Annotated in this window: 92 protein-coding genes, 1 tRNA gene and 1 pseudogene; 43 read left to right on the top strand and 51 right to left on the bottom strand. The window is 74.6% G+C overall.

Annotated features, from left to right (window positions below; translation table 11 throughout):
- From ACFPBZ_RS20940 to ACFPBZ_RS20925, 4 genes and pseudogenes are all read right to left on the bottom strand, one after another.
- Positions 1 to 904 (bottom strand): annotated as a pseudogene (locus ACFPBZ_RS20940) (hypothetical protein); the annotation flags it as partial.
- Positions 905 to 909: 5 nt separating this feature from the next.
- Entirely contained in the window at positions 910 to 1,893 is a 984-nt protein-coding gene (locus ACFPBZ_RS20935; RefSeq protein WP_378038044.1) for a glutamate ABC transporter substrate-binding protein, read from the bottom strand.
- Positions 1,890 to 3,242: a hypothetical protein gene (locus ACFPBZ_RS20930; RefSeq protein WP_378038043.1), complete on the bottom strand. Its 1,353-nt coding sequence runs from the start codon at positions 3,240 to 3,242 to the stop codon at positions 1,890 to 1,892. Before ACFPBZ_RS20930 ends, ACFPBZ_RS20935 begins: the two co-directional genes overlap by 4 nt.
- Before the next feature lie 88 nt (positions 3,243 to 3,330).
- Positions 3,331 to 3,939 (bottom strand): C40 family peptidase, encoded by a 609-nt coding sequence (locus tag ACFPBZ_RS20925; protein ID WP_378038042.1) that lies wholly within the window; start codon positions 3,937 to 3,939, stop codon positions 3,331 to 3,333.
- A 289-nt stretch (positions 3,940 to 4,228) separates the two neighbouring features.
- Here ACFPBZ_RS20925 and ACFPBZ_RS20920 point away from each other — a divergent pair, with 289 nt between their 5' ends.
- Entirely contained in the window at positions 4,229 to 5,155 is a 927-nt protein-coding gene (locus ACFPBZ_RS20920) for an undecaprenyl-diphosphate phosphatase (RefSeq protein WP_378038046.1), read from the top strand.
- Between the two features lie 10 nt (positions 5,156 to 5,165).
- Here the strand turns inward: ACFPBZ_RS20920 and ACFPBZ_RS20915 are convergent, their stop codons facing one another.
- Positions 5,166 to 5,693 carry a type II toxin-antitoxin system PemK/MazF family toxin gene (locus ACFPBZ_RS20915; RefSeq protein ID WP_378038041.1) on the bottom strand — a complete coding sequence of 176 codons (528 nt, stop codon included), beginning with the start codon at positions 5,691 to 5,693 and terminating at the stop codon, positions 5,166 to 5,168.
- 42 nt (positions 5,694 to 5,735) lie between these two features.
- On the opposite strand from ACFPBZ_RS20915, the gene ACFPBZ_RS20910 reads away from it, so the two are divergent.
- Entirely contained in the window at positions 5,736 to 7,370 is a 1,635-nt protein-coding gene (locus ACFPBZ_RS20910; protein ID WP_378038040.1) for a Na+/H+ antiporter, read from the top strand.
- Between the two features lie 29 nt (positions 7,371 to 7,399).
- Here the strand turns inward: ACFPBZ_RS20910 and dhaL are convergent, their stop codons facing one another.
- Positions 7,400 to 9,058 (bottom strand): dihydroxyacetone kinase subunit DhaL, encoded by a 1,659-nt coding sequence (gene dhaL / locus ACFPBZ_RS20905; RefSeq protein ID WP_378038039.1) that lies wholly within the window; start codon positions 9,056 to 9,058, stop codon positions 7,400 to 7,402.
- Between the two features lie 126 nt (positions 9,059 to 9,184).
- On the opposite strand from dhaL, the gene ACFPBZ_RS20900 reads away from it, so the two are divergent.
- Positions 9,185 to 9,871: a thermonuclease family protein gene (locus ACFPBZ_RS20900; RefSeq protein ID WP_378038038.1), complete on the top strand. Its 687-nt coding sequence runs from the start codon at positions 9,185 to 9,187 to the stop codon at positions 9,869 to 9,871.
- Between the two features lie 40 nt (positions 9,872 to 9,911).
- Entirely contained in the window at positions 9,912 to 10,190 is a 279-nt protein-coding gene (locus ACFPBZ_RS20895) for an MSMEG_0570 family nitrogen starvation response protein (protein ID WP_378038037.1), read from the top strand.
- On the opposite strand, the gene ACFPBZ_RS20890 is transcribed toward ACFPBZ_RS20895, so the two are convergent.
- Positions 10,187 to 11,635 carry a serine/threonine-protein kinase gene (locus ACFPBZ_RS20890; RefSeq protein ID WP_378038036.1) on the bottom strand — a complete coding sequence of 483 codons (1,449 nt, stop codon included), beginning with the start codon at positions 11,633 to 11,635 and terminating at the stop codon, positions 10,187 to 10,189. The two genes, ACFPBZ_RS20895 and ACFPBZ_RS20890, sit on opposite strands and share 4 nt — an antisense overlap.
- A 257-nt stretch (positions 11,636 to 11,892) precedes the next feature.
- On the opposite strand from ACFPBZ_RS20890, the gene ACFPBZ_RS20885 reads away from it, so the two are divergent.
- The 5 genes from ACFPBZ_RS20885 to ACFPBZ_RS20865 all read left to right on the top strand — a co-directional run bounded on the left by ACFPBZ_RS20885 (position 11,893) and on the right by ACFPBZ_RS20865 (position 19,832).
- The gene (locus ACFPBZ_RS20885; protein ID WP_378038035.1) at positions 11,893 to 12,384 is read left to right on the top strand and encodes a MerR family transcriptional regulator; all 492 of its coding nucleotides are present in this window, start codon (positions 11,893 to 11,895) and stop codon (positions 12,382 to 12,384) included.
- Positions 12,381 to 12,581 (top strand): hypothetical protein, encoded by a 201-nt coding sequence (locus ACFPBZ_RS20880; protein WP_378038034.1) that lies wholly within the window; start codon positions 12,381 to 12,383, stop codon positions 12,579 to 12,581. The genes ACFPBZ_RS20885 and ACFPBZ_RS20880 overlap by 4 nt, the downstream gene beginning before the upstream one ends.
- 119 nt (positions 12,582 to 12,700) lie before the next feature.
- On the top strand, positions 12,701 to 13,894 hold the full coding sequence (locus ACFPBZ_RS20875) for an FAD-dependent oxidoreductase (protein ID WP_378038033.1): 1,194 nt from the start codon (positions 12,701 to 12,703) through the stop codon (positions 13,892 to 13,894).
- Positions 13,895 to 14,169: 275 nt separating this feature from the next.
- On the top strand, positions 14,170 to 18,816 hold the full coding sequence (locus tag ACFPBZ_RS20870; RefSeq protein ID WP_378038032.1) for a cation-translocating P-type ATPase: 4,647 nt from the start codon (positions 14,170 to 14,172) through the stop codon (positions 18,814 to 18,816).
- A 95-nt stretch (positions 18,817 to 18,911) separates the two neighbouring features.
- Positions 18,912 to 19,832 carry a DUF2188 domain-containing protein gene (locus ACFPBZ_RS20865; RefSeq protein WP_378038031.1) on the top strand — a complete coding sequence of 307 codons (921 nt, stop codon included), beginning with the start codon at positions 18,912 to 18,914 and terminating at the stop codon, positions 19,830 to 19,832.
- A gap of 98 nt (positions 19,833 to 19,930) precedes the next feature.
- Here the strand turns inward: ACFPBZ_RS20865 and ACFPBZ_RS20860 are convergent, their stop codons facing one another.
- Positions 19,931 to 20,185: a WhiB family transcriptional regulator gene (locus tag ACFPBZ_RS20860; RefSeq protein ID WP_378038030.1), complete on the bottom strand. Its 255-nt coding sequence runs from the start codon at positions 20,183 to 20,185 to the stop codon at positions 19,931 to 19,933.
- Between the two features lie 507 nt (positions 20,186 to 20,692).
- Between ACFPBZ_RS20860 and ACFPBZ_RS20855 the strand changes: the two genes are divergently transcribed.
- Positions 20,693 to 20,908: a hypothetical protein gene (locus ACFPBZ_RS20855; RefSeq protein WP_378038029.1), complete on the top strand. Its 216-nt coding sequence runs from the start codon at positions 20,693 to 20,695 to the stop codon at positions 20,906 to 20,908.
- Positions 20,909 to 20,929: 21 nt separating this feature from the next.
- Positions 20,930 to 22,411, top strand: coding sequence for a DUF2867 domain-containing protein (locus tag ACFPBZ_RS20850; RefSeq protein WP_378038028.1), 1,482 nt, complete (start codon positions 20,930 to 20,932; stop codon positions 22,409 to 22,411).
- A gap of 10 nt (positions 22,412 to 22,421) precedes the next feature.
- Here the strand turns inward: ACFPBZ_RS20850 and ACFPBZ_RS20845 are convergent, their stop codons facing one another.
- Positions 22,422 to 23,507, bottom strand: a complete 1,086-nt coding sequence (locus ACFPBZ_RS20845) for a carboxylate-amine ligase (RefSeq protein WP_378038027.1) — start codon at positions 23,505 to 23,507, stop codon at positions 22,422 to 22,424.
- A gap of 52 nt (positions 23,508 to 23,559) precedes the next feature.
- On the opposite strand from ACFPBZ_RS20845, the gene ACFPBZ_RS20840 reads away from it, so the two are divergent.
- Together ACFPBZ_RS20840 and ACFPBZ_RS20835 are read left to right on the top strand one after the other, a co-directional pair.
- Positions 23,560 to 24,048: an NUDIX domain-containing protein gene (locus ACFPBZ_RS20840; protein ID WP_378038026.1), complete on the top strand. Its 489-nt coding sequence runs from the start codon at positions 23,560 to 23,562 to the stop codon at positions 24,046 to 24,048.
- On the top strand, positions 24,017 to 25,207 hold the full coding sequence (locus ACFPBZ_RS20835) for an acyl-CoA dehydrogenase family protein (RefSeq protein WP_378038025.1): 1,191 nt from the start codon (positions 24,017 to 24,019) through the stop codon (positions 25,205 to 25,207). Before ACFPBZ_RS20840 ends, ACFPBZ_RS20835 begins: the two co-directional genes overlap by 32 nt.
- Positions 25,208 to 25,222: 15 nt before the next feature.
- Here ACFPBZ_RS20835 and ACFPBZ_RS20830 read toward each other — a convergent pair whose 3' ends face one another.
- Positions 25,223 to 26,488: a GGDEF domain-containing protein gene (locus tag ACFPBZ_RS20830; protein WP_378038024.1), complete on the bottom strand. Its 1,266-nt coding sequence runs from the start codon at positions 26,486 to 26,488 to the stop codon at positions 25,223 to 25,225.
- A gap of 334 nt (positions 26,489 to 26,822) precedes the next feature.
- Between ACFPBZ_RS20830 and ACFPBZ_RS20825 the strand changes: the two genes are divergently transcribed.
- Complete coding sequence (locus tag ACFPBZ_RS20825; protein ID WP_378038023.1) at positions 26,823 to 26,960, top strand: hypothetical protein; 138 nt, start codon at positions 26,823 to 26,825, stop codon at positions 26,958 to 26,960.
- A 15-nt stretch (positions 26,961 to 26,975) separates the two neighbouring features.
- Here ACFPBZ_RS20825 and ACFPBZ_RS20820 read toward each other — a convergent pair whose 3' ends face one another.
- Positions 26,976 to 28,280, bottom strand: coding sequence for an MFS transporter (locus ACFPBZ_RS20820; protein WP_378038022.1), 1,305 nt, complete (start codon positions 28,278 to 28,280; stop codon positions 26,976 to 26,978).
- Between the two features lie 181 nt (positions 28,281 to 28,461).
- Here ACFPBZ_RS20820 and ACFPBZ_RS20815 point away from each other — a divergent pair, with 181 nt between their 5' ends.
- Positions 28,462 to 28,959: a DUF3145 domain-containing protein gene (locus ACFPBZ_RS20815; RefSeq protein ID WP_378038021.1), complete on the top strand. Its 498-nt coding sequence runs from the start codon at positions 28,462 to 28,464 to the stop codon at positions 28,957 to 28,959.
- Between the two features lie 27 nt (positions 28,960 to 28,986).
- On the top strand, positions 28,987 to 29,580 hold the full coding sequence (locus ACFPBZ_RS20810) for a hypothetical protein (protein ID WP_378038020.1): 594 nt from the start codon (positions 28,987 to 28,989) through the stop codon (positions 29,578 to 29,580).
- 23 nt (positions 29,581 to 29,603) lie between these two features.
- Here ACFPBZ_RS20810 and ACFPBZ_RS20805 read toward each other — a convergent pair whose 3' ends face one another.
- From ACFPBZ_RS20805 to aceE (ACFPBZ_RS20765), 9 genes are all read right to left on the bottom strand, one after another.
- Entirely contained in the window at positions 29,604 to 30,521 is a 918-nt protein-coding gene (locus ACFPBZ_RS20805) for a hypothetical protein (protein ID WP_378038019.1), read from the bottom strand.
- Between the two features lie 144 nt (positions 30,522 to 30,665).
- Positions 30,666 to 32,138: an acyl-CoA carboxylase subunit beta gene (locus tag ACFPBZ_RS20800; RefSeq protein ID WP_378038018.1), complete on the bottom strand. Its 1,473-nt coding sequence runs from the start codon at positions 32,136 to 32,138 to the stop codon at positions 30,666 to 30,668.
- A 141-nt stretch (positions 32,139 to 32,279) separates the two neighbouring features.
- Positions 32,280 to 33,539 (bottom strand): beta-ketoacyl-[acyl-carrier-protein] synthase family protein, encoded by a 1,260-nt coding sequence (locus tag ACFPBZ_RS20795; protein WP_378038017.1) that lies wholly within the window; start codon positions 33,537 to 33,539, stop codon positions 32,280 to 32,282.
- On the bottom strand, positions 33,536 to 33,778 hold the full coding sequence (locus tag ACFPBZ_RS20790; RefSeq protein WP_018331414.1) for an acyl carrier protein: 243 nt from the start codon (positions 33,776 to 33,778) through the stop codon (positions 33,536 to 33,538). Before ACFPBZ_RS20790 ends, ACFPBZ_RS20795 begins: the two co-directional genes overlap by 4 nt.
- A gap of 36 nt (positions 33,779 to 33,814) precedes the next feature.
- A complete protein-coding gene (locus ACFPBZ_RS20785; RefSeq protein ID WP_378038016.1) occupies positions 33,815 to 34,801 on the bottom strand; it encodes a beta-ketoacyl-ACP synthase III in 987 nt (328 codons plus the stop codon).
- Positions 34,798 to 35,778 (bottom strand): ACP S-malonyltransferase, encoded by a 981-nt coding sequence (locus tag ACFPBZ_RS20780; RefSeq protein ID WP_378038015.1) that lies wholly within the window; start codon positions 35,776 to 35,778, stop codon positions 34,798 to 34,800. The genes ACFPBZ_RS20785 and ACFPBZ_RS20780 overlap by 4 nt, the downstream gene beginning before the upstream one ends.
- Before the next feature lie 173 nt (positions 35,779 to 35,951).
- Complete coding sequence (locus tag ACFPBZ_RS20775) at positions 35,952 to 37,238, bottom strand: PucR family transcriptional regulator (protein WP_378038014.1); 1,287 nt, start codon at positions 37,236 to 37,238, stop codon at positions 35,952 to 35,954.
- A gap of 118 nt (positions 37,239 to 37,356) precedes the next feature.
- Complete coding sequence (locus tag ACFPBZ_RS20770; protein WP_378038013.1) at positions 37,357 to 37,560, bottom strand: cold-shock protein; 204 nt, start codon at positions 37,558 to 37,560, stop codon at positions 37,357 to 37,359.
- A gap of 212 nt (positions 37,561 to 37,772) precedes the next feature.
- On the bottom strand, positions 37,773 to 40,595 hold the full coding sequence (gene aceE / locus ACFPBZ_RS20765; RefSeq protein WP_378038012.1) for a pyruvate dehydrogenase (acetyl-transferring), homodimeric type: 2,823 nt from the start codon (positions 40,593 to 40,595) through the stop codon (positions 37,773 to 37,775).
- A 303-nt stretch (positions 40,596 to 40,898) separates the two neighbouring features.
- Here aceE (ACFPBZ_RS20765) and ACFPBZ_RS20760 point away from each other — a divergent pair, with 303 nt between their 5' ends.
- From ACFPBZ_RS20760 to ACFPBZ_RS20750, 3 genes are all read left to right on the top strand, one after another.
- Positions 40,899 to 41,342, top strand: coding sequence for a DUF3052 domain-containing protein (locus ACFPBZ_RS20760; RefSeq protein ID WP_378038011.1), 444 nt, complete (start codon positions 40,899 to 40,901; stop codon positions 41,340 to 41,342).
- Positions 41,343 to 41,427: 85 nt separating this feature from the next.
- Complete coding sequence (locus ACFPBZ_RS20755; protein WP_378038010.1) at positions 41,428 to 41,898, top strand: peroxiredoxin; 471 nt, start codon at positions 41,428 to 41,430, stop codon at positions 41,896 to 41,898.
- A 52-nt stretch (positions 41,899 to 41,950) separates the two neighbouring features.
- A tRNA-Val gene (locus ACFPBZ_RS20750) sits at positions 41,951 to 42,025 on the top strand.
- Positions 42,026 to 42,041: 16 nt separating this feature from the next.
- Here the strand turns inward: ACFPBZ_RS20750 and ACFPBZ_RS20745 are convergent.
- Positions 42,042 to 42,521, bottom strand: coding sequence for an SRPBCC family protein (locus ACFPBZ_RS20745; protein ID WP_378038009.1), 480 nt, complete (start codon positions 42,519 to 42,521; stop codon positions 42,042 to 42,044).
- Positions 42,522 to 42,712: 191 nt separating this feature from the next.
- Between ACFPBZ_RS20745 and ACFPBZ_RS20740 the strand changes: the two genes are divergently transcribed.
- Both ACFPBZ_RS20740 and ACFPBZ_RS20735 read left to right on the top strand, forming a co-directional pair.
- Positions 42,713 to 43,897: an MFS transporter gene (locus ACFPBZ_RS20740; protein ID WP_378038008.1), complete on the top strand. Its 1,185-nt coding sequence runs from the start codon at positions 42,713 to 42,715 to the stop codon at positions 43,895 to 43,897.
- A 44-nt stretch (positions 43,898 to 43,941) separates the two neighbouring features.
- A complete protein-coding gene (locus tag ACFPBZ_RS20735; RefSeq protein WP_378038007.1) occupies positions 43,942 to 44,709 on the top strand; it encodes a class I SAM-dependent methyltransferase in 768 nt (255 codons plus the stop codon).
- Between the two features lie 9 nt (positions 44,710 to 44,718).
- Here the strand turns inward: ACFPBZ_RS20735 and ACFPBZ_RS20730 are convergent, their stop codons facing one another.
- The 5 genes from ACFPBZ_RS20730 to ACFPBZ_RS20710 form a co-directional block, all read right to left on the bottom strand.
- Positions 44,719 to 45,807 carry a class I SAM-dependent methyltransferase gene (locus tag ACFPBZ_RS20730; protein WP_378038006.1) on the bottom strand — a complete coding sequence of 363 codons (1,089 nt, stop codon included), beginning with the start codon at positions 45,805 to 45,807 and terminating at the stop codon, positions 44,719 to 44,721.
- Between the two features lie 94 nt (positions 45,808 to 45,901).
- Complete coding sequence (locus tag ACFPBZ_RS20725; RefSeq protein ID WP_378038005.1) at positions 45,902 to 46,150, bottom strand: response regulator transcription factor; 249 nt, start codon at positions 46,148 to 46,150, stop codon at positions 45,902 to 45,904.
- A gap of 123 nt (positions 46,151 to 46,273) precedes the next feature.
- On the bottom strand, positions 46,274 to 47,488 hold the full coding sequence (locus tag ACFPBZ_RS20720) for a glycoside hydrolase family 1 protein (RefSeq protein ID WP_378038004.1): 1,215 nt from the start codon (positions 47,486 to 47,488) through the stop codon (positions 46,274 to 46,276).
- A 159-nt stretch (positions 47,489 to 47,647) separates the two neighbouring features.
- Positions 47,648 to 47,983 carry a hypothetical protein gene (locus ACFPBZ_RS20715; protein WP_378038003.1) on the bottom strand — a complete coding sequence of 112 codons (336 nt, stop codon included), beginning with the start codon at positions 47,981 to 47,983 and terminating at the stop codon, positions 47,648 to 47,650.
- Positions 47,970 to 48,779 (bottom strand): ParA family protein, encoded by an 810-nt coding sequence (locus ACFPBZ_RS20710; RefSeq protein ID WP_378038002.1) that lies wholly within the window; start codon positions 48,777 to 48,779, stop codon positions 47,970 to 47,972. Before ACFPBZ_RS20710 ends, ACFPBZ_RS20715 begins: the two co-directional genes overlap by 14 nt.
- Positions 48,780 to 49,268: 489 nt before the next feature.
- Here ACFPBZ_RS20710 and ACFPBZ_RS20705 point away from each other — a divergent pair, with 489 nt between their 5' ends.
- Positions 49,269 to 49,571 carry an STAS domain-containing protein gene (locus tag ACFPBZ_RS20705; protein ID WP_378038001.1) on the top strand — a complete coding sequence of 101 codons (303 nt, stop codon included), beginning with the start codon at positions 49,269 to 49,271 and terminating at the stop codon, positions 49,569 to 49,571.
- A 5-nt stretch (positions 49,572 to 49,576) separates the two neighbouring features.
- Here the strand turns inward: ACFPBZ_RS20705 and ACFPBZ_RS20700 are convergent, their stop codons facing one another.
- Genes ACFPBZ_RS20700 through paaA form a run of 8 tightly spaced genes read right to left on the bottom strand, consistent with a single transcriptional unit; the run spans position 49,577 to position 56,767 of the window.
- Positions 49,577 to 50,461, bottom strand: coding sequence for an enoyl-CoA hydratase-related protein (locus tag ACFPBZ_RS20700; protein ID WP_378038000.1), 885 nt, complete (start codon positions 50,459 to 50,461; stop codon positions 49,577 to 49,579).
- Between the two features lie 55 nt (positions 50,462 to 50,516).
- Positions 50,517 to 50,924, bottom strand: a complete 408-nt coding sequence (gene paaI / locus ACFPBZ_RS20695; protein WP_378037999.1) for a hydroxyphenylacetyl-CoA thioesterase PaaI — start codon at positions 50,922 to 50,924, stop codon at positions 50,517 to 50,519.
- Positions 50,917 to 52,944 carry a phenylacetic acid degradation bifunctional protein PaaZ gene (gene paaZ, locus ACFPBZ_RS20690; RefSeq protein ID WP_378037998.1) on the bottom strand — a complete coding sequence of 676 codons (2,028 nt, stop codon included), beginning with the start codon at positions 52,942 to 52,944 and terminating at the stop codon, positions 50,917 to 50,919. Before paaZ ends, paaI begins: the two co-directional genes overlap by 8 nt.
- Positions 52,945 to 52,956: 12 nt before the next feature.
- Positions 52,957 to 54,039: a 1,2-phenylacetyl-CoA epoxidase subunit PaaE gene (gene paaE / locus ACFPBZ_RS20685; RefSeq protein ID WP_378037997.1), complete on the bottom strand. Its 1,083-nt coding sequence runs from the start codon at positions 54,037 to 54,039 to the stop codon at positions 52,957 to 52,959.
- Positions 54,039 to 54,524, bottom strand: a complete 486-nt coding sequence (gene paaD / locus ACFPBZ_RS20680; RefSeq protein ID WP_378037996.1) for a 1,2-phenylacetyl-CoA epoxidase subunit PaaD — start codon at positions 54,522 to 54,524, stop codon at positions 54,039 to 54,041. The genes paaE and paaD overlap by 1 nt, the downstream gene beginning before the upstream one ends.
- Positions 54,521 to 55,441, bottom strand: coding sequence for a 1,2-phenylacetyl-CoA epoxidase subunit PaaC (gene paaC / locus ACFPBZ_RS20675; protein WP_378037995.1), 921 nt, complete (start codon positions 55,439 to 55,441; stop codon positions 54,521 to 54,523). Before paaC ends, paaD begins: the two co-directional genes overlap by 4 nt.
- On the bottom strand, positions 55,438 to 55,782 hold the full coding sequence (gene paaB, locus ACFPBZ_RS20670) for a 1,2-phenylacetyl-CoA epoxidase subunit PaaB (RefSeq protein ID WP_378038045.1): 345 nt from the start codon (positions 55,780 to 55,782) through the stop codon (positions 55,438 to 55,440). Before paaB ends, paaC begins: the two co-directional genes overlap by 4 nt.
- A gap of 37 nt (positions 55,783 to 55,819) precedes the next feature.
- A complete protein-coding gene (gene paaA / locus ACFPBZ_RS20665) occupies positions 55,820 to 56,767 on the bottom strand; it encodes a 1,2-phenylacetyl-CoA epoxidase subunit PaaA (protein ID WP_378037994.1) in 948 nt (315 codons plus the stop codon).
- A 319-nt stretch (positions 56,768 to 57,086) separates the two neighbouring features.
- Here paaA and ACFPBZ_RS20660 point away from each other — a divergent pair, with 319 nt between their 5' ends.
- Together ACFPBZ_RS20660 and ACFPBZ_RS20655 are read left to right on the top strand one after the other, a co-directional pair.
- Positions 57,087 to 57,941, top strand: a complete 855-nt coding sequence (locus ACFPBZ_RS20660; RefSeq protein ID WP_378037993.1) for a 3-hydroxyacyl-CoA dehydrogenase family protein — start codon at positions 57,087 to 57,089, stop codon at positions 57,939 to 57,941.
- A 26-nt stretch (positions 57,942 to 57,967) separates the two neighbouring features.
- Positions 57,968 to 58,471, top strand: a complete 504-nt coding sequence (locus tag ACFPBZ_RS20655) for a hypothetical protein (RefSeq protein WP_378037992.1) — start codon at positions 57,968 to 57,970, stop codon at positions 58,469 to 58,471.
- Between the two features lie 33 nt (positions 58,472 to 58,504).
- On the opposite strand, the gene ACFPBZ_RS20650 is transcribed toward ACFPBZ_RS20655, so the two are convergent.
- Positions 58,505 to 59,236 carry a TIM barrel protein gene (locus ACFPBZ_RS20650; RefSeq protein WP_378037991.1) on the bottom strand — a complete coding sequence of 244 codons (732 nt, stop codon included), beginning with the start codon at positions 59,234 to 59,236 and terminating at the stop codon, positions 58,505 to 58,507.
- Positions 59,233 to 60,375 (bottom strand): aminotransferase, encoded by a 1,143-nt coding sequence (locus ACFPBZ_RS20645; protein ID WP_378037990.1) that lies wholly within the window; start codon positions 60,373 to 60,375, stop codon positions 59,233 to 59,235. Before ACFPBZ_RS20645 ends, ACFPBZ_RS20650 begins: the two co-directional genes overlap by 4 nt.
- A 119-nt stretch (positions 60,376 to 60,494) precedes the next feature.
- Between ACFPBZ_RS20645 and ACFPBZ_RS20640 the strand changes: the two genes are divergently transcribed.
- From ACFPBZ_RS20640 to ACFPBZ_RS20630, 3 genes are all read left to right on the top strand, one after another.
- Positions 60,495 to 62,117, top strand: a complete 1,623-nt coding sequence (locus ACFPBZ_RS20640; RefSeq protein ID WP_378037989.1) for a flavin-containing monooxygenase — start codon at positions 60,495 to 60,497, stop codon at positions 62,115 to 62,117.
- Positions 62,118 to 62,148: 31 nt separating this feature from the next.
- The gene (locus ACFPBZ_RS20635; protein ID WP_378037988.1) at positions 62,149 to 62,781 is read left to right on the top strand and encodes an acyltransferase; all 633 of its coding nucleotides are present in this window, start codon (positions 62,149 to 62,151) and stop codon (positions 62,779 to 62,781) included.
- A gap of 126 nt (positions 62,782 to 62,907) precedes the next feature.
- Positions 62,908 to 63,351, top strand: coding sequence for a DUF4383 domain-containing protein (locus ACFPBZ_RS20630; RefSeq protein WP_378037987.1), 444 nt, complete (start codon positions 62,908 to 62,910; stop codon positions 63,349 to 63,351).
- Positions 63,352 to 63,411: 60 nt separating this feature from the next.
- Here the strand turns inward: ACFPBZ_RS20630 and ACFPBZ_RS20625 are convergent, their stop codons facing one another.
- Together ACFPBZ_RS20625 and ACFPBZ_RS20620 are read right to left on the bottom strand one after the other, a co-directional pair.
- Positions 63,412 to 64,227, bottom strand: coding sequence for an alpha/beta fold hydrolase (locus tag ACFPBZ_RS20625; protein ID WP_378037986.1), 816 nt, complete (start codon positions 64,225 to 64,227; stop codon positions 63,412 to 63,414).
- A 61-nt stretch (positions 64,228 to 64,288) separates the two neighbouring features.
- Positions 64,289 to 65,605: an LLM class flavin-dependent oxidoreductase gene (locus ACFPBZ_RS20620; RefSeq protein ID WP_378037985.1), complete on the bottom strand. Its 1,317-nt coding sequence runs from the start codon at positions 65,603 to 65,605 to the stop codon at positions 64,289 to 64,291.
- 357 nt (positions 65,606 to 65,962) lie between these two features.
- Here ACFPBZ_RS20620 and ACFPBZ_RS20615 point away from each other — a divergent pair, with 357 nt between their 5' ends.
- The 3 genes from ACFPBZ_RS20615 to ACFPBZ_RS20605 all read left to right on the top strand — a co-directional run bounded on the left by ACFPBZ_RS20615 (position 65,963) and on the right by ACFPBZ_RS20605 (position 69,587).
- Positions 65,963 to 66,997, top strand: coding sequence for an iron ABC transporter substrate-binding protein (locus ACFPBZ_RS20615; RefSeq protein ID WP_378037984.1), 1,035 nt, complete (start codon positions 65,963 to 65,965; stop codon positions 66,995 to 66,997).
- Positions 66,998 to 67,206: 209 nt separating this feature from the next.
- Positions 67,207 to 68,514 (top strand): ABC transporter permease, encoded by a 1,308-nt coding sequence (locus tag ACFPBZ_RS20610; protein ID WP_378037983.1) that lies wholly within the window; start codon positions 67,207 to 67,209, stop codon positions 68,512 to 68,514.
- Positions 68,511 to 69,587 (top strand): ABC transporter ATP-binding protein, encoded by a 1,077-nt coding sequence (locus ACFPBZ_RS20605; protein ID WP_378037982.1) that lies wholly within the window; start codon positions 68,511 to 68,513, stop codon positions 69,585 to 69,587. The genes ACFPBZ_RS20610 and ACFPBZ_RS20605 overlap by 4 nt, the downstream gene beginning before the upstream one ends.
- On the opposite strand, the gene ACFPBZ_RS20600 is transcribed toward ACFPBZ_RS20605, so the two are convergent.
- The 3 genes from ACFPBZ_RS20600 to ACFPBZ_RS20590 form a co-directional block, all read right to left on the bottom strand.
- On the bottom strand, positions 69,514 to 72,000 hold the full coding sequence (locus ACFPBZ_RS20600; protein ID WP_378037981.1) for a non-ribosomal peptide synthetase: 2,487 nt from the start codon (positions 71,998 to 72,000) through the stop codon (positions 69,514 to 69,516). The genes ACFPBZ_RS20605 and ACFPBZ_RS20600 overlap by 74 nt on opposite strands.
- 43 nt (positions 72,001 to 72,043) lie before the next feature.
- On the bottom strand, positions 72,044 to 72,700 hold the full coding sequence (locus ACFPBZ_RS20595; protein ID WP_378037980.1) for a class I SAM-dependent methyltransferase: 657 nt from the start codon (positions 72,698 to 72,700) through the stop codon (positions 72,044 to 72,046).
- Positions 72,701 to 72,778: 78 nt separating this feature from the next.
- Positions 72,779 to 73,114, bottom strand: a complete 336-nt coding sequence (locus ACFPBZ_RS20590; RefSeq protein WP_378037979.1) for a hypothetical protein — start codon at positions 73,112 to 73,114, stop codon at positions 72,779 to 72,781.
- A gap of 164 nt (positions 73,115 to 73,278) precedes the next feature.
- Between ACFPBZ_RS20590 and ACFPBZ_RS20585 the strand changes: the two genes are divergently transcribed.
- Positions 73,279 to 73,782, top strand: a complete 504-nt coding sequence (locus tag ACFPBZ_RS20585) for a hypothetical protein (protein WP_378037978.1) — start codon at positions 73,279 to 73,281, stop codon at positions 73,780 to 73,782.
- 21 nt (positions 73,783 to 73,803) lie between these two features.
- Here the strand turns inward: ACFPBZ_RS20585 and ACFPBZ_RS20580 are convergent, their stop codons facing one another.
- Together ACFPBZ_RS20580 and ppdK are read right to left on the bottom strand one after the other, a co-directional pair.
- The gene (locus ACFPBZ_RS20580) at positions 73,804 to 74,166 is read right to left on the bottom strand and encodes a LysM peptidoglycan-binding domain-containing protein (protein ID WP_378037977.1); all 363 of its coding nucleotides are present in this window, start codon (positions 74,164 to 74,166) and stop codon (positions 73,804 to 73,806) included.
- Between the two features lie 104 nt (positions 74,167 to 74,270).
- Positions 74,271 to 76,943, bottom strand: coding sequence for a pyruvate, phosphate dikinase (ppdK, locus tag ACFPBZ_RS20575; RefSeq protein WP_378037976.1), 2,673 nt, complete (start codon positions 76,941 to 76,943; stop codon positions 74,271 to 74,273).
- Between the two features lie 348 nt (positions 76,944 to 77,291).
- Here ppdK and aceE (ACFPBZ_RS20570) point away from each other — a divergent pair, with 348 nt between their 5' ends.
- The 3 genes from aceE (ACFPBZ_RS20570) (at position 77,292) to lpdA (ending at position 83,296) form a co-directional block, all read left to right on the top strand.
- The gene (gene aceE, locus ACFPBZ_RS20570) at positions 77,292 to 80,018 is read left to right on the top strand and encodes a pyruvate dehydrogenase (acetyl-transferring), homodimeric type (protein ID WP_378037975.1); all 2,727 of its coding nucleotides are present in this window, start codon (positions 77,292 to 77,294) and stop codon (positions 80,016 to 80,018) included.
- Positions 80,019 to 80,050: 32 nt separating this feature from the next.
- On the top strand, positions 80,051 to 81,385 hold the full coding sequence (locus ACFPBZ_RS20565) for a 2-oxo acid dehydrogenase subunit E2 (RefSeq protein WP_378037974.1): 1,335 nt from the start codon (positions 80,051 to 80,053) through the stop codon (positions 81,383 to 81,385).
- A gap of 102 nt (positions 81,386 to 81,487) precedes the next feature.
- The gene (gene lpdA / locus ACFPBZ_RS20560; protein WP_378037973.1) at positions 81,488 to 83,296 is read left to right on the top strand and encodes a dihydrolipoyl dehydrogenase; all 1,809 of its coding nucleotides are present in this window, start codon (positions 81,488 to 81,490) and stop codon (positions 83,294 to 83,296) included.
- Positions 83,297 to 83,311: 15 nt separating this feature from the next.
- Here lpdA and ACFPBZ_RS20555 read toward each other — a convergent pair whose 3' ends face one another.
- A complete protein-coding gene (locus ACFPBZ_RS20555) occupies positions 83,312 to 83,932 on the bottom strand; it encodes a TetR/AcrR family transcriptional regulator (protein ID WP_378037972.1) in 621 nt (206 codons plus the stop codon).
- Between the two features lie 128 nt (positions 83,933 to 84,060).
- Between ACFPBZ_RS20555 and ACFPBZ_RS20550 the strand changes: the two genes are divergently transcribed.
- The 4 genes from ACFPBZ_RS20550 to ACFPBZ_RS20535 are packed head-to-tail and all read left to right on the top strand — an operon-like array spanning position 84,061 to position 87,499.
- Complete coding sequence (locus ACFPBZ_RS20550) at positions 84,061 to 85,005, top strand: fumarylacetoacetate hydrolase family protein (RefSeq protein WP_378037971.1); 945 nt, start codon at positions 84,061 to 84,063, stop codon at positions 85,003 to 85,005.
- 13 nt (positions 85,006 to 85,018) lie between these two features.
- Positions 85,019 to 86,266 (top strand): cytochrome P450, encoded by a 1,248-nt coding sequence (locus ACFPBZ_RS20545; protein WP_378037970.1) that lies wholly within the window; start codon positions 85,019 to 85,021, stop codon positions 86,264 to 86,266.
- Positions 86,263 to 86,490: a ferredoxin gene (locus ACFPBZ_RS20540; RefSeq protein WP_378037969.1), complete on the top strand. Its 228-nt coding sequence runs from the start codon at positions 86,263 to 86,265 to the stop codon at positions 86,488 to 86,490. Before ACFPBZ_RS20545 ends, ACFPBZ_RS20540 begins: the two co-directional genes overlap by 4 nt.
- 34 nt (positions 86,491 to 86,524) lie before the next feature.
- Complete coding sequence (locus ACFPBZ_RS20535) at positions 86,525 to 87,499, top strand: MBL fold metallo-hydrolase (protein WP_378037968.1); 975 nt, start codon at positions 86,525 to 86,527, stop codon at positions 87,497 to 87,499.
- A 3-nt stretch (positions 87,500 to 87,502) separates the two neighbouring features.
- Here the strand turns inward: ACFPBZ_RS20535 and ACFPBZ_RS20530 are convergent, their stop codons facing one another.
- From ACFPBZ_RS20530 to ACFPBZ_RS20520, 3 genes are read right to left on the bottom strand one after another with little or no spacing between them, the layout of a single operon-like run.
- The gene (locus ACFPBZ_RS20530) at positions 87,503 to 88,390 is read right to left on the bottom strand and encodes an SMP-30/gluconolactonase/LRE family protein (protein ID WP_378037967.1); all 888 of its coding nucleotides are present in this window, start codon (positions 88,388 to 88,390) and stop codon (positions 87,503 to 87,505) included.
- 16 nt (positions 88,391 to 88,406) lie between these two features.
- Complete coding sequence (locus ACFPBZ_RS20525; protein WP_378037966.1) at positions 88,407 to 88,823, bottom strand: DUF1707 SHOCT-like domain-containing protein; 417 nt, start codon at positions 88,821 to 88,823, stop codon at positions 88,407 to 88,409.
- 54 nt (positions 88,824 to 88,877) lie between these two features.
- Entirely contained in the window at positions 88,878 to 89,591 is a 714-nt protein-coding gene (locus tag ACFPBZ_RS20520; RefSeq protein WP_378037965.1) for an SDR family oxidoreductase, read from the bottom strand.
- A gap of 67 nt (positions 89,592 to 89,658) precedes the next feature.
- Between ACFPBZ_RS20520 and ACFPBZ_RS20515 the strand changes: the two genes are divergently transcribed.
- The 3 genes from ACFPBZ_RS20515 (at position 89,659) to ACFPBZ_RS20505 (ending at position 91,761) form a co-directional block, all read left to right on the top strand.
- On the top strand, positions 89,659 to 90,258 hold the full coding sequence (locus ACFPBZ_RS20515) for a TetR/AcrR family transcriptional regulator (protein ID WP_378037964.1): 600 nt from the start codon (positions 89,659 to 89,661) through the stop codon (positions 90,256 to 90,258).
- 143 nt (positions 90,259 to 90,401) lie between these two features.
- The gene (locus ACFPBZ_RS20510; RefSeq protein WP_378037963.1) at positions 90,402 to 90,749 is read left to right on the top strand and encodes a DUF3099 domain-containing protein; all 348 of its coding nucleotides are present in this window, start codon (positions 90,402 to 90,404) and stop codon (positions 90,747 to 90,749) included.
- Positions 90,750 to 90,882: 133 nt separating this feature from the next.
- A complete protein-coding gene (locus ACFPBZ_RS20505) occupies positions 90,883 to 91,761 on the top strand; it encodes a hypothetical protein (RefSeq protein WP_378037962.1) in 879 nt (292 codons plus the stop codon).
- 13 nt (positions 91,762 to 91,774) lie between these two features.
- Here ACFPBZ_RS20505 and ACFPBZ_RS20500 read toward each other — a convergent pair whose 3' ends face one another.
- Together ACFPBZ_RS20500 and ACFPBZ_RS20495 are read right to left on the bottom strand one after the other, a co-directional pair.
- On the bottom strand, positions 91,775 to 92,335 hold the full coding sequence (locus tag ACFPBZ_RS20500; protein ID WP_378037961.1) for a Clp protease N-terminal domain-containing protein: 561 nt from the start codon (positions 92,333 to 92,335) through the stop codon (positions 91,775 to 91,777).
- 9 nt (positions 92,336 to 92,344) lie between these two features.
- Entirely contained in the window at positions 92,345 to 92,557 is a 213-nt protein-coding gene (locus tag ACFPBZ_RS20495; RefSeq protein WP_378037960.1) for a helix-turn-helix domain-containing protein, read from the bottom strand.
- Between the two features lie 288 nt (positions 92,558 to 92,845).
- Between ACFPBZ_RS20495 and ACFPBZ_RS20490 the strand changes: the two genes are divergently transcribed.
- Both ACFPBZ_RS20490 and ACFPBZ_RS20485 read left to right on the top strand, forming a co-directional pair.
- Complete coding sequence (locus tag ACFPBZ_RS20490) at positions 92,846 to 93,025, top strand: hypothetical protein (protein ID WP_378037959.1); 180 nt, start codon at positions 92,846 to 92,848, stop codon at positions 93,023 to 93,025.
- Positions 93,022 to 93,864, top strand: a complete 843-nt coding sequence (locus tag ACFPBZ_RS20485) for an NAD(P)H-dependent oxidoreductase (protein WP_378037958.1) — start codon at positions 93,022 to 93,024, stop codon at positions 93,862 to 93,864. The genes ACFPBZ_RS20490 and ACFPBZ_RS20485 overlap by 4 nt, the downstream gene beginning before the upstream one ends.
- Positions 93,865 to 93,871: 7 nt before the next feature.
- Here the strand turns inward: ACFPBZ_RS20485 and ACFPBZ_RS20480 are convergent, their stop codons facing one another.
- Both ACFPBZ_RS20480 and ACFPBZ_RS20475 read right to left on the bottom strand, forming a co-directional pair.
- Entirely contained in the window at positions 93,872 to 95,617 is a 1,746-nt protein-coding gene (locus ACFPBZ_RS20480) for an acyl-CoA dehydrogenase (RefSeq protein WP_378037957.1), read from the bottom strand.
- Positions 95,618 to 95,688: 71 nt separating this feature from the next.
- On the bottom strand, positions 95,689 to 96,931 hold a 1,243-nt coding region (locus ACFPBZ_RS20475), incomplete at its 5' end, for an HNH endonuclease signature motif containing protein (RefSeq protein ID WP_378037956.1).

Genomic DNA, 96,931 nt, shown 5'->3' with positions numbered 1-96,931 from the left:
CACCGCGGCCGGCCCGGGCGTCGTCGTGCGCCTCGCGGACCGCGGCCCGCATCTCCGGGGCCCGGCGCCCCGGCACGGGCAGCCCCGGGGTGCTCGTGATCGCGCGCCCCACCTCGGCCGCGACCGCCACGACCTCGGCCTCCCGCGCCGCGAGCGCGTCGACCCGGGCCGTGAGGGCGGCGACCCGGCCCTCGAGCCCGGTCCGTAGCTCGCGGGACTCCCCGAGCGCGGCGCGCACCCCGGTCACCCCCTCGGCGACCTCCGCGACCGCGGCCGGGTCGACCGGTGTCGCCGTGCCCGCGTGGGCCAGCGGGTCGGTCAGGACGGCGGACCGGAGCGCCTGGAGACGCTCCGCGAGAGGTTCGAGGCCGGCGGACGCGCCCTCGGCCCGGAGACCGGCGACCTCGCGCTCGAGCGGTTCGAGCTGGGCGGCGACGGCGTCCCACACCGCGGCGACGGCGGCGACCACGGCCGTCGCGGCGTCGAAGGCGGCCGTCATCCGCGCGAGCAGGGCGTCGGCGCTGGTGCGGGTGACCTGCGAGGTGGGCCCGAGGAGCCCGCGGCGCTGCAGCGGGACCGCCTCCTCGCTGACGGTGACGGTGTCGTCGTGCAGGGCCCGGTGGGCGGCGGCGAGCTCCTCGGCGGTGGGCCGGGACCGGGTGCCGCGCGCCTCGCGGGCGGCGGCGACCGCCGCGCGGTAGAGCGCGAGGTCGCGGTGCAGCTCGGCGACGGTGGCGAGGGTCTGCTCGCGCCGCTGCGCCGACACCCCCGTGAACCCGCCGGGGGCCAGCAGCCGGTGGCCGGGGTGGGCCTCGAGGTCGACCAGCGAGGCGGACGCCCGCACGACGGCGTCCTCGGCGGCCGACAGCTCGGCGTCGAGGGCGGCCCGCTCCGGACTCGTCACGGTGCTCATCCTGCGTACGCGCCGGTGACGGGGACCGCGGCGGCACTGCCGACGGTGGCGGTGGCGATCCCGGCCAGCGTGCCGTCGGTGCGGATCCGGTCGAGGACGCCGTTGACGAAGCGGAGCAGGTCGGGGTTCTGCGGGGCGACGCCGATGCCGTAGGCCTCGGAGCCGAGGGCGGGCCCGCGGACCTCGAGCCGCCGGTCCTCCAGCGCGAACCCGGTGAGGATGGTGTCGTCGGTGCTGGCGGCGTCGACCTGGCCCTGCTGGAGCAGGACGAGGCAGTCGCTGTTCTCGGGCACCCCGACGGCGACCGGCGCCCGGCCGTCGGCGCCGCGCGTGCGCTGCAGGGTGGCCATCGAGGTGGTGCCGAGCGGGGCGCACACGGGGCGTCCGCCGAGGTCGGCGATCCCCGTGACCGGCGAGACCCGCGGCACCACGAGCCGCTGGGAGGCGTCGTAGTACACCGACGACAGACCGATCTGCCGCTTGCGCTCGCACGTGATCGTCAGGGCCTGCACGACGAGGTCGACCGAGCCGGAGAGCAGGTTCGGGATCCGCTGGGCGGCGCTCTCGATGCGGAACTGCACGCGGGTGGGGTCGCCGAAGATCGCCCGGGCCATCTCCCGGGCCACGGCGACGTCGAGGCCGGTGAGCTCGCCGGTGCGCGGGTCGCGGTAGCTCAACGGGACCGTCGACTGGTCGACCCCCACGACGAGCACCCCGCGCGCCACGATCCGCGCCATCGTCGAGCCCGCGGGCATCGCACCCGGGGGCACCGGCGGGGTGGGGGTGAGGCTGACCCGGGGGTCGCCGCAGCTGGTGTCGGGCGCCGCGACCGGGGCACCGGCGAGCGTGGTGGTGCCGGCGGGGACGGGCCGGATCGGCACCACCGGGCCGGCCGGGGGCGTGCCCGCGCAGCCCGCGAGCAGGACGACCAGCGCCGCGAGCAGCGCCGCGACCGCCGTGAGCACTGCGCGGGACGTCACCGGTACTCCTGCAGCCGCGGCCACACCCCGGCGGCGAGCCCGCCCGCGGCCACCAGGGTGAGCACCACCGTGCCGACCGCCAGCAGCGTCGTCGCGGCCAGGGCGCCGGAGGCGGCGTCGGACGCCGTGGCCTCCGTCGCAGTGATCGCCCGGTCGAGCGCGTCCTGGACCTGGTCGACCGAGCCCTCGCCGCCGGTGGGCGCGGTGGAGAGCGCGAGCGCGACCGCCTCCTCGTAGTTGCCCGAGAGGTCGAGCGTGCGGACGAGCTGGTGCACGCTGATCCCCGCGCGGCCCGCGACCGTGGCGGCGCCCGCGTCGTCGGCCACCGCGCCCCCGCCCGCCTGCTCGCCCGCGCGCTGGAGCAGGCCCTCCCAGCCGTAGAGCGCGATGCTGCGCCGCACGTAGTCCTGCTCGTACTGCCCGCCGGTCGACCGGGCGACGAGGGTGAGGATCTCGTCGCTGCGCGACTGCAGGACCGCGAAGCGCGCGGCGACGAGGTCGCGGTTCGGCTCCGACCCCTGGTCGCGTGCCGTGCCGGTGAGCAGCGCGCACGTGCCGAGCGCGAGCACCCCCCACACCCCGAGCAGGGCGAGCGCGCCGCCCGCGAGCGCGACCCCGGGGGTGAGCCGGCGCCGGGTGGTGCGCCGGATGCGGCGGTGCAGCAGACCCAGCGCGACGAGGGCCGCCGCCAGCGCGAGGACGGCGAGGACCGTCCACGCCCCGCCGTCGGCCCGCGCCTGGTCCTCGGCGAGCTCGGCGGCCTGCACGTCGTAGACCTGCTGCGCGGCCGGGAGCAGGGTGGTCCGCAGGAACGACGAGGCCTCACGCAGGTAGGCCGACCCGTAGGTGAGGCCCTGCCGGTCGGCCGCGCGCGCGGTCTCGACGAGCCCCGCGTACACCGGCACGCCCTGGGCGAGGGTGGTGACCGCCGGGTCGGTGACCCCGACGTCGGCGTCGGTGGAGGCCCCGACCACCGTGAGCGCCCGGCCCGCGGCCGCCAGGTCGGTCTCGTAGCGCAGACGCAGCGACTCCGGCTCGCCCGCGCCGAGGAGGAACCCCTGGCCGGCGGTGGCGTCGGCGTCGGACAGCGCGCGGTAGAGCTCCTGGGCCGACGCGGTGAGCGGGCCGCTGCGCGAGACGACGTCGGAGGCCGCGGCCTGGGTGCGCAGCACGGCGACGAGCACCACGACCCCGGCCAGCAGGACCAGCAGCAGCGTGGCCAGGGCGGCCCGGGCGAGGCGGCCGACCCGTGTGGTGCGGCCCAGCTCCCGGGCCCGGGAGAGGCGCGCGCGCAGCGGGGGCGGGGCGTCGTCGGGAAGGACCGACGTGCGATCGGGCGTCGTGGTCACGAGCAGTCACCCCCCTGGCGTTCGTGGCGTCGATCACCATAACGGAGGGGTCCGACGGTGGAGCCCGGTCGCGCGGGCGGATCGGGACTCAGTACGGGGCGTAGGCCCAGCCCAACGGCCTCTGGAAGAAGTCGACGGGGACGATCCCGACCCGGTGGTGCGCGCTGGAGGACACCACGCGGCCGTCACCGAGCGAGAGCGCGACGTGCCCGTCGGAGGAGGTGTCGTAGAAGACCATCGCGCCGCGCGGGGCGTGCCGCCAGTCGGTGTGCTGGTCCTGGGACTCCCAGTCCTGGATCGCGCTGGCGTAGTGGCCCTGGGTGCCGAAGGCGTTCTCGACGGCCCGCTCGCACCAGTTCTCGTAGGTCGTCGAGCCGATGTGCGACTCGAACCGGTCGATGGCCCCCTCGACCTTCGCGGCCCGCTGCGCCATGCCCGCGGCCTTCGTGAGCTCGGGGACCGTCGCGGCCGCCGACGTCGGCTCCGCGGTCACCGGCGCGGCCGCGGCACCGCGGGTGGTGGGGGTGGACCCGGCCGTGAGGTGCAGGTCGGCGGCGATCGTCGGGACCGACGGCGCGGACAGGTGCGTGGCGTGGGCGCCGGCGACGGCCGCGCCGAGGGCGCCGGCGGCGAGTCCGAGCACGACGGTCACCGGGTGCGCGGCGCCCGGGAGCGACGACGGGAGGGCAGCGGTCACGGGGGTCACCTCTCTGCGACGACGGCGGCCCGGTGAGGGAGCGGGGGAGCGTGACCGGGCCGTGATCCGATCGTGGCACCGTAGCAACCAATTCCGTTCCCGCGCGTCGGACCCGCATTCTTGTCGAATTCCGGGCCCGCTCTTGACCGTTCCTTTGCCGAATTCCCCTCCGCGGCCACGGCGATTCCACATCGCGTGGATACGCTGCTCGACGGCCGTTCGGAGCTCGGGAGAGGACCTGCCGGTGTCGGCACATCTGACGTGGCTCGAGGCGGCCGTGATCGGCGCGATGCAGGGCGTCGCGGAATTGTTCCCGGTGTCCAGTCTGGGGCATTCGATCCTGCTGCCGGCCGTGATCGGGGGATCGTGGGCGCGGGACCTGGACGTGTCGGCGCCCGACTCGCCCTACCTCGCCTTCGTCGTCGGCCTGCACGTGGCGACGGCGATCGCGATGATCGTGTACTTCCGGCGCGACTGGGTGCGGATCGTCCGCGGGCTCGTGACGAGCGTGCGCGACCGGGAGGTGGCCACCCCCGACCAGCGGCTGGCGTGGCTGCTGGTGGCCGCGACGATCCCGGTGGGCCTCGCCGGGCTGCTGCTCGACCACCTGTTCCGCACGCTGCTCGCGCGCCCGGTGCCGACGGCGGTGTTCCTCGTCGTGAACGGCGTCCTGCTGATCGCGGTGGAGGAGCTGACCCGCCGGCGCACGACCGTCCCCGCCGCCGAGGCGCCCACGGTCCGGCTCGAGGCCCCCACCGAGGTGCTGCACGCGGCACCCGGCGGGACGCGCGTCGCGCCGCCGCCCACCGCCGAGGAGGCGTCCGACGCGCGGACGTCCCGGCTGCCGTGGCTCACCGCGGTGCTCATCGGCGCCGCCCAGATCCTCGCGCTGCTGCCCGGCGTCAGCCGGTCCGGCGCGACGATCGGCGCCGGCCTGCTGGCCCGGCTCTCCCACGAGGACGCGGCCCGCTTCGCGTTCCTGCTCGCGACCCCGGTGATCCTCGCGGCCGGGGTGCTCGAGGTCGGCGACCTGGCCGGGCCCGCGGGCGACGGGATCCGCGGCCAGGTGCTGCTGGGCTCGGTGCTCTCCGGGATCGGCGCCTACGTGTCCGTGCGCTACCTGACCCGGTACTTCGAGCACCGCTCCATGCGCCCGTTCGGCGTCTACTGCATCGTCGCGGGGGCGGCCTGCCTGGCGTGGTTCACCCTGGCCTGAGCGGGCCGGCTCAGCTCCACCCGTACGACGACCGCAGCTCGCGCGCCACCGCGTCGAACCGGTCCTGCGGGACCACCGCGCCCTCGCGCCGGATGCCGTGCTCGGGCACCTCGAGCACCCGGTCGAGGCGGACGTAGGAGTCGCGGCCCTCGCGGTCCCACGCCCCGGAGCCGATCGGCACCCAGTTCGCGTCGTCCGCGCGGTGGCCCTGCGAGGAGAGCATCAGGCCCAGGAGCCCGTCGTTCCGGCCGGCCCGCGCGACGACGAGCACCGGCCGGTCCTTGCCCTGCGAGGCGTCCTCCTCGAAGGGCACCCAGGTCCACACGATCTCGCCGGGGTCGGCGGCCCCGTCGAGGTCGGGGGCGTAGGTGATCCTGCGGGCCCGCTCCGAGCTCGGCACCGTGCGCGCGCCCGACGGCGCCCCCGGGCCCGGCCGCCCCGGCGCCGGGGCACCCGGCCCGTCCTTCTTCTCCGAGGAGGTCAGGAGGTCCAGCCCGACCTGCAGTGCCCTGTTGACGAAGTCCCTGAATCCGGCCACGGCGCAGAGTCTGCACCGGGGCGGATTCGGCACACTCGGCCGGTGACCGTGCTCCTCGTCGTCGTCGGCGCCATGCTCGCGGCCGTCCTGCTGGCCGGGGCGGGCGACCGGCTGCGGCTGCCGTGGCCCGTGCTCCTGCTGCTGCTCGGGGCCGCCGCCGCCTTCGTCCCCGGGATCGACGCCCCCGACATCGACCCCGAGCTGATCCTCCCGCTGTTCCTGCCGCCGCTGCTCTACGCCACGGCCCAGCGGACGTCCTGGGCGCTCTTCCGGCTGCGCTGGCGCACGATCGCCTTCCTCGCGGTCGGGCTCGTGGTGGCCACCGTCGCCGCGGTCGCGGGCACGCTGGTGGCCCTCACCGGGGTCACCGCGGCGGCCGCGATCGCGCTGGGGGCCGCGGTGGCACCGCCCGACCCGGTGGCCGTGGAGGCGGTGGCCGGGCCGCTGAGGGTGCCCCGCCGGCTGGTGGCGACGCTGCAGAGCGAGGGCCTGTTCAACGACGCGACCTCGCTGGTGATCTTCCAGACCGCGATCGCCGCGGCCGTGGCCGGCAACGAGCTCGGCGGGCTCGGGATCGCGGGCCGGTTCGTCTACGGCGCCGTGGTGGCGGTGGTGCTCGGCTTCGTCGCGGCCTGGCTGGCGCGCAAGGTCCTCGACCGGCTCACCGCCGTGGTCGCCGGCAACGGCCTGACCCTCGTGCTGCCCTTCGCCGTCTACCTGGCCGCGGACGCGCTCGGCGCCTCCGGGGTGATCGCGGTGGTGGTCGCGGCGCTGCAGATGGGCCAGCACGCCGACGCCGACGCCTCCGAGGAGCGCCTGAGCTCGGCGTCGTTCTGGAACGTCGTCGAGATGCTCGTGACCGGGGTGGCGTTCGCCCTCATCGGGCTGGAGCTGCGCGCCGTGATCGAGCAGGCCGACACCTCGCTCGGCACGATCCTCGCGCACGCCGGGATCGTCTGCGGCGTCGTCGTCGGGGTCCGGCTGGCGTGGATGGCGGTGGCGCTGGCGGCGGTGCGCCTCGGGGAGCCCCGCCCCGCGGCGCGGGCCGTCCCCGCGACGGCGGCAGAGGCGCTCGTGCTCGGCTGGGCGGGCATGCGGGGGCTCGCGACCCTCGCCCTCGCGCTGGCCCTCCCGCTCACCCTCGACGACGGCTCGCCGTTCCCCGACCGCGCCGAGCTGGTGATCGTGGCGTGCGCGGTGCTCGTCGTGACGCTCGTGGGCCCGGGCCTGACGCTGCCGGTGCTCGTCCGGGCACTCGGGATGCGGGAGGACGACGCCGCCGCGGGCGAGGCCGAGCGCGCGCTCGCGGGCCGGGCCCGGCGCGCGGCGCTCGACCGGCTCGCCACGGTCGACCGCGAGGCCCTCGGGGTCGACGACGAGCAGGGCGGGCGCGTCCTCGACGAGCTCCGGACCCGGTTCGGCCGCGTCGGCCGGGTGCTCTCCGGCGACGACGTCCCGCGGCCGGGTCCCGACGACGAGAGCGACGACGACTACCGCGAGCGCCTCGCCCAGCTGCGGCGGCGCCGCGAGCAGTGGAACCGCCTGCAGGCCCTCGCGCTCGCGGCGGCCCGCCGGGAGGTGGTGGCCGCCCGCGCCGAGCCCGGGGTCGACCCGGAGGTGGCCGACCGCGTGCTCCGCCGCCTCGACGTCCGCAGCCTCGCGCGGGCGGCCCCGTAGGCCGCCCCGTCGACCGCCCCGGGGCCCGGTCAGGCCCCGGCCAGCGCCTCCAGCCACACGACGACGCCCTCGGCGCCGGCGTCGCGGTGGCCGTTCACCCGGTCGCCCAGGTACGACGACCGCCCGCGGCGCGGCGCCATCGTCTCGGTGGCCGCCGCGCCCTCCTTCGCCGCCCCGACGGCGTCGGCGAGCGAGCCCGACGACGCCAGCGCCTCGGCCGCGGGGAACAGCGCGTCGAGCATCGTCCGGTCGCCGGCCCGGGCGCCGCCGAGGTCGGAGACCCCCTCGGCCGCGGCGCGCAGGGCCGTCGCCCAGTCGCCGCCGTCGGCGAGGTGCTCCGCCGCGTGCAGCAGCCCCGTCGCGTAGAGCGGCCCGGAGGTGCCGCCGATCGCCTCGCGCAGGGTCGCCGCGATCCCGCGGAGCACCGCGACCGGGTCGTCCTCGTCGAACGACCCGAGGGCCTGCTGGACCGCCGTCGCCCCGCGGTCGAGCGAGGTGCCGAGGTCGCCGTCACCGGTGGCGGTGTCGAGCTCGGTCAGGCGCGGCTCGGCCTCGCGCACCGCGGTGCACACCGTCTCCACGATCTCCCGCAGGCGCGGCACGGGCGCGACGCCCGAGGGGGCCGCCGCCGCGGCGCCCTCCCCGGCGACCGCGGGCACGGTCGGCACCCCGCCGGCCACCGTCCCCGACCCCGACGGCCACGCCGCCGTGCGGGCCGGGGCGTCGAGCAGGGCGAGCCGGGCGTCGTCGAGCCCGAGCACCGCGACGGAGAAGCCCGCCATGTCGATCGAGGACAGGAACGTGCCCGCCCAGGCCCGCTCCACGACGATCCCGCGGTCCTCGAGGTTCTCCAGCGCCCGCCGCAGCAGGATCGCGAGCTCCATCGGCGGGGTGGCGCCGGTCCCGTTGACCAGCACGGCCACCCGGGAGCCGGAGGCGAACCCGCGGTCGTCGCAGACCGTCCCGACGACCTCGTCGACCAGCTCGTCGGCCGGGCGCAGCGACTCGCGGCGCACCCCCTGCTCGCCGTGGATGCCCAGGCCGATCTCGATCTCGTCGTCGGCGAGGACGAAGCCGGGTTCCCCCGCCGACGGCACGGTGGCGGCGGAGAGCGCCACGCCCATGGTGCCGACGGCCGCGGCCGCCTCCCGCGCCACCCGCGTGACCTCCTCGAGGGACGCGCCGGACGCGGCGGCGGCGCCCGCCACCTTCGTCACGAGCACCGTCCCGGCCAGCCCGCGGCGCCCGGCGGTGACGTCGTCGTCGGCGTCGAGCGCCACGTCGTCGGCCACCGTGACCATCTCGCAGGCGATCCCCTCGGCGCGCGCGAGCTGCGCGGCGAGCCCGAAGTTCAGCCGGTCGCCGGTGTAGTTCATGACGACGAGGAGGACGCCCGGCGAGCCCTCACCCGCCACGGCCCGGATGCCGGTGAGCACCGCGTCGGCCGACGGGGAGGCGAACACCTCCCCGCACACCGCGCCCGCGAGGTGCCCCGGTCCCACGTACCCGGCGTGGGCCGGCTCGTGGCCCGACCCGCCGCCGCTGAGCACCGCGACCTGGTCGCCCGGGAGGTCGGTCCGGACCAGGACGGTCGTACCCTCCACCAGCGCCGAGCCGGGGGTGGTGCGGACGACACCCTCGAGGGCGTCGCGGACCACCGCGGTGGGATCGTTGATCAGCTTCTTCACGACCACGGGGTACCCACGGTGGTCACCCGTTCGACACCGCGGGTCACCTGACCGGGTCTGAACCGCGGACGGGGCCCGGGCGTAAGCCGGGGGCAGCACGGTTCCGAGGAGAGGGAGGGGTGGGCAGTGGGCAACCACGGCAACGGCCCGGCCACGGGCGCGCACCGTGCCGTCGGCCCCGGTCGTCACCTCCCGCTCCTGCTCACCGCCGTGGGCGGCGTCGTGCTGCTCGGCCTGGGCGTCCTGCTCGGGCTCGTCCTCGGCCGGGGCTCCGGCGGCGCGGCCGCCGCGGCGCCCGTGGCGGCGGTGGCCCCGACCTCCACCCCCACGGCGCGGGCCGCCGACGCCACCGCCGGCGCGCCGCCGACCCTGATGGGCGAGGTGGTGCGCGTCGACACCGGCGACGAGGTGGTGGTGCGGGTCGGCACCGAGGAGGTCGTCGTCGGGATTCTCGGCATCGACGCCCCGGAGATGGCCGGGCCGACCCGGACCACGGGGGAGTGCGGCGCCGCCGAGGCCCTGCGCTTCGCCGACCGGACCCTGTCGGGCCAGACCGTCACCCTCGTCCCCGACCCGACGATCCCCGCGGTCGACGACCGGGGCCGCCGGCTCGCCTACGTCGTGCTGCCCACCCAGCTCAGCTACACCGACGCCGCGATCTCGGCGGGCGTCGTCACGGCCGACACCTCGCGCCGGCTCTGGTACGCGCCGGTGTTCGCCCGCGAGCAGGCCGAGGCGGTGAAGGCGGACCGCGGGATGTGGGGCGACCCCTGCGACGCCACCCCGGGTCGGCCGCTGCGCGCCGGCACCTGATCGTCACGAGGGCGTCACGCGGGGCCGCGAGGATGGCGGCATGCCGGAGATGTACGCGCACCTGCGCTGGCCCGACGGGACCCGGGAGCGGGTCTACTCGCCCTCGCTCGTGCTGGCCGAGCACCTCGACGAGGGGGCGGTCTACCCCCTCGCCGACTTCGCGCACCGCAGCCGGGCCGCGCTGACCGAGGCGAGCGAGCGGGTGCGGGCGCGCTACGGGTTCCCGTGCGGCCTGGCCGCGGCGTCGCTCGCCGGGATCGAGGCGCGGGTGGCGTCGTTCGGGGCGGGGGACGTGCTGGTGGAGGCCCTGGAGCGCTAGCGGGTGCCGAGCACGCCGCCGACCAGGCCCCCGACACCGTCGAGGACCTCGCCGACCGGGCCGCGCTCCCGCTCGCGCGTGGCCGGGGCGGCCTGCACGGCGTCGTCGGGGTCGGTCCGCGTGGTCTCGTCGGCGTCCGCGTCGTCGGGCTCGCGCGTCCGGGTGGGTTCCGCCGTGGGCTGCGAGGACCGCGTGGCCGAGGGCCTCGACGCGGTCGCCCGGACCGGCTGCGGCCCCTGGGTGCGGGCCGTGGTGACGGGCGCGGCGTCCTCGTCGGGTGCCTCGGTGGCGGGCGGCGCCGCGACGGGCGGGGCCGGGGAGGCCGGGACGACGAGGGACGGGTCGGGCACGCCGACGGCCGCGCCGCCGGCCACGACGGCCGGCCGGTCGGCGTCGGCCGTCATCTCGGCGACCGGGCCGGACGAGGCGATGGCGACCGTGCCGGCGAGGACCGCGCGGGCGGCCAGGCCGGCGAGGACGAGCACCCCGCGGGTGCCGGTGGCCCGGGGACGCGGGCCGGGGGCGTGGCCGGTCACGGCGCCGCGCATCACCGCGACGGGGCCGGCCGAGGTCGCGACGGGCCCCGCGACCAGCAGGCCGGGCGTCGTGAGCACGGCGGGCGCGGTGGCGGGCTCGGCGGCGACGAGCGCGCGCCGCAGCGTGCCGGACGCGGCGGCGGCGTCGGGGCGGTCGTCGGGATCGGACGCGGTCATCGCGGTGAGCAGCGCGGCCACGTCGGCGGGGAGGTCGTCGGGGACGGCCGGCCCGCGGTCGAGCCGGGCCTGCGCCGCGGACAGCGGGTCGCCGGGGAAGGCGCGCCGCCCGGTGAGGGCCTCGAGGAGGACGAGGGCGAGCGCGTACACGTCGGCCCCGGGTCCGGGGCTCTCGCCGCGCACCTGCTCGGGCGCGAGGTAGGGCGCCGCCCCGACGGTCAGCCCGGTGTCGGTGAGGCGCGGGGCGTCGGCCACGAGCGCGACCCCGAAGTCGGAGAGGTGGGCGCGGCCGTCGACGTCGTAGAGGACGTTCGCGGGTGTCACCGCCCGGTGCAGCACGCCGGCGCGGTGGACGTGCTCGAGGGCGCCGGCCACCGCGGCGCCGGTGCGCAGGGCGTCCGGGAGCGGCAGGGGCCCGCCGTCGGGGCCCGCGAGGCGGTCGGCGAGCGACCCGCCGTCGAGCAGGGCCATCACGACGAAGGCGCGGCCGTCGTGCTCCTCGACGTCGTAGACCGGGACGAGGCCCGGGTGGTCCATCTTGGCGAGCAGACTCAGCTCACGACCGGCCCGCGGATCGGCCTCCACGCGGAACGTCTTGAGGGCGGTGTCGCGACCCAGCAGCGTGTCGTGGGCGAGGAACACCGTCGAGCCGACGCCGCGGCCGAGCACGCGGCCGATCTCGTACCGCCCGGCCAAGCGGGCCGGCAGTGTCGGGACGCCCACCGTCGTCATGCGGGTGTACCTCCAGCCGTCCGGTGGGAACGCATCGAATCAGGGGTTGCACCGGATGCGGCCGATTCACACCGCTTGTTCGCCCGATCACGTGACGCCGACGACCCGGACGTGACGGCCCCGACGGGCTCGTTGACAGAAGTTGCAGTCCCGAGTACAACTTTGCCCGGGTCGCCGTGATACTGAATCGTGCGCGACCTGCACGAACGAGCAGTCCCGGGTCTCCCGGGGACGAACCGCAAGGACGCGACGGAGCAGTGGGCGCCGAGGACCTCGACGACGAGGACGTACCCGCCCTGACCACCGGTCAGGCCGCGGTGGTCATCGGGGTGCAACCGGCGTTCCTCCGCAGTCTGGATGCGGGCCGGATGCTGCGTCCGCACAGATCCGCGGGCGGACATCGGCGCTGGACGCGCCGGCAGCTGGCCCTCGCGACCAGGATGCGTGCGCTCTTCGACGAGGGTCTGACCCTCACCGCGGCCTGGAAGGTCGTCACCCTGGAGGACCGGGTGGGCGAGGTCACGCGGGAGCGCGACGTCGCCCGGGCCGAGCTCGAGTGCGCCCGGCACGAACTGGCCCGGGTGCACCACGAGTCGGCCGAGGCAGCGCCCGAACCGGGTCTGATCACCTGGGCCGGGTCGTCCGTGCACGCCCACCGCGTGCCCGGGCTCCACCGCGTGACCGGGTCCGGCCCGGCCGCACCACCGTCGACCACCCCTGCGACCACCACGGACGTCACCTCGCCATGAAGCTCATCGACCCCACCCGCACCCACCGCCCCATCGCGCTGCGCCGCCCGATGCCGCCCGCGCTCGCGCGCATCCCGCTCGTCGACCTGTGCACCTGCAAGCACCCCCGCGAGTCCCACGAGCACTACACCGTGGCCGAGGACTGCGCCCAGTGCGACTGCCGCTCCTTCGTGCGCTGGGAGCCCGCCTCCATTTGACCGCGCGCTGATCCACACCTCGGCCCCCGTCGCCCGGCGACGGGGGCCGAGTCGTGTCCGGGGGAGAGCCCGGTCGCTCCTCGGAGGCGCGCGGCCCCGGGCCGACCTACTCTGGAGCGGTGACCACCGTGGACGAACCGGCACGAACCGGACCGGTGGAGCCCGTCGCCCCGTCGGTCCCGCGGGCCCTCGTCGTCGGCGCGGGCATCGCCGGCCTCGCCGCCGCCACCTCGCTGCACCGCGCGGGCTGGCGGGTCACCGTCTGCGAGCGCGCCCCCGCCCGGCGCACCGGCGGGTACTTCGTCCGGCTCGCGCCCTCCGGCGTCGAGGCCGCTACAAGGCTCGGGGTCGACGAGGGCCTGCGCAGCCGCCTGCCGGTCGACGGGGTCGTCACCGGCGTCGACGGCCGCGGCCGCACCACGAGCCGCGTCGAGGCCGCCATCGGCGACGACGGCGGGAGCCTCGCGCTGGTCCGCGGCGACCTCGAGGCCGCCCTGTGGGAGGGCCTTCCCGACGAGGTGGAGGTGCGGTTCGGCACCGCGCCCGAGAGCGTCGGGGCGGACGGCACGGTCGTCCTCGACGGCGCGGCGCACCGCTGGGACCTCGTCGTGGGCGCCGACGGCGTGCGGTCCACGGTCCGCGGCCTGGTCTTCGGCCCGGAGGAGGAGTTCCGGCACGACTTCGACCACGTGGTGATCTCGGCCGTCCTCCCGCGGCTGCCGGGGGAGCTCGTGGAGGGCGACTACGTGGTGCTCGTCGAGCCCGGGCGCACCGCGCACCTCATGGCGATGGCCGGGCACGACCCGGTGGTGTTCTTCACCTACCGCGCCGACCTCGCGCAGGCGGCCGGCACCGCCCCCGCCGAGCGGCCCGAGCAGGCGCTGCGCGCCGTGTACGGCGACTTCGACGGGCTCATGCCCGAGATCCTCGACCTCGTGGCCGAGGCCGGCACCACCCACGCCGACACGGTGGGCCAGATCCACCTCGAGCGCTGGAGCCGCGACCGGGTCGTGCTGCTCGGCGACGCCGCCTGGTGCCCCACCCTGTACTCGGGCCACGGCTCCGCGCTGGCCCTCACCGGGGGCGAGGCGCTCGGCCGCCACCTGCGGGTCGCCGACGACGCCCGCTCCCCGGACGTCCCGGGCGCGCTCGCGCGCTGGGAGGCCGAGCAGCGCCCCGGCACCGACGCCGCCCGGTCGGCCGCCCGGCGCGCCCGGCACTTCTTCCTGCCCGGCAACCGGCTGGTGGCCGCGATCCGCGGGGCGGCGCTGCGCGTGGCGTCGTGGTCGCCGGTCGCGCGCCTGCTCCGCTGACCGGGGGCCCCCTCCGGACGGCCGGGTACGGACGGCGACGTTCACCCGACGGTCACCGTCCGTCCGGGTCGCGACGGTGTTCCACTCCGTAGACTGCAGCTCGATCGGGTACCCGGTCCGTCGACTACGCTGGGCCATCCGATGGTCGCGGTCCGACGGTCCGTCGTCGAGCAATCCCCGACGAGGCACCCCCGCCGCGGCCGCCTCGGCCGCACCCTGGCGGGGACCCGCCGCCGGTCACGCCGACGCTGTCGAAAGGACGAGTCCCGACCCCCATGCAGCCCGCTCCTGAGTCCCCCCGGACCTCGCGTTCCCTGATCTCCCGGCTCGCCGACCCGTTCGGTCTGGCCCGGGCGGCGGTGGACGCGCTCGACCCGTCGCGCCACCGCGGCCGCCGGGTGTGGCGCGGGGACGGCCGGGTGCACATCGGTGTCCCGGCGACGTCCCGCGAGGCCGGCAGCGAGCTCCTGCGGGCGGTGGAGAAGGCGCTCACCGCGCACCCTGCCGTCGACTGGGCGAGCGTCAACGCGGCCCTGGGCGTGGTGGTCGTGGCGCTGTCCGACGAGGCCGACGCCGTCGACGCCGACCCCGACGACGTCACCGAGGACCTGATCGACCTCGTCGAGGTCCTCGAGGAGACCGAGCAGCAGGGCCTCGGGGACATCCATCCCGCCGGGGGCCACTCGAGCACGGCGGTGTCCCGGGCGCTGACCGCCTTCGGGGCCGACCTCGCCGGCCTCGGGTTCGCCGGCATCGGCTCGGTGCTGCGGCGCACCCCGCTGCCCGTGCAGTACGCGTCCGCCGCCTCGTTCGTCGACCACCAGCCGCGCCTGCGCGCCGTCGTCGAGCGCGCCCTGGGCCGCCAGCGGGCCGACGTCCTGCTCGCCCTCACCAACGCCGCCGGCCAGGGCCTCGGCCAGGGCTCCACCGGCCTGCTCGTCGACGCCGCCTACCGGGCCATGCAGGTGGCCGAGGCCCGCGCCGCCGCCGACGCGTTCGCCCGCGCCGAGCCGCGGTACATGGCCACCCCCGAGCAGGTGTCGGCCACCGCCGCCGACGACCTCACCCTCGACGCCCGCCCGGTCCCGTTCCCCGACGGCCCCGTCGAGCGCCACGGCGACCAGGTCGGCGCCGCCGCGCTGGGCGGCTTCGGCGCGACCGCGCTGCTCGCCGGCCCGGGCCGGGCCGTCGGCGTCGCGATCGCCACGCTGCCGAAGGCCGGCCGGATGGGCCGCGAGGGTTTCGCGACGACGTTCGGGCGCGTGCTCTGCAAGCGCGGCGCGGTGGTCGTCGAGCCGACGGTGCTGCGCCGCATGGACCGCATCGACACCGTGGTCCTCGACGCCGCCGCGCTCACCACCGGCGCGCTGATGCTCGGCGACCTGCTGCTGGTCGACGACGCCCCGGAGCTGACCGCCCCCGACGGCACGCCCGTGGGTGTGGAGTCGCTGACGCCGCTCGTGCACGAGCTGTTCGACCCCGCCGACGCCACCCGCGCCGTGTCCCACCACGCCGGCTGGTCCCTCGCGCCGCTCGAGGAGGGCCGCGAGGACGAGCCGGTGATCGCCGAGGCCGTCGACACCCTGCGCGGCGACGGCGCCACCGTGGTGCTCGCGCTCTCCCACGACGACCTGCCGGTGGCGGTCGTCGGCGCCCTGCCCGAGCCCGCGGCCGCCGCCGAGGCCCTGGGCGCGGCCGCCCGCCGGGCCGGCCTGACGCTGGTCGTCGGGACCGACACGACGACGTCCGGCGCCGCCTCGCTCGACCGCGAGGTCCCCGGGGGCGAGGGCCTGGCCGCCGCCGTGCGCATGCTGCAGGCCGAGGGCGCCGGCGTCCTCGTCGTCTCGCGCGACCGCCGCGCCCTGGCCGCCGCCGACCTCGGGGTCGGCGTCGCCCGCGGGGACGGGATCGCCGCGTGGGGCGCCCACGTCCTCGTCGGCGACGACCTGACGACGGCCGCGCTGCTCATCGAGGGCGTCAAGGTCGCGAAGGCGACCTCGGGCCGGTCGGTGGCGCTCGCCCGCGCCGGCACCGTCCTCGGGGCGGCGATGGCCACGGCCGGGACCGCACCGCGCAGCGCCTCCCTCGCGGGGCTCGCGGTCAACGGGGCGGCCGGGGTGGCGCTCGGCGCCGGGGCCTGGTCGGCCTCCGAGCTGGGCCGGAAGACCCTCGTGCCCGGCGTCTCCCGCACGCCCTGGCACGTCATGCCCGCCGACACCGTCCTCACCCGCCTCGACACCTCCGAGCGCGGCCTCACCTCCGCCGAGGCGGTCCGCCGCACCCGGGAGGACCCGGCCGCGGACGCCGAGGAGACCCCCTCGCTGGGGCGGGCCTTCATCGACGAGCTGAACAACCCGCTGACCCCGGTGCTCGCCGGCGGCGCGGTGCTCTCCGCGGCGATCGGCGCGGTGGCCGACGCGGCCATCGTCGTCGGGGTCACCGCGGCCTCCGCGCTCATCGGGGGCGTGCAGCGGGTGGTCACCGACCGCGCCGTCGCCGGGCTGCTGGAACGCTCGTCCACCCGGGCCCGCGTGCTGCGCGACGGGCAGCCGACCGCGGTGACGGCCGACGACGTCGTCGTCGGCGACATCGTCGAGCTCGGTCCCGACGACGTCGTCCCCGCCGACTGCCGCGTGCTGCGCGCCGACGCCCTCGAGCTCGACGAGTCCTCGCTGACCGGCGAGTCGCTGCCGGTGACCAAGACGGCGGCCCCGGTGATCGCCCGCTCGGTCGCCGACCGCCGCTCGATGCTCTACGAGGGCACCACTGTCGCCACCGGCCGCGGCCGCGCCGTGGTCGTCGCCACCGGCTCGTCCACCGAGGTCGGGCGCTCCACCGCGGCGGCCCGGGCCAACGCCCCCGTCGCGGGCGTCGACCAGCGCCTGTCCGGCATCACCAAGGTGACCACCCCGCTGGCGCTGGCCTCGGCGGTCGCCGTCGTGGGCGCGGGCGCGATCCGCGGCTTCCCCATGCAGCAGAACCTGCACGCCGGCGTCGGGCTCGCCGTGGCGTCGGTGCCCGAGGGCCTGCCGTTCATCGTCTCGGCCGCCCAGCTGGCGTCGGCGCGGCGGCTGAGCGCCGAGGGCGCGCTCGTCCGCAACCCGAAGACGATCGAGGCGGTGGGGCGCGTCGACGTCCTGTGCTTCGACAAGACCGGCACGCTCACCGAGGGCAAGCTCGCGCTCTCGGCGATCTCCGACGGCGTCAAGCTGCGGCCCACCGACCGGCTGCGCAAGCGCCAGCGCCGCGTCCTCGCGGCCGCGCTGCGCGCCACGCCGCGCCCCCGGCCGGGGGAGCGGCTCGCCCACCTCACCGACCGGGCCGTCGTGTTCGGCGCCCAGTCCTTCGACGTCGAGCCCGAGCACAAGCGGGCCGGCTGGTGGCCGCTCGCCTCGCTCGACTTCGACCCGAGCCGCGGCTACCACGCGACCCTCGGCGAGGCGCGTTCCGAGGAGGGCGCGAAGGAGCAGGTCCTCTCGGTCAAGGGCGCCCCCGAGGTCGTCATCGCGCGGTGCGCCGACTGGGCGGGCACCCCGCTCGACGACGAGTCGCGCCAGCGCCTCGTGGAGCACACCGAGCTGCTCGCCGGGCAGGGCATGCGCGTGCTGGCCGTGGCCGAGCGCTCGGCGGCCTGGGGTGACGCCGACGTCGACGCCGCGGGTCCGCTCGAGGTGGTCGACGAGGACGTGGACGACCTCAGCTTCGTCGGGTTCGTCGGCTTCACCGACCCGGTCCGGGCCGGCTCGCAGGCCACGGTCCGCGACCTGCGCGACGCGGGCGTGCAGGTCGTCATGATCACGGGCGACCACCCGAGCACCGCCGAGGCGGTCGCCGAGGAGCTCGACGTGCTCGGTGCCGACGCCGCGGCGGGCGACGCCACGCGCGGGATCGTCATCACCGGCCAGGAGATGGACGAGCTCGACGACGACGCCCTCGACGCGGTGCTGCCGACCGTCCGGGTGGTGGCCCGGGGGACCCCGGCCCACAAGGTCCGGGCCGTCCAGGCGTTCCAGCGGCTCGGCCGCACCGTCGCCATGACCGGCGACGGCGCCAACGACGCGCCGGCCATCCGGCTGGCCGACGTGGGCATCGCCCTGGGGCGCCGCGGCACGCCCGCCGCCCGCTCCGCCGCCGACCTCGTCGTCACCGACGACCGCCTCGAGACGATCCTCGCGGCGCTCGTCGAGGGCCGGGCCATGTGGGCGTCGGTGCGCGAGGCGCTCGGCGTGCTCGTCGGCGGCAACATCGGCGAGATCGCGTTCACGGTGCTCGGCGCGTCGACCACCGGGACCTCCCCGCTGACCGCGCGCCAGCTGCTGCTGGTCAACCTGCTCACCGACCTCGCCCCCTCGCTGGCGCTCGCCGTGCGCGCGCCGGCCCCGGGGGACGCCCGCTCCCTGCTCGCCGAGGGTCCGGAGGCCTCGCTCGGCGACGCGCTCAACCGCGAGATCGGGCTGCGCGCCGCCGCGACCGCCGGCGGGGCCACCCTCGCGTGGATCCAGGCGCAGGCCACGCCCTACGGCAGCCCGGCCCGGGCCCGGACGGTGGCCCTCGCGGCCCTCGTCGGGACCCAGCTCGGACAGACCGTGGCGGCCGGCGGGCACCGCAGCCCGCTCGTCGTCGGGGCCAGCGTGGTCTCCGCCGGCGCCCTGTTCGCCGTGGTGCAGACCCCGGGCGTCAGCCAGTTCTTCGGCTGCACGCCGCTGGGCCCGATCGCGTGGGGGCAGGCCGCGGGCTCGGCGGCCGCGGCGACCGTGGCCTCGATGGTGGGCCCGGAGCTCGTGCGCCGCTACGGCGACGTCGTCGCCCCCGAGGGCTCGACCCTCGCGGGTCTGGTGGAGCGGCTCGGCGAGGTCCGCGACGACGCGACCCGCCGGTACCTCGAGCTGCAGGAGCAGGCCACCGCTGCGCTGACCAGGTGAGTGGCGGTGATCACTTCACGGTGTTTGTGCTGGTGGGGGCAGGGGAACACTGTGAGTGACACCCGAACGCGACCCAGGGAGTAGTGGAGTCCGCCATGGCCGACCGCGACGTGAAGCCGACCGACGACGGCTGGCAGGTCCTCAAGAAGGGCGCCCAGCGCGCCAGCGCGAAGGCACCCACGCAGGTGGAGGCCGTCTCGCGCGCCACCGAGATCGTGGCCAAGGACGGCGGCGGCAAGGTCGTCGTCTACGGCACCGACGGCAAGGTGCGGGAGAGCCAGACCGTGAAGGCCGGCGCCGACGTCGTCGCCGAGGCGCCGAAGAACGCCGCGAAGGCCACCGCCTCGGGCGCCCGCGCCACCGGCAAGGCCGCCGCCGACAAGGCCTCGCAGACCGCGGACACGGTCGCCGCCGACGCGAAGGCGACCGGCGAGAAGGTCGCGAACCGCGCCCAGTCCTCGGCGAGGAAGGCCACCGCGCAGGCCGAGGCCGGCGCGAAGGGCGTGGCCGACGAGGCGAAGGCCGCCACGAACGGCAAGGCCGCGGAGGCCGCCGCGAAGGACGCCGCGACCATCGCGAAGACCACCGGCGGGCAGGTGGCCGAGACCACCGGGCGTGCCGGCGAGCGCATCGCGAAGGACACCGCCCGCGCCGGGAAGCGCGCGGGGCAGACGGTGGGCCAGGCAGCCGACGAGGCGGGGGAGAAGGCCGTCGAGGGGGCCGACCGCGCGGCGCGGGTCGGCGAGAACGTCGACGGCGAGCTCACCACCGTGGGCGACGACCTCGCGGGCACCATCACCAGCGCCACCGAGGCCCAGGCACGCAAGGTCGACGCCGCGATCGACGACGCCTCGCGCCAGGCCGCCGCGGCCGCCCCGTCCTACAACCCGGTGCGCATCGCCGGGCAGGTCGCGGGCTTCGCCGTCCGGACCGCGTTCAGCGTCACCGGCGCCGTCGTGTCCGCCGGGGGCCAGCTGCTCTCCGGCGCGGCGCGCAAGGCCACCGGGCGCCGCTGAGCCCGCACGACGACGGCCCCTGCACGACGGAGGCCCTGTACGACGAAGGCCCCGCTCCCGGATTCCCGGGGGCGGGGCCTTCGTCGTGTGGGGGTCGGTCAGGCGTCGACACGCACCGGGCGTCCGGCGAGCGTGGCGCGGCGCATCCCGCGGCGGTCCTCCTCGGAGGTGCCGCCCCAGACGCCGGCCTCCTGGCCGGTCTCGAGCGCCCAGCGCAGGCACGCCGTCTGCAGCGGGCAGGTGCCGCAGATGTACTTCGCGGCGGTCAGCTGCTCGGCGGCGGGGCCTTCGGTGCCGACGGGGAAGAAGAGTTCGGGGTCGTGATCGCGGCATGCCGCGCGCTCCCAGTCCATGGGTCCTGCAGTCCTTTCCTGGCTCGGTGTACTCGTGCTGGGACGGTTCGCCCCGATGGCCGTTGCTGGCCGCGACGTGTGTCGTGGTCCCGTCGTGGCGCACGCACACGTCGTGTCCCGGCGTCCGGTGTGACGCCGTGACGGGTCGATCGAGATCGGGTGCTGTCGCCGGACGTTCCGACCCGGGCGGGCGGGGCACTGGTAGCCCCGGCATCCCGGACGTCGGACGAGCCCGATCCGGTACCCGCCGCGAGGTCTCCCCCTCGGCGGTGCATCCACGGATCGACAGCGCGCTCGTCGCGCTGCCCGGCCCTCGCGGGTATCCGTGCAACGTTCCGAGCAAACGAGTCTGCTCCCGCCCGGCGGCCGGTAATCTGTGAAGTGCACCACAGATCGACCTCGTCGGACGTGATCGTCTCGCGTCGACCACTGTAGGTGCATCCGCGCCGGCCGGCGTGCACACTGACCGGTGATGCCGATGACACCGATGGTGAGCGGGGGCGGGGCATGAAGGCGATCGTCCTGGCGCTGCGCGACATCGTGGTCGTCGCGATCTGCGCCGGCGCCCTCGTGGCCTTCGTCCTGCACTACCCGGTCATCGGCGCGGTGCTCGGCGTGTTCGGCCTCTGGCAGGTGGTCCGCATCTTCAAGGGCCGGGCCAGCATCATCGGCATCGACCAGCGTTTCTACGACCGCGAGGGCAAACCGAACGTCCGCGGGTAGGTCTGCTGCCAGGATGACGCGGTGCGCTGCGCCGTCATCGGGTCCACCGGCTACCTCGGGACCCGCCTCGTCCCCCGCCTGCTGGCGCGGGGCGACGACGTCACCGTGCTCGTCCGGTCCCCGCGCAAGCTCGCCCTGTGCTCCTGGGCCGACGAGGTCGACGTGGTCCCGGGGTCCCTCGAGGACCCCGGCGCCCTCGCCCGGCTGACCGCGGGCGCCGACGTCGTCGTCCACCTGGCGCACGCCCTCGAGCGGTCCGACTTCCCCGAGCGCGACCGGGCCGCCGCCCACGCGGTGGCCGACGCGGCGGGCGCCGCGGGCGTGGGGCGGATCGTCTACCTCGGCGGCCTGCGGCCGACCGCGGGCTCGGCCTCCCGGCACCTGGCCTCGCGGGCCGAGGTCGCCGACATCTTCCTGGCCTCGGACGTCCCGACCGCCGCCCTCGAGGCCTCGATCGTCGTCGGGTCGGGCTCGGCGAGCTTCGAGATGATCCGCTACCTCGCCGAGCGCGTGCCGGTGCTGCCGGGCATCCCGTGGCTCGCCCACCGCACCCAGCCGATCGCCGTCGACGACGTCCTGCACCACCTCGTCGGGGCCACCCTGCTGCCGCCCGAGGTCGACCGCCGGTTCGACGTCGGCGGCCCCGACGTCCTGACCTACCTCGACCTCGTCCAGCGCTACGCCCGCATCGCCGGCCTCCCGCAGCGGGTCATGGTGCCGCTGCCGCTGCCCGTCCCACCCGGGGGGCCGACCGTGGCCGCCATGGCGATGGAGCTGCTCTCGCCCCTGCCGCGGGGCCTGGTCGAGCCGCTGATCGAGTCGCTGCGCCACGAGCTCGTGTGCGACCCGGTCTCGCTCGCCGACGCGGAGCGGCTGCTGGGCCGGCCCCCGGGCGGCCCGACGACCTACGGCGCCGCCGTCCGCGCCGCCCTCGGACGGCGCCGCGACGGCGTCGAGCAGGCCGACCGCGACCCGTCCGCGGCGGGACCCGACACCGACCGCCCGGCGGCCCTCGCCCTCCCGTCCGACCCCGTCGGCTCCGGCGGGGCGACCTGGCGCTGGTCGACCACCGCGCACGGCTCGGCCCCGCCCGCGACCGCGTGGGCGGCGGTGCAGCGGATCGGCGGCGACACCGGCTGGTACGCGCCGCCGGGGGTGTTCGGCGCTCTCGGGTGGGCCGACCAGCTCCTCGGCGGCGTCGGCGGGTACCGCGGTCGCCCGCACGGGCGCGACCTCGTGGTGGGCGACGTGATCGACGGCTGGCGCGTGTCGGCCCTGGCGCCGGGGGAGTGGCTGCGCCTGCGCGCCGACCTCAAGGTGCCCGGGCGGCTGTGGCTGACGTTCTTGGTGGCCGCCGACGACGGCGGGACCGCGCTGACCACCGAGGTCGCCTTCGCGCCCTCCGGGATCGCCGGCGTCGCCTACGGGGTCGGCCTGCGGGTGGGGGCCCCGCTGGTGTTCGGGCCGATGGCACGGGGGGCGCTGCGGGCCGCCGCCCGGTGAGCCCGGGCGGCTACTCCACCCGGGCCGCGCGCACCACCCCGGTGAGCCCGCCCTCGGCGAAGGCCGCGCGCTGGGCCGCGGCCCCGGTCCGCCCCGCGAGCACCCGCTCGCAGGCGTCCCGCACCGTCCGGAGGTCGCCGGCGGACAGGGACCCCTCGACGTGCTCCAGCAGCGCGTCGAGCACCTCCGTCGCCGGGGCCGCCCGGCCGGTCCGCGGATGGACGAGGACGCCCGCCTCCGGGTTGTCGCCGGGGACGCACCCGGAGCGGGCGGCCCGCCAGTGGGCGAGGCGCAGCGCCTCGACCGGCTGGTCGGGCGCCGGCTCCCCGGCGGCCCAGGCGGCCGCGGCCGTGGTGACCAGCCCCCGGGCGAGCAGCGCCACCGCCACCGCGTCGTCGACCGTGAGCGACACGTCCGCCACGCGGATCTCCACGGTGGGGAACTCGGTCGCGAGCCGGGCGTCGAAGTAGACCATCGCGTCGTCGAGGACCGTGCCGGTCGCGATCATCGCCGCCACCACCGCGTCGTAGGCCTCCACCGACCCGAACGCCCGCGTCGGCCCCGCCGACGGCCACCGCGACCACACCACCGACCGGTAGCTCGCGTGCCCGGTGTCGACGCCCCGCCAGAACGGCGAGGACGCGGCGAAGGCCCGCAGCACCGGCAGCCACGGCCCGAGGCGGTCGAGCACGCCGACGCCCTCGGCCCGCGAGGCGATCTCCACGTGCACGTGCTGGCCGTTGGTGAGCTGCGCGGTCGCCACCGCCCCGAAGCGGTCGAGGATGCGCCCGTAGCGGCCCTCCACCGACGTGGCCTCTCCCGGCGCGACCGGCGAGGTGGCGAGCGCGGCCACCGCCGCGCCCTCCTGGGCGGCCGCCCGGGCCGCCGCCGCGCGCCGCTGGTGCAGGTCGGCGGCGAGCGCGTGGGGGTCGAGGTGCGGGGTGCTGCCCGTCTCCACCTGCTCCGAGCGCATCTCGCCGTCGAGCTCCTCGTCGCGCGGGAGCACCGCCGGAGCCAGGCCGAGCGGCCGGCCGTCGTCGGGATCGACGAGCAGCAGCTCCTCCTCCACGCCCATCCGGCGCGCCAGACCGTCCATGAGCGGGGATCATCGCAGCCGGGGGAGCGGGCGAGCGGGAGGTGGGTGGCAGGTGGCGACCGAGCGGGGTGCCAGCGGTGACGGGTGGGTGCGGTGCGCGCAGGGGCACCGGCACTGGGGCCGCTACGGCGCGGCCGGGCTGCTGCTGACCGACGCCGGCGACGTCCTGCTCGCCCACCGCGTGTACTGGAGCCACCACGGCAACACCTGGGGCATCCCCGGTGGGGCGCGCGACTCGGCGGAGTCCGCGGTGCGGACGGCGCTGCGCGAGGCGGCGGAGGAGACGGGGCTCGACCCGGCCGACGCCGTCGTCGGGGACGCCACGGTCGACGACCACGGCGGGTGGAGCTACACCACGGTGCAGGTGACCCTGGCGGGGCCGCGCCCCGACCTCGCGCCGCTCGACGGCGAGGCCACCGAACTGCGGTGGGTGCCCGTGGCCGAGGTGGTGGAGCTGGAGCTCCATCCGGGGTTCGCGGCCTACTGGGCCGAACGCCTAGCGTGGTCGCATGGCAGCAACCGCACCCCCGGACCCCGGTGACTTCCTCGCCGTCGACGCCGAGCTGACCGCGGAGGAGCGCGACATCCGCGACGCGGTCCGCGACTACGCGACCGCCGAGCTCGCGCCCCGCATCAGCGAGTGGTACGAGTCGAACACCCTGCCGCGCGACATCGCGAAGGGCCTCGGCGCCCTGGGCCTGCTCGGGATGCACCTCGAGGGCTACGGCTGCGCCGGCACCAACGCCACCTCCTACGGCCTGGCCTGCCGCGAGCTCGAGGCGATCGACTCCGGACTGCGCTCGTTCGTCTCGGTCCAGGGCTCGCTCGCGATGTTCGCGATCCACCGCTGGGGCAGCGAGGAGCACAAGGAGACCTGGCTGCCGCGGATGGCGACCGGGGAGGCCCTGGGCTGCTTCGGGCTCACCGAGGCCGACGCCGGGTCCGACCCGGGCTCGATGCGCACGCGGGCGCGCCGTGACGGCGACGACTGGGTGCTCGACGGGTCCAAGATGTGGATCACCAACGGCACCCTCGCCGACGTCGCCGTGGTGTGGGCGCAGACCGACCCCGACGCGGGCTCGAAGGGGATCCGCGGCTTCGTCGTGCCGACCGACAGCCCGGGCTTCACCGCGAACGAGGTCAAGCACAAGCTCTCGCTGCGTGCCTCGCTGACCGCCGAGCTCGTGCTCGAGGGCGTGCGGCTGCCGGCCGACGCGGTGTTCCCCGACGTCTCGGGCCTCAAGGGCCCGCTCTCGTGCCTCAACGAGGCCCGCTACGGCATCCTCTGGGGCGCCGTCGGCGCGGCCCGCTCGTGCTTCGAGGCGGCGCTGTCCTACGCGATGGACCGGGAGCAGTTCGGGCAGCCGATCGCCGGGTTCCAGCTGACCCAGCGCAAGCTCGCCGAGATGGTGGTCGCGGTCAACCAGGCCTCGCTGACCGCCGCGCGGATCGGCCGGCTCAAGGACGCCCACGAGCTGCACCCGGCGCAGGTGAGCTTCGGCAAGATGGCCAACGTGCACGCCGCGCTCGACGTCGCCCGCACGGCGCGGACCGTCCTCGGCGGCAACGGGATCACCCTCGAGTACCCGGTGTTCCGGCACATGACGAACCTCGAGACGGTGCTGACCTACGAGGGCACCGAGGAGATGCACACGCTGTCGATCGGCCAGGCGCTGACGGGGCTCGCGGCCTTCCGCTGACGCCCCGACCGCGGGCTAGTCGAGCGGGGCGCTGACCGTGCGGTCGCGCCCCGCCCGCTTGGCCTCGTAGAGCGCGGCGTCGGCGGCGGCCGTGAGGTCGTCGACCGAGTTGGCCGGGCGCGTGCAGGGGGCGCAGCCGATCGAGGCGGTCAGCCCGCGCACCCGCGAGGCCTTGCCGCCCGGCCCGGTCACGGTGATGTCGATCTCGCCGATGCGCGCCCGCAGCCGCTCGGCGGTCACGGCGGCGCTCGTCGGGTCGACCCCGGAGAGCAGCACGACGAACTCCTCGCCCCCGAAGCGCCCGACCGCGTCGTAGGCGCGGACCCCCGCCGAGAGCGCGGCCGCGACGGCCCGGAGGACCTCGTCGCCGACGAGGTGGCCGTGGGCGTCGTTGACGGCCTTGAACTCGTCGAGGTCGACCATGAGCACGGCCAGGCCGATGTCGTGGCGCCGGGCCCGGACCAGCTCCTTGGCCGCGACCTCGGCCCACGCGGCGCCGTTGGCGAGGCCGGTCTTGGTGTCGGTGCGGGCGGCCTGCCGGAACTGGTCCACGAGCACGCCCCGGTGCAGCATGATCACGGGGACGAGCAGGATCGGCACGAGCCACGGCGAGGCCGCCGCCAGGACCGCGAGGGTGGCCCCGAGGGCGAGGGCGCCGAGGCCGAGCAGCGTGTCGGCCGGGCTCGACAGGTGCCGGCGCAGCGCCCGGTCCGACGACATCAGCAGCAGGATCCCGACGACGAGCCCGTGGTTGACCGCCCACCGCACGCAAGCCGCGGCGGCGATGAGCACGAGCCCCGACGGGCCCGCCGCGACCCGCAGCAGCGTGTCGAGCTGCACGTGCGGGACGAGCAGGGCGGCGACCGCGGTCGCGAGCACCACCGTGGCCCACGAGAAGATCCACTTGTGGGGCGCGGAATGGTGCCGACCGTTGCGGACCCACCAGTAGGCGAACGTCGCGCAGACCAGCACCAGCGTCGGCCCCGCCGGGGTGAGCAGCAGCCCGGCGAAGGTCCACATCGACTTGAGGTCGATGAACGGCCGGTCGACCTTGGAGATCCGGATCCGTTCGATGTGGCGGGCGGCCTCCGCGTGCACCACGGCGCCGAGGAACAGCAGGCCGGCCACGGTCCACCCCTCGTCGGACCGGGCCGTGGTGAGCGACAGGACGATCACGACGACGGCCGCGAGGTCGATGACCAGCACGTAGGCGAGCGGGAGGCGCGGCAGCGTCCACAGGGACCAGCGTCGCGGCGAGAGCCCGGACCGATCGTCACGCACGGTGCTCTTCGCGGGCGACCGGCCGGGGGGCCGTGTGCTCGCGTCCGTCACGTTCTGTTGCCTCCGGGGACAGGCAGGGCTGAGGGCACGGCGCACGCGCCGACCACGGAACCGTACCGCGACGTCCCCGGATCGGGGCCGGACCGCCCCCCATTCGTGGCATCTCACCTGGATGGTTGACGCCCAGTCGTCGTCTGGTGACCCATAGCCACAACGTTCACGATGGATCTCGTCCGTCGGTCGCGCTCCGTGGCATTTCTCTCGGAGCGTCCGATCTCAAGTGTCACTCACTGTGATGGACAGAGCTGTCGTCACCGGAACGAAGGAGCCCTCGATGCGCCCCGACTCCCACTGGAACCGCCGCGACTCGCACTGGAACCGCGACTCGCACTGGAACCGGGACTCGAACCGGAGCTTCGACTCGCACTGGAACCGTGACTCGCACTGGAACCGCGACGTCCACTGGCGCTGACCTCGCGCGAGGCCGTCACGTGGCCCCGACCCCCTCTGAGGGGTCGGGGTCGTCGTGTGTCCGGGCCCCCTCGGCACCGTCCTGTGCCCTCCGCCACGCGCCGGCGGCCAGCAGCGCGACCACGACCCCCGCGGCCCCGCCGACCGCGACCGCCGTCGACGGCGAGCTGCCCTGCGCGACGAGCCCCGCGAGCAGGACGCCGAGCCCCTGGGTCACGCGCAGGGCCGTCACGGCCAGCCCGAAGGCCTGGCCCCTCCGCGCGTCGGGCACCGCCGCGACGAACGCCGCGTTCGCCGGCACCTGGTAGGCGCAGGCGAGCCCCGAGACCACCCACGCCGCCACCAGCACGGGCAGCGGCGGGCCGAGGGCCGAGACGACCAGTGGGACGCACGACGCGACCGCGAGCGGTCCGAGCAGGCGCGGTCGCCGCCCGGGCCGGACGAGCCGGGTCAGCAGGACGATGCCAAGCGCCTGGCCCAGGGGGTTCGCCGCGAGCAGGAGTCCGACGGCGGCCGTGCCGGCGCCGAGCTCGGCCGCGTACGGGGCGGCGAGGCCCTCGACGGTCACGACGAACGCGGAGACGCACGCCAGGCCGATGAGGGAGCGCAGGCGCGGGTCCCCGCCCACCACCCGGGCCCCCGCCGCGACCCGCGCGAGCTCGCGGCGCCACGCGGCCACCTCGTCGTCGGGACGCTCCTGCGGCGCCTGCTGCTCCGGGACCCCGAGGCGCAGGACGACCGCCGAGACGACGAACGTGGCGGCGTTCGCGGCGAGGGCAGGGGAGACCCCCACGGCGGCCACCAGCGGGCCGCCGAGGGCGAAGCCGAGGACCTGGGCGCTCTGGTAGGTCGTGCCCATCACCGCGGCCCCCGCCACGTACCGGTCGCCCGGGAGCAGGTGCGGCAGGATCGCCGACCGGGCGGCGAGGAACGGCGCGGCGAGCATCTGCACGGCCACCAGCAGCACGACGAGCGCCGGCAGCGGCATCCCTGGGACGGCCATCACCGCGACGAGGCCCGCGCGCGCCAGGTCGGTCACCACCATCGTCGTCCGGCGCGGGAAGCGGTCGGCCAGGCCGGAGAGCAGCGGGCCGGCGACGAGGTCGGGCAGGAACGTCAGCGCGTAGGTCAGCGCCGTCAGCGCCGCGGACGAGGTGCGCTCGAAGACCAGCACCGACAGGGCGACGCGGGCGACCTGGTCGCCGAGGACCGAGAGCAGCTGGCCGACCCAGAGGCGGCGGAACGCCGGGACGGCCAGGGCGTCGGTGAAGGTGGCGCCGTCCCCGTCGTGATCGGCCTCGTCGTGATCGCCCCCGGTCATCGTCCGTGGACGCTAAGCGACCGCGCGGCCGTGATCCAGGGCGCGACACGCCGAAGGTGGGGGGCCACTGGCGTACCAGGGGTCCCACAGGGCACACTCCTCCGCGGTTGCACACCGCGCTTGCGGAACGGGCACGAGGACGTTGGGGAAGACGCTTCTCGTCTCGACCCGGAGGTCAGCAGTGAGCACCCGTGGCGTGGTCTACGTCCACTCGTCGCCGCCTGCGGTGAATCCGCACGTCGAGTGGGCCATCTCGGGCGTCCTGGACTCCCGTGTCGTACTGGACTGGTCCGTGCAGGGCGCGGCACCGGGCCAGATGAGGGCCGAGTGTTCGTGGACCGGTCCTGTCGGTACTGCAGCGCGCCTGGCGAGCGCCCTCCGTGCCTGGGGCATGCTCCGGTTCGAGGTGACCGAGGAGCCCAGCCCGGGCACCGACGGCGAGCGCTTCAGCCACGTGCCCGGACTCGGGCTGTGGCACGGGCGCACCAGCGCCAACGGCGACGTGGTGATCGGCGAGGACCAGCTGCGCTCGGCCATGGCCGCCGCGCGGCGCACCGGCCCCGACGCCCTGCACCACCGCGTCGACGAGCTCCTCGGCCGCCGCTGGGACGACGCCCTCGAGCCCTACCGCTACGCCGGCGACGGTGCCGCCGTCGGGTGGCTGCACCAGGTCGGCTGATCGGCCCGTGCTGGCAGAGTGCTCCGCATGACCCGGCACGCGCTCCTGCGCCCCGCCGTGCTCGTCCCGCTGGCGCTGGTGCTGCTGCTCGTCGGCCTCGGCGTCGTCGGGGCACTGCTCGCGGACCGGGCGGCCGCGACGGCCCGTGGCGCGCTGGGCGACACCGGACCGGCCCTGGCCGGGGTGACCCTGCCCGAGGACGGCTCGGCCGGGTCCCCGACGGTCGCGCTCTCGCCGACCGCGGCCGAGTTCCCCCGCGCCGCCGAGATCCGCGACCTCGTCCAGCGCCAGGTCGACGCCCGCAACACCGGCGACTACGCGGCCTGGGTCGCCACCTCGTCGGCCTCCTCGGCCGCCACCGTGTCCTCGGCCCAGTTCGCCGAACGGAACCGCAGCGTGCGTGTCGGGTCGGTGATCCTGCGCCGGATCGACCCCGTCGGCGGCGGCGAGTACGTGGTGCCCACCGGGTGGGTCACCACCCAGGACCCCGCCACCGCGCCGCCCGACGTCCCCGCGGCCCGGCTCTGCTGGCAGGTGTCGACCACCGTGGTCACCGAGCGCGGGGAGCTCCGCGTGGTCGACCCGATGGCGGGGAGCTCGCTGCGCACTCCATGTGCCTGACGGCTCGTGAGCACTTCGAGGGCCTATAGGCCCTCGAAGTGCTCACACGCGCGGCAGCGCACAGCCTCGCCGTCCCAACGGAGCTGCTTGAGTCGACGCGCGACCAGGCAGGTCACGTGGCAGGCGGCCTCGTGCACCTCCTCATAGCCGAAGGTCAGTCGTGCCCGGCCCTCGAGCTCGGCGGCGTTGTCCCGAGCCCGGTCGGAGCGGGCCGTTCTCTTGTTGGCGTGGGAGATGAAGCCGTCGAGTCGCACTGTGAGGGTCCCGCCCGGCATGTCGTACTCGATGTCCTCGTACCGGTTGGTCTCCTCGACGCGCCGATGGACCTGGCGTCGGCCCACCGGCAAGCCGTGCGCCAGCTCGACCCGCTGTGCGTACTCGGCCTCGAGGACCGACCCGATCCCCTCGAGGAGCAGCTTCGCCGCCGCCAGGAGCGCCTTGGCGTAGCGCCGTGGCTTCCTCAGCTCCAGGCTCTCGACGATCCTCGCCGCGTCGACACGGGCGGCCGCAGCGCCCGCCGTCAGCACCCGCATCCCCTCACGGGCGTCGGGGGCCTCGACGGCCAGGTCGATCAGCGTCACCACCTTCGAGGTCACGGGTGGGACGGCGTTCTGCAGCGCGATGTGGGCGAAGGCCCGGCTCCGATGGATCACGAGGCCGTCGCACCCGCGCGCCGAGGAACCGTAGGGCACCGTCACGTGGACAGGTCCGCCGGACGAGCCGCCGCGCAGGCCCAGGACCGCCGCAGCCGTCGCATGACTGAGCAGGGCGGCCCCGGGGACGAACAGCAGAGCCGCCTGTCGCCACATCTCCGGGGTCGGCTCGCCCGTGACGAGGGCATAGGTACCGCGGAAGAGCGGCTTCCAGCGCTGCGCGGCGACGTTCGCCCGCACGACGTCCTTCGTCAGCCCCTGCCCCAGGATCTGCCCCAGGCTGACCACGTTCCCCTGGTCACGCCTCAGCCGTTGCCAGTCATCCAGCTCGTCCACACCGGCTTGGAGTCACCGGCCGGCGGTTCGGTTCCGGGTGAGTACTCGTGAGCACTTCGAGGGCCTATAGGCCCTCGAAGTGCTCACGAGACGAAGTCACAGAGGAATGTTCCCGTGGTGCCCCCGGCCCGCGGGGGCGGAGGCGAGGGCCTCGACGAGCTTGGTGCGCGACTCGCTGGGGTCGATGACCTCGTCGACCACGCCGATCGCCAGGGCCCGGGCGACCCCGCCGGCGGTGCGCTCGTGCTCCTCGGCCAGGCGGGTGTGCAGGGCCTCGCGCTCCTCCTCGGGGGCGGCGGCGAGCTGCTTGCGGGCGAGGATCCCGACCGCGGCCTTGGCGCCCATGACGGCGACCTCGGCGTCGGGCCAGGCGAACACCGCGGTCGCGCCGAGCGACCGGGAGTTCATGGCGATGTAGGCGCCGCCGAAGGACTTGCGGGTCACCAGCGTCACCCGCGGCACGGTGGCCTCGGCGAAGGCGTGCAGCAGCTTGGCGCCGCGGCGCACCACGCCGTCCCACTCCTGCCCGACCCCGGGCAGGTAGCCGGGCACGTCGACGATGACGACCAACGGGATGCCGAACGCGTCGCACAGACGCACGAAGCGGGCCGCCTTCTCCGCCGAGGGGGAGTCGAGGCACCCGCCCAGGCGGATCGGGTTGTTCGCGATGACCCCGACCGCGCGACCGCCGAGCCGGCCGAACCCGGTGACGATGTTCGGGGCGTAGCGGACCTGCAGCTCCTCGAAGGGCGACTCGCCCTCCGGGGCCGGGTCGAGCAGCTCACGGAGCAGCGGGTGCACGTCGTAGGCGCGCTTCTTCGCCTCGGGCATCAGGGCGCGGAGGTCGGTCGAGCGGGTCTCGTGGACGTCGAACGAGCCGGGGGAGGCGAAGAACCCGGTCAGGCGCCGGGTGCGGACCATGGCGTCGGCCTCGGAGTCGGCGACGACGTGGACGACCCCCGAGCGCTTGCCGTGGGCGTCCTGCCCGCCGAGGCCCTCGGCGTCGACCTTCTCCCCGGTGACGGACTTGACCACGTCGGGCCCGGTGACGAACACCCGGCCGGCGGGGGACATCACGACGACGTCGGTCAGCGCCGGCCCGTAAGCCGCGCCACCCGCGGCCGGGCCGAGCACCACGCTGATCTGCGGGACCCGCCCCGACGCCCGCACCATCGCCGCGAACACCTGCCCGACCGCGTCGAGCGCCTCCACGCCCTCGGCGAGGCGCGCCCCGCCGGAGTGCCAGAGCCCGATCACCGGGCAGCGCAGCCGGAGCGCGGTGTCGATGGCCTCGACGATGTGCCGGCAGCCCTCGGAGCCCATCGCCCCGCCCATCACCGAGCCGTCGGTGATGTAGAGGACGACCCGCGCGCCGTTGATCCGCCCGTGCGCCGCCATCGCCCCGGAGGTGTCCGGCGGCCGCAGCGGCGAGAACGTGCCCACGTCGACGAGCGCCGCCCCGCGCACGAACGGCGAGCGCGGGTCGAGCTCCTGGTCCTGCGGCAGCGCCGCCGGGACCGGCGGCGCCGACACGGAGCGGGTGTCCGGGCGTGCCTCGAGTGCGGTCATGCGGGTCTCCTCGGTACTCACGGCCGGGCACCGCCGGTCGGCGGGTCCCCGTCGCGGTGGGTGGGGGACGGTTCCGTCACGGGTCGGCGGGACGGAGCGTCGGTGAGGCTGCTGGACGGCGGGTCGAGAACGCCCGGACGCTCAGGCGGGAGTGACGGCGAGCGAGACGTTGTGCCCTCCGAAGCCGAAGGAGTCGTTGATCGCCGCCTCCAGCGGGACCTTGCGCGCCTCGCCCGACACCACGTCCAGCTCGACCTTCTCGTCGAGGTCGGACAGGTTCGCGGTGGGCGGGACGATGCCCTCGCGGACCGCGAGGATCGTGGCGATCGCCTCGACCGCGCCGGCCGCGCCGAGCAGGTGGCCCAGCGAGCCCTTGGGGGCGGTGAGCACCGGGTGGTCGCCGATCGCCTTGCGGACCGCGACGGTCTCGGCGACGTCGCCGACCGGGGTCGAGGTCGCGTGGCAGTTGACGTGGCCGACGTCGGAGGGCTCGAGACCGGCCGTGCGCATCGCCGCGGCGATCGCGCGGGACTGGCCGTTGCCCTCCGGGTCGGGGGCGGTGATGTGGTACGCGTCGGCGGTGGTGCCGATGCCGGCGATGCGCCCGTGGACGGTGGCCCCGCGCGCGGCGGCGAACTCCTCGCGCTCGAGCACCAGCATCCCGGCGCCCTCGCCGAGCACGAAGCCGTTGCGCTTCACGTCGAAGGGTCGCGAGGCGAGCGACGGGTCGTCCCAGTCGTGCGCCATGGTGCGGGCCTGGCAGAACCCGGCCAGGGTGATGGGGGCGATGCACGCCTCGGCGCCCCCGGCGACGACGACGTCGACCTCGTCGGCCTGCAGCATCCGCCAGGCCCAGGCGATGGCCTCGGCGCCGGACGCGCACGCGGAGACGGGGGCGTGGATGCCCGCGGCGGCCCCGAGCTCCAGCCCGACGTGGGCGGCGGGGCCGTTGGGCATGAGCATGGGGATCGTCAGGACGGCGACCTTGCGCAGGCCCTGCTGCTCGAGCAGGTCGTCCTGGTTGAGCAGGGTGGTGGCCCCGCCGATGCCGGTCCCGACGACGACGGCGAGGCGCAGGCCGTCGACCTTCGACGTCCCGCCGTCGGTGGCGGGGTAGTCCCCGAGGTCGGCGTGCTGCCACGCCTGGCGGGCCGCGATGATCGCGACCTGCTCGGAGCGGTCGAGCCGGCGGAGCTCGACCCGCTTGAGGATCTCGGCGGGCTCGACGGCGAGCTGCGAGGCGAAGTCGACCGGCAGCTCGTAGCGGGCGTACTCCTCGGCCAGCGGGCGCACCCCGCTGCGGCCGGCCAGGAGGCCGTCCCAGGTGGACTGCACGTCTCCGCCGAGCGGGGTCGTCGCACCCATCCCGGTCACGACGACCCCCCGGCCGGCAGCGCTCACGAGTGCGAGGAGATGTAGTCGACGGCGTCGGACACCGTGGTGAGCTTCGCGAGCTCGTCGTCGGGAATCTTGACCCCGAACTTGTCCTCGGCCTGCACGGCGATCTCCACCATCGAGAGCGAGTCGATGTCGAGGTCGTCGACGAACGACTTCTCCGGGGTCACCTCGGAGGCGTCGACGCCGGCCACCTCCTCGACGATGCTCGCGAGGTCGGGGAGGATCTCTTCCTTGGAAGCCACGTGGCTCCTTTCCTTCAGGGGTGTGATGGGGCGACGCTAGGGCAGGACGACGACCTGGCCGCCGTACGACAGGCCGGCGCCGAACCCGACGAGCAGCGCGACGTCGCCGGAACGGACCCGGCCCGCGGCGCGCATGTGGTCGATCGCCATGGGGATCGACGCCGACGAGGTGTTGCCGGAATGGACGATGTCGTCCGCGACGACGAGGTCGTCGCGGGCGCCCTGCGACCGGAGCTTCTTCGCGATCGCCTCGACGATGCGCAGGTTCGCCTGGTGGGGCACGAGGACGTCGATGTCGGCCGGGGTGAGCCCGGCCCGCTCGACGGCCTTCAGCGCGACCGGCGCGATCTTCGTGGTGGCCCAGCGGAAGACCGCCTGGCCCTCCTGGCGCAGGTAGTTCTGCTCGTCGATGCCGATGGTGGTGACGAGGTCGCCGGCCGCGCCCCAGGCGACCGGGCCGACCCCGACGTCCTCGGGGCGCTCGGCCGGTCCGAGGACCGCGGCACCCGCGCCGTCGGCGAAGATGATCGACGTCGACCGGTCCTCGAGCTCGATCCAGTCGGTCAGCTTCTCCGACCCGACGACGAGGACGTGCCGTGCGCTGCCCGACCGGATCATGTCCGAGGCGACCGCGGTGCCGTAGCAGAACCCGGCGCACGCGGTGTTGATGTCCATCGCGCCGATGCCGTTGACCCCGACGCGGTCGGCGAGCTGCGCGGCGGCGTTCGGGATCGGGGTGGGCATCGTGCAGGTGGCGACGATGACGGCGTCGAGGTCGGTGGGGGAGACCCCGGCGTCGGCCAGGGCCTTCGAGCCGGCGTCCGCGCCCATCGACACCACCGAGTCGGTCTCGGCGGCGAAGCGGCGCTCGACGATCCCCACCCGGCTGCGGATCCACTCGTCGTTGGTCTCGACGTGCTGCGCGAGCTCGTCGTTGGTGACCACGCGGTCGGGCTGGGAGCTGCCGAGGCCGAGCAGCCGGGCGCCCGCGATCGGCTCGGGCTGGCGCAGCAGCACACTCACGAGGCCCCCTGCAGGAGTTCGACCGCGGCACCGAGGTGCTCGGGCGTGGAGACGTTGACGGTGCCGGTGCCCTTGATCTGGCGCTTGACCATGCCGGTCAGCGTCCCGGCCGGGGTCAGTTCGACGACCGCGGTGACGCCCGCGTCGCGCAGGGTGTCCATGCAGGCGTCCCAGCGGACCGAGAGCGTCACCTGGGCGACCAGCCGGTCGAGCATGTCCGACCCGCTGGTGACCACGGCGCCGTCGGCGTCGGAGAGCAGGGCGAGCGCGGGATCGGCGGGCGCGAGCTCGTCGCGGTGCTCGGCGACCCAGGCCGCGAGGGCCTTCTCCGCCGGCTCCATGAAGCGCGTGTGGAAGGCGCCGGCGACGGCGAGCGGGCGGACCCGGGCCCCCTCCGGCGGGTCGGCGGCGAGCGCCTCGATGTCGGCGGTGCGCCCGGCGGCGACGACCTGGCCGGCGCCGTTGCGGTTGGCGGGCTCGAGGTCGCGGGCCTCCAGCGCGGCCAGCACGGTGTCGGCGTCGCCGCCGAGGACGGCGGCCATGCTCGTCGCCTCCGCGGCGCACGCGGCGGCCATCTCGCGGCCGCGGACCGCGGCGAGGGCGACGGCCTGCTCGGGCGCGAGCACCCCGGCGAGCGCAGCGGCGGCGAGCTCGCCGACCGAGTGCCCGGCGACGTGGGTGCCGGCCGGGAGGAGGCCCGCGCGCTCCCGGATGGTCGAGCTCCGCTGCGCTCCGTCTCCCGCGAGCTCCGCCAGCAGGGCCTCACCCGAGAGCAGGGCACTGGCGACCAGCAGCGGCTGGGTCACCGCGGTGTCGGCGATCGCCTCCGCGTCGGCCTCGGTGCCCAGGTGCTCGAGGTCGAGCCCCGCGGCCTCGGAGAAGCCCGCAAGGCGCTCCCGGACGCCGGGCCGCTCCAGCCACGGGCCGAGCATCCCCGGCTTCTGGGCGCCCTGACCGGGCGCGAGGATCGCGATCACAGGCCGTACTCCACCATGTGCAGGTTGCTGGCAGCAGGCGTCCGGGTGACGAATCCTCGCCGGGGTTCGTTGTCGGGTTCCTACAACGAGCGGTCCTGACGACGAGGCGCTTCGGAATCGATTGAGAGTCCGGTTGCCGGGACGTGACCGTTCCGAGACTCCGTCGTCGCAGGTCAGCCGACCGTCGCGGCAGACGGCGGAGCGGCGGCCGCCCCCAGCCGGTCGAGCGCGATGGCCATACGCAACAACGCCGACCCGCGCGCCTCCCCGGGGTGCGCGCCGGTGAGGTCGGCCACTCGCCGCAGGCGGTAGCGGACCGTGTTGGGGTGCACGAACAGCGACCGGGCGCAGGCCTCGAGCACGCCCGCGTGGTCGAGGTAGGCCTCCACGGTCTCCACGAGCGAGCCCCCGGCCTCGCGCAGGGGGCGGGCCACGTCGGCGACGAGCGCCTCGACCGCGGTGCGGTCGCCGGCCAGCACCCGCTCGGGGAGCAGCTCCTCGGCCGACACCGGCCGGGGCGCCGCGGGCCACGCCGCCACGGCCCGGTGGCCGGCGAGGGCCCGGGCGGCGGAGCGGTGCGCGTGGAGCAGCCCGTCGACGACCGGGCCCGCCACCACCGGGCCCGGGCCGAAGGCGTCGGCGAGGGTGAGCGCGGCCCGGGACTCCCCGCGCAACGGCGAGCCCGGCCCCTCGGGGAGATCGGCGGCCCGGGGCGCCCCCGGGTCGTCCGCCGCCGTCCCGCCGCGGCCCGCCTCCGCCGACATGATCATCAACAGGTGCGGGCCGTGGGCCCCGAGGAGCACCGAGACCCCCGCCCGGTAGGCCGCGCGACGCACCCCGTGCAGCGGGTCGGGGCCCGTGGGGACGGCGGCCTCGGGCGGGTCGCCGACCAGCACCATCGCCCGGGCCGCCGGGTCCCAGCCGAGGGCGGAGGCGCGGGAGAGCACGGCGCCCTCGGAATCGCGGTCGGCCCGGATCACGGAGTCGACCACCAGGGCCTCGAGCCGCGCGTCCCAGGCGCCCCGGGCCTCGGCGGCCGAGGCGTAGACGGTGGCCGCGGCGAACGCGACCTCCCGCCCGAAGCGCAGCACCGCCGTGACGAGGACGGCCTTCTCCGCCCGGGTCCCCGCCAGCGCGGGGATGCGCTCCTCGAAGACCTCGGTGGCGATCCGGACGAGCTCGACGGTCTGGCGCAGCGTCATCCGGCGCGCGAGGTCGGGCGGGGCGCTGCGGAAGGCCTCGGCGGTGAGCCGCGGCGTGGCGTCGGGGTCGCGGAGCCAGGTGACGAAGTTGGCGGCGCCGAGCTGGGTGACCATGAGGACCCCGGCGCGCTGCTCGGCGGTGAGCCGGGCGAACCACGGCAGCCGGTCCGACATCTCGGCCACCCCGGCCCCGGCCACCCCGCCGGTCGCGAGCTCGAGACGGCGCAGCGTGGCGTCGGAGACGCGGGGACGGCTCAAGTCCCGCACCCCCTCGTCGTCATCGGAGCTCGATGATCAGCGTAGGCCCCCGGAACGAGGAACGGGGCCCCGGCCGGCGATGCCGGCCGGGACCCCGTCCCGTGTGTTCGGACGCTGCTTACAGCGGCGTGACCTGAACGGCCTGCAGGCCCTTCTGGCCCTGCTCGACGTCGAACGAGACGCGCTGCCCCTCGTCCAGGGACCGGAATCCGCGGGACTGGATCGCCGAGTAGTGGACGAAGACGTCAGCCCCACCACCGTCGGGAGCGAGGAAGCCGAAGCCCTTCTCGCTGTTGAACCACTTGACGGTGCCTTCTGCCATTCCTGCTCCTCATACCTATGTCCCGGGGGCAACGTGAGCCCCCGGCCCTTCGAGCCGCCGCCGGAGCGATGTACTCCAACCGCCGGACCCGCCGGCTTCCCCGTTGGCTACGAGGTGGACCGTGCGGTCGGCGACAGCCTAGCGGCACACCCCCTGGTGGAAACCAGTCCCGATCCCGAGAAAGTCACCGCGCGATCACGGGCGGAATCGGTTCACGCCACCCCGCTGTCCGACTCCTGCGGACCGGCCGCCTGGGGGTCGTGGATCTGGTAGCGCGCGGCGGCGTCCCGCACCGTCGACTGGTCCACCTCGCCGCGGCGCGCGAGGGCCGCGAGGACCCCGACGACGATGTTCTCCGCGTCGACCCCGAAGTGCCGCCGAGTGGCGGGGCGGGTGTCGGACAGGCCGAACCCGTCGGTGCCGAGCGTGGTGTAGTCGCCCGGCACCCAGGGGCGGATGAGGTCGGGGATGGCGCGCATCCAGTCGCTGACCGCGACCACCGGGCCGGCGGCCTCCTGGAGCACCGAGGTGACGTAGGGCGTCAGCGGCTCGAGCTCGGGGTGGGCCTGGTTGTGCCGCTCGCACTCCACGCCGTCGCGGCGCAGCTCGCCGTAGGACGTCGCCGACCACAGGTCGGCCTGCACGCCCCACTCGGTCGCGAGCATCTCCTGCGCCTTCTGCGCCCACGGCATCGCGACCCCGGAGGAGAGGATCTGGGCGCGCGGCCCCGGCCCGCCGGGCGCCTGGGCGTAGCGGTAGAGCCCGCGCAGCAGGCCGTCGACGTCGATCCCGTCGGGCTCGGCCGGCTGCCGGTAGGGCTCGTTGTAGACGGTCAGGTAGTACATGACGTTCGGGTCGCGGTTCGCCGGGGCGGTGCCGGCCTCCCCGTCGGACTCCTCGCCGAACATCCGCTCGAGGCCGTCGCGCACGATGTGCCCGATCTCGAAGGCGAACGCCGGGTCGTAGGCCACCACGGCGGGGTTGGTCGCCGCGAGCAGGTGCGAGTGCCCGTCGTTGTGCTGCAGGCCCTCGCCGACGAGCGTGGTGCGCCCTGCCGTGGCCCCCAGCAGGAAACCGCGGGCCATCTGGTCGGCCGCCGCCCAGAGCCCGTCGCCGGTGCGCTGGAAGCCGAACATCGAGTAGAAGATGTAGATCGGGATCATCGGCTCGCCGTGCGTGGCGTACGACGTCCCCACCGCGGTGAACGACGCCACCGACCCGGCCTCGTTGATGCCCTCGTGCAGCAGCTGCCCGGTCTCGGACTCCCGGTAGGCCAGCAGCTGCTCGGCGTCGACCGAGGTGTAGAGCTGCCCCAGCGGGTTGTAGATCTTGAGGTTGGAGAAGAACGAGTCCATGCCGAACGTGCGGGCCTCGTCGGGAATGATCGGGACGACCCGCTTGCCGATCTCGGCGTCGCGCGTCAGCTCCTTCACCAGCCGGACGAACGCCATCGTCGTGGCGATCTCCTGCTTGCCCGAGCCGCGGCGCACGACGTCGTAGACCTTGTCGCCGGGCAGGACGAGCGGCTTGTTGCGCAGCCGGCGCTCGGGGGCCGGGCCGCCGAGCTGGCGGCGCCGGTCGAGCATGTACTCGATCTCGGGGGCGTCCTTGCCGGGGTGGTAGTACGGCGGCAGGTAGGGGTCGCGCTCGAGCTCGGCGTCGCTGATCGGCACGCGGACCTCGTCGCGGAAGGTCTTGAGGTCCTGCAGGGTCAGCTTCTTCATCTGGTGGGTCGCGTTGCGGCCCTCGAACGTCGGGCCGAGCGTGTAGCCCTTGATCGACTTCGCCAGGATGACCGTCGGACGGCCCTCGTGCTCCATCGCGGCCTGGTAGGCGGCGTAGACCTTCCGGTAGTCGTGCGCGCCCCGCTTGAGGTTCCAGACGTCGGCGTCGGAGAGGTCCTTGACGAGCTCCTTCGTCCGCGGGTCGCGGCCGAAGAAGTGCTCGCGGACGTAGGCGCCGTCGTTGGCCTTGTAGGTCTGGAAGTCGCCGTCGGGCGTGGTGTTCATCAGGTTGATCAGGGCGCCGTCGCGGTCGGCGTGCAGGAGGCGGTCCCACTCCCGGCCCCAGATCACCTTGACGACGTTCCAGCCGGCGCCGCGGAAGAACGACTCCAGCTCCTGGATGACCTTGCCGTTGCCGTGCACCGGCCCGTCGAGGCGCTGCAGGTTGCAGTTGATCACGAAGGTCAGGTTGTCGAGACCCTCGGCCGCGGCCACGTGGATGGCCCCGCGCGACTCCGGCTCGTCCATCTCGCCGTCGCCCAGGAAGGCCCACGTGTGCTGCTGGGAGGTGTCCTTGAGCCCGCGGTTGTGCAGGTAGCGGTCGAAGCGCGCCTGGAAGATCGCGTTGATCGGCCCGAGGCCCATCGAGACCGTGGGGTGCTCCCAGAACCACGGCATGAGCCGCGGGTGCGGGTAGCTCGGCAGGCCGCCGCCGGGGCCCGCGTGCGAGAGCTCCTGGCGGAACCCGTCGAGGTGCTCGGCGCCCAGGCGGCCCTCGAGGAAGGCGCGGGCGTAGATGCCGGGGGAGGCGTGGCCCTGGATGTAGAGGTGGTCGCCGCCGCCGGGGTGGTCCTTGCCGCGGAAGAACCAGTTGAAGCCGACCTCGTAGAGCGACGCCGCGGAGGCGTAGGTGGAGATGTGCCCGCCGACGCCGACCCCCGGCCGCTGGGCGCGGTGCACCATCGCCGCCGCGTTCCACCGGATCCACGCGCGGTAGCGGCGCTCGGTCTCCTCGTCGCCCGGGAACCAGGGCTCCTGGTCGGTGGGGATCGTGTTGACGTAGTCGGTGGAGAACAGGCTCGGGACCGCGACGCGCCGCTCGCGGGCGCGCTGGAGCAGCTGGAGCATGAGGTAGCGGGCGCGCTGCTGGCCGCCCGCGTCCAGCACCTGGTCGAACGACTCGATCCACTCGGCGGTCTCGTCGGGGTCGATGTCGGGCAGGTGGGTGGAGAGGCCGTCCCGGATGACGTGGACGCGGGAGTCGCGCGAGCCGCGGTCGTCGGCCCGCTGCGAATCGTTCTGCGATGACACCTGCTGCTGCTCCTCGTCGTCAGTCGTGACACCCGCCGTCGGGTAGGGACGCGGCCTGTCCGAACCGATTCTGCCCGGGGGATCACCGCCGGGGGCCCCATCGTCGCCCCCGGACGTTCCCCCCGTCATCTCTACCCGCGAGTAGACGGGAGTGGTGGTGGGCAGCCCCGTCACGGACTCGTCACGAGGCGGGCCGCGTGGCTGGTTGCGCACGGCACGTCCGCCGTGTTCGCTGTCCGTCACGGCGGACGCCCCACGGGGCGTCGGCACCAGGGGAGATGACACGGAGGAGGGACCGGAGACGTGGTCGCGGCCGCGGGGGACACCGACGGCAGCCGGAGCGACATCGCCGGCAAGCTCGGGGTCGAACCGGGGATGATCGTCCAGGAGCTCGGGTGGGACTCCGACGTCGATGACGTCGTCCGATCCGCCATCGAGGAGCGGGCCGGCGAGGATCTCCTCGACGAGACCGCCCAGGAGGTCGTCGACGTCGTCGTGATGTGGTGGCGCGACGACGACGGGGATCTCGTCGACGCCCTCATGGACGCGCGCTCGCCGCTCGCCGAGACCGGCGTGGTGTGGGTGCTGACGCCCAAGACCGGTCACGCCGGGCACGTCCAGCCCTCCGACATCGCGGAGGCCGCGCCGACGGCGGGCCTGTCGCAGACCTCCAACGTGAGCATCTCCGACGGCTGGGTCGGGACGCGGCTGGTGCCGCCGAAGTCGGGGAGCAAGGGCAGGCGGTGACGGCGGCCGGCTGACGCCCTCGACGGGGTTCCCGTCGCTAGGGTGAGGCCGCACCAGCCACACACCCCTGAGGAGAACGCGCGCCATGACGGTCGAGGTGGGCTCGAAGGCCCCCGAGTTCACGCTCAAGAACCAGGACGGCCAGGAGGTCTCGCTCTCGGACTTCCGGGGCAAGCAGGCCGTCCTCCTCGTCTTCTACCCCTTCGCCTTCTCCGGGATCTGCACGGGCGAGCTCTGCTCGGCCCGCGACGAGCTCCCGTCGTTCCAGAACGACGACGTGCAGCTCCTCGGCGTCTCGGTGGACACCACGTGGTCGCTGAAGGCCTGGGCGACCCAGGAGAACTACCAGTTCCCGCTGCTGTCGGACTTCTGGCCGCACGGCGCGGTCGCGGAGAGCTACGGAGTCTTCTCCGCCGACCTCGGATTCGCCTTCCGCGGCACCTTCCTCATCGACTCCGAGGGCATCGTGCGGTTCGCCGAGCACAACGGCCCCGGCGACGCGCGCGACCAGCAGGGCTGGAAAGACGCGATCGAGGAGCTCAAGGCCTCGGCCTGACAGCTCGACCCCCTCACGACGGGCCCCGGGTAGCGTTCCCGGGGCCCGTCGCGGGCGCGTAGCTCAGCGGGAGAGCAACGGCCTTACAAGCCGTCGGTCGCAGGTTCGAATCCTGCCGCGCCCACCACGGTCCGGCCGCGGCGTCAGGCCGAACCGACCGCCCCGGCGAGCCGGTCGAGAGTCCCGGTCATCTCGGCGGTGCCGACGAACGGGCACAGCGCGGCGAAGTTCGGGTCCGCGACGCCCGACCAGTCGTAGGTCTGGGTCACGTCGGTGACGCCGTCGTGCTCCTCGAGCTCGTAGGCGTAGTAGTGCCCGCCGACGGTGACGCCCGCGAGCTTGGGCGCGAGCTCGCAGTCGGGGTCGAGGTCGGGAGCCCAGCCGATCCGGCGGTCGGGTTCGAAGTCGGTGACGGTGTTGAACGTCCGCCACGGGCCCAGGTCGTCGCGGAACATCCGCATCGCGAACACCTGGCCGACCCCGGTGACCCGGTCGCTGTCGCTGCCCTGCAGCAGGCCCGACCCGTCGATCGCCACGTGCTCCCGTGGATCGCTGAGCAGGGCGAAGACGCGCTCCGCGGGCGCCTCGATCGTCCTGGTGACCTGCAGTCGCGTCTCGCTCATGGTGGCTCCCCGTCGCCGTCCGTCACCGCTGCCGCGGTCTCACCCTCACGGTGACCCGGTCGGCCGCATCGGACAACGCTCTGCGTCACCTCGTCCCCGAACACCGCAGTGCGCTCACTCCGGCGGAGCAGCCGTGCCCGGGCGGGACGTAGGCTCGACGCCGTGACTCGCGCCGGGACGGTCTGACCCCGGTGCCGCGCACCGGTTCCGGGGCGAGGTTCACGACGGCGTCGGTCGCGCTCGTCGCGGTCTGCGCCGCCGCCGGGGTCCCGGCCCCGCTCTACGTCGTCTACGCGCAGGCCTACGGCGTCTCGACCGTCGCGCTGACCGGCGCCTTCGCGATCTACATCGTCCCGCTGCTGATCGCGCTCCTGTGCTGCGGGAGCCTGTCGGACCACCTGGGGCGCAAGCGGGTGGCCGTGCCCGCGATCCTCGTCGGCGCGGCCGCGTGCCTGGTGCTCTCCACGGTCGACTCGGCGGGGCCGCTCATCGCCGGACGCGCCGTGCAGGGACTCTCCGTCGGGCTCGCGCTCAGTGCCCTCGGGGCCTTCGTCGTCGACCTCGTGCCCGCGACGCGCCCCGGGCTCGCCGGGGCCGTCACCTCCGGGGCACCGCCCGGCGGGATCGCGCTCGGCGCCCTCGCCTCGGGCGCGGCGGTGCAGCTCGCGCCCGAGCGCGCGCCCGTCGTGTCGTTCCTGGTGACGGCCGGGATCCTCGCGGCGGCCGCGGTGGCCGTCGTGTTCCTGCCCGAGACCGTGCGGCGGGGACCCGGGGCCGTCCGCTCGCTGCGTCCCGTGGTCCGGGTCCCGACGACCGCGCGGGCCGTCTTCCCCGCGGTGTGCCTGCTGGTGGCCGGGACCTACGTGCTCGGCGGCTTCACCCAGGCGCTGGCCCCGTCGCTGGCGGTCTCGGTCCTCGGCCGCCACGACCTGTTCTCCGGCGCGCTCGCGGTCGCGGTCTACCACCTCGCCGGGCCCGTGGCCGGGATCGCGGCGAGCCGGCTGCGGGCCACGCACGCGCTGACCGGCGGCGCCGCGGTACTCGTCGGGGGGATCCTCGGCTTCGTCGCCGCGATCGCGGCGGGGAGCTTCGCCGCCTACCTGGCCGCCGCCGTCGTGGCCGGGGCGGGCTTCGGGGTCGCCTTCGCCGGGGCCATGCGGGTGCTGCTCGACCGCAGCCCCGAGGGCGCGCACGCCGGCACCCTCGCCGCGATCTACCTGTACTGCTACCTCGCGGCCGCGGTGTCGAGCCTGCTGGCCGGGGTGGCCGTCGAGGTCTGGAGCCTCGCGCCGGTGGCGGTGGGTCTGTGCGGCGTGGTCGTGGTGATGGTGGCCGTCGGCGCGATCGGGTCCATGGTCAGGATGCGCACGGCCTGACAGGGTGAGCCGCCGACACCCGAGCCCGTAGGTGGGAGCCCCCGATGACCGACCAGATCGCCGACCACTACGAGCGCCTGGCCCCCTCCTACGACGATCACTGGACCTACGACCCCGAGTACGTCCGCCAGTTCTCCCGCGCCATCACCGGCGCGCTGCGCCTGACCCCCTCGGACGCGATCGCCGACATCGGGTGCGGCACCGGTCTCTACACGCGCCAGATCGCCGAGGACGTCCAGCCGCGGCGCCCGGTCCTCTGCGTCGACCCCAGCACCGCGATGCTCGACCGGGTCCCGGCCCTGTCGTCCCTGCGCCCGGTCCTCGCGAGCGCCGAGGACGTCGCCTCCGGGCGGGTCTCGCTCCCCGACCCCGGTCCGCTCGACGCGATCGTCGTGAAGGAGGCGATCCACCACGTGGCGGACCGCGCGGCGACGATCCGAGGCCTGGCGGGGCTGCTCTCCGACCACGGCCGGCTCCTGGTGGTCATGCTCCCGACGACGATCCCGCACCCGCTGTTCGCCGCCGCCCACGACCGCTTCGAGGAGCTCCAGCCCGACCCGGCGGAGATCGAGGAGGCCCTCGCCGCGGCGGGGCTGCGGACGTCGCTGACCCACCGGACCTTCCACGTCGCGGTCGACCGGGAGCGCTACGTCCGGATGCTCGAGTCGCGGTACATGTCGGTGCTCGGCGAGTTCTCCGACGACGAGCTCGCCGAGGGGGTGGCCCAGTTCAAGCACGCCTACCGGGAGGACCCGGTGCTGCGCTTCGACGACCACTTCGTGTTCCTCAAGGGGTCGGTCACGCGGGCGTAGCGCCGGCGCTCACGGGCGGACCTCGTAGACGTCGTTGAACGGCGTGCCGGTCGCCAGCCGGAACCGGGTGAACCCCGCGGCCTCGACGACCTCGCGCAGCGCCGGTTCGCCGGCCTGGGCGCCGAGAGCGCGCTCCCCGCTCTGGGACAGGGCGTTGGGGACGCACAGGAGCGAGGAGAAGTTGTAGTACAGCCGGCCACGGGGGTGGTAGTTCTCGGCCGGGGTCCCACCGGCGGCCGGTTCGACGAGCAGCCAGCAGCCCTCGGGGGCGAGGGCCTCGCGGACGTGCCGGGCGGCACCGACCGGATCGCCCATGTCGTGCAGACAGTCGAAGGTGGTGACCAGGTCGTAGTCCCGCCCCGAGAAGGTCTGGGCGGAGGCGACCTCGAAGGTCACCCGGTCCTCGACCCCGGCGGCGGCCGCGCGCTCGCGGGCGAGGGCGATCGAGCCCGCGTGGTAGTCGGAGCCCCGGACGGTGGTCGCCGGGTAGGCACCGGCCATGATCACGCTCGAGGCACCGAGCCCGCACCCGAGGTCGGCCACCCGGCCTCCCGCGCGCAGCCGGTCCTCGACCCCCTCCAGCGCGGGGATCCAGCTCGTCGTCAGGGACGCCAGATAGCCGGGGCGGAAGAACGCCTCGCACCCCAGGAACACGTCCTCGTCGTGCTCGTGCCAGCCCATCCCGGTCCCCGTCCGGAACGAGTCGGTGATCCGGGGCTCGGCCCGGAGGGCGCCGAGGGCGAGCAGGAAGGCGCCCGGGAGATACACCGGACCGTCGGGGTCGGTGAGACAGAACGCCTGGGTGGCGTCGAGGTGGAAGCGGCCGGTCGCGGCGTCGTGCGTGACGTAGCCACCGGCCGCCTGACCGTGGAGCCACTCGGCGACGGGCCGGGTACGGGTGCCGGTGCGGGCGGCCAGCTCGTCGGGGGTCGCCGGTCCCTCGGCGAGGGCCCGGTAGAGGCCGAGGCGGTGACCGATGACGACGCCGGCCGCGGCGGCCGTGGCCCCGAGGTCGGTGACGAAGCGGCCGAGGAACGCGTCGAGGGCGTCCTGGTCGGGCATCGCGGACGGGGCGGTGGTGGTGTCGGTGGAGGACATGGGGGCTCCTGCGGGTCGGGACGTCCGGACGTCCTCGACGCTAGGAACCTCACTCCCGGGCCCGCATCGGGCGAACACCCCATCCCGGGCGCGGTCAGGGCGCGAGCAGTCCGTGCTCGGCGGCGTACCGCGTCGCCTGGGCCCGGGTGTGCACCTCGAGCTTGGCGAAGATGTTCGACACATGCCGCCCGGCGGTCTTCTCGCTGATGACCAGCCGGGCGCCGATGTCGCGGTTGGAGAGACCGTCGGCGATCAGCTCCAGCACCTGGCGCTCCCGACCGGACAACCCGCCACCCGTGGCGAGCTCCGGGGCAGCGATCCCGTGCCCGCTCGTCCGCGTCATCCCGCCACCCCCACGAAGGTCACCCTGCGGTGTCCACTTCCGGAGCATCGTGCCGCGTGATCATGGCTCTCCGGGACCCGCACCACCCGGACGGCCCAGTAGGACCTCGACCCTCGGTGATCGTCAGGCGTCGCTCAGCGCCGTCAGGTCGCCGCTCCGCGCGACCTCGCCGAACAGCTCGGCGCTGCGACGCGGAATCCGCTTGAGCCCGTCGGCCCGGTCGATCCCGACGAGGCCGAAGGTCGGCCGGTAGCCGACGGCCCACTCGAAGTTGTCGAACGACGACCAGTACAGGTAGCCGCGCACGTCGACGCCGTCGGCGAGCGCCCGCTCGACCTCGGCCAGGTGCGAGGCGAGGTAGCGCACCCGCTGGTCGTCGTCCGCCGTGGCGATCCCGTTCTCGGTCACGACGACGGGCAGGCCCGCCTCCGCGATCCGGCGCAGCACCGCGCCGAACCCGGCGGGGTGGACCTCCCAGCCCATGAGCGTCGTCTCCGCGCCCTCCGGGGGAGGGGCCGTCAGGTCGGCGGCCGTGGCGTCGATGAGGGCCCGCGAGTAGTACTGCAGCCCCACCCAGTCGCCGACGTCGCCGCCCGCGCGCAGGTCGTCGAGGTGGGTGTCGATCATGACCGTCCGCGCCGCGGCCGCGGCGCCGGCGTCGGCCTCGTCGTCGGGACGCAGCGGCTCGATGTACGGCAGGTGCAGGCACGTCCCGACGAGCGGCGTGCCCGGCCCGGCGCGCAGCACCTCGACGGCGGCGCGGTGGGCGCGGGCCAGGGTCGTGTTGACCGTCAGCGCCTCGGTGAGGTCGGTGTGCCCGGGCGGGAACTGGCCCGACAGGTAGCACTCCCGCGCGACGATCTGCGGCTCGTTGATCGTGCAGACGTAGGGCATGCGGTCACCGAGTGCGGCCGCCACTCGCTCCACGAAGCGGGCGAACACCTCCACGGCGTCCTCGGCGAGCCACCCGCCCCGCGCGGCGAACCAGCGGGGCAGCGTGAAGTGGTGCAGCGTCGCGAACGCCGTGAGGCCGTGGTCGGCGAGGGAGTCGAGGACGCGCGCGTAGTGGTCGAGTGCCGCGGGGGAGACCTCGCCCGGGGCCGGCTCGATCCGCGACCACTCGAGGGAGAACCGGTGCGCGTTCTGGCCGAGGTCGGCGAGCAGCGCGAAGTCGTCGTCGTAGCGGTGGTAGTGGTCGATCGCGTCGCCGGAGGGCTCGACGCAGGGCGAGGACGGGTCGTGCTCCCAGTCCCACCAGTCGTTGTTGACGTTGCCGCCCTCCACCTGGTGGGCGGCGGTGGCGCTGCCCCAGAGGAAGTCGTCAGGGAAGGTCGACACGGGGGACACCCTGCCACGGGCTGGGCCGGACGAGTGGTCGCCTGCTGCGGACGGCCGTGGCCGGTGCGGGCCGGACGGGCCTGGACCCGTGGGCATGCACAGAGTTGCGCACACCTGTGTACACCCGGCGACGGGCCGCGGACGCCCTGTGGTAATGCGCTAGGCCTCGTCGAGGTAGTGACGGATGGCGTCGCGCAGCAGGTCGACCACCGGCCGGCCCTCCGCGATCGCCCGGATGTGCAGCTCGTCGCGCAGCGCCCGGGGCACGCGGCCGGAGAGGTAGACCTGTTCCTGACGGGGCGTGCCGGGCCGGTGGTGCTGTCGCCGCCCGGCCGGCCCGCCGTCGGGCACCGACATCAGCGGGCTCGGCGAGGGGGCCAGCGACGACGTCGGCTCGGGCCGGCGGCGCTCGCCCCCGGGCGGGACCGGGCGACGCCGGACGTTCGCCGCGGTCTGCGGGCCCGGCGGGGTCGCACGGGGTTCAGGCGACGGCATCGGTCCGGACCTCCAGCTGGTCGGCGAGGGTGGAGAAGATCTCGATCAGCGGCCGGGCGGGGGCCCCGCGGGCCCGCAGGGGCTGCGCCGCGTCGATGGCCTCGGCGAGCACGGCGCGCGACGGGATCGGCGGCGACCACACCAGGTCACCGAAGGCCTCGGTGACCGAGTCGGTGTGCCAGGCGTGGAGGCCGCGCCGGCGGTCGTGCTCGTTGATGATCACGCCGGACACGGCGAGGTCGGGGCGCCCGAGGTGGCGGCGGTAGGTGGCGATGAAGTCGCGGACGCGGATCGCGCCCTGCAGGTGGTCGTACTCCGGGCGCAGCACGAGCACGGCCGTGTCGGCGGCCGCGAGGCCGAGCTGGGTGAGGTGCCCGAGCGAGGGCGGGCAGTCGAGCAGGACGACGTCGTAGTCCTCGGCGACGCCCGACAGGCCGAGGTCGAGCCGCTCGTGCGATCCGAGTTGCCCCGCCTCGGCGACCCGGGCCTCGAGGTCGTACCGGGCGGGCACCAGGTCGATGCGGGTGGCGAGGTCGTCGACGGAGGGCCCGCTCCACCGGCAGCCGACGACCGCGTCGACGGCGCACCCCTTCTGGTTGGCCGCGACGACCTCGGCCGCGGTGACCATGTCCGCGAGCTCGGCCTCGCCGTAGCCCAGGCGACGCGACAGGTTCGCCTGCGGGTCGAGGTCGACCGCGAGCACCCGGCGCCCGCGGGCCGCGAGGGCCTCGGCGAGGTGGGCGATCGCCGTCGTCTTGCCGGCCCCGCCCTTGTTGTTGGCCACGGCGATCCGCACTGGTCCCGCACCCCCGCCCCGACCGCACCGGCGAGCCTCCCCGATGTGGAGGCGCCGGACGTGCACAGTGACACCCGGTCCACGGTGCTCACAAGCACTCGTGCACCTGTGCACGCGTGCACATCCGGGTGCTGCGGCACCCGGCCCAGGGGGGCGTGGCAGGCGGCCCTCCCGTCACCCGGACGGCTCAGCGCAACCGGGGGTATCGCCTGCGTCTCGCGGAGGCACCGGGTTGGCAGGTCGACGACCGCCGACTGTCGGTCGGGCCCCGTCCGGCCTATGGTCCAGCGACACCGCACAGCCGACCGAGGGCGCGCCCGGACCCGCCGCCCCCGTCGTGCACGACTGCGGTCCCACGTGTGCCGGACACCAGACCCCCGCCTCGGCGCGGTTCTGGCGTGCCCGGGACCGGACGAGGGGACGACCTTGATGGGGAACAGACGGGTGGCGACACAGGCCCGTGGGTCGGGCCACGTCGAGGGGCTGGACGTGACCGTCGACGACCATCCGGACACCCCCGTGATCCGGCTGCGGGGAGGCCTCGGCGCGGGCACCGTGGCCGTCCTGCGCGAGGCGGTCGAGGGCGTGCTGGCCACGGGGCCCGCGGCCGTCGTCCTGGATCTCACCGACGTCGTCGCCGACGACGAGCTGGGCGTGTGGGTGGTCCCCGCGGTGGCGGGGGAGGCTGCCGGTCGGGGCGTCGGCTTCACGGTCGTGGCCCCGGACCGCGCGCTGCGGATGCGGCTGCGGCGCGTCGGTGCCCGCCACGTAGAGATCACCGACGCCTTGTAGGGGCCTCAGGTCCCCGGCGGCACCACGTCGTCGGGGACCGGCGGCCACGGTTCGACGAGATCGAGGTGGTCCGACGGCGAGGCGGTGAACTTCGCGGGCCGCTTCTCGAGGAACGAGGTGACGCCCTCGGCCGCGTCCGGCCCGGCCCCGAGCGCGGCGATCACCCGGGTGTCCATGCGGTGCGCGTCCCAGGGGGACTCCGCCCCGAGCATCGACCACAGCATCCGGCGGCTCAGCGCCACCGACACCGCGGAGGTGTTCCCGACGATCTCCGCCGCCAGCGCGCGGGCGGTGGCGACCAGCTCGTCGTCGGGAACCACCCGCGACACCAGGCGGCCGGCGAGCGCCTCGGCCGCGTCGAACACGCGGCCCGTCGCGACCCACTCCATCGCCTGGGAGATCCCGACGACGCGCGGGAGGAACCAGCTCGAGGCGCCGTCGGGGGCGATGCCGCGGCGCGTGAAGACGTAGCCGAACCGCGCCGACCGGCCGCAGATGCGCACGTCGGCGGGCAGGAGCATCGACGCCCCGATCCCCACCGCGGGCCCGTTCACCGCCGCGATCACCGGCTTCACGCTCGCCGCGATCCGGAGCACGACGACGCCGCCGAGGTCGCGGGGCATGCCGGCGATGGTGCCGCCCGCCCGGAGACGGGCGTCGCGGACCGTCTCGTAGTCGAACGTCGACCCGCCGCGGCCCAGGTCGGCCCCGGCGCAGAACGCCCGGCCCGCCCCGGTCAGCACGACGACCCGCACGGCGTCGTCGGCGTCGGCCTCGTCGAACGCGGCGACGATCTCCGTCGCCATCGTCGGGGTGAAGGCGTTCCGGTGCTCCGGGCGGTCGAGGGTGATCGTCGCGATCCCCTCGGTCACCTCGTAGCGGATCTCCATGGGTGTGTCCTCCGGACCGGTGAGCACTTCGAGGGGTTATAGCCCCCCGAAGTGCTCACGAGCGAAGCACACGCGACCGCCCGCGGAACTCCGCGATCACCAGGTCGTCCTGCGGGCGGCGGATCGTCACGTCGTAGACCCCGGAGCGCCCGTAGCGGGTGCGCTCGGTGGCCACGGCCTCCAGCACGTCGTTCTCGCGGGCGGAGGCGACGAAGACGATGTCGCCGCCGGCCGCGACGGTGACGGGCCCGGGGGAGTTGCAGGCGCACGCGAACGCGGAGTCGGCCAGCAGGAACAGGTAGCCCCCGTGGCACATGCCGTGCCCGTTGACCATGTCCGAGGTGACCCGCATCGTCAGCCGGGCCTCGCCGTCGACGGCCGAATGCAGCTCCATGCCCAGCTTGCGGGACGCGGCGTCGTCGTCCCACATCCGCCGCACGGACGCGACGACGTGATCAGCCATCCTGCTTCGCCACCAGCGTCAGCACGTCGTAGCGGGCCACGGAGTCCCCGTTCTGGTTGGTGACGTCGGCGTCCCAGCGGACCTCGCCGTAGGCCGCGGTGTCGCGCGGGGTGATCTGCTTGGCCGTCAGGGTGATCGTCAGCTCGTCGTCGAACTTGACGGGCGTGAGGAACCGCAGCGAGTCGACGCCGAAGTTGGCGAGCACGGGGCCCGGCGCCGGGTCGACGAACAGGCCCGCGGCGAACGACACCACGAGGTAGCCGTGGGCCACCCGCTCCCCGAAGAACGGGTTCTGCGCCGCCGCCTCGGCGTCCATGTGCGCGTAGAAGGTGTCGCCGGTGAACTCGGCGAAGTGCTCGACGTCGGCCTCGGTGACCCGCCGCGGCCCGCCGACCACGGTGTCGCCCACGCGGAGCTCCTCGAGGTGCTTGCGGAACGGGTGCACCTCGGTGGTGGTGCGCGCCGAGCCCGGGAACCACTGGCCGGTGACCGCGGTGAGCATGTCGGGTGAGCCCTGCAGCGCGGTCCGCTGCATGTGGTGCTTGACCCCGCGGACGCCGCCCATCTCCTCCCCGCCGCCGGCGCGGCCGGGGCCGCCGTGGACGAGCTGCGGCATCGGCGAGCCGTGCCCGGTGGAGCTCTTGGCGTCGGCCTGGTCGAGCACCAGCATCCGGCCGTGCCACGGCGCGGCCCCCAGGACGACCTCGCGGGCGAAGTCGGGGTCGCCGGTGACGACCGACCCGGCGAGCGAGCCCTGCCCGCGGGCGGCGAGGTCGACCACCTGCGCGGTGGAGGTGTAGCCGACCAGCGTGGACACCGGCCCGAAGGCCTCGACCTCGTGCACCGCGGCGGACTCGGGGTCGGCGCCGAGCAGGACGGGGGAGAGGAACGCGCCGCGCTCGGCGTCGGCGTCGGTGACCTCGACGTGGTCGGGGTCGCCGTAGAGCACGCGTGCGTCGTCGGCGAGGGCCTTGAGCGAGCGCCGGACCTCCTCGCGCTGCTCGAGCCCGGCGAGGGCGCCCATGCGCACGTCGGGGTTGTTGGGGTTCCCGACGACGATCCGGGACAGCCTGGCGATCACGGCCTCCGCGACCGCGTCGAGGTGCTCGGCGGGCACGAGGGCCCGCCGGATCGCGGTGCACTTCTGGCCGGCCTTCACCGTCATCTCGGTGACCAGCTGCTTGACGTAGAGGTCGAACTCGGGGCTCCCGGGCGTGGCGTCCGGGCCGAGGATCGAGCAGTTCAGCGAGTCGGCCTCGGCGGTGAACCGGACCGCGCGGCGGACCAGCGTCGGGTGGGTGCGCAGCTGCCGGGCCGTGGAGGCGGAACCGGTGAACGACACCAGGTCCTGCTCGGTGAGGTGGTCGAACAGGTCGCCCACCGACCCGGCGAGGAACTGGACCGAGCCCTCGGGCAGCAGCCCCGAGTCGACGACGAGGCGCATCAGCCCGGCGGTGAGGAACCCGGTGGGGGTGGCCGGCTTGACGATCGAGGGCACGCCGGCGAGGAAGGCGGGCGCGAACTTCTCGAGCGGGCCCCAGCACGGGAAGTTGTAGGCGTTGACCTGCACCGCGACGCCGCGCAGCGGGCTCAGCACGTGCGAGCCGAGGAACGAGCCGTCCTTCGACAGGGGCTCGACGTCGCCCTCGACCAGGACCGTCCCGGCGGGGAGCTCCCGCTTGCCCTTCGAGGCGTAGGCGGCCAGGACGCCGATGCCGCCGTCGACGTCGAACTTCGAGTCGCCCAGGGTGGCGCCGGTGCGCGCGCTGAGCGCGTAGAGCTCCTCGCGGTGCTCGCGCAGGTGCCCGGCGAGCGCCTTGAGCAGCGACGCCCGCTGGTGGAAGGAGAGCTCGCGCAGCGCCGGGCCGCCGACCGTGCGGGCGTGGGACGCGGCCCCGGCCAGGTCGAGGCCCTCGGTCGAGAGGCGGTCCACCTCCTCGCCGGTGACCGCGTCGAACATCGGGCGGCCCTCGCCGGAGCCGCTCTGCCAGCGGCCGCCGACGTAGCTGTCGAGCACCATGGGTGGGGTCTCCTAGACGTCGTAGTCGATGGTGAGCTCGTCGGAGACCGGGACCGACTGGCACGTGAGCACGAACCCGGCCTCGACCTCCTCGGCCTCGAGGGCGAAGTTGCGCTGCATGGCGACCTCCCCGACGACGACCTTGGCCCGGCACGTCCCGCACACCCCGCCCTTGCAGGCGAACGGCAGGTCCGAGCGGACCTTCTGGGCCGCGTCGAGGACGAACGAGTCGGGCGGGATCGTCGCGGTGACCTCGCGGCCGTGCAGGACGATGCGGGCCTCGACGCCCTCGGCGGGCGCGTTCTCGTGGCGCACCGGCTGCGGCGGCGGGGTGTCGACGTAGAACAGCTCCGCGTGGACCTTGTCCCGGCCGACGCCGAGCTCGTCGAGCAGGTCGCGCGCCCCGGTCACCATCTCCAGCGGCCCGCACAGCCACCAGTGGTCGACCTGGGGGGTGGGCACGAGCTGCGTCAGGAGCATGTGGAGCTTCTCCCGATCGAGCCGGCCCGCGAAGATCTCGGCCTCCATCGGCTCGCGCGAGAGCACGTGGTCGAGCTGCAGCCGCGAGCGGTAGCGGTCCTTGAGGTCGGCGAGGTCCTCGGCGAACATCACCGTGTCGGCGCGCCGGTTGCCGTAGAGCAGCGTGACGTGGTTGTCGGGGTGCGCGGCGAGCACGGTCGCGGCGATCGAGAGCACCGGGGTGATGCCCGAGCCGGCGGCGATCAGCGTGTGGTGCTCGCCCGGCCCGTGCTGGGGCGGCGGGGGACCCGGGCTGAACCGGCCCTCGGGCGGCGCCACCTCGAGGACGTCCCCGGCGGACAGCCGGTCGACGAGCCACTCCGAGAACAGCCCGGTCTCGACCCGGCGGACCCCGATCCGCGGGCGCTGCCCCTCGGGCGCGCAGATCGAGTAGGAGCGCCGTTCCTCGCCGTCCGGCGTCTCCGTCCGCAGCGTCAGGTACTGCCCGGCGCGGAAGGCGAAGGTGTCGGCGAGGTCGGCCGGGACGTCGAACGTGATCGCGACGGCGTCGTCGGTGAGCCGCTCGACGTGGGCGACGCGCAGGGCGTGGAACCCGGTGTCGACGGTCGTCGTCATCAGATGTCCTTCATGTGCTCGAACGGCTCGCGGCAGGCCGGGCAGCGGCGCAGGGCCGTGCAGGCGGTCGGGCCGAAGCGGGAGAGCTCCTCGGTGTCGGGCGAGCCGCAGCGCGGGCACGTCACCCGCGCCGGCGGGGCCAGCAGCGTCAGCGGCACCGGGCCCACGGCACGCGGCCCGATGTGGGCGGGCGGTGCGACCCCGGCCTCGGCGAGCTTGCGCCGGCCCTCGTCGCTGATCAGGTCGGTGGTCCACGGCGGGGTCAGCGACACCCGCACCTCGACCTCGCCGAACTCCGCCAGCCTCGCGGTCAGGTCGTCGCGCATCGCGTCGAGCGCCGGGCAGCCCGCGTAGGTGGGGGTGATCGTCGCGGTGATCCGGCCGTCCTGCTGGTCGACCGAGCGCAGCACGCCCAGGTCGGCGAGCGTCAGCATGGGCATCTCGGGGTCGGTCACCTCGGAGGCCACGTCCCAGAGCGTGCTCACCACGTCGCGTCCGGGTGTGCGCGGGCGAGCGACTGCATGATCGCGAGCATCCGGCCGAGCGCCTCGGTGTGCACCCCGTCGCGGCCCCCGCGCCCGCCGACCAGCCCGACCGCGGGCCGCTCGGGCCGGGACAGGGTCGCCACCGGCAGCAGCTGGGCGAGGTCGGCGTCGAGCGAGGCCCGCAGCGACGTCGGGTCGACCGCCACGCCCGCCTCCACCAGCCGCGTCTCCACGGGGTGGGCGAGGAAGAGCTCCTCGGTGAACGGCCACACCGCGTCGAACCCGGCCTGCATGCGCTCGTGGGAGTACTCCGTGCCGTCGCCGAGCCGCACGACCCAGCCCGCCGCGTACTCGCGCTGGTAGGCGAGCTCGGGCACCGCCTTCGCCGCGACCGCGGCCAGCACCGGGTCCGACAAACCCCGCAGCCCGGTCATCAGCGCGAGGCGCCACGACGAGTAGACGACGATCCACGCCATCGTCCGCGCGAAGTCGCCCAGGTCCATCTCGGCGAGGGTGACGCTGCGGAAGAACCGGTCGTCGCGGAAGTAGGCGAGGACGTCCTCGTCGGACAGGGCCGGCGCCATCGTCGTCGTCCGGAAACGCTCCGCCGCGCCGAGGTGGCCGGCGCGGGAGAGCAGGACCCGGGCCTGGCCGAGCAGGTCGAGCGCGATGTTGGCGAGCGCGACCTCCTCCTCGAGCTCCGGGGCGTTCGTCGACCACTCCGAGAGGCGCTGGGAAGCGACGAGCGCGTCGTCGGCCAGCATGAGGCAGTAGGCGGCGAGGTCATCGCGGTCGACACCTGCGGGCGCGGGCGCGGTGACCTCGACGACCGACTCGTCGAAGCCCGCCCCGTAGGCCCAGCGGCCCTCGTGGTCGGCCTCGGCGAGGGCGTCGTAGACGTTCTCCGTCTCGTTCACAGGTGCGGCACGTCCTCGGGGATCTCGTAGAACGTCGGGTGCCGGTAGACCTTGTCGCCCGAGGGCGAGAAGAACGGATCCTTCTCGTCGGGGCTCGAGGCCGTGATCGCGTCGGCCCGGACCACCCAGATCGACACGCCCTCGTTGCGCCGGGTGTAGAGGTTGCGCGCGTTGTGCAGCGCCATCCGCTCGTCCGGGGCGTGCAGCGACCCCACGTGGACGTGGTTGAGGCCCCGCTTGCCGCGGACGAACACCTCGTAGAGCGGCCAGGTGCGGTCGGGCGTGACGCCCTCCCGGATCTCCGGCTCGCCCTCGACGTGCGCGGTGACGTCGTCGGCCATGCTCATGGTCCAGCTCCGCTTCGCTTCGTGTCCGCGCTCACGCCGCGACCTCCTCACGGGTGGCCTGCTTGGCGGCGTAGGCCGACGCGGCGTCGCGGACCCACTGGCCGTTCTCGTGAGCGGCACGGCGGTGGGCCAGGCGCTGGGCGTTGCACGGCCCGGCGCCCTTCACCACGGCGGTGAACTCGTCCCAGTCGATCTCGCCGTAGTCGTAGGACCCGCGCTCGGCGTTCCAGCGGAGCTCCGGGTCGGGGAACGTGACCCCGAGGGCCTCGGCCTGCGGCATCGACATGTCGACGTAGCGCTGGCGGAGCTCGTCGTTGGTGTGGCGCTTGATCCGCCACGCCATCGACTGCTGGGTGTTGGGGGAGTCACCGTCGGCGGGGCCGAACATCATCAACGAGGGCCACCACCAGCGGTTCACCGCGTCCTGCACCATCTCGCGCTGCGCGTCGGTGCCGGCCATCAGCGTCATCAGCAGCTCGAAGCCCTGGCGCTGGTGGAACGACTCCTCCTTGCAGATCCGCACCATCGCCCGCGCGTAGGGCCCGTAGGACGAGCGGCAGAGCGGGACCTGGTTGCAGATCGCGGCGCCGTCGACGAGCCAGCCGATCACGCCGATGTCGGCGAACGTCAGCGTCGGGTAGTTGAAGATCGACGAGTACTTCTGCCTCGAGTCGATCAGCTTCTCGGTGAGCTCGGTGCGGTCGACCCCGAGGGTCTCGGTGGCCGAGTACAGGTACAGCCCGTGGCCGGCCTCGTCCTGCACCTTCGCCAGGAGGATCGCCTTCCGCCGCAGGCTCGGGGCGCGCAGAATCCAGTTGCCCTCGGGCTGCATGCCGATGATCTCGGAGTGCGCGTGCTGCGCGATCTGCCGGATCAGCGTCTTGCGGTAGCCCTCGGGCATCCAGTCGCGGGGCTCGATCCGGCCCTCGGCCGCCACGGTGGCGTCGAAGTCGGCGAGCAGCTGGTCGTCGTGGTCCACGGAGGCCCTCCCGAATGTTCGTTCGGTTACTCATGGTGCCGGACTTCCGCTGCTCACGCAAGCACCGGGGCCCGTCCCCTCGCCGGCCGCCGCGGTCCCATGATCACGTCGATCGGTCGTCCAGCGCCCCGATGACGGGCGCTCCGGGGCCATCCGCGACCGGTCGTCGTGATCATGCCTCGGGACGACCGGGTCGCGGTCCACGCGCCGGACCCCGTGCAGGGCGTCCGGGGCGCGGCGACCGTGTCCGACGGACACGGGCCCCCCGGAAGTCGATCAGCGGCGTGTCGACGGGCCCGGGATGCGAGAGGGTGCGCCCATGACGATTCCGGAGAGCGTCGGCGTGGTCGGTGGCGGCACGATGGGGGCGGGGATCGCGCACGCGTTCCTCGTGGCGGGCACCGCCCGGCTGACCGTGGTCGAGAGCGACGACGAGCGCGTGACGGCCGCGCGGTCGGCCGTCGAGACGTCCCTGCAGGGTGCCGCCGAGCGCGGGAAGCTGCCCGAGGGCACCACCGTCGAGGGGCTCCTCGAGCGGCTGGGCGTGGTGGTCGGCGCCGGCGAGCTGCCGACCGACGCCGGCCTCGTCGTCGAGGCGGTCCCGGAGAGGATCGACCTCAAGCAGCGGATCCTCGGCGACGTGGCGCAGCGCTGCCCCGACGCGGTGCTCGCCTCGAACACCTCGTCGCTCTCGGTGGCGGCCATCGGCGCAGAGCTGCCGGCCGGCCGTGTCATCGGCATGCACTTCTTCAACCCGGTGCCCGCCCAGAAGCTCGTCGAGCTGATCCGCACCCCGGAGACCTCCGACGAGGTCGTCGAGACCGTCCGCGCGTGGGTGGCCGACCTCGACAAGACCCCGATCGTCGTCGACGACAGCCCCGGGTTCGCGACCTCCCGCCTCGGCCTGGTGGTGGGCCTCGAGGCCATCCGGATGGTCGAGGAGGGCGTGGCGAGCGCGGAGGACATCGACACCGGCATGGAGCTCGGCTACCGCTGGCCGATGGGGCCGTTGAAGCTGACCGACGTGGTGGGGCTCGACGTGCGTCTCGCGATCGCCGAGCATCTCGCGGGAGAGCTGGGGGAGCGGTTCAGCCCGCCGCAGCTGCTGCGCGACAAGGTCGAGCGCGGCGAGCTGGGCCGGAAGTCGGGGCAGGGCTTCCACCGCTGGGAATGACAGGTGCGCCTGGCTAGCGTTCCGGCATGACGACGACGGAGCGCCGGCTCTCGCTCGACGTGGAGCCGGCCGTCAACAGCACGGTCGTGATGATGACGGTGCTCGCGGTGGCGCTCGACCGGGGCGTCGTCGCCTTCGTCGACGTGCTCCAGCTGAGCCTGGGTCCGCTCGTCGCGACCTTCGCCGCGCACCTGTTCGCCACCACGCTGAAGGCGGTCCACGCCGGGCACACGCTGCCCTCGGGGCGCCGGCTGCTCGCGCTCACCGGGCACGCCGCGCAGTACCTCCTGCCGGCGCTCCTCCCGCTGACCGTCGTGGCCGTGGTCGCCGCGACCGGCTTCGCCGGGATGCAGGGGCCGGAGGAATCGGCGCACATCGTCATCGACCTGAGCTGGGTCGGCCTCGTCGTGCTCGGCGCCGTGGGCGGGTGGCGCGCCCTGCGCCGGTGGTGGGGCGCCCTGCTCGGCGCAGTGGGGGCCTTCGGAGTCGGGCTGGTCGTCGTGCTGCTGCGGATCGTGCTCGAGCACTGATGTGGCCGGAGGCCTCGTGAGCACTTTCCGGGCCTATGACCCCGGAAAGTGCTCACGAGCCTCCAGGCACACCCAGCCCTCGTAGCCCACCGCACGCAGGGCTCGCAGCCACCGGGCGAGCGGCAACGAGCCCGTCCCCGGCGAGCCCCGGCCCGGCGCGTCCGCGATCTGCACGTGCGCGAACTCCGCGCCCCGGGCGGCGATCGCGGCGTCGACGTCCTCGCCGTTGACCGCGAGGTGGTAGAGGTCGGCCAGCACCCCCGAGCCCGGTCCCAGCCGCCCGACCAGGGCGAACGCATCGGCCGTCGTCAGGACGGGGTAGTCGGCGACCGCGCTGAGCGGCTCGATCAGCAGCTGTGAGCCCCGGGCGTCGGCAACAGCCGCAGCTGCCGCCAGGCGCTCGACGGCGAGGTCGGGGAGCGGCCCCCGACCGACGAGCGTGTTGTGCATCCGCGCCCCGAGCCGCGCGCCGACCTCCAGGCCCACGGCCAGGGAGTCGTCGAACTCCGCCGCCCGCGCCGGATTCCCGACGATGCCCCGCTCGCCCGCGGCCATGTCGCCGCCGAAGAGGTTCATCGCCACCAGCTGCACGCCCACGTCGGTGACCGAGGCGCAGAACGCGTCGACCTCGGCGTCGCCCGGGCCGGCGGTGTCGAACGGCCACCACGACTCGATCACCGTGAACCCCTCCGCCCGAGCCCGGGCGGGGCGCTCGAGGACGGGCACGTCGGGGTAGCGGATCGAGACGTTCAGCCCGACGCTCACCCGCCGAACTCCCGGAGCCGGGTCATCAGGTCGTCGAGGTCGGCGACGGAGAGGTTGCCGACGCTGACGCGCATGGCGCCGTCGTCGACCGCCTGGAAGTCGGTGCCCGCCATGACCAGCACGTCCTGCTCGCTCAGCAGGGCCTGCACCACGTCAGGAGTGCCCGCGTCGGTGCGCGGGTGCCGGACCCAGGCGAAGAACCCGCCGATCGCCAGCAGCTCGAACCCGCCCGGCCGCTCGGCCATGGCCGCGGCGAACGCCTCCCGGCGCGCCCCGACCTCGGCCGCGCGCTCCGCCCGCCACGCCTGCGCCTTCGTCAGGCCGGCCCAGGCGGCCTCCTGGCCGATGCGCGGCGCACCGATCGCCACGCAGTCGAACAGCTTGAGCGCCTGGCGCCGCAGCGCCCCGCCCCCGACCAGCGCGCCGACGCGGTAGCCAGCCAGCGCCAGGTCCTTGGAGAAGCTGTGCAGGCCGACGACCGTCTCGCGCCAGTCGGGAGCGGAGTACAGCGTGTGCGCCGGCGTGGCGCGGAAGGCGCGATAGGTCTCGTCGAGGAGCAAGGCGAGGTCGTGGCGGCGGGCGAGGTCGGCGAAGGCGGCGAGCTCGTCGGGCGGGACCTCGACACCGCTCGGGTTTCCCGGCGTCACCAGCACGATCGCCCGGGTGCGCGGTGAGATCAGCGCCTCGGCGTCGGCGGCCCGGGGGACGAGGTCGGCGTCGGGCTCGAGCGTCACCGGCTCGATGCCGCGCATGCGCAGCCACATGGCGTGGTTGAAGTAGGTGGGGCGCGCGACGACCACCTCGTCGCCCGGGCCGCACAGCGAGTCCACCGCGAGGCAGAACGCCTGGTTGCAGCCCGCCGTGACGACGAGGTCGTCGGGCCCGACGTCGCCGCCGTGGTCGGCGCGCAGGTCCGCGGCGAAGGCCTCCCGCAGGTGCGGCAGCCCGGCCTGGGCGGCGTAGCGGGCGTCGGCCGCCACCGCCGCGGCGTGCTCGACGACCTCCGGCGCCGGCGGGTACGCGGGCGCCGCCCGGGCGACGTCGAGCAGGGGCCGGCGCCCGGCCGCGCTCGCGAGCCCGTCGTAGGCGCGGGCCATCGGCGAGTCGATCCCGGCGGTGACGCGGTCGGACAGGCGCACGCCTCCAGTGTGGCCGACGGCCTCGTGAGCACTTTCCGGTGCCATAACCCCGGAAAGTGCTCACGAGGCGGAGCCACATCGCAGTTGCACCGGGGCCGACGAACGACGACGGTCGGGGGATGGACGCCGACGTCATCGTCATCGGGGCGGGCTTCTCCGGGCTGTACGCGCTGCACCGGCTGCGCTCGCTCGGGTTCCGCACGCAGGTCCTCGAGGCGGCCGACGACGTCGGCGGCACCTGGTACTGGAACCGCTACCCGGGCGCGCGGTGCGACTCCGAGAGCTACTACTACTGCTACTCGTTCGACCCCGGCCTCGAGCAGGAGTGGCGCTGGTCGGAGCGCTACCCGGGCCAGGAGGAGATCCGCGCCTACCTCGGCCACGTCGCCGACCGGCACGACCTGCGCCGCGACATCACCTTCGGCGTGCGCGTCGGGTCCGCGCGGCGCGAGGAGGACGGCTGGACCGTCACCGACACCACCGGGACGTCCCGACGATGCCGCTGGCTCGTCACCGCCGTCGGCTGCCTGTCCGCCGCGAACGTGCCCGACATCCCCGGGCTCGCCGACTTCGGCGGCGAGTGGCACCACACCGGGCAGTGGCCCCACGACGGAGTGGACGTCGCCGGGAAGCGCGTGGGCATCGTCGGGACGGGCTCCACCGGCATCCAGGCGATCCCGGTGCTCGCCGAGCAGGCGGGTCACCTGACGGTCTTCCAGCGCACCGCGAACTACTCGATCCCGGCCCGCAACGCGCCGCTGTCCGAGGACGAGATGGCCGCGACGAAGGCCGACTACCCGTCGATCCGGCAGGTCCAGCAGGGCTCGACCAACGGCCACCCGTTCGTCAACAGCGACGTCGACGTCCTCGACCTGCCCGCCGACCAGCGCCGCGAGCTCTACGAGGCGGCGTGGGAGCGGGGCGGGCTGCGGTTCCGCGCCGCAGTGAAGGACGTGCTCACCGACCCGCAGGTCAACGAGGTCACGTCGGACTTCCTGCGCGACAAGATCGCCGAGGTGGTGCACGACCCGGCGACCGCCGAGACGCTCACCCCGCGCGACCACCCCTTCGCCACCAAGCGCCCGCCGATCGACTCCGGCTACTTCGAGACCTACAACCGGGAGAACGTGACGCTCGTCGACGTGCGCGCCGACCCGATCGCGGCGATCACCCGCGACGGGATGCGCCTGGAGTCGGGCGCCGAGCACCCCCTCGACGTCCTCGTGTTCGCCACCGGGTTCAACGCGCTCACCGGCCCACTGCTGGCCTTCGACATCCGCGGGCGGGACGGGACGTCGCTGCGCGAGGCGTGGCGCGACGGCCCGCACACCCACCTCGGGCTCGGCGTCGCGGGCTTCCCCGACCTGTTCACGATCACCGGCCCGGGCAGCCCCTCGGTGCTGACGAACATGCCGACCGCCATCGAGCAGCACGTCGACTGGATCGCCGACGCGCTCGTCCACCTCCGCGACACCGGCGAGGTCGCGGAGGCGACGCCGGAGGCCGAGCGGGAGTGGGCGGCCGAGGTGGCCCGCGCGGCGGAGGCGACGCTGCTGCCGCAGGCCGCCAGCTCCTGGTACCTCGGGGCGAACGTCCCGGGGAAGGCGCGCGTCTTCCTGCCCTACGCCGGCGGCTACGCGCGCTACCGGCAGACCTGCGACGACGAGGCCGCGGCCGGCTATCCCGGGTTCGGCCTCGCGGGAGATCGTGCCGCGATGTCCGGTTCTCCCGGCGCCGCGTAACAGGGCGCCGCGTTGCTCCGATCGGAGCAACGTGACGAGTCTGCGTACGGCGTTCTTCGGGGAGTTCCGGGTGTCCCTGCCCCGCACGCTCGCGACCCGTCATCCGGAGCGGGTGACCGTCTCCCGCGGGTTCCGCATCCGGCACCCCGGCCACATCGCGTTCGCCGCGCCCGACGCCCGGCTGCGCTGCGGCACGCACGCGTTCGGCTTCGCACGGGGCGACCACAGCGGGCTGCTCCGCCTCGAGGGCACCCTCGAGCTGCGGGGCAACGTGCAGGTGGGCGTCGGCGCCTCCTGGGTGGTCGGCGAGGGCGCGCGGCTCGTCGTCGGGGCTCGCACCTACTTCTCGCCCGACACCCGCATCGTCGCGATGAACGGCATCACGATCGGCGACGACTGCGCCATCTCCTGGGACGTGCAGCTGCTCGACGAGGACTTCCACGAGGTGATCGTCGACGGGGAGGCCCGCCCGACCGGTGCCCCGATCAGCATCGGCGACCACGTGTGGATCGGCTCGCGCGCGACCGTGCTCAAGGGCGCCATGATCCCGGACGGCACCACGATCGCCTCCGGTGCGGTGGTCTCCGGGGTCTTCACCGAGCCCGGCACCGTCCTCGCCGGGTGCCCGGCGAAGGTCGTCAAGCGCGGGACGGTCTGGACCTGACGTCCGGTCACCCCCGGACGGGGGAACGGTCCTTGCGAACCGCTCACGGCGGCGATACGTACGAGGAGCACCCGGTAGAGCCAGCCGCCGGGACCTCGTAACGTCCTCCTGAACGGAGGTGTGGTCATGACCACCCGCACCGGTTCCACCACCACCCGCACACCCGCCCAGCTCGCGGCGCTGGTCTTCGGCGTCGTGTTCCTGCTCGTCGGCGTCCTCGGGTTCGTCCCGGGCCTGACCAGCGACGTCGGCGACATGGGCGTCGCCGGCCCGATGTCCGGGGCCATGCTGCTCGGCATCTTCCACGTCTCGGTGCTGCACAACATCGTGCACCTGCTGTTCGGCGTCGCCGGGATCGCGATGTCCCGGGCCCCGGGCTCGGCGCGCTCGTACCTCATCGGCAGCGGGGTCATCTACCTCGTGCTCGTGATCTACGGGTTCCTGGTCCCCGCCGACAGCGCGGCCAACTTCGTGCCGGTCAACACGGCCGACAACTGGCTGCACGTCGTCCTGGCGGTCGCCCTGCTCGGCGCCGGCCTGCTGCTCACCCCCCGCGCCGCGCGCCGGTGACGGGCCCGGGGGCACCGGCGGCCACGGCCGTCGGTGCTCCCGGCCACCGGAGCCTCGGCGTCACCCGCCCGCGTGCTCCTCGACGAGCCGCGTGAACAGCTCCGGGTGCTCGAGGTTGGTCAGGTGCCCGGTGCGGGGGAGCACCGCCAGGTCGGCGACCGGCAGCGTGCGGTGCAGCATCAGGGTCGCGTCGATCGCTTCGTGATCGCGGTCGCCGACCACGAGCAGGGTCGGCACGGTCATCGCGGCGAGGCGGTCGCGCAGGTCGTAGAGCGACGGCCGGGCGGCCTGCACGCCGCGCATCGTCAGGGCCGCCCCCACCGGGTCGTGCTCGGCGAGGATGCGCAGGTGCTCGTCGTGGGCGCCCGCGTCGCGGTCGCGCAGGGTCAGCCGCGCGGGCCGGTTCCCGTAGTCCGCCGCGACGGCGGCCGCCCCGTCGCGCTCGTAGGCCCCGGCCAGCGCGAGGGCGTCGGCCCGGAACGCCGCGGCCCGCTCCGGTGCGGCGCCGTAGCCGCAGCCCGCGACGACGAGGCCGGTGCAGCGCTCGGGATGGGTGAGCCCCAGGTGCAGCGTCGCGAACCCGCCCATGGAGTTCCCGACGACGAGGGCCTGCTCCACCCCCAGCGCGTCGAGGACCGCGACCGCGTCCGCGACGGCCCGCTCCTGGGAGTAGGCGCCCGGGTCGGTCGGGACGTCGGAGGGCGGGTAGCCGCGGGCGTCGTAGGTGATGCAGCGGTACCGGACGGCCAGGTCGCCGAACTGCGGGGACCACGAGCGGTGGTCGCCACCGAACTCGTGCAGGAACAGGATCGGGGGCCCGTCGCCGGCCGTGTCGTACACGGCCAGCCCGACCCCGTCGTCCGTCGTCACCCGCATTCGAGCTCCGCTCTCGTGCGTGCCTCTCCGTGCCGGAGCACGGAGAGGCACGCACAGTTCGTCAGGCGTCGAGGCCCAGGTGCTCGCGCAGGGTAGTGCCGGTGTAGCGGTCGCGGAACAGCGTGCGGCGCTGCAGCTCGGGGACCACCTGGTCGACGAAGTCGTCGAAGGTCCCCGGGCTCTGGGCGGCCGAGAGGATGAACCCGTCGGCCTCGCCGCCGGTGAAGGAGGCCTCGATCTGGTCGGCGATCTCGGACGCGGTCCCGACGAACTGCGGCAGCAGCACCCCCTGCGCGTACTGCTTCCCGACCTCGCGCAGGGTCAGGCTGTCGCGCTCGGACAGGCGGCGGGCGACATCGAACAGCCCCTGGGACCCGGGGACGGCGACCTGCTCGACGGGGGCGTCGAGGTCGTAGGCCGAGAAGTCGTGGTCGGTGTGCACCGAGAGCGTGATGAGGCCGGAGACGGGGTCGGCGAGCTCGTTGTGGAACGCCTGCTTCTCCCGGGCGATCGAGCTGGTCTCCCCGACGAACGGGATGAACGACGGCAGGATCTTGACGTCGTCGGGGTTCCGTCCGGCGTCCGAGACCCGGCTCTTGACGTCGTCGTAGTAGGCGCGCCGACCCTCCGGTGTCGGGTCGATCTCGAAGATCGCGTCGGCCCAGCGGGCGGCGAAGTCCTTGCCCTTCGGCGACGAGCCGGCCTGGAAGAGCACCGGGCGGCCCTGGGGCGAGCGCGGGGTCGGCAGCGGGCCACGGGTCTTGTAGTACTGCCCGTCGTGGTGCACGGGGTGGACCTTGGCGGGGTCGGCGAAGGTGCCGCCGACCTTGTCCAGCACGAGCGCTCCCGGCTCCCAGCTCTCCCAGAGCGCGACGGCCGCCTCGACGAACTCCTGGGCCCGGTCGTAACGCAGGTCGTGGTCGAGGGCCTTCTCGACGCCGAAGTTGCGGGCCTCGGCGCTGCTGAGCGAGGTGACGATGTTCCAGCCGGCCCGGCCCCGGCTGAGGTGGTCGAGGCTCGCGAGGATCCGGGCCAGCTCGAAGGGGTGGAAGTAGGTCGTGCTCTTGGTGATGGCGACGCCGAGGTGCCGGGTCACCGCGGCGATGCTCGCGACGACGAGCGCCGGGTCGAGGGTGGCGCTCGCCTGCGTGCCGCGGCGCAGGGCCTCCTCCTCGTCGCCGCCGAAGTTGGTCGGCACGGCGAGGAGGTCGGCGAAGAAGACGAAGTCGAACAGCCCGCGCTCGAGGGTGCGGCCGACCCGGTGCCAGTAGTCGGGTCCGAAGAAGTCGAGGTCGGAGGCGGGATGGCGCCACGCGGCGTGGGAGTGGGCGACGTGCGAGGCGATCTCGAAGCCGCCGAGGTGCAGCTGACGGGTCACGGGGGAGTCCTTCGGGTCGTCGTGCGGGCGCGCGGCAGCGGCACCGGGCACGGTCGGGCGGGGAGGGGGCCGGGCGGCAGGTGCTCAGCAGGGCCGACAGGCGCAGCTGCACAGGAGCATCAGATCGACGAAGCGGCGGCTCACCAGCACGCGCATCGGACCCTCCCGGCCGCCGGGAACGGGGACCCGCGACCGGGACGGATGATCACCGCCGGAACACGTCCGGGTCAACGCCCGGCCCGCCGGACGTGGCGCCCGTCTCCGCCACCGTCGGACGGTGTCGTGACGCTCCGGCCACCCCGCCCTCGCCCGTCCGCCGGGTAGCTTAGGCTGCCCTCACGGACGAAAGGGGTATCGGTGACGATCCGGACAATCGCGCTGGTCGTACTGTCACTGACGGTGCTCGTGGGCTGCGGGAGCGGCGCCGTGCAGACCGCGCCGCGGATCGAGGGTGCGCCGACCCTCACGATCTACAGCGGGCGCAACCAGGAGCTCGTCGGCGGGCTGCTGGAGCGGATGCAGACCGCGATCGGCGCCAACGTCGAGGTGCGCTACGGCAGCACGGGCGAGATGAGCGCCCAGCTCCTCGAGGAGGGGGACGACACCCCCGCCGACCTCTTCTTCGGCCAGGACGCGGGCGCACTCGGGGCCCTGTCGAAGGCCGGGCTCCTGGCCCCGCTGCCCGCCGAGATCACGGCGGGCGCCCTGCCGCAGTACCGGGCCGCCGACGACACCTGGGTCGCCACCTCCGGGCGCTCCCGCGTCGTCGCCTACAACCCCGACCGCACCCCGCCGGAGTTGCTCCCGACGAACGTCGACGCCCTGCTCGACCCGCGCTGGCAGGGGCGGATCGGGTACGCCCCCTCCAACGCGTCCTGGTTGTCCTTCGTCACCGGGTTGCGCCTGCTCCGCGGCGAGGACGGCGCCCGGCGGTGGCTGACCGCGTTCGCCGCGCAGCAGCCCCAGCGGTTCGACGGCAACGGCGCGATCGTCGACGCGATCAACCAGGGCACGGTGGGCCTCGGCCTGGTCAACCACTACTACCTCTACGAGAAGACCCATGACATCGACCCGGCCACCTACCGCGTCGCCAACCACTACGTGCCGAACGACCCGCTCGGCCTGGTGAACGTGGCCGGGGCCGGCGTGATGCGGGCGACCGACCAGCCCGACCTCGCGAACCGGGCGGTGCAGTTCCTGCTCTCCCGGGACGCCCAGCAGTACCTGGTCGACCAGACGAACGAGTACCCGACCGTCGCCGGGGTCGCCCGCTCGCGCGCCGTGCCGCCGCTCCCGCCGATCGAGACGCTGTCGCCGCCGCCCGTGCGCCTCGCCGATCTCGACTCGGTCGACGTCACCCAGCGCATGCTGCAGGAGACGGGGCTGCTCTGAGCGGCCCGACCCGGCGGGCTCGCCCGCCACTGCTGCTCCTCGGGTGGGGTGCGGTCGCGGCCCTCGTCGCGGCCGTACCCCTCGTCCACCTGGTCACCCGGGTCGCCGGGGCGGGCGGGGCGGCCGTCCTCGCCACCCTCACCGCGCCGCGCACCCTGGAGCTGCTCGGCCGCTCGGCGGGCCTCACGGCGGCGGTCACCGCCGCCTGCGTGGCGCTCGGGACCGTGGCCGCGTACCTGGTCGCCCGCACCGACCTCCCCGGCCGGCGGACCCTCGCGGTGCTCCTGCCGCTGCCGCTGGCCGTGCCCTCCTACGTCGCCGGGTTCACCTGGGCGGCCGAGGCGCCGTGGCTCGCCGGGTTCCCGGCGGCCTTCGCCGTCCTCACCGCCGTGAGCTACCCCTACGTGCTGCTGCCGGTGCTCGCCGCGCTGACCGCCGCGGACGGCACCACCGAGGAGGTCGCCCGCTCGCTCGGCTGCTCCCCGCTGCGGGTCGCGCTCACCGTCACCTGGCCCCGCGCGCGCCCGGCCGCCACCGCGGGCGGCCTCCTCGTCGCGCTCTACGTGCTCTCGGACTTCGGGGCCGTCTCCCTGCTGCGGTTCGACACCCTCACGCTCGGCATCTTCACCAGCTACCGGGGCACCTTCGACCGCACCCCCGCTTACGTCCTGGGTCTGCTGCTCGTGCTCCTGGCCGTCGCGGTCGCCCGGGGGGAGGCGCACGCGCGTGGCCGGGCCGAGGCCCCGGTCTCCTCGGCGGCGGGCCGGCCGGCACCCCGGGTCGCCCTCGGGCGCGGCGGCGTGGCCGCGACGGCCGGGCTCGTCGTGGTGCTGCTCGTCGCCCTCGGCGTGCCCGTGGCGAGCCTCCTGAGGTGGTCGGCGCTCGGGGCGGCGTCGCTCGACGTCGCCGACCTGGTGTCCGCGGCCCTCGCGACGGCGGGGGTGTCGCTGGCCGCCGCGGTGGTCACCACCCTGCTGGCGATCGGGGTGGGGGTGCTGGGCGCCCGCTGGCCGGGCCGGGCGACCCGCGGGCTCGAGGAGACCTCCTACCTCGGCCACGCGCTCCCGGGCCTGTCCGTCGGCCTCGCCGTGGTCGCCCTCGGGGTCACCTGGCTGCGCCCGCTCTACCAGACCACCACGCTGCTGGTCCTCGCCTACGCGGTGCTCTTCCTCCCGCTCGCGGTCGGCGCGGTCCGCTCCGCGGTCCAGGCCACGCCACCGCGCTTCGAGGAGGTCGCCCGGACCCTCGGACGGGGCCCGCTCGCCGCCCTCGCCCGGGTCACCGCCCCACGGGCCGCGCCCGGGATCGCCGCGGGAGCGACCCTGGTCTTCCTCACCGTGGCCAAGGAGCTCCCGGCCACCCTGCTGCTGCGCCCCACCGGGACGGAGACCCTGGCGGTGCGGCTCTGGTCGCTCTCGTCGGTCAGCCGCTACGCGGCCGCCGCCCCGTACGCCGCCGTGCTCGTCCTGGTGGCCGCCCTGCCCGTCGTCGTGCTGCTGCGAGGGACCCGGAGATGACCGAACCCGCCCTCGAGGTCCGCGGGCTGTGCGCCTCGCACCCGGGCACCGTCGTCCTGCGCGACGTCGACCTCGTCGTCGCGCCCGGCACGGTCACGGCCGTGCTCGGCCCCTCCGGCTGCGGGAAGACGACCCTCCTGCGCGTCGTCGCCGGCTTCCACGTTCCCGACGCCGGCACGGTCCACGTGGGCGGGCGCCCGGTGTCCGGGCCGGGCGTCGCGACGGTGCCGCCGGAGCACCGGCGGATCGGGCTGGTGCCCCAGGACGGTGCGCTGTTCGAGCACCTCACGGTCGCGGGCAACGTCGGGTTCGGGCTGCGCTCGACCCCCCGCGGGGAGCGTCGCGACCGGATCGCCGCGATGCTCGATCTCGTCGGGCTCGCCGACCTCGCCGAGCGGCGGCCCCGGGAACTCTCGGGCGGCCAGCAGCAGCGGGTCGCGCTCGCCCGGGCCCTCGCCCCGGCGCCCGGCCTGGTGCTGCTGGACGAGCCCTTCTCGGCCCTCGACGCGGGCCTGCGCCAGGAGCTCCGCGAGGAGGTGCGGCGGGTCCTGCGGGCGGCCGGGGCGGCCGCCGTCCTCGTCACCCACGACCGCGCCGAGGCCCTCGGCCTCGCCGACCGCCTCGTCGTCCTGCGCGCGGGCCGAGTCGTCGCCGACGGCGACCCCCGCGCGGTCTACCAGGACCCGCCCGACGCCGACGTCGCCCTCCTGGTCGGGGAGGGCGTCCTGCTCGCCGGCAGGCGCTCCGGTGGTGGCGCGGACACCGACCTCGGGTGGGTCGCCGTCCGGGGCCCGGGTGCCGACGGTGCCGGGCGCGTCGTGGTGCGCCCCGAGCAGCTGCGCCTCAGCGACGACCCCGCCGCGGTCCGCCTCCGGGTGCGCGAGGTGGTGTTCACGGGCCCGACCAGTGCCGTCGTCCTCGATACCCCCGACGGCGGGACGCTGCGGCTGACGACCGGCGACCACGCCCCGGAGCCGGGGGCGGTCGTCGGCGTGGCGGTCAGCTCGCCCGTGCCGTGGCTGCCGGCGCCGGGGCCGGACCGGCCGGTCGGGACCCCGGCCACCACCGGCTGAGGGCCGCGCGGGTGGACGCGGTGGCCCACCAGACCGCGACCCCCACCGCGAGCGCGAGCACCAGCACGACCGCGCCCGGGACCCCGCGGGCCTCGATGCCGAGGACCGCGAAGTGGGTCAGGTAGACGGCCAGCGACGCCGCGGCCAGGGTGGAGACGACGGCCGCGAGGGGCGCCGGGAGCGCGACGCGCGGCAGGAGCATCAGGGCCAGCACCCCGCCCGCGACCACGGCCGCCCGCCCCGGCTCGACCGGGAAGAACGTGCCGGCCAGCGCGACGGCCCCGGCGGCCACCGCCCATCGTCGGGCGGGCGTCGTCGCGCGGAAGACCACCCATCCCAGGACGACCAGCCAGGCCACCCGATGGGTGTCGAAGATCCCCTCGAGCGGGGTCGACACCGGCCAGAACCGGCCGGCCAGGGCCACCGCGAGCACGGCGACCGGGAGACCGAACGGGTACCGCCGGTCGAGGCGGAGGACGCCCGGGACCGCGAGCAGCAGGGCGAGGAGCAGCAGGATCTGGACGAGCGCGTGGACGAACCAGTAGGCCGGGATCAGCGCCGTCACCACCGATCCGAGCATGAGCGCGTCGACCACGACGACGTCGGGCTCGGTGACGGCCCGCAGCCCGATCCACGCCGCGGACGGGACCGCGAGGGCGGCGGCCCCCCGGAGGATCCGGCGTACCGGGTCCGCGGCCGCCAGGACGAAGCGGGCGAGCGTCCACCCCGCGATCACCAGGAGCAGGTGGGCCCCGCCGGGCAGCACCCACACCCCGGCGTGGGTGCCGACGACGAGCACGATCGCGGCCGCCCGCAGCGCCACGACGGTCTCCACCTCCCGGTGGCGCGGTCGGTCGCCCCCGGCGGGCGGGACCGCGGCGAGATCGCCCAGCGGGACCCGGTCCCAGCCGTGGGGGAGCCGCCCGAGAATCCGCTCCAGGTCGCCCGCGGCGCGGACGTAGGTCAACGACGTGCCTCCGAGGTCGACGAACGAGGCGTCGTCCCGCAGCGGGGTGCCGGGCAGGGCGCGAGCGAACACCTCGTGCACCGTGCGCGGTCGCCCGCGTCCCGCGGTGGCCGCCTGCGCCCGACGGCCGAGCTCGCGGACGGCGGGGTGGTCGACCTTGCCGTTCTCCCGGCGGGGGAGTCCCGGGACGGTCACGACGACGGGCCGGGTCGGCAGCCCGCCGAGCTCGTCCCGCGCGGAGGCCGCCGCCGCGGCTCCGCCCTCCACCGCGACCACGAGGGTGTCGTCGTCCCCCGTGCACGCGGCCGTGAGCCCGGCCCCGGCCAGGCGGCGCTCGAGGGCGTCCAGGTCGAGCCGGATCCCGGCCGGCTTCACGACGCGGCGCAGTCGTCCGGTGATCTCGACGGACCCGTCGTCGGCGACCCGCCCGAGGTCACCCGTGCGCAGGACGTCGACGGTGCGCCCACGGGCCAGGTCGGCGGGGGAGTCGGCGTAGCCGAGCATGACGTTCGGACCGTGGAAGACGATCTCCCCGCCGTCGTCGACCCCGTCCACCGGATCCACCGTGACGCGGCCGCCGGCGACCGGCCACCCCACCGAGGCCGGTCGGACGGCGGCGAGGTCGGGGTCGGAGATCGTCATGCGGGCGGTCGCCTCGGTCTGCCCGTACATCACGTGGAAGCGCCACCCGTGGCGACGACCGACCGCCGTCCAGCGGGCGACGTCCTCCGGGGCGAGCCGTCCCCCGGCCTGGGTGACGTAGCGCAGGTCGGGCAGCGGCGGCACGCCGCCGAGGGTGTCGAGCAGGTCGAACGTGTGCGGCACGCCGTGCAGGCTCGTGGCCCGTCCCGCCCGCACCCCCGCCCAGAACGACGCGTCGGTGACGGCGTCGGGGCGCAGCAGCAGGGCGGCGCCGCGGTCGAGCGTCGTGTGCAGCACGGAGAGGCCGTAGCAGTAGTGCAGCGGGAGCATGGCGACGGCCCGGTCGTCGGCCCGGACGTCCAGGCGGTCGGCGATCGCCGCGACGTTCGCGTCGACCCCCGCGGCGCCCAGGCGCACGAGCCGCGGCGACCCGGTGGAGCCCGAGGTGGCGAGCAGCAGCGCGAGGTCGGGGTGCAGGTCGTGCGCCGACCCCGTCCGGTACGCGGTGACCGTCCCGGCCGCCACCACGGCGTCCGGGTCCCAGGCCGTGCGCACGGCGGCGAGCCGGGCCGGGTCGGGAGGGACGAGCAGGACCGCGTGCCCGCCCCGCAGCGCCCCGAGGTAGCCGACCACCGAGGCGACGTCGACCGACATCACCGCGACGACGAGGCGGCGGCGCGGCCCGAGCGCGCGGGTGACGGTGTCCGCCCGCGCCTCGAGCTCACGGTAGGTGACCGATTCGTCGTCGGAGACCAGGGCGACCCGATCACCGTGCCTCTCGAGGCGCCGCGCCAGCGTGACCACCGGAGCATCCTGGACGAAAGCGGACGAAAAGGACAGGCTGTCCTTACTTTGCCGCGTCGGACCGGCCGGCCGGACGTCGACGGACCCGGGCGACGACCGCCGGCAGGTCCACGAGCTCGCCGACCTCCCCGCCGGTCGCGGCCACCTGGTCGGGGTGGGTGACGCGGCCGCGGTAGGTCGTCCCCGCGACGTCCTTGACGGTCCAGTCCGGCGCCGTGAAGGCGGCGGGGACGGCGTCGTCGTCGATCTGCGGGCCGAACCCGGGCCCGCGGGTGGACAGCGCGAGGACGACGACCGAGCCGCCGGGCTCGACGACGGTCGTCAGCGCCCGCGCGTAGCGCGCCTGGTCCTCGGGGCCGAAGACGTGGAAGAGCGCGCTGTCGAGGACGGTGGCGAAGCGGCCGAGCCCCGCGGGGTCCATGGCGTCGGCGACGGTGAACTCGGCGGCGACCCCCGCGGCCCGGGCGCGCTCCCGGGCCCGCTCGACCGCGGCGGGCGCGGCGTCGGCGCCGAGCACCCGGTAGCCGAGCCGGGCCAGCAGGATCGTGTGCTCGCCCGTGCCGCAGCCCAGGTCGAGGACGGGCCCGGTGAGGGCCCCGGCCTGCTCGAGCTCGACGACCGCCGGCTGGGGCTGGTCGATCACCCAGGGCGGCTCGCCCCGGCGGTAGCTGTCCTCGAAGGTGGTCGGCGGTGTGGTCACGGGGTGCCTCCCGGGCGGGTCCGGTGCTGTCCCGCCCAGCGTCCGACCTGAAGCGAGGTCGAGGTCAAGCCCGGCGGTTCAGGAGGGCTCGGAGACCTCCAGGCCGTGGTCCCCGCCCGCCGGGCACGCCACCACCCGCAGGCCGATCCCCTCGCGGTGCGCCCGGTCGCGCGCCACCCGCAGGACCTCGGCCAGCCACCGCGGCGCCGGGCCCTCGTGGCGCAGCTGGACCACCACCAGCGTCGCGCCCCGGTCCATCTCCCGGTGCACGCACCGACTCAGGATCGCGGCGTCGTCCCGGCCGCCCTCGCCGGAGAACGTCAGGACGACGCTGCCGGGACCGGGTCGGCGCACCGCGACCCTCGCGGCGGGGCAGGTCGCGACCTCCTCGGCGGCCGTCGCAGGATCGGTCATGGCGCACCCCTCTCGCGGATGCGGAGGCTGTCGCGTCAACCGTCCCGGGCCGACCCCGGCGGCGGCCCCGTCCAGCGATGATGACGCACTCCGGCCGCACCATCCATCCCCGGATGCCCGGAACGCCCGGTTGCCGGGACACCCGCACGGCAACCCGCAGGGTCATGACGAGGACGGGAACGGGCCGGGGCCGCACGCTCGCCGCGGCGGCACTCACCGGGGCGGGGGCGGGGCTCGCCGGCGTGGCGGCGATGACCCTGGCGGAGAAGGTCGAGCAGGCGGTGACCGGGCGGCCGTCGTCGTACGTGCCGGGTCGGACGCTGCGGGCGATGCTCGGCGGGTCGCCGGGCGACACGGAGCACAACCCGGTGTGGAACCACGCCATGCACTGGGGGACCGGAGCGCTCGTCGGCAGCCTGCACGGGGTGTGGGCCGCGGTCGGGATGCGGGGGCCGCGGGCGCACGCGGCGCACCTCGCCGTGCGGCTGGCCACCGACCAGACCCTGGAGAACACCCTCGGGGTGGGGGCCCCGCCGCACACCTGGCCGCGGGCCGAGCAGGTGGTCGACGTGGCGCACAAGGCCGTCTACTCGCTGGTCACCGGCCTGGTCGTCGAGCGGCTGGTGTCGCCGACCCTCGAGACCCCCCGGGGCCGCCTGAGCCACTGAGGCGCTACTGGGGACCCGGCCTCAGCCCAGGTCGAGCTCCTGGCCGGGGACGATGAGGTCGGCGTCCGCGAGGTCGTTGCGGGCGGCGAGCGCGGCGGCGGTGGTGCCCTGCCGCGCCGCGATCGTCGAGAGCGTGTCGCCCGGACGCACGGTGTACGACGAGGCCGTGGAGCCGTCGCGCGTCCCGGCCGTCCGGGACGCCGACGAGCCCCCGGACGACCCGTTGAAGTCCAGCGAGGTGAGGAACTGGCGGACGCTCGTGCCCGCCTCGGCCAGGCTCGAGCCGCCGGAGCGAGCCATCGCCGCGGAGTTCAGCGGCTGGGTGATGATCGCGTAGAGGACGAGGATCAGCACCAGCACGCCCACCACCCGCCCGACGTTCATGCCGTCGAGGATCCCCTGTCACCCGTGACGAGGAGAAGTTTGTCGGACACTCCCCGTGTCGACGTCCCCGGGCCGGAGCCCGGGGACGTCCGTCCGGCCCAGCGTCAGCCGACGACCGCCGCCCGGCCCGCCTCCAACCGCGCCACGGGCACCCGGAACGGCGAGCAGGACACGTAGTCGAGGCCCGAGCGGTGGAAGAAGTGCACCGAGTCGGGGTCGCCGCCGTGCTCGCCGCAGATGCCGAGCTTGAGGTCGGGCCGCACCTCCCGGCCGCGCCACGAGGCGATCTCCACGAGCTCGCCGACGCCCTCGACGTCGAGGGACTCGAACGGCGACACCCCGAAGATGCCGTGCTCGAGGTAGGCGGAGAAGAACGAGCTCTCCACGTCGTCGCGCGAGAAGCCCCAGGTGGTCTGGGTGAGGTCGTTGGTGCCGAAGGAGAAGAACTGGGCGACCTCGGCGATCTGGGCGGCCACGAGCGCGGCGCGGGGCAGCTCGATCATCGTGCCGACCTGGTGGGGGACCGGGGCGCCGTCGACCTGCGACTCCGGCTCCTGCACCACCACGGCGATCTCGGCCGCGACGGCCTGCAGCTCCTGCACGGTGCCGACCAGCGGCACCATGATCTCCGGGAGCACCGAGATGCCCTCGGCCGCGAGCGACGCCGCCGCCCGGGTGATGGCGCGGACCTGCATCGCGAACAGGCCGGGCACCTGGATGCCCAGACGGACGCCCCGCAGCCCGAGCATCGGGTTCTGCTCGTGGAGGCGGCGCACGTTCTCGAGCAGCGCCTCCTGCTTGTCGGTGAGCTCCCCGCGCTCGCGGGCGACGGCGACCTCGACCGAGAGCTCGGTGAGGTCGGGCAGGAACTCGTGCAGCGGCGGGTCGAGCAGCCGGATCGTCACGGGCAGGCCGGCCATCGCGCGGTAGAGCGAGGTGAAGTCCTCGATCTGCAGCGGCAGCAGCGCGGCCAGGGCCTTCTCCCGGTCGTCCGCCGACTCGGCGAGCACCAGGTCCTCCACCAGCGAGCGCCGCTCGCCGAGGAACATGTGCTCGGTGCGGCACAGGCCGATGCCCTCGGCGCCGAAGCGCCGCGCCAGCCCTGCGTCCTCGCCGGTGTCGACGTTGGCCCGGACCTTCATGCGCCGCCGGGAGTCCGCGTGCCCCATGATCCGGTCGACCGCGACGACGAGCTCGTCCCCGGCGTCGATCTCGCCGGTCTCCAGGTAGGACACGACCGGGCTGGCCGACACCGGGATCTCGCCGAGGTAGACCTCGCCGGAGGTCCCGTCGATCGCGATGACGTCGCCCTCGACGACCTCGCGTCCCGAGGACGTCGTGAACTTCTTCCCGCGGACGTCGACCTCGAGCTCCTCCGCCCCGCAGACGGCCGTCTTGCCCATGCCGCGCGCGACGACCGCCGCGTGCGAGGTGCGCCCGCCGCGGCTCGTCAGGACGCCCTCCGCGGCGATCATGCCGCCGAGGTCGTCGGGATTGGTCTCGCGGCGCACGAGGATGACCTTCTCCCCGCGCTTCGCCCAGGCGATCGCGGTCTCCGAGTCGAAGACGGCCTTCCCGCCGGCCGCGCCGGGGGAGGCGTTCATGCCCGTGGTGAGGAGCTCCTTCTCGGCGTCGGGGTCGAAGCGCGGGAACATGAGCTGGGCCAGCTGGTGCCCGGTGACGCGGCGCAGGGCCTCGTCGTCGTCGATCAGCCCCTCGTCGATCAGCTGGGCCGCGATGGTGAAGGCGGCGCCCGCGGTCCGCTTGCCCACCCGGGTCTGCAGCATCCAGAGCTTGCCGCGCTCGATGGTGAACTCGATGTCGCAGAGGTCGCGGTAGTGCTGCTCGAGGGTGGTCATGATGCCCATGAGCTCGTCGTAGGAGCTCTTGTCGATCTGCTCGAGGTCGGCCAGGGGCAGGGTGTTGCGGATGCCCGCGACGACGTCCTCGCCCTGCGCGTTCTGCAGGTAGTCGCCGTAGACCCCGCGCGCGCCCGACGCCGGGTCGCGGGTGAAGGCCACCCCGGTGCCCGAGTCCATCCCGAGGTTGCCGAAGACCATCGAGCAGACCGAGACGGCGGTGCCGAGGTCGGTGGGGATCCGCTCCTGGCGGCGATAGATGTTGGCCCGTGGCGAGTTCCACGAGTCGAAGACCGCGCGGACGGCGAGGTCGAGCTGCTCGCGGGGGTCCTGGGGGAAGTCGCGCCCGGTGTGCTCGGAGACGATGCCCTTGAAGGTCTCGACGAGGGTGGAGAGGTCGCCGGCGTCGAGGTCGAGGTCGTTCTTCGTGTCCTTGCCCGTCTTCGCGGCCTCGAGCGCGTCGTGGAAGTGCTCCGCGTCGATGCCGAGCACCGTGGCGCCGAACATCTGCACGAGGCGGCGGTAGGAGTCCCAGGCAAAGCGGTCGTCGCCGGCCTGGGCGGCGAGGCCGCGGACGGACTCGTCGTTCAGGCCCACGTTGAGGACCGTCTCCATCATCCCGGGCATGGAGAACTTGGCCCCGGAGCGGACCGAGACGAGCAGCGGGTCGTCGGCCTGGCCGAGCTGCTTGCCCATCGTCTTCTCGAGCGCGGTGAGGTGCTCGGTGACCTCGGCGGCCATGCTCTCCGGCTCGCGGCCCTCCGCGAGGTAGGCCCGGCACGCGTCGGTGGTGATGACGAACCCGGGCGGCACGGGCAGCCCCAGGTTGGTCATCTCCGCCAGGTTCGCGCCCTTGCCCCCGAGGAGGTCGCGCTGGTCGCGGTCACCCTCCGCGAAGTCGTACACGAACTTCGTCATGCCCACCCCTCACCGCCTGCAGCCACCAGGAGACGAACGTGGCACGTCGCGGGTGGGGAAGCCATGCTTTCCGGACGATCACCCGGCGAAGTTGTTCGATCCAGTGGCACACCGCATGGGCGGCCGCGAGGCGCCGCTGCACCGTTCGGCGGCGACCCCACCTCAACGGAGCCTCAGGTCTTTCCCGTCGGCCTTCCGTGGTGACCTGGCGCACGGCAGGGTGTGTGACGCCCGCCCGCGAGTCGCCCCGGTCGTGACCCGACCCCCCGGCGACGGACACGGCGGGCAGGCCAGGAACGCGCCCACACCCCCGCGGCGCCGCGGGAGTCAGAAGAGGACCGCCGAAGCATGCTCTCCGACGACAGCGACGGGTACGACCCGGACCCGGCCGGCACCGACGAGTGGCGTGAGGCCCTCGAGTCGGTCCTCGCCGTGGAGGGTCCGCAGCGCGCCCACGACCTGCTCGACGAACTCATCGGTCAGGCGCGGCGCGCCGGGGCCCCGGTGCCGTACTCGGCGACCACGCCGTACGTGAACACGATCCCGGTCTCGCAGGAGCCGCCGCACCCGGGCGACCGGGCGATCGAGCACCGCATCCGCTCGGCGATCCGGTGGAACGCGGTGGCGACCGTGCTGCGCGCGAACAAGGAGTCCTCCGAGCTCGGCGGGCACATCGCGAGCTTCCAGTCCGCCGCGACGCTCTACGACACCGGCTTCCAGCACTTCTGGCACGCGCCCTCGGACGGCCACGGCGGCGACCTCGTGATGATGCAGGGGCACTCCTCGCCCGGCATCTACGCGCGGGCGTTCCTCGAGGGCCGGCTCACCGAGGAGCAGATGGACTCCTTCCGGCAGGAGGCGGACGGGAGTGGGCTGTCCTCGTACCCGCACCCGTGGCTCATGCCCGACTTCTGGCAGTTCCCCACGGTCTCGATGGGCCTCGGCCCGCTCATGGCCATCTACCAGGCGCGGTTCCTCAAGTACCTGCACGGCCGCGGGCTCGCCGACACCGCGAACCGGCACGTGTGGGCGTTCCTCGGCGACGGCGAGATGGACGAGCCCGAGTCGCTCGGCGCGATCTCGCTGGCCGGGCGCGAGCACCTCGACAACCTGATCTTCGTCGTGAACTGCAACCTGCAGCGCCTCGACGGCCCGGTGCGCGGGAACGGCAAGATCATCCAGGAGCTGGAGGGGATCTTCCGGGGCGCCGGCTGGAACGTCGTCAAGGTGATCTGGGGCAGCCGCTGGGACGAGCTGCTCAAGCGCGACACCACCGGCAGGCTCGTCCAGCTCATGGAGGAGTGCGTCGACGGCGAGTACCAGAACTTCAAGTCCAAGGACGGCGCCTTCGTCCGGGAGCACTTCTTCGGCAAGTACCCCGAGACCGCGGCGCTGGTCGAGGACTGGACCGACGCCGAGATCTGGGCGCTGACCCGCGGCGGGCACGACCCGACGAAGGTCTACGCCGCCTACTCGGCCGCCGTGGACGAGCCGCACCGCCCGACGGTGATCCTCGCCAAGACCGTCAAGGGCTACGGGATGGGCGAGGCCGGCGAGGGCCAGAACATCTCCCACCAGCAGAAGAAGATGGCGGGCGAGCAGCTCACGATCTTCCGCGACCGGTTCGACCTGCCGATCGCCGACGAGGACATGGACTCGCTGCCCTACCTGCGCTTCGAGCCCGACAGCGAGGAGGCGGTCTACCTCCGCGAGCACCGCGAGGCGCTCGGCGGGGCGCTGCCCGCACGGCGGCGGACCTCGGAGTCCCTCGAGGTGCCGGAGCTCTCCGCGTTCGGCGCGCAGCTCGCGTCCACGGGCGACCGGCAGATCTCCACGACGATGGCCTTCGTCCGGGTGCTGAACACGCTGCTGCGGGACAAGAAGATCGGCAACCGGGTCGTCCCGATCGTTCCCGACGAGTCCCGCACCTTCGGCATGGAGGGCATGTTCCGGCAGTTCGGGATCTTCTCCCAGGTCGGGCAGCTCTACACCCCGCAGGACGCCGACCAGCTGATGTTCTACAAGGAGGACAAGAACGGCCAGCTGCTCCAGGAGGGCATCAACGAGCTGGGCGCGATGTCCTCGTGGATCGCGGCGGCCACCGCGTACTCCACCAGCGACGTCCCGATGATCCCGTTCTACATCTACTACTCGATGTTCGGGTTCCAGCGGGTCGGCGACCTCGCGTGGGCGGCCGGCGACCTGCGCGCCCGCGGCTTCCTGCTCGGCGGCACCGCCGGGCGGACCACGCTCAACGGCGAGGGCCTGCAGCACGAGGACGGGCACTCGCACCTGTTCTCGTCGGTGATCCCGAACTGCGTGTCCTACGACCCGACCTTCGCCTACGAGGTCGCGGTCATCGTCCAGGACGGGCTGCGGCGGATGTACGTCGAGCAGGAGGACGTCTTCTACTACCTGACCCTGATGAACGAGAATTACCAGCACCCGGCGATGCCCGGCCTGGACGACCAGGCGGTGCAGGACGCGGCCCGCGAGGGCATCGTCCGGGGTCTGTACCTGCTCTCCGAGGGTGAGCCCGTACCGGCAAAGCGGTCGCGGTCGAAGGCACAGAAGCCGCGGGTGCAGCTGATGGGGTCGGGCACCATCCTGCGCGAGGTGATGGCCGCGGCCGAGATGCTCGCCGAGGACTGGGGCGTCGTCGCCGACGTCTGGAGCGCCCCGAGCTTCACCGAGCTGCGCCGCGACGGCATCGACGTCGAGCGCTGGAACATGCTCCACCCCACCGAGGAGCCCCGGCAGTCGTGGGTCGAGCGCCAGCTGGCCGGCCGGCCCGAGGGCCCCGTGGTCGCCGCGACCGACTACATGCGGGCGTTCCCCGACCAGATCCGCCAGTTCGTGGTCGGACGCCGCTTCGAGGTGCTCGGCACCGACGGTTTCGGGCGCTCGGACTACCGCAAGGCCCTGCGGGACTTCTTCGAGGTCGACCGCCGGTACGTCGTGGTGGCCGCGCTGTCCGCGCTCGCCCGCGACGGGAAGGTCGAGGCGTCGGTGGTCGCCGACGCGATCTCCCGCTACGAGATCGACCCCGAGCGCCCCGCGCCCGCCCACGTCTGACGCTTCCCCCTTCACTAGCGAGGTCATCAACGATGTCGGCCCCAGCCGCAACCCAGGTCACCGTCCCCAACATCGGCGACTTCTCCGACGTCCCGATCATCGAGATCCACGTGTCGCCCGGCGACGTCATCGCCGTCGACGATCCGCTGCTCACCCTCGAGTCCGACAAGGCGACGATGGACGTGCCGTCCTCGCACGCCGGGCGCGTCACCGAGGTGCTGGTGTCGATCGGCGACCCCGTCAGCGAGGGCACCGTCGTCGCGGTGATCGACGACGCCGCCGGTGAGCCCAGCGAGGACGCCGCCGGCGCCTCGACGCCCGCCGACGCCCGGGCGACCGCCGACGCCGAGGTGACCCAGCAGGAGCCCGAGACCGAGCGGCCCTCGAACGGATCCTCCGCGCCCGCCTCGTCGTCGGGACCGGCCTCGTCGTCGGCACCCGCGTCGGAACTGCCGGGCCACGCCGGCCCGAGCGTGCGCAAGCTCGCGCGGGAGTTCGGCATCGACCTCGCGCAGATCACCGCCAGCGGCCCGAAGGGGCGGATCACCAAGGAGGACCTGCTCTCCTTCGTGCGCGGGGGAGACGGGGCGTCCGCGCCCGCCGCCGCGCCGGCACCCGCCGCCCAGGGCTCGGGGATCCCCGAGATCCCCGCCCAGGACTTCTCGGTGTTCGGGCCGGTCGAGACCCAGCCGCTCTCGCGGATCACCCGCATCTCCGGGCCGTTCCTGCACCGCTCGTGGCTGAACGTCCCGCACGTCACGCACAACGACGACGCCGACATCACCGACACCGACCGCTACCGCAAGGAGCTCGACACCGCCGCGAAGGCGGAGGGCTACCGGGTCACGTTGCTGGCGTTCCTCATGAAGGCGTCGGTGTCGGCGCTCAAGGCCTTCCCGACGGTGAACGCCTCGCTCACCCCGGAGAAGGACGCGCTGATCCTGAAGCGCTACTACCACATCGGCGTCGCGGTCGACACGCCCGGCGGCCTCGTGGTGCCGGTGATCCGCGACGTCGACCGCAAGGGCCTCGTCGACCTGTCCAAGGAGCTCGGCGAGGTCTCCGCCCGCGCCCGCGACGGCAAGCTGACCGCCGACGACATGCGCGGGGGCACCTTCACGATCTCCTCGCTCGGCGGGATCGGCGGCACGGCGTTCACCCCGATCGTCAACGCCCCCGAGGTCGCGATCCTCGGTGTCGTCCGGTCGAAGGTGTCGCCGGTGTGGAACGGCTCGGAGTTCGAGCCCCGCACCCTGCTGCCGCTCTGCTTCTCCTACGACCACCGCGTGATCGACGGGGCCATGGCCGCCCGCTTCACCCGGCACGTCGCACACACCATGGGCGACGAGCGTCGTCTGCTGCTGTAGGGGTGCGCTTCGCGCCCGTGAGCACTAGTCCGTGCCTGGACACGGATGAGTGCTCACAGGGCCGTAGGCCACCCCCTCACCGACCTCCTGAAAGGACCCCTCGTGGCCGACCCCGTCGTCGTCGAGGTCCCCGACATCGGCGACTTCTCCGACGTCCCCGTCATCGAGATCCACGTGACCGCGGGCAGCGAGGTCTCGCTCGACGAGCCGCTGCTGACCATCGAGTCCGACAAGGCCACGATGGACATCCCCGCCGAGACGGCCGGCACCGTCACCGAGCTGCGGGTCGCGGTCGGCGACCGGATCTCGCAGGGGACCCCGATCCTCGTCCTGACCCCGTCGTCGTCCGACGAGCCGACCAGCACCCCGCAGCCGACGAAGAAGGTCTCGACGCAGGTCGACAAGCCCGCGGCGTCGACGCATCCGAACGCCCCGGCCACCGCCGCCCCGGGCGCCGGGTCCCCGACGCCGGCCGCCGACGGTCCCGAGGACCGCCACGTCGGGCTGCTCGTGCTCGGCGCCGGACCCGGCGGGTACACCGCCGCGTTCCGGGCGGCCGACCTCGGCGTCGAGACGCTGGTGGTCGACGCCCGCGACACCCTCGGCGGGGTCTGCCTCAACGTCGGGTGCATCCCGTCGAAGGCCCTCCTGCACGCCGCGAAGGTCATCAGCGAGACCAAGGAGATGGCCGAGCACGGCATCCGTTTCGGAGAACCGACGATCGATCTGGACGAGCTCCGGTCGTGGAAGGACTCGGTGGTCACCAAGCTCGTCGGGGGCCTCGCCGGCCTCGCGAAGCAGCGCAAGGTGACGACGGTGCAGGGGACCGGCCGCTTCGTCTCGCCGCACCGGGTGGAGGTCACCACGGCCGACGGGTCGACGACGACGATCGGGTTCGACCACGCCATCGTCGCGGCCGGCTCGGAGCCGGTGCGCCTGCCGTTCGTCCCGCACGACGACCCGCGGGTGCTCGACTCCACCTCCGCGCTCGAGCTCGCCGAGGTCCCGGCGCGGCTGCTGGTGCTCGGCGGCGGGATCATCGGGCTGGAGATGGCGACGGTCTACGCCGAGCTCGGGTCGCGGATCACGGTCGTCGAGCTGATGGACCAGATCATCCCGGGCGCCGACAAGGACCTCGTCAAGCCGCTGGCCAAGCACATCGGCGCGCGTTACGAGAACATCTACCTCTCGACCAAGTGCACGAACGTCGAGGCGACCGACGACGGCCTGAAGGTGTCGTTCGACGGTGCGAAGGCCCCGGAGTCCGACACGTTCGACGCCGTGCTCGTCGCCGTGGGCCGGACGCCCAACGGCAAGGTCCTCGGGCTCGACGCCGCCGGGGTGGCCGTCACCGACCGCGGGTTCGTCGAGGTCGACAACCAGCAGCGGACGAACGTGGAGCACGTGTTCGCGATCGGCGACGTCGTCGGGCAGCCGATGCTCGCCCACAAGGCCGTGCACGAGGGCAAGGTGGCCGCCGAGGTGGTGGCCGGGAAGAACAGCGCGTTCGACGCGCGGGTCATCCCGTCGGTGGCCTACACCGACCCCGAGGTCGCGTGGGTCGGCGTCACCGAGAACGAGGCGAAGGCGCAGGGCCTGTCCTACGGGTCGGGCACCTTCCCGTGGGCCGCGTCGGGCCGCTCGCTCTCGCTGGGCCGCTCGGAGGGGTCGACCAAGCTGCTGTTCGACACCGAGACCGACCGCATCATCGGCGCGGGCATCGTCGGGCCGGCGGCGGGCGACCTCATCACCGAGGCCGCCCTGGCCATCGAGCTCGGGGCCGACGCGGCCGACATCGGGCTGACGATCCACCCGCACCCGACCCTGTCGGAGACGGTGGGTATGGCGGCCGAGGCGTTCGAGGGCACCCTGACCGACCTCTACCTGCCCAAGAAGCCGGTCAAGCGCTGACGCAGTCCGGCGCCCTCAGTCCGTGAGGGCGCCGGACAGCACCGTCTCGACGAGGTTCGAGAGCTCGTCACCGAGGTCGAACGGCGCGGGCTCCACGTGGATCCACCGGACCACCGCGGAGTAGTAGCCGAGAGCGAGCAACCGGCCGATCTGCCGAGCGTCGGCGGACGGGCGCAGCCGGGCCCCGGACGCGGCGACCAGGTCGGCGAGGTCGCTGCCCAGCGTGTGGCCGAGCAACGCGTCACTCTGCTGCAGCGAGATGCCCATCAGGGCCTTGGTCTCGACCCGCGTCTCGGCGTTGAGGGCCGCCAGCGAGGCGAAGTACCCGCCGAGGAGCTCGCGCAGCGGGCGATCGGACGCGTCGGGCATGTCGAAGGACCGCGCGGCACGTTGGCGGCGTCGCCGACTCCACTCCTCGAGGAAGGCCGCCTTCCGGGGGAAGTGATTGAACACCGTCGTTCGCGAGAGACCGGAGCGGGCGGCGACGTCGTCCATCGACGTTTCCTCGTAGCCCTGCTCCACGAACAGGGCGACCGCGGCGGCGTAGACGCGGTCCCGGCGCTCGTCACGCTTGCGCGTGCGCCTGCTCGGCTCCGGCTGCTCGACCGGCACGGCCCTGGCGGCGTTGACGTCCATCGTGATCAGTACAGCACAGCCTCCGACGCGAAGTTGTACTCGAGTATTGCTTCGGTGTGACCCGGCGCACTACGGTCGACTTCGACGAACTTGTACTCAAGTACAGGTTGAGCGGACGAGGAGTGGCGATGCACTGGGTGACCTACGACGCCGGTTCCGGTGCCCGATTGGGGTTGCTCGACGGTGAGGTCGTGTCCGGGCTCGACCGTGAGGTGACGCTGCTGTCGCTGTTGGGCGACGGCGGTGAGCGTCTGGCCGAGGCCGGTGCGAGCGCCCGAGCGAACCCGACGGAGATGCGGAGGCTCGACGAGGTCCGGCTGCTCGCCCCGATTCCGACCCCTCCGTCGGTCCGGGACGGACTGTGCTTCCTCGAGCACCTCCGCGGGTGCTACCGCGCGCTCGGGCGTACGGAGGAGCTCCACCCGGCCTGGTCCCAGACGCCGGCGTTCTACTTCGGGAACCCGGCCGCCGTGCTCGGCCCGCACGACGACGTGCCGATCGCCCCGGGATCGCAGTGGTTCGACTTCGAGCTGGAGGTCGCCGCCGTGATCGGTCGCCCGGGGCGAGACCTCCGTCCCGAGGACGCCGAGACCCACATCGCCGGTTACACCTTCTTCAACGACTGGACCGCCCGCGACCACCAGATGCGCGACATGGCCCAGGGCATCGGGATGGGCAAGTCGAAGGACAGCGCCATCACGCTCGGGCCGGCGCTCGTGACGGCCGACGAGCTGGAGCCGTACCGCCGCGAGGGCCGCCTCGACGTCGAGGTCACGGCGCACGTCAACGACCGCGAGATCGCCCGTGGCTCCCTCGCCCTCGCAGACTGGAGCTTCGGGGAGCTCCTCGCGTTCGTCTCCCGCGGGACCGAGCTGCGGCCCGGGGACGTGATCGCCTCCGGCACCGTGCCCGGCGGCTGCCTGCTCGAGCACCTCGACACCGACGACCCCGCCGCCTTCACCGGATGGCTGGAGGCCGGAGACGTGGTGTCGCTGCGGTCGCCGGTCCTCGGCGGCACCCGCCAGCTCGTCTGCCCCTCGCCCGCGCCGGTCCTGCTGCGGACCGGGTACTGAGACGGAGAACCCGATGACGACGATCCCCCCAGCCACCACCGATCGCCCGGCGCAACTCCTGGGCGACCTGTTCGGCGGCCAGGTCGAGGACCCGTATCCGATCTACGCGGAGCTGCGCGAGTCGGGTGACGGCATCCACTGGTCCGACCTGCTGCAGGCCTACCTCGTCACCCGCTACGCCGACGTCCGCCGGATCGGGGCCGACCCGAAGGTCTTCTCCAGTGATCTGTTCTTCGACTCGGCGCCCGGTATCCACGACCCGTCCGATCCCGAGCACGTTCGCTACATCGACGCCGCGTCGCGGTTGTTCATGTTCGCCGATCCGCCCGCCCACACCCGGATCCGCTCGACGTTCCGCCATGCCTTCACCGCCCACGGCGTGGCCCGCTGGCGGCCGCTGGTGGAACGGGTGACCGCAGAACTGATCGAGCGCTACCCGCGGGACACCGAGTTCGACATCATGCCGGGCTTCGCCGCCGACGTGCCCGTCGCCGTGATCGCGGCGATCCTCGGGGTCCCCGACGAGATGCGACCCCGGTTCCGCGAGTGGTCGTACGCCTACGCGTCGACCTTCGACCCGGTGGTCCAGGGGTCACGCCGCGACGAGGCGATCACGACGACGTTGGAGCTCTTCGACTACCTCGGCGAGCTCGTGGCCGCCCGTCGGGTCGACCCGCGGGACGACCTCGTCACGACGCTGGTCCAGACCGAGACGGTCGCGGGGGACGAGCTCTCGGACGTCGAGCTGCTGGCCCAGATCGCGCTGCTGCTCGTCGCCGGCAACGAGACCACCACCGGCCTCATCGGGAGCGGGCTCACACTGCTCTTCGAGAACCCCGACGTGCACCGTCGGCTCCTCGCCGACCCGGCCCTGCTGCCCGACGCGGTCGAGGAGATGCTGCGCATCGACCCGCCGCTGCACCTCACGATCCGCAAGACCACCACCGAGGTCCAGCTCGGCGAGCGCGTCCTCCCGGCCGGCACGCTGCTGTTCCCCAGTCCGGCGACGGCGAACCGGGACCCGCGGCGCTTCGAGCGGCCCGACGAGTTCGTCGTGCCCCGCGAGGACAACAAACACCTCGCCTTCTACCACGGGGTGCACTTCTGTGTCGGTGCCCCGCTCGCCCGTCTCGAGGGACAGGTCGTGTTCGAGCACGTGCTGCGCAGCTACCCCGACATCCGGGCCGGCGAGGCTCGGGCCGTCCGTCGGTCATCCAATTCGGTCGCGCGGGTGTGGCAGCACCGGCCCGTGATCCTGTGAGCACCGCGGGACCCGTCGTGGTCGTCCACCAGGAGTACTGCGCGGGGACGGGAGCGTGCCGGGGAGCGGCCCCTGACATCTTCGGGGCCACCGACGGCGGCTGGGTCACGGTGCTCGACGAGCACCCCGCACCCGATCGCCTGCCGGCTGCGATCGCCGCCCAGGAAGCCTGCCCGCTCGCCGCGATCGAGGTCCTCGACGCCGACGGCGAGGCTCTCGCATGACCCGTCCGACCAACGACACCGGGAGGTCCGCACGATGAGCACCCTCGACTACCGACGAGGCCTGCACGATCTCGGCGACGGCTGCCACGCGTGGCTGCAGCCCGACGGCAGCTGGGGCTGGAGCAACTCCGGCCTCGTCACCGGCAGCGGTGTGTCGCTGATGGTCGACACGCTCTTCGACCTCGCGCTCACCCGCGAGATGCTCGAAGGTGTCCGCCCGGTCACCGACCACCACCCCGTGCGGACCCTCGTCAACACCCACTCCGACCCCGATCACACCTTCGGCAACCAGCTCCTGGCCAGGCGGGACGTGGAGATCCTGGCGACCGCCGCCGCCGCCGCGTTGATGACCCAGGAGGCGGCCGACGCCGTCGCGAGCGTCAAGCACGCCCCCGGGACGCTGGGGGACTTCGCCCGGCACGTCTTCGGGCCCTTCGACCTCGAGGGCATCACCGCGACCGGGCCCGACCGCACCTTTGAGGGGGAGGAGAGCATCGACGTCGGGGGACGCGAGGTCCGGCTCATCCAGGTGGGACCCGCACACACGCCGGGCGACGCCCTCGTGCTCGTCCCGGACGCGAGGTTGCTCTACGCCGGGGACGTCATGTTCGTCGGCGGAACGCCCATCGCCTGGGCCGGCCCCATCGACCGGTGGGTCGCGGCGCTCGACCTCATCCTCGACATGGACGTCGTGACGATCGTGCCCGGCCATGGCCCGGTCAGCGGCAAGTCCGAGGTGAGCGTCATGCGGGAGTACCTCGTCTACGTGACGGACGAGGCCCGCAGGCGGTACGAGGACGGCCTCGACGTCGACGACGCCATCGCCTCGATCGACCTCGGGAAATGGGCGGACCTCCCCGAGGCCGGCCGCCTCGCCCAGAACGTCCTGAACGTCTACCAGCAACTCGATCCCTCGGTCCCGCGCCCGGACCGGCTCAGCGTCCTGACGAAGATCGCCGCCCTCGAGGGTTTCGAGGGTGCCGATCCGGTGCCGGCCTCCCGCGGCTGATCCTCAGCCGGCCATGGGGACCGACACCGTCGTCGCCATGATCGCGGCCTCGCGGGTGTCGCGGCGGTTGTGCGCGAGGAAGTCCGGGGCCGTGCACAGGTAGAGGGTGCGACCGTCGGAGCCGCCGAGCCCGCAGGCGTAGACGCCGGTGCCGGGCTCGACGGCGTCGACGATCTCGCCGCCCTCGCGCACCCGGATCGCCCGGTTGCCCAGGGCGTCGGCGATCCACAGGCAGCCCTCGGCGTCGAGGACCGAGCAGCCGTCGGGGGCCACCGCGAGCTCGCCGCCGAGCACCGTGTTCAGCTCCGAGGAGGTGGGCAGCGACCCGAACGTCGCCCAGTCGCGGCGGTCGCCGAGCGTCCCGTCGTCGTGCACGTCGAACGCGGACACCCGGTTGCCGAACGTCTCGTCGACCAGCAGCACGCCGCCGGACAGGACGCTGCCGTTGGGGAACCAGAGGTCGGGGGCGGCGTCGTGCACCGACCCGTCGGGGTCGACCCGGTGCAGGGGCGTGGGCCCCACCGGGTCGCCCGCCATCAGGTCGAAGCCGAAGTTGCCGACCCAGGCCCGCCCGGTGGCGGAGTCGACGATCATGTCGTTGAGCTGGGCCGGGGCGTGCTCGGACAGATCGGCGTGCGTGACGACGGTGCCGTCGTCCTCGCGGCGGAGGATGCGCTTGTCGAGGGCCGACACCGCGATCAGCCGTCCGTCGGGGAGCCAGCCGATGCCGGAGGGCTGGGCCGGGACCTCGAGCTCGGTCCGCAGGTCCGACCCGTCCTCCCGGGCCGAGTACACGGCGTGGGTGTAGAAGTCGACGAACCAGAGGCGGTCGTCGTGCCAGCGCGGGCACTCGGTGAAGGACATCCCGTCCACGACGGTGTGGAGCTCCATGCCGCGCGACCCTAGGTCAGAAGTGCCGCCGCGGGGGCCCGAAGCGGCCGACGAGCAGGAAGATCAGCGGGAAGAGCATGAAGCCCGCCGGGTTGCCGAACACCGTGAGCAGGACGAGCCCGATGCCGAGCATGATCGGCAGCACGAGGGCGAGCTGGCGCTGCCCGCGGTGCGCCGGCAGCTGCGGGTCGACCCGGCGGACGTCGGTCGACGGCGTCGTCGCGTGGGGCTGCGGGAGGTCGGTGAACAGGGCGTCGAGCTCGTCGCGGTAGACGGCCGCGGCGGCGCGGTCGGAGCGGGTGCCGTACTCCGCCACGTCGAGGCGCCCGGCCTCGAGGTGGCCGTCGAGCGCCTGCATGGCGGCCGCGCGTTCGTCGTGACCCGCCCGCACCCGGGGCGGGTCGGCCGGCCGGTCGGTGCGGTCCTCGTCCATGCCTCCATGGTGCGCCCGAATCCGCGAACCCGCCGTGAGCCGAGGTCGTCGGTTTCAGGCCTGCGCGGTCGGGCGCACGACGATCTCCCCGACGTCCACCCCCGGCGGCTGCTCGATCGCGTAGGCGATCGCGCGCGCGACGGCGTCGGGCGGCATGGCGAGCTCGGCCATCTGCGCCTGGAACCGTGCCCGCACCTCCGGGTCGGGCACGGAGTCGACCAGCTCGGTCGCGGTGAACCCGGGGGAGACGGCGGTGACCCGCAGGTGGGCGCCCGCCTCCTGGCGCAGCCCCTCGCAGAAGGTCCGGACCGCGTTCTTCGTCGCGGCGTAGACCACCTGCTCCGGCACGATCTTCAGCCCGGAGGTGGAGACGACGGTGACCACGTGCCCCGACCCCTGGCGCCGGAAGACCGGCAGCGCGGCGGCGACCCCGTGCAGGACCCCGCGGAGGTTGACGTCGATCATCTCGTCCCACTCGTCCACGGTCTGGCCGTCCAGCGGGCCCGTGCGGGCGACCCCGGCGTTGTTGACCAGGACGTCGAGGCGCCCGTGGGTCTCGAGAGCGAGGTCAACCAGAGCGGCGACGTCGTCCCGACGACGCACGTCGGTCACCGTCGCGACGGCGCCGGTGGCGGCCGCGACGGCCTCGAGCCGGTCGGCCCGACGGGCCCCGAGGACCAGACGGGCGCCGCGACCGGCGAGCTCGTGCGCGGTGGCCTCGCCGATCCCGCTGCTGGCGCCGGTGATCACGACGACGGGTGCGTCCATGGGTGTCCTCCTATGTGATAGGGCTGTCACTCGCTAGAGTATCAGCCTTCTCACATCGGGGGTGGGCATGCCGGGAGGGCCGCGGCAGCGGGGTCGCTACCACCACGGGGACCTGCCGTCCGCGCTGGTCGACGCCGGTCTCGAGCAGCTGGCGGCGGCGGGCTCGGCGGGGTTCTCGGTGGCCGAGGTGGCGCGGCGGGTCGGGGTGAGCACGGCCGCGCCCTACCGCCACTTCACCGACCGCGACGGCTTCCTCGCCGCGGTCGCCGCCCGGGCCGCCCGGCTGCTGGCGGTGGCGGTCGGCGAGGCCGTGGAGGCGGCCGGGCCCGACCCCCGGGACCGGCTGGCCGCGGCCGCCGGCGCCTACGCCGCGGTCGTCGCCGAGCGTCGCGTCGGGTTCGACGTGATCTTCTCGCCGGCCCTGCGGGCGGTCCGCGACCGGGAGCTCGCCGAGGCGGGGCGCGGGCTCATGGCGCTGTTCCTCGACCCGGCGGGCGAGATCGCGGGGGAGGCGGCGCTCCGGCTCACCGAGCAGGTGGTGGTCCTCGCCCACGGGTACGCCACGCTCGACGCCGACGGGTTCCTGACGACCGACCGGGTCACCGACGAGCCGACCCCCGAGCGGGCCCGGCGGGCGGCGCGGGCCCTGATCGACGGGATGCGGTGACCTCCCCGTGACCGGTGACACCGGCCGGTGGAGGCCAGGGGCGGATGGTCGTCCGGGGTGTCGGTGTTGATGCTGGTACGGGCCGTTACCACCTCGGTCCGCACCATCGTCACCGGGCAACGGCGCCCGGAGAGGAGCCCGACGTGCGTCGGCAGCAGACCCCCGTCCTGATCACCGGAGCCCCGATCTCGCCCGCCGAGGAGTTCGCGGCCCGCCAGCGTCGCTACTCGCTGATCATGGCCATGCGTATCCCGTGCCTGGTCATCGCCGGCGTCCTCGCCCTCGGCTTCGGGTGGAGCATCGCCGCCGCGGTCGTCGTCGTCGCGTCGGTGCCCCTGCCGTGGATCGCGGTCCTCGTCGCGAACGACCGCCCGCCGCGCAAGGTCGAGAAGGTCGCGCGCTACCGCCGCGAGGTCCCGGCGCTGCCGGTGCCCACCCCTCGCGTCGCGCCGGAGACGATCGACATGCCGCGCGAGGTCGAGGCTCGCTGACCCACCCGGGGCCGCGTCGCACGGCGGCGCGGCCGCGGTCGTTCGTCGGGGGTACGCGAACTCCTCCGAGCGCCGGGCATGCTCTCCGCATGGAGCACGAGGTGAGCGAGCAGCGGACGGCCGGGGGCGCCTCGTGACGCTCCCGGAGCGGGTGGCGACGCTGGTGGAGTGGATCGTCGCCGACAGCGTGGACGGCCTCCAGCGTGGGAGCGGACCGTTCGCGCCGCACCTCATGCTGCTCGACGACCGGCCCGGGCCGCGGGACCGGACCCTGCAGCACACGCGCTTCGGGCCCGACCTCGCGGAGGGCCTCGAGCAGGCCCGGGCGAGCGTCGGGCCGACGACGCCCGCCACGGCCTACGCGATCGCGTGGGACGGGTACGCCACGGTCGACGGCGAGCGCAGCGACGCGGTGCTGGTCGAGGTCGGGACGGTCGACGAGCCCGACGCGTGGCTGCTCGCCCAGCCCTACGGCACCGTCGCGCGGCGTTTCCGGGGCTCGCGCCTCGAGCGCCGCGGGGACCTGCTGGAGGTCGACCGGGCTGGGTCGCGGCTGGCCGAGATCGTCCCGGTGTGGCCGGAGCGCCTCGCCGTCGCCGGTCTCGACCACGAGCTCGCGTGGCGGTCGAACCCGGTGCCCGGCCACCACCGGGCCGAGTACGTCCCGGCCGGGCAGAGTGTCGAGGCGTCCGGTGCGATGGTGGTGGTCGAGGTCGACACCCGGTCGCCCGGCTCCGGGTCCAGGGTCGCCGCCCTGCTCGACGCGATCGAGCGGGGACCGGCCGACGTCGGTCACCACGAGGTCGACGACGACGGCTCGGGCGGCACCGTGGTCGAGTTCTCCGTCCGGGCCGACGGCCGCCAGGAGTGGAACGCCCACCGCTACGTCGACCATCCGCTCGGGGTCGTGCTGCTCGGCGTCGTCCGCCGCTCCGGCGGGGACGCGGCACCCGCCGACCGGGAGGCCGTCCTGCACGACCTGCGCGCGATGCCCGTGCCGCCACTGGCATGAGCCCACGCACACGTCAGCCCGCGGCGCGGCCCGGGTCGTCGAGCTCGGCCCGCGCGTCCTCGAGCGTCATTCCGCGGGCCCGCAGGAACTCCGCGGCGGTCCCGCTCTGCGGGTGGAGGAGGCCGAGCAGCACGTGCTCGGTCCCGATGTAGCCGTCCCCGCGACGGACCGCCTCGCGCAGGGCGAGTTCGAGGGTCGTCTTCGCCCCGGGGGCGAACCGCAGGTGCCCCCATGCCCGGCGGCGGGCCCGACGGGCGGCGGCGCGGGTGCCCTCCAGGGCTCCGGGCCCGAACGTCTCCTCGACCCGGCGCCGGATCTCGTCGAGGTCGATCCCGAGGCCGGCGAGGGCCTCGGCATCGGGCAGCCGGGACGCGGCGTCGGCCGTCCGGACCGCGGTGCGGACGTCGTCGGCGGTGATCCCGTGCGCGGCGAGCAGTCGTGCGCCCGCCCCCTCGGTCTCCCGGACGCCGATCAGCACGTGCGCCGACTCGACCTCCGTCGCGCCGAGCATGCGGGCGTGCTCCTGGGCCAGCACCACGACGGTGCGGGCGGGCCGGGTGAACCGTTCGAACACGGGACCTCCTCAGGTCGATCCGCGGTGCTTCTTGTGCACCGCCTGCCGGCTGACGCCGAGGGCGTCGGCGATCTGCTGCCACGGCCAGCCCAGCCGTCGGGCCCGCCCCACCTGCAGCTCCTCGAGGGAGTCGGTGAGCGTCCGGAGCGACGCGACCGCCGCCAGTCCGACTGCGGGGTCCGTCGAGGACGCCGACGTCGCCACTGCCACCGCATCAGCCATGCCGTCAACCTAGGCTGACACGAGGGCGGTGTCAATGATGGTTGACATCGCGCCCGGATGGCCCTGCCCGGTGTGAGTGCATGTCCGTGTCCCGGCGCGGACACGCGGGCGTGGGCCGGGGCGAACCCGAGGACCCTAGGCCGTGTGGGTTATGACGCGGTCCGACACGCCGAGGGCTCGATTGCGCACTACTCGATCTGATCCTTCGGCGTCACGCGGCTCACGGACGGCCGTCGGGCGGCGATATCCGGCGCGTCGGGCAGTACGGGAGTTACGGGAGACACGCAGGTGACGCAGGTGGACGATTCGTGGTTGGTGGTCCTCACCGACCCACGGACGGGGTCGATGGACAGCTTCGGCCCGTACTCGCGGGACGAGGCAGCACGGTTGCAGTACTGGTGCACGGCGGAGCTCGACTTCGACGACCTCGGTGATGTCGTGGTGCAGACCGCCCGGGTGCGGACGTGAGCGCGCCGGCGTTGCCCCGCCGCCGCGACGTCGTGGTGGCCGCGGCCGTGCGCACCCTGCTCGTCGTCGACGCCGGCCCCGACCGGTCCGCGACCACCGCGAGCCTGCCGGCCCGGATGGCCGGCGAGCGGATCGTCGGGGTGGCCGCCGACCTCCTGCGCCACGACGGGCCGGTGCACGTCGAGTGGCTGGCCCTGCGCGAGCACGTCGACCACCTCGCCACGGCGCTGGTCACCGGGACGTCGCCGGCCCTGCTCGTCGACGTGGTCGAGCGTGCCGACGCGATCGTCGCCGTCACGCCCGACTCGGGCGGGTCGGGGCTCCTCCGGACCTTCCTCGACACGCTGGAGCCCGGGACCCTCGACGGGGTGCCGCTGCTCGTGGCGGCGACGACGGCCGGGGGTGGCGGCGTCCGTGCGGTGCGGCCGCTGCTGACGCGCCTCGGGGCGGTCGTCGTCCCGACGGTCGTCGTGGGCGCGGCCGGGGACCCCACGGCCGAGGCCGGTGTGCTCGCGGGAGCACGGGACCTCGCCGCGGCGGTCGTCGCGGCGACCCCGGTCCCCCTGCCGCCGCGAACGGACCTCGACGCCGCCGACGTCGGCGAGCTCTGGGACCGCGCGACCCACCACGGCGACCTGGGGGAGTGGAGCGAGGCCGCCCGGATGCTCGAGCGCATCGTCGAGCACGACCCGGCGGCGACGTCGGTCCGCCTGCTCCTCGCCCAGGCCTACCTCGGGTCGGCGCAGCGACGGCGGGCCGAGGCGCAGCTGCGCCGGGTCGTCGCCACCGCGCCCGAGGACGCCTACGCCCGGTGGCTCCTCGAGACCACCGCGGCGTGACGCGGGCTCAGCCGGCCGTCCAGTCGAGGGTGGTGGTGTCGAGCGAGTCGAGCAGGTCGAACTGCGGCCCGGTCCGCGGGAGCTCGAAGCGGAAGAAGTACCGCGCCGCGGCGCGCTTGCCCTCGGCGAACCGGTCGCTCCGGTCGCCCAGCGCCAGGAGCTGCTCGAGCCATATCCACGCCACGACGACGTGGCCGACGGCCTCCAGGTAGACGCTCGCGTTCGCGAGGGTGACGTCGGGGTCGCCGGCGCCGTGCAGGGTGGCGGTGGTCTTCTCGATCCGGCCCAGCGCGGCCTCGAGGGCGGCGGCGTACTCGCCGTGCTCGCCGGCCCGGGCGGTGGTCTCGCGGATCGTGGTGAGCAGGAGGTCGAGCCCGGCGCCGTCGCGCATGACGGCCTTGCGCCCGAGCAGGTCGATCGCCTGGATCCCGTGGGTGCCCTCGTGGATCGGGTTGAGCCGGTTGTCGCGGTAGAACTGCTCGACCGGGAAGTCGCGGGTGTAGCCCGACCCGCCGAGCACCTGGATCGCGAGGTCGTTCGCGGTGAGGCACCACTGCGAGGGCCAGCTCTTCGCGATCGGCGTCAGCACGTCGAGCAGCAGGGCCGCCCGCGCGCGGGCGTCGTCGTCGGGGGCCGTGTCCTTCTCGTCGACGAGCCGTGAGCAGTAGAGCCCGAGCGCCATGCCCGCCTCGGCGTAGGACTTCTGGGCGAGCAGCATCCGCTTCACGTCGGAGTGCTGGGAGATCGCGACCATCGGGGAGGTGACGTCCCGCCCGCCCACCGCCCGTCCCTGGGTGCGGGTGCCGGCGTACTCGAGCGAGTGCAGGTAGCCGGTGACGCCGAGCGCGGCCGCGCCGATCCCGACGCCCACGCGCGCCTCGTTCATCATGTGGAACATGGCCGCGAGGCCGCGGTGCTCCCCGCCGACGAGCCAGCCGACCGCGCCGTCGCCCTTCTCGCCGAAGTTGAGCAGCGTGTTGACGGTGCCGCGGTAGCCCATCTTGTGGTTGAGCCCCGCGAGGGCGACGTCGTTGTGGCTGCCGTCGGCGAGGTACCGGGGGACGGCGAAGAGGCTGATGCCCTTCACACCGGCCGGTCCGCCGGGGATCTTGGCGAGCACCAGGTGGATGATGTTCGGCGTCAGCTCGTGCTCGCCGCCGGAGATCCACATCTTGGTGCCGGTGATGCGGTAGGAGCCGTCGTCGGCGGGCTCGGCGCGCGTGGTGATGTCGGCGAGCGACGAGCCGGCCTGCGGCTCGGACAGGCACATCGTCCCCGAGGCGCGGCCGTCGAGCATCGGCGGCACCCAGGTCTCGACCTGCTCCGGCGTGCCGTGCGCCAGGAGCAGGTTGACCGCGGCCGTCGTCAGGAAGGGGTAGCTCGCGGTCCCGATGTTCGCGGCCTGGAACCAGGCGAGCGCGGCGCGGGCGACCGTGAAGGGCAGGCCGGTGCCGCCGTGGTCGGCGGGCACCGCGGCGGCGATGAACCCGGCCTCGGCGAAGGCCGTGACGGCCTCGCGGACGCCGTCGACGAGGACGACCTTCCCGTCCTCGAGGTGCGGCTCGGCCTCGTCGGCGGCCCGGTTGTGCGGGGCGAACCGCTCGGTGGCGATCTCCTCGGCGAGGTCGAGGACGGCGTCGATGGTGTCGCGGTCGTGCTCGGCGAAGGGCTCGCGGGTCAGGAGTTCGCCCACGCGGAGCCAGTCGTGGAGCAGGAAGTCCAGGTCGGCGCGGTCCAGGATCCGGGAGGTCACCCGCCCATCATGCCGCCGGCTCGGCCCCGGGCGCCGCGACGAGGTCGTCACTGCCCGGTCGACCGACGACGTCAGAAGGGCGGTCCGTCGGTCTGGCCGGCGAGGGTGGCGGCGCGGTGGCGCAGGTAGGAGGCGGTGTCGAGGGAGGCCCAGGTGGCGATGCCGTGTTTGTTGGGGCGGGGCTCACCGGGGCGGCCGCGTCGGGGTTGGTGCTCGTCGAGGGCGGGTGGGGGCCCGGTGCGCGCGATGGGGTCGCCGAGGGGTCGGTAGCGCTCGGGCTCTCGGATGTGGGTCCGGCCGGTGGGGGAGGTCCACTCGAAGCGTCCGGGGCGGGTCTGGTGCACGGTCCAGCCGGTGTCGGGGTCGTGCTTGAAGCGGTGGTCGCGGCGGCACAGGGGGCCGAGGTTCTCGGCGTGGGTGTGGCCGTGGTCGGTGACGGCGAGGGTGTGGTCGGTGTCGCAGCGGGTGGCGTCGAGTGAGCAGCCGGGGGCGCGGCAGGTGCGGTCGCGGGCGGTGACCCAGTCGCGGAGCCGGGTCGACGGGAACCGGTGGTCGGCTTCGGCGTGGGTGCGGGATGGGTGCTCCTCGGCGGGCCGAGCCCGCTCCTTTGCGAGGGCGCGCAGGACCCGGCGCAGCAGTTCGCGGGCCGGCCTGGACGGGACGATCTGGCCGTCGGCGGCGAGGGCGTCGAGTTCGTGGGTGTGGGCGGTGAGCTCGACGATGTGGTGGCGGCGTCGGCCGCCTACCGGGGGTGGTCCGGTGGCGGGGGGTCGGACGGAGAGGACGTGGTCGAGGTGGCCGTCGTCGTCGTAGAGGGTGATGCGGAACCGGCAGTGGGTGCGGGCCCAGGCCATGGCGACCGCGGCGGAGTTCATGATCGGTCCGAGGCCGGGGATCTCGCCGGGGCGGCGGTCGAGGCCGAGCAGGGTGCCTAGTTCCAGGCGCAGCACGGTGCGCGGCCGGAACGCCACGACCGGCGCGCCACCGGAACCCGCCGAGCCGTCCGGCCCGACATCAGGCTCGCCGTGGTCGTCGTCCTCGACACCGCCGCTGTCCGCGTCGCGGCTGTGGCAGTCGTCTGGGCCGCTGTCGTCCGGGCCATTGTCGTCCGGGCCGCTGTCGGGGCCGTCGTTACCCGGGCCGCTGTCCGGGCCGTTGTCCCCCGGGCCGCTGTCGGGACCGTCGTCATCCGGGCCGTCGTCGTCCGGGCCGTCGAGGTCGGGGTGGTCGAGGTCAGGACCGTCCGGGCCGCCGCTGGGGTCGGGGCTGTCGGGGTCGTCGTCGGGGTGGTCGAAGATGGCGGTGACGTGCTCG

The organism is Actinomycetospora atypica, from assembly GCF_042653685.1.
Lineage (GTDB): Bacteria > Actinomycetota > Actinomycetes > Mycobacteriales > Pseudonocardiaceae > Actinomycetospora > Actinomycetospora atypica.
Note: the sequence above shows the minus strand (reverse complement) of the source record. Positions and strands in the feature narration are given on the sequence as shown.

Coding starts and splice junctions, on each gene's coding strand:
- ACFPBZ_RS20800 (WP_378038018.1), bottom strand. CDS start 32,138: ATGACCGCACTCGAGGCACGCCCGGACACCCGCTCCGTGTCGGCGCCG.
- ACFPBZ_RS20920 (WP_378038046.1), top strand. CDS start 4,229: ATGCAGGGCGTCGCGGAATTGTTCCCGGTGTCCAGTCTGGGGCATTCG.
- ACFPBZ_RS20555 (WP_378037972.1), bottom strand. CDS start 83,932: ATGGACGTCAACGCCGCCAGGGCCGTGCCGGTCGAGCAGCCGGAGCCG.
- ACFPBZ_RS20855 (WP_378038029.1), top strand. CDS start 20,693: ATGAAGGCGATCGTCCTGGCGCTGCGCGACATCGTGGTCGTCGCGATC.
- ACFPBZ_RS20640 (WP_378037989.1), top strand. CDS start 60,495: ATGGACGCCGACGTCATCGTCATCGGGGCGGGCTTCTCCGGGCTGTAC.
- ACFPBZ_RS20530 (WP_378037967.1), bottom strand. CDS start 88,390: ATGGAGCTCCACACCGTCGTGGACGGGATGTCCTTCACCGAGTGCCCG.
- ACFPBZ_RS20655 (WP_378037992.1), top strand. CDS start 57,968: ATGACGACGACGGAGCGCCGGCTCTCGCTCGACGTGGAGCCGGCCGTC.
- ACFPBZ_RS20860 (WP_378038030.1), bottom strand. CDS start 20,185: ATGGACTGGGAGCGCGCGGCATGCCGCGATCACGACCCCGAACTCTTC.
- ACFPBZ_RS20835 (WP_378038025.1), top strand. CDS start 24,017: ATGGCAGCAACCGCACCCCCGGACCCCGGTGACTTCCTCGCCGTCGAC.
- ACFPBZ_RS20535 (WP_378037968.1), top strand. CDS start 86,525: ATGAGCACCCTCGACTACCGACGAGGCCTGCACGATCTCGGCGACGGC.
- ACFPBZ_RS20585 (WP_378037978.1), top strand. CDS start 73,279: ATGACGAGGACGGGAACGGGCCGGGGCCGCACGCTCGCCGCGGCGGCA.
- ACFPBZ_RS20895 (WP_378038037.1), top strand. CDS start 9,912: ATGCCGGAGATGTACGCGCACCTGCGCTGGCCCGACGGGACCCGGGAG.
- ACFPBZ_RS20735 (WP_378038007.1), top strand. CDS start 43,942: ATGACCGACCAGATCGCCGACCACTACGAGCGCCTGGCCCCCTCCTAC.
- ACFPBZ_RS20845 (WP_378038027.1), bottom strand. CDS start 23,507: ATGGACGGTCTGGCGCGCCGGATGGGCGTGGAGGAGGAGCTGCTGCTC.
- ACFPBZ_RS20545 (WP_378037970.1), top strand. CDS start 85,019: ATGACGACGATCCCCCCAGCCACCACCGATCGCCCGGCGCAACTCCTG.
- paaZ (WP_378037998.1), bottom strand. CDS start 52,944: ATGGTGCTCGACAGCTACGTCGGCGGCCGCTGGCAGAGCGGCTCCGGC.
- ACFPBZ_RS20730 (WP_378038006.1), bottom strand. CDS start 45,807: ATGTCCTCCACCGACACCACCACCGCCCCGTCCGCGATGCCCGACCAG.
- ppdK (WP_378037976.1), bottom strand. CDS start 76,943: ATGACGAAGTTCGTGTACGACTTCGCGGAGGGTGACCGCGACCAGCGC.
- ACFPBZ_RS20630 (WP_378037987.1), top strand. CDS start 62,908: ATGACCACCCGCACCGGTTCCACCACCACCCGCACACCCGCCCAGCTC.
- ACFPBZ_RS20590 (WP_378037979.1), bottom strand. CDS start 73,114: ATGACCGATCCTGCGACGGCCGCCGAGGAGGTCGCGACCTGCCCCGCC.
- ACFPBZ_RS20770 (WP_378038013.1), bottom strand. CDS start 37,560: ATGGCAGAAGGCACCGTCAAGTGGTTCAACAGCGAGAAGGGCTTCGGC.
- ACFPBZ_RS20865 (WP_378038031.1), top strand. CDS start 18,912: ATGGCCGACCGCGACGTGAAGCCGACCGACGACGGCTGGCAGGTCCTC.
- ACFPBZ_RS20520 (WP_378037965.1), bottom strand. CDS start 89,591: ATGGACGCACCCGTCGTCGTGATCACCGGCGCCAGCAGCGGGATCGGC.
- ACFPBZ_RS20565 (WP_378037974.1), top strand. CDS start 80,051: ATGTCGGCCCCAGCCGCAACCCAGGTCACCGTCCCCAACATCGGCGAC.
- ACFPBZ_RS20880 (WP_378038034.1), top strand. CDS start 12,381: ATGAAGCTCATCGACCCCACCCGCACCCACCGCCCCATCGCGCTGCGC.
- paaE (WP_378037997.1), bottom strand. CDS start 54,039: ATGACGACGACCGTCGACACCGGGTTCCACGCCCTGCGCGTCGCCCAC.
- ACFPBZ_RS20700 (WP_378038000.1), bottom strand. CDS start 50,461: ATGGAGATCCGCTACGAGGTGACCGAGGGGATCGCGACGATCACCCTC.
- ACFPBZ_RS20715 (WP_378038003.1), bottom strand. CDS start 47,983: ATGCCGTCGCCTGAACCCCGTGCGACCCCGCCGGGCCCGCAGACCGCG.
- ACFPBZ_RS20870 (WP_378038032.1), top strand. CDS start 14,170: ATGCAGCCCGCTCCTGAGTCCCCCCGGACCTCGCGTTCCCTGATCTCC.
- ACFPBZ_RS20755 (WP_378038010.1), top strand. CDS start 41,428: ATGACGGTCGAGGTGGGCTCGAAGGCCCCCGAGTTCACGCTCAAGAAC.
- ACFPBZ_RS20580 (WP_378037977.1), bottom strand. CDS start 74,166: ATGAACGTCGGGCGGGTGGTGGGCGTGCTGGTGCTGATCCTCGTCCTC.
- ACFPBZ_RS20550 (WP_378037971.1), top strand. CDS start 84,061: ATGCACTGGGTGACCTACGACGCCGGTTCCGGTGCCCGATTGGGGTTG.
- paaI (WP_378037999.1), bottom strand. CDS start 50,924: ATGGCTGATCACGTCGTCGCGTCCGTGCGGCGGATGTGGGACGACGAC.
- ACFPBZ_RS20825 (WP_378038023.1), top strand. CDS start 26,823: ATGCGCCCCGACTCCCACTGGAACCGCCGCGACTCGCACTGGAACCGC.
- ACFPBZ_RS20525 (WP_378037966.1), bottom strand. CDS start 88,823: ATGGACGAGGACCGCACCGACCGGCCGGCCGACCCGCCCCGGGTGCGG.
- ACFPBZ_RS20810 (WP_378038020.1), top strand. CDS start 28,987: ATGACCCGGCACGCGCTCCTGCGCCCCGCCGTGCTCGTCCCGCTGGCG.
- ACFPBZ_RS20890 (WP_378038036.1), bottom strand. CDS start 11,635: ATGACGACGGTGGGCGTCCCGACACTGCCGGCCCGCTTGGCCGGGCGG.
- aceE (WP_378037975.1), top strand. CDS start 77,292: ATGCTCTCCGACGACAGCGACGGGTACGACCCGGACCCGGCCGGCACC.
- ACFPBZ_RS20820 (WP_378038022.1), bottom strand. CDS start 28,280: ATGACCGGGGGCGATCACGACGAGGCCGATCACGACGGGGACGGCGCC.
- ACFPBZ_RS20495 (WP_378037960.1), bottom strand. CDS start 92,557: ATGGCTGATGCGGTGGCAGTGGCGACGTCGGCGTCCTCGACGGACCCC.
- ACFPBZ_RS20515 (WP_378037964.1), top strand. CDS start 89,659: ATGCCGGGAGGGCCGCGGCAGCGGGGTCGCTACCACCACGGGGACCTG.
- ACFPBZ_RS20605 (WP_378037982.1), top strand. CDS start 68,511: ATGACCGAACCCGCCCTCGAGGTCCGCGGGCTGTGCGCCTCGCACCCG.
- ACFPBZ_RS20625 (WP_378037986.1), bottom strand. CDS start 64,227: ATGCGGGTGACGACGGACGACGGGGTCGGGCTGGCCGTGTACGACACG.
- ACFPBZ_RS20745 (WP_378038009.1), bottom strand. CDS start 42,521: ATGAGCGAGACGCGACTGCAGGTCACCAGGACGATCGAGGCGCCCGCG.
- ACFPBZ_RS20725 (WP_378038005.1), bottom strand. CDS start 46,150: ATGACGCGGACGAGCGGGCACGGGATCGCTGCCCCGGAGCTCGCCACG.
- paaB (WP_378038045.1), bottom strand. CDS start 55,782: ATGGCCGACGACGTCACCGCGCACGTCGAGGGCGAGCCGGAGATCCGG.
- ACFPBZ_RS20660 (WP_378037993.1), top strand. CDS start 57,087: ATGACGATTCCGGAGAGCGTCGGCGTGGTCGGTGGCGGCACGATGGGG.